Raw genomic sequence first — 115,343 nt, 5'->3', positions numbered from 1 at the left:
CGCGCATGGTTTCCTTCAGCGGGGTTTCGAGGTCCGGTCGGTGGTGATAGAAGATATCAACATACTCCAGACCCAAGCGGCGCAAGCTCTGGTCAAGGCTGGCAATCAAATATTTACGTGAGCCCCAGTCGCCGTATGGGCCGTCCCACATGGTATAACCGGCTTTAGTTGAGATAATCAGTTCATCGCGGTAGGGCAGGAAATCCTCCTGCAAAATCCGGCCAAAATTACGCTCTGCGGAGCCCGGCGGCGGCCCGTAGTTATTGGCCAGATCAAAATGGGTAATGCCCAGATCAAAGGCATGCCGCAACAGCTGGCGGCTGTTTTCCAGTAAGGTGGTATCGCCGAAATTGTGCCACAACCCAAGTGAAATGACCGGAAGCTTCAATCCGCTGTCGCCGCAGCGTTGGTAGTGCATCTTTTCATAGCGTGCTGGATTGGCCTGATAAACCATGCCGTTACTCCTTATTTATCAGCGTAGCGTCAGTGTATGCGTTTACATGCACTGAGCTTACACCGCCAGATGCCGTAAAGCTTGCTTTCCACTTCCTCTCAAACGCGTATCCTGGACTCTCATCACAGTTCTCCAATACTCAGGTAAGTGTCAGTATTCGGAGATGTAACGCAATGCAAAACGATTATTCAGTTGCCGACTATCTACTGGACAGGCTTGCCGGCTGCGGTATTCATCATCTTTTCGGCGTACCTGGCGACTACAATCTGCAGTTTCTTGATCACGTTATCCAGCACCCGGCGGTGCATTGGGTGGGCTGCGCCAACGAACTAAATGCCGCTTATGCCGCCGATGGTTACGGGCGTTGTCAGGGGGCAGGCGCGCTGCTGACCACCTTTGGCGTGGGGGAGTTGAGCGCGATTAACGGTGTCGCTGGCAGCTTTGCGGAATATGTACCGGTGTTGCAGATCGTTGGCGCACCCTGCCGCAGCGTACAGCAACGCGGTGAACTTCTGCATCACACACTGGGTGACGGTGATTTCAGCCATTTCTGGCGCATGTATGAACCGCTTAGCGCTGCACAGGCGGTGTTAACGGCAGAAAATGCCTGTTATGAAATCGACCGCGTGATCCGCACGATGCTCAGTGAATCCCGCCCCGGCTACCTGATGTTACCCGCCGATGTGGCAAAAATGGCGGCAACACCGCCTGTAAACGTTATCACTCCCGCATCACTTCAGCCTAACGAAGCGCGTCTGGATAGCTTTCGCCGCCGTCTACAGGCGATGCTCAGCGAAAGCCCGCGCATTGCGCTGCTGGCGGATTTTCTCGCTCATCGCTTTGGTGTACAGAAAATGTTGCAGTGCTGGATGAAGGATTCGCCCATCCCGCACGCCACGTTGCTAATGGGCAAAGGTTTGTTTGATGAAACACAGCCAGGGTTTGTCGGCACTTACAGCGGTGCCGCCAGCCCGCCTCAGGTGCGTGAGGCAATTGAGGGTGCCGATGCGGTAATTTGTGTCGGCGTGCGTTTTACGGACACCATCACCGCCGGGTTTACGCAGCAACTGCCTGTAGAGCGCACGATTGATATCCAGCCCTTTGCTGTGCGGGTAGGGGAAGAGTGGTTCAGCGGGATTGCGATGCAGGAGGCGGTCAATATCCTGATTTCTGTTTGTCGCAACAATCCTCGCTGCGTGCCCGAAGCTGTTCCCGAGCCTTCTGCCCATTCGCCGCATCACGCCGGCACGTTGAATCAGCACACATTCTGGCAAACACTGCAGGCTTTTATTCGACCCGGTGATATTTTACTGGCCGATCAGGGCACCGCCGCCTTTGGCGCCGCGTCTCTGCGCTTACCTGCCGATGTTGAAATGTTGACGCAGCCACTGTGGGGATCGATAGGTTATTGCCTGCCCGCCGCATTCGGCGCACAGACCGCCTGCCCGGAGCGGCGGGTTATTTTGCTTAGTGGCGACGGTGCCGCGCAGCTCACCATTCAGGAGCTAGGGTCGATGCTGCGTGACGGGCAGCGACCGATCATTTTATTGCTCAATAATGATGGCTACACGGTGGAGCGGGCGATCCACGGTGCGCATCAGCGTTATAACGATATTGCGCGCTGGAACTGGACCCATATTCCTCATGCCCTCAGCCATGACTGTCAGGCCGAGTGCTGGCGCGTTAGCGAAACGGTGCAACTGGCGGAGGCACTGGAAGCCGCCTCGCATCACCACCGGCTTGCGCTGATTGAGGTGATGTTGCCGCAAGCCGATTTACCGGATCTGTTGCGTGATGTCACGCATGCGCTGGAAACTCGTAACAGTGAGTAGTTACTTACTGCGCCGGGGGACAATCATCATCGGTTTTCCGGCCAGCGCTAACCAGGCGGGCAGGATCACGATACACAGCAGCGGCAACAAGGTGGTGTCCGGTACGACGACAGCTGCCAGGAACAGGCTCAGCCAGCCATCGCGCGTTACCACCAGCACCAGCCCTAAAACCGCACAAGATACGGTGACTGCTGCCGGAACGGCGTCGACATGTTCATGCAACATTAAACCTAACGCCACCCCGACAAACACCGCCGGAAATATACGCCCACCGCGAAAACCGCAGGCGGCGGCTATCACCAGCGCGGCGAGTTTTACCAGAGCAAATAACAGATAATCGGTAACGGTATAGGTATGCGCGAAGGCCAGTTGCTGCATCTCATCCAGCCCCTTGAATAAGGTAATGTGGCCGCCAATTATGCCCAGAATACCCAGCAGGAAGCCGCCAATCCCCAACGTCATCACCGGGTTATTCAGGCGATGCATGAAGTGATGCAGCCGTGGTAAACACCAGACTGCCACCATTCCCAGCGCGATAGCGAACAGCGTCACGACCGCGCCGCTAAAAATATCAACGATATGCATCTGCGGATAATGAGGAATGGGCAACGTGAAATGGGGTAGCGAAAAGAGGCTGGTGGTTAACGCGCCTGCTGCTGCAGCCATCAACGGGGCGAACAGGCGATCCCACAGTGGCACATCTTCATTGGCTTTCAGGGTTTGCGAGAAGATAAGCGCCGCCGCCACTGGCGTACCAAACAGTGCGCCGAGCGTGCCGGCCGAGGCAAGAATGGTCCAGTCCAGCGGTGCAACGCGCGGGAAAATGCGCGCGCCAAGTGCGACGGCAAGAGCGATATTCAGCACCATGACGGGTTGCTCGGGGCCAAGACTTACGCCGCCTGCCAGACCGAGGATCATTGCCAGCGCCAGCCCCGGCAGCGCGTTGACGGCAACCGGCGAGCCAATCAATGGCACGGTCGCCGGGTCCGGCCCGCCATGACCGGTGCTGAAACGGATAACCAGGCCCACAGCAACGCCGGTGAGTGTCAAAACGATCAGGATCCACAAGGGAGAATCCGGTGAGATGCCGAGCCGCCATGGCATACCGCGCCACAACACGCTCTCCAGCAGGGCGGCGATTTTCATCACCAGCGCTAAGATCAGACTCGACGCGACACCAATAATGAGCGCAGGCAGCGCCAGTAAGAGCAGCGTTCTCGCACGCGGATGGAGCATCTTTTTATCCTTGCAACGAAGCCTGGTCACTCAGGATGCAACCGGGCTGAAACCTTTAAGGTAATCTGTGATGAAGATCGATAATCCTGGGGCACTCATGATATGGTCGTTGTCGTTACAGCGCCTTGAATTTACAGTGTGCCAAAGATTTATTCTGACTTTAGCGGAGCCGTAAAAGAATGACAAAGTATGCTTTAGTGGGAGACGTGGGTGGCACGAACGCGCGCTTAGCGTTGTGTGATGTCGATAGCGGTGACATCTCCCGGGCCAAAACCTACTCCGGCCTCGATTACCCAAGCCTGGAAGACGTGGTGCGTGTCTATCTGAAAGAGCACGACGTCACGGTAGAAGACGGCTGTATCGCCATCGCCTGCCCGATCACCGGTGACTGGGTGGCAATGACCAACCACACTTGGGCGTTTTCGATTGCCGAAATGAAGAAAAACCTCGGTTTCGCCCATCTGGAAATCATTAACGATTTCACCGCCGTATCGATGGCGATCCCGATGCTCAAAGCCGAACACCTGATTCAGTTTGGTGGTTCCGCGCCGGTTGAAGGTAAACCGATCGCCGTTTACGGCGCAGGTACCGGGCTTGGTGTCTCGCACCTGGTGCATGTGGATAAGCGCTGGGTGAGCCTGCCGGGCGAGGGCGGCCACGTCGATTTCGCGCCAAACAGCGAAGAAGAGGGGATTATCCTCGAAGAGTTACGCGCGGAAATCGGTCACGTTTCGGCTGAACGTGTGCTCTCCGGTCCCGGCCTTGTTAACCTCTATCGCGCGATCGTCAAATCAGACGGGCGTCTGCCGGAAAACCTGCAACCGAAAGATGTCACTGAACGGGCGCTGGAAGATAGCTGCATTGACTGCCGTCGCGCATTATCACTGTTTTGCGTCATTATGGGGCGTTTTGGCGGCAACCTGGCGCTCAATCTCGGCACGTTCGGCGGCGTTTACATTGCCGGTGGTATTGTGCCGCGCTTCCTCGATTTCTTTACCGCTTCCGGTTTTCGCGGCGGTTTCGAGGACAAAGGGCGTTTCAAATCCTACGTCCAGGATATCCCGGTCTTTTTGATCGTGCATGATAACCCGGGGCTGTTGGGCTCTGGCGCGCATCTGCGCCAGACGCTGGGTTACGTGCTTTAAAGATTCATTAACTGACGAAACTCTTTAACTTTGCTGCGGCTGACGGGCACCTGAAACTCCAGGTCCCGCAGCCGCAAAATATAGGTGTTGTTAAACCAGGGTTCGATCTCACGGATTTTATCCAGGTTAACGCAGTAAGAGCGGTGGCAGCGAAAGAAGTGCGCCGTCGGCAGTTTGCTGCAAAACTCGGTGATATTCATCGGCATCACGTAAGATTCCCGCTTCGTATAGACGAACGTCATCTTCTCATGCGCTTCCGCGTAATAAATATCATTAATACTGGTGACGATAATGCGCTCATCTTTCACCAGGTTAATGGTCGCGTTTTCCCGTGGCTGCGGGCTGGCAACGGGGGCTGATTGCTGCTGCCAGGCCGTTTCCAGTTTTTGCAGCATGCTGATGATGCGTGACTCCTGGTACGGTTTCAGAATGTAGTCGAAGGCTTCCAGTTCAAAAGCCTCCACCGCATGCTCTTTCCAGGCAGTAATAAAGACGATAAACGGCTTATGGGCGAACTGGCTGATATTCTGCGCCAGCAATACGCCATCCAGAGAAGGGATATTAATATCGAGAAAAATGGCGTCGACTTTGTTGTGCTGTAAATACTTCAGCACGTCGAGACCATCGTCGAAAGTGCCGACAATTTCCATCTGGCTGTGCGCTTTTATAAGCCAGCTCAGCTCCTGTTGCGCCAGGATCTCATCTTCAACAATGATGACTTTCATACGGCTCTCCTGTTAAGGCAACAATGCGGCAGGCGACGGTTGGCGCTGCACAAAAAACGCGATTTCAGTGCCCGGTGTTAAACGGCGAATATGCAATCCTTCGCCATACAGCAACTTCACGCGCTGGTGAACGTTCAGCAGGCCAATTTTGTTGCCGGGCATCTCATCGGCTTCAACGCGGGCAATCATCTGCGGATCGATACCGTTGCCCGTATCGCGCACGGCGATACGCACGCGGTTGCCGCACTCTTCCACGCTGATGGTGACCACGCCTTTGCCTTTACACGGTTGAATGCCATGCACAATCGCGTTTTCAACCAGTGGCTGGATCAGCAGGCTCGGGATCACACAACTAACCTCTTCATCGATGTCATAAATCACCGTCAACTTATCGCCAAAACGGGCCTGCTCAATGGCGATATAGTCTTTGATTTGATAGAGCTCTTTTTTGATATCAATAAGCTCATCATCTTTTAATTCAATGTTATAGCGCAGGTAACGCGACAGATTAAAAATGAGCTGCCGGGCGGTGTCCGGATTCAGACGAATTGACGACGAGATAGCATTCAGGGCGTTAAACAGGAAATGCGGGTTGATCTTACTTTGCAAAGCGCGCAATTCCGCTTTGTTCGCCATCTCCCGCAGTTGTTCGGCGCGGGAAACTTCCAGTTGTGTCGAGATAATTTGCGACAAGCCAACGGCCATATCCTGTAACGACGAGGTGATCTGATGCGCGTGGCAGTAATAGATCTTCAGTGTACCGGTCACGATGCCCTGTTCACGCAGCGGGATCACCAGCATCGAGTGGATCTCCGGCGTGCGGTGGGCTTCATCATTGTTTTTAATGATGATTTCGCCGGTGTTCATCGCCTGGCGAGTGGTTGGGCTGATAATATCGTCGCTGTCGCGGTAATTATTTTCCCCGACGCCAACGTAAGCCAGCACGTGATCGGTATTGGTGATCGCCACGGCATCGGCTTTGATATCCCGGCGGATAATGTCACACACTTTGCGCAGGGACTCGCTATTCACATTCCGGAACAGCGGTAACGTTTTATTGGCAATATCCAGCGCCAGCTTCGCCTGACGACCGGCAATCGCCTCTTTTTCCCCTTCCACGCTTTGCACCAGCAGCACAATAAAGCCGATACAGACGCTGCCGAGGATCATCGGCACGCCAATTTTGGAGACAATATCCAGGCCGAGCGCGGTAGTCGGTGCCCACAGCACCACCAGCGTCATGGTCAGGCTTTCGCAAATCATGCCGCCGATAATGCCCACGCGCCAGTGCTGCGCTTTCGGAACCTTGCGGTTAATCATCCCGGACATCACGCCGGCAATAATGCTGGTAATAAAACAGGGGATCGCCGTCACGCCGCCAATATCGATCAGATAGCGGTGCACCCCGGCAATCACGCCGGTGATAATGCCGACCCACGGGCCGAACAAAATCCCGCCAGACATCACCGCGATGATACGCACATTAACCAGCGAGCCTTCCACCGGCACACCGGACCAGGTACTGAACAGGGCAAACATTGAGAATATGGCCGTCACGCCCAGCAGCTCTTTTGGCGAGTGCGCCGTTTTATGCAGCAGTTCGCGGAACAGGCGGATGCGGATCAAGAAAAACAGGCAGATCAGCATGAGCGCCGCTCGGTCAAAAACGGCCAGCAACATGTCGAATATTTCGTGCACGGGGGACTCATATGAATAGCGTCAAAAAGCTATGATAAAAAACCCCGGCGCAGATGACCAGCCGCAGTATTCATTCGCTGAATGGGGAAAGACCACTTTTCCAAAAGGGGATTGAAAAGAGCCGAAAGAAGCGACGCGATATTGTGCTAATTGGTGAATTTATAAGGTAATTTTATCTTTATTTTATTGTTAAAATATATGATGGTTTTTTCTATAAGAGGATAATTAAGCTTTCCTTATCATAAATTAAACTTCCTCTTTTATGGCGTTGCGTTATTTTTGCGCTTACCCCTCGACAGCGAGATTTTTTTCGGGCTATGTTCTAAGCACGCCGCAAATGTGGCGACGTCGCTCGGACGGTCCGGGCGCTAACGTTACTCCGAGGAATCTATGGCTGACTTCAGTCCTGAACGCCGTTTTACGCGTATCGATCGTCTCCCCCCGTATGTTTTTAATATTACCGCTGAACTGAAAATGGCTGCGCGACGCCGCGGCGAAGATATTATTGATTTCAGTATGGGCAACCCGGATGGCGCGACGCCACCGCACATCGTTGAGAAACTCTGTACCGTAGCACAACGCCCGGATACGCACGGTTACTCCACGTCGCGCGGCATTCCGCGTCTGCGCCGGGCGATTTCCCGCTGGTATCAGGATCGTTATCAAGTGGATATTGATCCGGAAACCGAAGCGATTGTCACCATTGGTTCGAAAGAGGGGCTGGCGCATCTGATGCTGGCGACGCTGGATCACGGTGATACCGTGCTGGTGCCGAACCCGAGTTACCCGATTCATATTTACGGTGCGGTGATTGCGGGAGCGCAGGTGCGTTCTGTACCGCTGGTGGAAGGTGTCGACTTCTTTAATGAACTGGAGCGCGCGATCCGCGAAAGCTACCCGAAGCCGAAAATGATGATTTTAGGCTTCCCGTCTAACCCGACAGCGCAGTGCGTTGAACTGGAGTTCTTCGAAAAAGTGGTCGCGCTGGCAAAACGCTACGATGTGCTGGTTGTTCACGACCTGGCCTACGCCGACATTGTGTACGATGGCTGGAAAGCGCCGTCGATCATGCAAGTGCCGGGCGCGCGCGATGTCGCCGTTGAGTTCTTCACCTTGTCGAAAAGTTACAATATGGCGGGCTGGCGTATCGGTTTTATGGTCGGTAACCCGGTGCTGGTCAACGCGCTGGCGCGTATCAAAAGTTATCACGACTACGGCACCTTTACGCCGCTACAGGTGGCTGCGATTGCCGCGCTGGAAGGGGATCAGCAGTGTGTGCGCGATATTGCCGCTCAGTATAAACGCCGTCGCGATGTGCTGGTGAAAGGGCTGCATGAAGCAGGATGGATGGTAGAAATGCCGAAAGCGTCAATGTACGTATGGGCGAAAATCCCTGAACCGTACGCGGCGATGGGCTCGCTGGAGTTTGCCAAAAAGCTGCTGAAAGAGGCGAAAGTCTGCGTTTCGCCAGGCATCGGTTTTGGGGATTACGGCGATACGCATGTGCGTTTCGCGCTGATTGAGAACCGCGATCGTATCCGTCAGGCGGTGCGTGGTATTAAGGCCATGTTCCGCGCCGATGGGCTACTTCCTGCAGCGCAAAAGAGCGCGGCGGAAGATCTGGAACCGTAACTGTGCCTTCTCCGCCCGCCAGGTCGGCGGGCAAAACAAAAAAGGAGCCTTTTGGCTCCTTTTTTGTACAGCACGATATGCTCAGGTTAGATCATCAGGGCGAATGTGCCGGCCCACACAATAACCATCACCGAAATGCCCATAAAGAAATATTTCACGTTCATCGCTCCGCACACCTAAGTATGCATTCATGACCATTCAGGACTGAGTATAGAGAGGTGAAACTACGCCACATCGAAAATGAGAATTATCTCTATTTCGGCCACAGCTCCATCTCAGAATTTCGGGTGAATTCCTCACCAAACGGGGCTAATGTACGCTTAATTTTCAGGCCTTACAAGAGCCTTTTTTCTATTTAATTTTAGTGACTTACAATGTGTCGGGCTTTGGCGACACAATACTTTCACTGCTAAATAAATAGCCATTGAGCGACGATAAAAATGGCCTGCTGAAACGGTTCATTTCCGCTTGAATTATAAGGCTAATTTTTTGAAGCAGGTCACAAATCGCTCACATCAAGACCAATGTGCCTTTGCGATGGCTTGTACTGAACCCGCTCAAAAAAGTGGATGAATGTGCAACCAGGGCGACAGGTTATGCGGGTTGACAATCCATTCATTATGCAAATAAATGTCTATACAACCCATGACAAGCAAAACCGATGACTGATTTTACCTCTGCCGATCGAATCTGGCGCAACGCGCGCCTTGCAACAATGGATCCTTCTCAGCCAAAGCCTTACGGTTTACTGGAAAAGCATGCGCTTATTGTGCGCGACGGGCGCATCCACGCTGTGGTGCCGGATGCTGAGCTACCCGCGAGGATACCCAACTGTGTTGATGTTGCCGGACGGCTGATAACGCCCGGTTTAATCGACTGCCACACCCATCTTATTTTTGGCGGCAACCGTGCGCAGGAGTGGGAGCGGCGGCTGAATGGCGTGTCTTACCAGCAGATTAGCGCCGAGGGCGGCGGTATCAATGCCACCGTGCAGGCCACCCGACAGAGTAGCGAAGCGGAGCTGATGAGACTCGCAGAGCAGCGATTACAACGGTTGATCAATGAAGGCGTGACGACCATTGAGATCAAATCCGGGTACGGTCTGGATCTCGAAAACGAAGAGAAAATGCTGCGTGTTGCCGGTCTGCTCGCGCAACAACAGCCGGTGGAGATCAGCCGTACGCTCCTTGCTGCGCATGCCACGCCGCCAGAATATAAAAGCCGCAGCGACGAATACATTGCGCTGGTGTGTGAAACGATCCTGCCTGCGCTGTGGAAAAAAGGGTTGTTTGAGGCGGTAGATGCTTTTTGCGAAAACGTCGGCTTTAGCCCGGCGCAAACCGAACGGGTATTTCTTGCGGCGCGTGAATTGGGCATCCCGGTAAAAGGCCATGTTGAGCAACTATCCTCCCTTGGCGGCGCGCAACTGGTGAGCCGCTATCGTGGGCTTTCTGCCGATCATATTGAGTATTTAAACGCAGAAGGGGTGGACGCGATGCGCGCGAGCGGCACGGTGGCGGTGTTGCTCCCCGGCGCGTTTTATTTTCTTAATGAAACGCAAAAACCACCGGTTGAACTGCTACGCCAGCAACATGTTCCCATGGCGCTTGCCACCGACTACAACCCGGGCACCAGCCCGTTCGCCAGCCTGCACCTGGCGATGAATATGGCCTGTGTCAAATTCGGCCTGACGCCGGAAGAAGCATGGGCAGGCGTGACCCGACATGCCGCGCAAGCGCTCGGTCGCCAGCAGACGCACGGGCAACTGGCCGCAGGGTTTATGGCCGATTTTATTGTCTGGGATGCTGAGCACCCGGTGGAGATGGTCTATGAACCTGGCCGCAACCCACTCTATCAGCGCATTTTCCGTGGTGAGGTAAGCGTATGACTCTCTGGCATCCGGTTGAGCCGACTGTCTGGCAGGGACGTGATGACAGCGCAGAAGCGGCAAATGCGCTGCGCGTTTTTCAGACCATTGCCAGCCCAGGTGATTTCTCACCGCAGCAACATCGTGGAAAAGTCGCGTTGCTGGGTTTCGAGTGCGACGAAGGGGTAAAACGCAATCAGGGACGCGCGGGTGCCGCGCAGGGGCCCGACGTGCTGCGTAAAGCGCTGGCCGGAATGGCAAGCCAGCCGGGGCACGGGCAACTGGTGGAGATGGGCAACATCCGCGCACTGCCAGATAAGCTGGAGGAGGCGCAGCAGGCGCTGCATGATGCGCTACTGGCATGCCAGCGATCGCGTATGCGCACGCTGGTGTTTGGCGGCGGTCATGAAACGGCGTTTGCGCACGGTTGCGCCATTCTCGATGCCTTTCCCAATGAGCGTATCGGGATTATCAACCTGGATGCGCATCTCGATTTGCGCCACGCTCAACGTGCCAGTTCCGGGACACCGTTTCGCCAGTTGGCACTGCACTGCGAAGCGCAACAGCGCGGTTTTCACTATAGCTGCATTGGCGCGAGTGTCGCGGCGAACACCCAGGCGTTATGGGATGAAGCCGCAAACCGCAACGTTACGGTGATTGACGATCTTGCCGTGTTGCATGCTTATGATGATCGGGTCATGCCGGAAATCGCACGCAACATAGCCAGTTACGATCGTCTCTATCTGACTATCGATCTCGATGTACTGCCCGCCTGGGAGATGCCCGCCGTTTCCGCGCCCGCAGCGCTGGGCATTCCGCTGGCATTGTTATTGCGTATTGTTGAACCATTGTGCCGCAGCGGCAAACTTCAGGCGGTGGATCTGGTGGAATATAATCCGCTGTTTGACCTCCAGGGGGCAGGTGCCAAAGTGGCGGCACGGCTGGCATGGCAGATTTTGCACTGGTGGCGCGGGTGATCGTCGCTCGTTAAATCAGGTTATACTCGCCGGCTGGCGCTTCATTCACAACATAAGGAACACGCGCACTATGTTTTCGTCTCGTCCCCGTTCGGCATCCGCCAGTGCGCCGGTGCCCTTTTATGAAAAAGTGAAGCAGGCTATCAGCGAGAAGATCTACGACGGTACGTGGCGGCCGCACGATCGCATCCCTTCGGAAGCGGAGCTGGTGGCGCAGTTTGGTTTCAGCCGTATGACCATTAACCGAGCCGTGCGTGAGTTAACGGACGAGGGGCTGCTGGTACGCTTACAGGGCGTCGGTACGTTTGTCGCTGAGCCAAAAGGCCAATCGGCGCTGTTTGAAATCCGTAGCATTGCCGATGAAATTACTGCTCGTCATCACCAGCACCGCTGCGAGGTGTTACTACTGGAAGAGACGCGCGCCGATTTTACCCAGGCCGCTGCGCTGGAGGTGGAAGAGGGAGCGCGTATTTTCCATTCCCGCATGGTGCATTACGAAAACGATATCCCGGTGCAGATTGAAGATCGCAGCGTCAATGCCGCCGTGGTGCCTGACTATTTACAGCAGGATTACACCATCACGACGCCGCATGCCTATTTGTCGCTGATTGCGCCACTCACCGAAGGGGAGCATATCGTCGAGGCGGTAAGTGCTTCGGCTGAAGAGTGTCGCCTGTTGCATATCAACGAGCGCGATCCCTGCCTGCTTATTCGCCGCCGTACGTGGTCAACCTCGCATATTGTCTCCCACGCCAGCCTGCTTTTTCCGGGTAGCCGTTACCGTTTACAGGGCCATTTCGGCTCCTGATCGCTCGCGTCAGCAAAAGCGTGATTGCTGGCGCACTATAACAAAATTGTATCTTTTTTGTTAAATCCATACTTGCGTGATGCAATTGTATAGACAAGTATAGGTGTTTACATATCCAGGACATTTCCGCAGGAGAAAACACCGATGCCGCATACCCTCCATCGCCAGCAAACTGTTCGCGCCCCCAGAGGCACGCAACTGAATGCGAAAAGCTGGCTCACCGAAGCGCCGTTGCGCATGCTGATGAATAACCTCGATCCCGAAGTGGCCGAAAACCCGAACGCGCTGGTGGTGTATGGTGGCATCGGGCGCGCGGCGCGCGACTGGGAGTGCTTTGACGCTATTGTTGCGGCGCTGAAAAAGCTGGAGCATGACGAAACGCTGCTGGTGCAGTCCGGCAAACCGGTGGGGGTATTTAAAACCCACGATAACGCGCCGCGCGTGCTGATTGCGAATTCCAACCTTGTACCGCACTGGGCCAACTGGGAACACTTTAACGATCTGGATGCTAAAGGGCTGGCGATGTACGGTCAGATGACTGCCGGAAGCTGGATCTACATTGGCAGCCAGGGGATTGTGCAGGGCACGTATGAAACCTTTGTTGAAGCCGGTCGCCAGCATTATCAGGGGGATCTGCAAGGGCGCTGGGTGTTAACCGCCGGGCTTGGTGGTATGGGCGGTGCGCAACCGCTGGCGGCGACGCTGGCTGGCGCCTGTTCGCTGAATATTGAGTGCCAGCAAAGCCGCATCGATTTTCGTCTGCGCACACGTTATGTCGATGAACAAGCCACTTCGTTGGACGACGCGCTGGCACGCATTGAAAAGTACACCGCTGCTGGCAAAGCGGTCTCTGTCGCGCTGTGCGGCAACGCGGCTGAGATCCTGCCTGAGCTGGTGAAACGCGGTGTGCGCCCGGATCTGGTCACCGATCAAACCAGCGCACACGATCCGCTGCATGGTTACCTGCCAAAAGGCTGGACGTGGGAAGAGTACCAGCACAAAGCGGGATCCGACCCGCAGGGCACAGTGCAAGCCGCTAAACAGAGTATGGCTGAGCACGTCAGCGCTATGCTGGCGTTCAGTGAAATGGGCGTGCCGACTTTTGATTACGGCAACAACATTCGCCAGATGGCGAAAGAGATGGGCGTCAATAATGCTTTTGACTTCCCGGGGTTTGTCCCGGCCTATATTCGACCGCTGTTTTGCCGTGGCATCGGCCCGTTTCGCTGGGTGGCGCTTTCCGGCGATCCGCAGGATATCTATAAAACCGACGCCAAAGTGAAAGCGATTATTCAGCACGACAAGCACCTGCACCACTGGCTGGATATGGCGCGCGAACGCATTAGCTTCCAGGGATTACCGGCGCGTATTTGCTGGGTAGGGCTTGAGTGGCGGCAAAAACTGGGGCTGGCGTTTAACGAGATGGTACGCACTGGTGAAGTCTCCGCGCCGATTGTGATTGGTCGCGACCATCTTGATTCTGGTTCGGTGGCAAGCCCAAACCGTGAAACCGAAGCAATGCGCGATGGTTCTGATGCCGTATCGGACTGGCCGCTGCTTAACGCGCTGCTGAATACTGCCAGCGGCGCGACCTGGGTCTCGCTGCATCACGGTGGCGGTGTGGGGATGGGTTTTTCCCAGCATGCGGGGATGGTAATTGTCTGTGATGGCACAGATGAAGCGGCAGCACGCATTGCACGCGTGCTGCATAACGACCCGGCAACGGGTGTTATGCGCCACGCTGACGCCGGGTATGAGATTGCGATTGAGTGCGCCGCAGAGCAGGGGCTCAATCTTCCGATGGTTGCTGCAACGCAGGGGCAGGGCAAAGCATGAAAAATTTCACCCTTATTCCGGGCCAACTCACCCTCGCGCAGCTGCGCGAAATCTACAGCCAGCCTATTCATCTGTCGCTGGATGATGGCGCGTTTGCGGCCATTAATGAGAGCGTTGCCTGCGTCAACACGATTATGGCGGAAGGTCGCACCGCGTATGGCATCAATACGGGCTTCGGATTGCTGGCGCAAACGCGCATCGCGACGGAAGATTTGGAGAATTTGCAACGCTCGCTGGTGCTTTCTCATGCCGCAGGCGTTGGCGAGCCGCTGGATGACGCGCTGGTTCGCTTAGTGATGGTGCTGAAGATCAACAGCCTGGCACGCGGTTTTTCCGGTATTCGCCTGCAGGTGATCCAGATGCTGGTGGCGATGGTTAACGCGGAGGTTTATCCGTGGATCCCGGCGAAAGGCTCGGTGGGCGCATCTGGCGATCTGGCGCCGCTGGCGCATATGTCGCTGACGCTGCTCGGCGAAGGAAAAGCGCGCTGGCAGGGTGAATGGTTACCGGCGAGTGAAGCGTTGAAAAATGCTGGCCTTGCGCCAATCACGCTGGCGGCGAAAGAGGGGCTGGCGCTGCTGAACGGTACGCAAACCTCCACCGCATTTGCTTTGCGCGGCCTGTTTGAAGCCGAAGATCTGTTCGCATCCGCCGTGGTTTGCGGTGCGCTGACCACTGAGGCGGCGCTCGGTTCGCGTCGTCCCTTCGATGCGCGAATTCATGACGTTCGCGGCCAGCGCGGGCAGATTGACGCGGCGGCGTTATATCGCCATGTATTAACCGATGACAGCGCTATTTCTCAGTCTCACCACAACTGCAATAAAGTGCAGGATCCTTACTCCCTGCGCTGTCAGCCGCAGGTGATGGGCGCGTGCCTGACGCAACTGCGTTTTGCCGCAGAAGTGCTGTTAACCGAAGCGAATGCGGTTTCCGATAACCCGCTGGTTTTTGCCGCTGAAAATGACGTGATCTCCGGGGGGAATTTCCATGCAGAGCCGGTGGCGATGGCCGCAGATAATATTGCGCTGGCGATTGCCGAGATAGGTTCGCTTGCCGAGCGCCGCATTGCCCTGCTGATGGACAGCCATATGTCGCAACTGCCGCCGTTCCTGGTGAAAAATGGCGGTGTTAACTCTGGCTTTATGATTGCCCAGGTCACCGCGGCGGCGCTGGCAAGTGAGAACAAAGCGTTATCGCATCCGCACAGCGTGGACAGTTTGCCCACTTCGGCAAATCAGGAAGATCACGTTTCTATGGCACCGGCTGCCGGGCGTCGCCTGTGGGAGATGGCGGCGAACACGCGTGGCGTCATTGCCGTTGAGTGGCTGGCCGCCTGCCAGGGGCTGGATATGCGCGAAGGCTTAACCAGCAGTCCGCCGCTGGAACAGGCACGCCGACTGCTGCGCGAGCAGGTTGCGCACTATGAGAAAGATCGTTATTTCGCGCCGGATATTGAACGTGCCATCGCGCTGCTGGCGGAACGCCATCTGACAACCTTGTTGTCGGGAATTGTGTCTTATTGAAGAAGTGAGAGGCATTGATGGTGTCCCCTGCAGGAATCGAACCTGCAACTAGCCCTTAGGAGGGGCTCGTTATATCCATTTAACTAAGGGGACAAGGCGGCAGGAGTATAACGTTATTTACGTCTCGCGTTAAGCTCACAGGCCGCCAAGTGATTAAACTGTGGCCGTTTATGCCTCTTTTTCTGCGCCGTCGCGTTGCTGTTTTTGCTCGTCGGCGCGGGCTTTTGTTTCGGCTTTACGCGCATTGATCATATCGTTACGGATCTGTGCGTGACTGAGCAGGGCAAAAATAAACGTGCCGCCGCAAATATTCCCGGCGAGTGTCGGCAGGGCGAATGGCCAGATAAATTCGCTCCAGTGCAGCGTACCGTTAAACACCAGATAGAAAATCTCTACGGCGCCGACCACGATATGCGTGGTGTCGGCCAGCGCGATAAGCCAGGTCATTAAGATGATCACCACAATTTTCGCCGCGCCTGCCGCCGGGAACATCCACACCATGGTGGCGATGATCCAACCGGAGATAATGGCGTTAGAGAACATCTCCAGCGGCGTATTCTTCATTACCTCCATGCCGATTTTGACAAACGCATCGCGGGTGGTTTCATCGAATATGGGCATATACTCAAATGCCCAGGCCGCGATGCCAGTACCAACAAGGTTTCCCAACAGCACCACGCTCCATAAGCGCGTCATCAGGCCAAAGTTGACCCAACTGGGTTTTTGCATCACTGGCAATACGGCCGTGACGGTGTTTTCGGTAAACAGTTGCTGGCGCGCCATGATGACAATAATAAAGCCAAAGGTGTAACCGAGGTTCTCCAGCAGAAAACCGCCGGGAACGCCGTCGAGCTGTACGTGGAAAATCCCTTTTGCCAGCAGCGATGCACTCATCGACAGGCCTGCGGCTATGGCTGACCAGAACAGCGCCATCGCATCGCGTTCCAGCTCTTTTTCGCCGTCCTGGCGAATATGTTCATGAATCGCCATGGCGCGTGAGGGCAGGCGCTCTTCATCGAGCTCTATTTTCTTCCCGCTCTTCTTCTCGTCGCTTTCCACTTGTATGTCATCGCTGTGTTTGTCGAGCTTCTCTTCTTTAATATTGTCCACGATGGTCTCGCTTGGTAATGGCGGCAAAATTTAAGCGTAGCGGTTTTCACGCTTATTCCGTGACGGCATCGTCCTAAATTGCGCGAAAAGCAATAATGGCAATACGATATTGAGGAAGTTTGTATAGAATTGTTAACGAGCCGTAAAGGTGAGTTCGGTTAGGCTGAGTGCGATTCGTTCGCTACATGGACATCAGAATACGTGCTGATACAATGCGTTGCGCATTGTCTGCGCAAAACGGATTTCCGCGTTTGCGTTATTCAAAAATGGCATTCAGCGACGACCATTTTCTTCAGGGAGACACCTATGAAATTCCGCCTGTCGGCGCTTGCGCTGGCTACCACTGTACTGGTCGGTTGTGCCAGTTCCGGTAAAGATTCGCAGGGACGTTCAGACCCGCTGGAAGGGTTCAACCGCACCATGTACAGTTTCAACTTCAATGTTCTGGACCCGTATGTTGTCAGGCCTGTTGCCGTTGTCTGGCGTGATTACGTGCCGCAGCCCGCGCGAAATGGCCTGAGCAACTTCACCAGCAACCTTGAAGAACCGGCGGTGATGGTGAACTTCTTCTTACAAGGCGATCCGTACCAGGGGATGGTTCACTTTACGCGCTTCTTCCTGAACACCCTGCTGGGGATGGGCGGTCTGATGGATGTCGCCGGTGCGGCGAACCCGAAATTGCAGCGCGTTGAGCCACACCGTTTCGGTAGCACGCTGGGGCATTACGGCATAGGTTATGGCCCTTATATGCAACTGCCGTTCTATGGCAGTTTCACGCTGCGTGAAGATGGTGGTGATATGGCCGATACGCTCTATCCGGTGCTGTCGTGGCTGACATGGCCGCTGTCGGTGGGTAAATGGACGGTGGAAGGCATCGAATCGCGCGCGCAACTGCTGGATTCAGATGGCCTGCTGCGCCAGTCTTCCGATCCGTATATTCTGGTGCGTGAAGCCTACTTCCAGCGCCACGACTTTATTGCCAACGGCGGTAAGCTGAAACCGCAGGAAAACCCGAACGCGCAGGCGATCGAGGGTGATTTGAAAGACATTGATTCTGAGTAAGCGAAGCAAATAAAAAAGGTGAGCACGGCGCTCACCTTTTTTTATGCCTGATGGTTTATCAGAACGCGTAGTTAAAGTTCGCGCCATACAGCCATGCACGACCTTCAGATTTGAAGGTATACGGGCCTTCTGTGAACTCCACTTTCTGACCGTGCATATAAGAAACGCCGACATCGACGGAGGCATCTTTGTTAAACGCGTAGGTCGCACCGGTACTCAGCCAGAAACGATCCTGATCCGGGATGGAGATGGAGCGTTTGGCTGCCGGAACCGGGCTGTCATCAAAGGCGATACCGGCGCGGAAGGTCCAGTTATCATCCATGTAATAGGTGGTACCCAGTGCGATACGGTAGGCGTCTTTAAAGCTTTCATCTTTATAGAACAGCGTCTGGCCATTGTTGCCGGTCGCTTTCAGTTCCTGGAACTGGCTCCAACTGGTGTAAGCCAGGCTATAGTGAATGGCCCACTGCGGATCAACACGGTTGTAACCCGACACTTCCCACATTTCCGGCAGATGTAATGAGAGCGAACCGTTGGTGGTGGCGCCGCCAGTGCCATACGGTAAGCCCAGACCCAGCGCAGCATTGATCGGGTTCAGCGTCGCAGGCAGGCTGCTCTTATAATCGCCGTCGAAGTCGACTTTGATTTCAGAACGGTAGGTCAATGCATAGCGGTTGTTTTTATCCAGCTCGTAAAGAATGCCGGCGTTCCAGCCAAAGCCCCACTCATCACCTTTCAGATGGGCGATTTGCGTATCGCGGCTAATGCCGCCAGCCTGCGCGCCAATCGCGGCGGCCTGTTGCGCGGACAACTGACCAGATTGCACCAGCCCTGGCAGACCTGCGCCGATGATTTGCGGCAGGTCACCCGCGTAGCGCTCCACTTTCGCACGTGCATAAACAGCGTCAAAGCCGAGGCCGAAGCTCCAGTGGCTATCCAGACGGTACGCGCCGCTCAGGTTGAGGTTCAGCGTTTCAAGGTCGGTTTTACCACCCATAGAACCGGCGGCGTAATTGTTGTTGAACTCGGTGGCCAGCCCGTAGTTAGAGGTTACAGACGCGCCCCAGCCAAATTGATCGTTAATCGGTGCCACGAAATGCAGGTTCGGCACCCATGCGGTCGGGGCGATGTTGTCCTGGCTGGCATTGTTACCAATTGCAGAACGGCCCGTCACGTTAACATCCGGATCGACAAACACCGCACCACCTGAGAAGGTTGGGCGATCGAACATGGTGATCAGCGCCGGGTTGCGGCTGACGTTGCCTGCGTCATCAGCGATGGCGCCTTCACCGGAATAAGCTCGGCCAAGGCCAGAGGATGAAAACTCGTTGAGTTGAAAGCCTGCAGACCAGGCCTGGGTAGAAACGATTGCCACTGCGACTGCCAACGCAGACTTGGTAAACCGGGTTTTCTGGCTCATGACCATAACCTCATTCGAAATCGATTTATTTTTATACAAACTTTGTTACGCGGGGTAACAGGAGCGCGAAGTGTAGGGTCTGAGGTACATCTGAGAAATCAGACCAGTGGCGAGAGTATAGGTCTGACCAGAGGAAATGTTGCAAGTATGTATATAAGATTTTTCAATTGTGATCTTCGAAACGGGATCTGCGCAGCAAAATTGCCCCCGGTGTTAATCAGCCGATTAGATGATTTTTGTTTTAGATCATTTTTAAGTGTGATTTCGGTCACTTATCGCCGCTTGCGGAATTAACGACTGGAGCCACATTCCCTCGCGGCGTAAAATATGCGCAACGTTTATCTGGCACCTTGGGTGCGAATTCAGAGGAAATCTACCATGAGTAAATGCAGTGCTGATGAAACCCCGGTTTGCTGCTGTATGGATGTTGGCACCATTATGGACAACTCCGACTGCACCGCCTCTTACAGCCGCGTGTTCGCTAACCGCGCCGACGCTGACGAAACCCTGGCTGCGCTGAGCGCCAGAGCCCGCAGCGTGGAATCCGATCCTTGCCAAATCACCTCTACGTTTACGGAAGTGGCCGATGGTGTACGTCTGGATATCGATTTTGTCTTCGCTTGCGAAGCCGAAACGCTGATTTTCCAGCTCGGTCTGCGTTAATTATCCCGCCAACGCTCCCGATCACCGGGAGCGTTTTGTTAAGTATCTCTGTGCCTTAGCTCCCATTTTTTTCTCCCTCCCATTGGCTAAATGTAAAAAATTGGTTAAGACTGTTATCAGGTCAGACCACTTAATACATTACGCTGTTAACAGGGGAGTGTTATGAAGGCATTACCGCTTGTCACCCGCCAGGGCGACCGCATTGCCATTGTCAGTGGGTTACGTACCCCTTTTGCCCGCCAGGCGACCGTCTTTCACGGCGTGCCGGCCATCGATCTTGGCAAAATGGTAGTGGGAGAGATGCTGGCACGCAGCGAAATTCCCCCCGAAGTGATTGAACAACTGGTGTTTGGCCAGGTAGTTCAAATGCCCGAAGCGCCGAATATTGCGCGCGAAATTGTGCTTGGCACCGGCATGAGTGTGCATACCGACGCTTACAGTGTTAGCCGCGCCTGCGCGACCAGCTTTCAGGCGGTGGCGAATGTCACCGAAAGCCTGCTGGCAGGCACCATCCGTGCCGGTATTGCCGGGGGCGCAGATTCATCCTCTGTGCTGCCGATTGGTGTCAGCAAAAAACTGGCGCGTACGCTGGTGGATGCCAACAAAGCGCGCACCATGGCGCAAAAACTGAAACTCTTCTCACGCCTGCGTCTGCGCGATCTGCTGCCGGTTCCCCCGGCGGTGGCGGAGTATTCCACCGGCCTGCGCATGGGCGATACCGCTGAACAGATGGCGAAAACCTACGGTATCAGCCGCGAACAGCAGGATGCGCTGGCGCACCGTTCGCACCAGCTTGCCGCGCAAGCCTGGGCAGAAGGCAAACTGGCAGAAGAGGTGATGACCGCTTACGCGCCGCCATTTCGCGATCCGGTCGAAAAAGATAACAACGTGCGCACAAATTCAAGCCTGGCGGATTATGCAAAACTGCGCCCGGCGTTTGATCGCCAACACGGCACGGTGACGGCGGCCAACAGTACGCCGCTTACCGATGGCGCAGCGGCGGTGATCCTGATGACCGAATCCCGCGCCAAAGAGCTGGGGCTGGTGCCGTTGGGATACCTGCGCAGTTATGCCTTTACCGCCATTGATGTGCGTGAAGATATGCTGCTTGGCCCGGCATGGGCAACGCCGCTGGCGCTGGAAAGAGCCGGATTATCAATGGCGGATTTAACCCTGCTTGATATGCATGAAGCCTTTGCCGCGCAAACCCTGAGCAACCTGAAGCTAATGGCCAGCGAGCGTTTTGCCCGCGAGGTGCTGGGCCGTTCACAGGCAACCGGCGAAGTGGATGACAGTAAATTTAACGTGCTTGGCGGCTCTATCGCTTATGGGCATCCGTTTGCCGCTACCGGCGCGCGTATGATCACTCAAACCCTGCATGAGTTGCGCCGCCGCGGTGGCGGTTTCGGGCTGGTAACGGCCTGCGCCGCAGGCGGTCTCGGTGCCGCAATGGTTCTGGAGGCAGAGTAATGACCACAACATCGGCATTTACCCTTAGTGTGCGTCCCGACAATGTGGCGGTAGTCGCGATTGATGTCCCAAACGAGAAGATGAACACGCTGAAAGCGGAGTTCGCGACCGACGTGCGCGCCATTCTTAAACAGATCCGCGATAACAAATCATTGCGCGGCGTGGTGTTTATCTCAGCAAAACCGGACAACTTTATTGCGGGCGCGGATATCAATATGATCGCCCGCTGCCAGACGGCGAAAGAGGCCGAGGAGCTTGCCCGCCAGGGACAGCAACTGATGGCGGAAATCCATGCGCTGCCGATCCCGGTGATTGCCGCGATTAATGGCCCTTGCCTCGGCGGTGGGCTGGAGCTGGCGCTGGCGTGTCATCGCCGGGTTTGTACGAACGACGCCAAAACAGTACTGGGATTACCGGAAGTACAACTGGGTTTGCTTCCTGGCTCCGGCGGTACGCAGCGTTTGCCACGTCTGATTGGCGTGAGTACCGCGCTGGAGATGATCCTCACCGGCAAACCGTTACGCCCACGGCAGGCATTAAAAGTGGGGCTGGTGGACGATGTGGTTCCGCCTTCCATTTTACTGGACGCCGCCGTCGGGCTGGTTTCGCAGGGGCGTCCTGCCAGCCGCCATTTACCGGTGCGCGAGCGTATCCTTGCCGGGCCGCTTGGCCGTACTTTATTGTTCCGCATGGTGGCGAAGAAAACGGAGCAGAAAACCCAGGGGAATTATCCTGCTGCATCGCGCATTCTCTCGGTGATCGAAACCGGCCTTGCCCAGGGGCGCAGCAGCGGTTATGACGCTGAAGCGCGCGCGTTTGGCCAACTGGCGATGACGCCGCAATCGCAGGCGTTGCGGCATCTCTTCTTTACCAGTACCGATATCAAAAAAGATCCTGGCAGCGCCGTCGAACCCGGCCCGCTTAATAGTGTGGGAGTGCTGGGCGGTGGGTTGATGGGCGGCGGTATCGCGTTTGTCACTGCCAGCAAAGGCGGCTTGCCGGTTCGCATTAAAGATATTAACGCGAAGGGCATTAACCATGCGCTGAAATACAGTTGGCAACAACTGGATAAAAAAGTGCGCCGTCGCTACATGAAACCCGCCGAGCGCGACAGCCAGATGGCGAAGATCTCCGGTTCGCTTGATTATCGTGGCTTTGCCCATCGCGATCTGGTGATTGAAGCGGTGTTCGAGGATTTAGCGTTGAAGCAGAAAATGGTGGGTGAAGTCGAAGCTAACTGCGCAGCGCATACCATTTTCGCGTCCAATACCTCGTCTTTACCTATCGGCGATATTGCTGCGAATGCGGCGCGTCCGGAAAAAGTTATCGGATTACATTTTTTTAGTCCGGTGGAAAAAATGCCGCTGGTCGAGGTGATCCCCCATGCCGGCACCGATGAGCAGACCATTGCCACGACGGTGAAACTGGCGAAAAAACAGGGCAAAACGCCCATTGTGGTGGCCGATAAAGCTGGCTTTTACGTTAACCGCATCCTCGCGCCTTATATTAATGAAGCGATGCGTCTGTTAAGCGAAGGCCAACGTATTGAAACGATCGATCAGGCGCTGGTGAAATTCGGTTTCCCGGTGGGGCCCATCCAGTTGCTGGATGAAGTGGGGATCGATACCGGCACCAAAATTATCCCGGTGCTGGAAGCTGCCTACGGGGAACGTTTTAGCGCGCCTGCAAGTGTGGTTAACGCAATCTTGAATGACGATCGCAAAGGCAGAAAAAATGAGCGCGGTTTCTATCTTTACCCGGCGAAAGGGCGTAAAAGCAAAAAACAGCCAGACCCATCGATCTACCGCTTAATCGGTGTTTCAGATGGCACGCAGTTACCGCCTCAGCAGATAGCGGAGCGGTGTGTGATGTTGATGCTGAACGAAGCGGCTCGCTGCTTTGATGAACAGGTGATTCGCAGCGCGCGTGATGGTGATATTGGCGCCGTGTTTGGCATCGGTTTCCCTCCGTTTTTGGGCGGGCCGTTCCACTATATGGACGCGCTGGGCGTAAGCGAAGTGGTGGCGACACTACAGCGCTTACAGGCGCAGTATGGCGAGCGTTTTACCCCTTGCGAGCCGCTGTTACGCATGGCGGAACAAGGTGTAACTTTCTGGCCGACAAAAGAAACTGAACGTTTCAGTTAGTGTCTAAAAAAGGAATTCTGTTATACCTCATGGGCTTTACGGTTATTTAATAAACAGTGATTGACTATACTTGCGCCATTGAGGTAAAAAACAGCGTTTCATTCAACGAATGGATCAGGCACAATGCCCGGCCATTAATATTTTCCGGTGTCGTGAAATGATTTTGCGGTGAAAGTATTAATGATTCTGGTTAACAAAAGCGGTGCAATATGCAAGTTTTTATCATGCGTCACGGCGACGCTGCCCTCGATGCAGCCAGTGACTCGGTTCGTCCCTTAACCCCTTGTGGCTGTGACGAAACCCGTCTAATGGCAACATGGTTGAAAGGCCAAAAAGTGGATATTGAACGTGTTCTGGTCAGCCCTTTTTTACGTGCTGAACAGACGCTGGATAAGGTAGGGGAGTGTATGAACCTGCCTGACAACGTGGATGTCCTGCCGGAACTGACGCCCTGTGGCGATATCGGCCTGGTCAGCGCCTATTTACAGGCGCTGGCAAATGAAGGTACTTCCGCCGTGCTGGTTATTTCTCACCTGCCGCTGGTCGGATACCTGGTGTCCGAGCTCTGCCCGGGTGAAGCGCCGCCGATGTTTACCACCTCCGCCATCGCCAGCGTCACGCTGGATGGAGACGGTAAAGGTGTCTTTAACTGGCAAATGAGTCCCTGCAACCTGAAGATGCCAAAAGCTATCTGATTCGCCGGACCATGAAAGATAAAGAGCCGCATAATGCGGCTCTTGTCGTTTCTGCCGTCAGGGCAACTCCGGCGGTTGCCACTCTTCCACTTCAATAAGCACCAGTATCGCCGCATCGCCGCCATACTCTTTTGGCGCCTGGTGAAACGCCATCACATGCGGGTGTTGCGCCAGCCACAGCGGGGTTTGCTGCTTGAGAATATGTTTGCCGTGACCGTGCATTACGCAGGCGCAAAACACATGTTCGCGACGGCAGGCGGCAATCAATGCTCCCAGTTCCTGCTTCGCCTGCAGCTGGGTTAAACCGTGCAGATCAAGAAACAGCTCCGGAGCATAATCGCCACGGCGGATCTTTTTCAGCTCAAAATGGCTGACATCGTCGCGCACATATTTTACCGGGCCTTCGGTGTTTAACAGCGGCTGGAACTCATCAGAAAAATAGTGGCTGTTATCGGCCTGCTCCTGCAACAACCGTTTCTCCGGCACTTCAGTGATTTTTTTTCGCGCCGGGCGATGAACCACGGTGTCCTGCTTTATCTGGCGCGTACCGGTCATCAGTTGCCGGAACAGCGCCTGTTCCTCCTCGCTAAGCGATGGTTTCTTTTTCATCTGCGCATCTCATCTTTTCTTTTTTTCAGTGTACCCGACTCATTGCGCCAGCGGTGCAGCAAAATGCATTTTTACCCCGCGCAGGTGCGTGAGAATGCTGATTTATCGCCGTCTTCGTGGCAAACTAGCCGCCGAATTTAATGCGAGCATGCGCCTGGGGGATACCATGGATAAAATTTTCGTCGACGAAGCAGTGAACGAACTGCACACCATTCAGGACATGTTGCGCTGGTCGGTAAGCCGATTTAGCGCCGCCAATATCTGGTACGGCCACGGCACCGACAACCCGTGGGACGAGGCGGTGCAACTGGTATTGCCAACGCTCTATCTGCCGCTGGATATCCCGGAAGATATGCGCACCGCGCGTCTGACTTCCAGCGAGCGCCACCGCATTGTTGAACGCGTGATTCGCCGCGTTAACGAACGTATTCCGGTCGCTTATCTCACCAACAAAGCCTGGTTCTGTGGTCACGAATTTTATGTGGATGAGCGCGTGCTGGTGCCGCGTTCGCCGATTGGCGAGCTGATTAACAACCGTTTTGCCGGGCTTATCGATGAACAGCCGAAGCACATTCTGGATATGTGTACCGGTAGTGGCTGTATCGCGATTGCCTGTGCTTATGCCTTCCCGGAAGCGGAAGTGGACGCCGTCGATATCTCCACGGACGCGCTGGCGGTAACCGAGCACAATATTGAAGAGCACGGGCTTATTCATCACGTGACGCCAATCCGCTCTGACGTCTTCCGCGACTTGCCGAAAGTGCAGTACGACCTGATTGTGACCAACCCGCCGTACGTTGACGAAGAAGATATGGCAGATCTGCCTTCCGAGTATCGCCACGAGCCAGAACTTGGCCTGGCTTCCGGCAGCGATGGCCTGAAACTGACGCGCCGCATCCTCGCCTGTGCGCCAGATTACCTCTCTGACAACGGCATCCTGATTTGTGAAGTGGGTAACAGCATGGTACATCTGATGGAACAATACCCGGACGTACCGTTTACCTGGCTGGAGTTTGATAACGGCGGGGACGGTGTCTTCATGCTGACCAAAGCGCAGCTTATCGCCGCTCGCGAACACTTCAGCATCTATAAAGATTAAAACGACGCTCAACACAGACAACGACAACGGAGCCGTGATGGCAGGAAACACAATTGGACAACTCTTTCGCGTAACCACCTTCGGCGAATCGCACGGCCTGGCGCTCGGCTGTATTGTCGACGGTGTGCCGCCGGGCATTCCGCTGACCGAAGCGGATCTGCAACACGACCTGGACAGACGCCGCCCGGGGACATCGCGCTACACCACCCAGCGCCGCGAGCCGGATCAGGTGAAAATCCTCTCCGGCGTGTTTGAAGGCGTGACCACCGGCACCAGCATTGGTCTGCTGATTGAAAATACCGATCAGCGTTCGCAGGATTACGGTGCGATTAAAGATCTGTTCCGTCCAGGACATGCGGATTACACCTACGAGCAAAAATATGGTGTGCGCGATTATCGCGGCGGTGGCCGTTCTTCCGCCCGTGAAACGGCGATGCGCGTGGCGGCTGGTGCGATTGCCAAAAAATACCTGGCGCAGAAATTTGGCATTGTTATTCGCGCTTGTCTGACGCAGATGGGCGACATTCCGCTGGCGATCAAAGCCTGGGATCAGGTTGAGCAGAACCCATTCTTCTGCCCGGACCCGGACAAAATCGAGGCGCTGGATGAGCTGATGCGCGGCCTGAAAAAAGAGGGCGATTCCATTGGCGCGAAAGTCACCGTCGTCGCCGATGGCGTACCAGCAGGCCTTGGCGAGCCGGTGTTTGACCGCCTTGATGCGGATATCGCCCACGCGCTAATGAGCATTAACGCGGTGAAAGGCGTTGAAATTGGCGATGGCTTTGAAGTGGTAAAACTGCGCGGCAGCGAAAACCGCGATGAAATCACCAGACAGGGTTTCCAGAGCAATCATGCGGGCGGCATTCTGGGCGGTATCAGCAGCGGTCAGCAAATTATTGCCAACATTGCGTTGAAACCCACCTCAAGCATCACTGTACCCGGGAAGACGATCAACCGCTTTGGCGAGGAGGTCGAAATGATCACTAAAGGTCGTCACGATCCGTGCGTTGGCATTCGCGCCGTACCGATCGCTGAAGCGATGCTGGCGATTGTCTTGATGGATCACTTCCTGCGTCAGCGCGCGCAAAACGCTGATGTGATAACCGATATTCCACGCTGGTAACCATGAAAAAAACGGCAATCGCCCTGTTTGCCCTGCTGGTGAGCGCAACTGCCATGGCGGCGACGCCATGGCAAAAACTGACCCATCCCGTCGCCGGTAGCCCGCAATCTATCGGCGCGTTTTCCAATGGCTGTATCGTTGGCGCGCATGAGCTGCCGCTACAATCGGATCACTACCAGGTAATGCGCACCGACCAACGGCGCTATTTCGGCCACCCGGATCTGGTGTTATTCATTCAGCGCTTCAGCACGCAGGTGTACAACCTCGGGCTGGGTACGGTGCTGGTGGGCGATATGGGAATGCCAGCCGGTGGACGCTTTAACGGCGGTCACGCCAGCCACCAGTCGGGGCTGGATGTCGATATCTTCCTGCAGCTTCCGAAAACGCGCTGGAGCGCGGCGCAACTGCTGAAACCGCAGGCGCTGGATCTGGTTTCCCGCGATGGCAAACAGGTAGTGCCTGCGCTGTGGAAGCCGGAAATCAGCAGCATGATCAAGCTGGCGGCAGAGGATAACGACGTGACGCGTATCTTCGTGAACCCGGCAATCAAGCAGCAGCTTTGCCTTGATGCGGGTAGCGATCGTGACTGGCTGCGCAAAGTGCGCCCGTGGTTCCAGCATCGCGCACATATGCATGTGCGCTTGCGCTGCCCGGCGGACAGCCTGGAGTGCCAGGATCAACCGCTGCCGCCGCCTGGTGATGGTTGCGGCGCGGAATTGCAAAGCTGGTTTGAACCGGCGAAGCCGGGTAGTTCAACGCCTGAGAAAAAGACGCCGCCGCCGTTGCCGCCGTCCTGTCAGGCTTTACTGGATGAACACGCACTCTGATGGAACTCTTTCAACAACTGTTTATGGTGTCACCGCTGCTGCTGGTGACGCTTTTTTTTGTCGCGCTGCTGGCCGGGTTTATTGATGCGCTGGCGGGTGGGGGTGGGCTGCTAACCGTTCCGGCGCTGATGGCGGCGGGTATGTCACCGGCGCAGGCGCTGGCGACCAACAAATTGCAGGCCTGCGGCGGTTCGCTGTCGTCATCGCTCTATTTTATTCGCCGCAAAGTGGTGAATCTCGCCGATCAGAAGCTCAATATTCTGATGACCTTCATCGGTTCGACCACCGGCGCGCTGCTGGTCCAGCATGTGCAATCCGATGTGCTGCGCCAGATCCTGCCAATTTTAGTTATCTGTATTGGCCTCTATTTCCTGCTGATGCCAGGGCTTGGCGAAGAGGATCGTCAGCGCCGCTTGTACGGCCTGCCTTTCGCGCTGGTTTCCGGCGGCTGTGTCGGTTTTTATGACGGTTTCTTTGGTCCGGGCGCAGGCTCGTTTTACGCCCTGGCGTTTGTCACGCTTGCGGGTTTTAACCTGGCAAAATCGACCGCCCATGCCAAAGTGCTGAATGCTACCTCCAACGTCGGCGGGCTGCTGCTATTTATTATTGGCGGTAAAGTGGTGTGGGGTACCGGCTTTGTTATGCTGGCCGGGCAATTTCTCGGCGCGCGCATGGGCTCGCGTCTGGTGCTCAGCAAAGGGCAAAAGCTCATTCGTCCGATGATTGTGATTGTCTCGGCGGTGATGAGCGCAAAACTTCTCTATGACAGTCACGGGCAGGAGATCCTCCAGTATCTGGGGGTGAATGTATGACGCATCACTATCAACAATTAATTGATATTTTCGACGGCTGTTTTGCCGACGATTTTAATACCCGTCTGATTAAAGGCGACGACGAACCGATCTATCTTCCTGCTGATGCGGATGCACCTTATAACCGCATTGTCTTTGCCCACGGCTTTTATGCCAGCGCGTTACACGAAATTTCGCACTGGTGCATTGCGGGAGCAGAACGGCGCAAACTGGTCGATTTTGGTTACTGGTACTGCCCGGACGGACGCGATGCGGCGACGCAGGGGAAATTCGAAGATGTTGAAGTCAAACCGCAGGCGTTTGACTGGTTGTTCTGCGTGGCGGCGGGTTTTCCGTTTAATGTCAGCTGCGACAATCTGGAAGGCGATTTCGAACCCGATCGCATCGTGTTCCAGCGCCGTGTGCATGCACAGGTGATGACGTATCTGGAGCAGGGCATTCCTGAACGTCCGGCGCGTTTTATTAAAGCATTACAAGATTATTACCAGACGCCGCCCTTAGCGGCAGCACAGTTCCCGTGGCCGGAAGATCTGTAAGGCCATATTTTCGAGAGAGGAAGAGAGATGATCGCGGAGTTTGAATCACGCATTCTGGCGTTAATAGATAACATGGTGGACCACGCCAGTGATGATGAGCTGTTCGCGGGCGGTTATCTGCGCGGCCACCTGACGCTGGCGGTGGCGGAGCTGGAGAGCGGCGATGACCATGCGCCGGAAACCCTGTACGGAAAAGTGACCACCAGTGTGCAAACCGCTATTCAGGCGGGAGAACTATCGCCGCGCGATCAGGCGCTGGTGCTCGGCATGTGGGAAAATCTCTATCAGCAGGCGAAAGCGCACTAAGCCGTCTTTTCCCTCTCCGCTCAGGAGAGGGAAAATATTCATCTCATTTCACCGCTTTACCCTTCAATAACTTTCTGACCCATAAACGATTCGGGTTCATTGCCGCCAGTGTTTCACCGTCCAGCGGGATCGGTTCATTGCTCATTTGTGATGCCAGAATTTCTGCCGCCAGCGGCGCGCTGCACAACCCGCGTGAACCCAGCGCACCCAACATAAACAGACCGTCATAGACGGGTGCGCTGATGGCTGTTTCGCCGTGTTCTGCGAGTGTGGCATAGGCGTTAAGCGTTGCGTCGTAATCCGCTACGTTACCAACCATCGGCAGGTGATCGCGCGTAGCGCAGCGCACGCCGCAGCGTGCATCGCCCGCGCTGACATCCACCGTTTTAGCCCATGACGCCTGCGGGAAGCAGTCAAGCAACCGCTGGCGGTTCTGCTGCTGATCGGCTTCGCTGTAGGCGGTTTCCTGCTGACCGCGATGATAACTTGCGCCAATACAGTGCTGCTGATTGTGCGGGTTTTGCGGTGTGAGATAGCCGTCATAACACAGCACCTGGCGCAACGGGCTGAGCTCAGGCGTGGTGGGAATATGGCTGACCTGGCCTGCCACCGGATACACCGGTAGCTTTTCCGTTTGCGTAAAGTGGGGAAGGCGATGGCCGTTGGCCAGCACCACAGCGGCATGCTGGCGTAACTGGCCGCCTTTGATATGCAACTGCCAGTGATTATCTTCAGACGTTAATTGCTCGACATCATAACCATAGTGCACCTGTAAACCCTGTTCACAAGCCAGCGCGAGGGCGGCCGCCGTGAGCTGCGCCGGGCAGAGCCAGCCGCCAGCCGGGTAAGTGATGCCACCGCAGCCGGTTTCCACGCCGCAGAGCGCATCGGCCTCATTTGCCTCAACGCGCCTGGCGAGTTCCGGCGGCAGATCCAGCGTCAGCATTTGATCGATTTTGTGTTGGCTTTTTTCATCCCAGCCGAGTTGGGTCACGCCGCACCACTGATGGTCGAACTCGACAGGAACCGCGTCGTACACGCGGCGGGCAAAGATAAAGGCTGCCGGGAAGAAGCGTGCCAGCGCCGGATCGTGGGCGCTGAGCAAAGGATAGAGTGCGCCCTGGCGGTTACCGGATGCGCCTTCGGCAGGGGCGTCATCGGCGCAATACAGTGTGACCTGCCAGCCGCGACGCAGCAACGCCAGTGATAACAGCGCGCTGGCGACACCGCCGCCAATTAACGCCACCTCGCGCTCCTCTGTGCCGCTGCGGGCAAACCACGGCGCGCGAACCGCTGGCGCTCGCGGGTTTTCCATCACCCCGGTGAGCATTTCGCGTTTGCGGCCAAAACCTTTGCTTTTGTGCATGGTAAACCCCGCTTCCTGCAGACCGCGCCGGACGAAACCCGCCGAGGTAAAGGTCGCCAGCGTGCCGCCTGGCCTTGCAAGGCGCGCCATTGCCTGAAACAGATTGGGTGTCCACATGTCCGGGTTTTTGGCAGGTGCAAACCCATCAAGAAACCAGGCGTCCACGCTCTGGTTGAGCGAATCATCCAGCGTATCGGTCAGTTCATTGATGTCGCCGAACCATAAATCGAGCGTCACACGACCGCCGTCCAGCAACAGGCGGTGGCAGCCGGCAAAAGGCAGTGGCCACTGCGCTTGCAGCTGTTCTGCCCAACTTGCCAGTTCCGGCCAGTGGGCATGCGCTTTGCGCAGATCGCCCTGGGTGAGCGGAAATTTTTCAAAACTGATGAAATGTAATCTTTCCAGGGTAGCGTCGGGGTTAACTGCGCGAAAGGCCGTGAACGCCTGCCAGAGGGTAAGAAAGTTCAGACCGGTGCCGAAACCGCTCTCCGCAACCACAAACAGCGGGCGCGGGTGATCCAAAAAACGCTGTTCAAGACGGTTGCCGCCGAGAAAAACATAACGTGTCTCTTCCAGTCCGTTATCATTAGAGAAGTAGACATCGTCAAAATCTCGGGAAACAGGTGTACCCTCAGCGTTGAATTCCAGGTTGGCGGATTGTATAGCGGTTTGTTTCACGTAAGTTACTCGTCCATCAAGCAGTGTCACGATCTTAACGGGGGACAAAGAAAGGCGCAAATTTCCTCAGAAATTGTCTGATCGGACTTGTTCGGCGTACAAGTGTACGCTATCTTGCGACTCGAAACTTAATTAGTGCGACTTTAGGGGTATTGAATGAAACGTGCAGTGATTACTGGCCTGGGCATCGTTTCCAGCATTGGTAACAACCAGCAGGAAGTCCTGGCATCCCTGCGTGAAGGACGCTCAGGGATCACATTCTCTCAGGAATTTAAAGATTCCGGCATGCGCAGCCACGTATGGGGTAACGTTAAACTGGACACCACTGGTTTGATTGACCGTAAAGTGGTTCGTTTCATGAACGATGCCTCTATCTATTCCTATCTCTCCATGCAGCAGGCGATTGAAGATGCTGGCCTGAAAGACGAGGTTTATCAGAACAACCCGCGCGTGGGCCTGATCGCAGGTTCTGGCGGTTCGTCTAAATCTCAAGTTTTCGGTGCTGATGCAATGCGCAGCCCGCGTGGTCTGAAAGCGGTTGGCCCGTATGTGGTCACCAAAGCGATGGCGTCTGCGGTTTCCGCGTGCCTTGCAACACCGTTTAAAATTCACGGCGTGAACTACTCGATCAGCTCCGCGTGTGCGACTTCCGCCCACTGTATCGGTAACGCGGTAGAGCAGATCCAACTGGGTAAACAGGACATCGTTTTTGCCGGCGGCGGCGAAGAGCTGTGCTGGGAAATGGCTTGCGAATTCGACGCAATGGGCGCGCTCTCGACCAAATACAACGACACGCCGGAAAAAGCGTCCCGTACTTACGATAAAAACCGTGACGGTTTCGTTATCGCAGGCGGCGGCGGTATGGTGGTGGTTGAAGAGCTGGAGCACGCGCTGGCGCGCGGCGCGCACATTTATGCGGAAATTGTTGGCTACGGCGCGACCTCCGATGGTGCAGATATGGTAGCGCCGTCAGGCGAAGGCGCAGTGCGCTGCATGAAGATGGCGATGCACGGCGTTGATACCCCGATCGACTATCTGAACTCCCACGGCACTTCCACGCCGGTCGGCGATGTGAAAGAACTGGGTGCCATTCGCGAAGTGTTTGGCAACAACAGCCCGGCGATTTCCGCGACCAAAGCGATGACCGGTCACTCTCTGGGTGCCGCAGGCGTTCAGGAAGCGATTTACTCTCTGCTGATGCTGGAGCACGGCTTTATCGCCCCGAGCATTAACGTGGAAGAACTCGATGAGCAGGCTGAAGGTCTGAACATCGTCACTAAACCGATGGATGCGACATTAACTACCGTGATGTCTAATAGCTTCGGTTTTGGCGGCACGAACGCCACGCTGGTGATGCGCAAACTGAAATAAGTTTGTCTTACCGCGAGAAGGGGAGCCTGAGGCTCCCTTTTTTATTGCCAGCTTAAAATTCCTCTCTTGCGGGTACAGCAACGGGTTTTGATTGCCTTTGAATTTCCATCTTACCGAACGGGCAGAGGCTGTTTTTTTAAGGTTTCTGGCATGCGCTCAGGCGACGAAAACCATTCCGCTTTTATTCCGGGGACTTTTACGCGTTGACAACCCGCTATGTTGAAAGGCAAACTCCACCCGCAACATTATCCCTGCGATAATGCGTAAGCGTTTAACGTTAACCAACGCGCCTTAATCCTGAAACTCAGGTAGAGGGGGCGTGGTACTTCCGAATCCCGCCTTACTCTGCGTTATGGAGTAATGCATGTCTGCAGAATCACAATCTGTTCGTTCTTCTTCAGCAAATGTCTCGCTGTTTCGCATCGCTTTCGCGGTGTTTCTCACCTATATGACCGTTGGGCTGCCGCTACCGGTTATTCCGCTGTTTGTTCATCAGCAGCTCGGCTACGGCAACACGATGGTCGGTATCGCGGTCGGAATTCAGTTTCTTGCGACTGTCTTAACGCGCGGCTACGCCGGGCGGCTGGCGGATCAGTTCGGCGCTAAACGCTCGGCGTTGCAGGGGATGTTTGCCTGTGCGTTAGCCGGTGTGGCATGGCTTTTGGCCGCGTTACTACCGGTTGAACCGATAGCGAAATTTGCGCTACTGGTGGTAGGGCGTTTAATTCTCGGGTTTGGTGAAAGCCAGTTACTGACCGGAACGCTGACCTGGGGCATGGGGCTGGTTGGTCCGGCGCGTTCCGGCAAAGTGATGTCATGGAACGGGATGGCGATTTATGGTGCGCTGGCGGCCGGTGCGCCGCTGGGGTTATTGATCCACAGCCAGTTTGGTTTTGCTGCGCTTGCCGCGACCACTATCGCGTTACCGTTTGTTGCCTGGGCGTTTAACGGCAGCGTGCGCAAAGTACCGGCACATCCTGGTGAGCGTCCGTCGCTGTGGAGTGTGGTTGGGCTTATCTGGCAGCCGGGGCTTGGGCTGGCGTTACAGGGCGTCGGCTTTGCGGTGATCGGCACTTTTGTTTCGCTCTATTTCGCCAGTAACGGCTGGCCGATGGCGGGCTTTACCTTGACCGCCTTTGGCGGTGCATTTGTATTGATGCGTATTCTGTTTGGCTGGATGCCGGACCGTTTTGGCGGCGTGCGGGTAGCGATAGCCTCGCTGATAGTTGAAACCATCGGTCTGTTGCTACTGTGGCAGGCGCACGAGGCATGGACGGCGCTACTTGGCGCGGCGCTAACCGGTTGCGGTTGTTCATTGATCTTCCCGGCGCTCGGTGTGGAAGTGGTAAAACGCGTGCCGCCGCAGGTGCGCGGTACGGCGCTTGGCGGTTATGCGGCGTTTCAGGATATCTCGTATGCCTTTACCGGCCCGTTGACCGGCCTGCTGGCAACCTCGCTCGGCTACCCGTCGGTGTTTCTCGCCGGAGCTATTTCGGCGGTGACCGGGATTATCGTGACGTTAATCGCTTTCCGCTCACGTAAATAGCGCAGAAAACCGCAGCAATAAAACTCTTTGCAACCGGTTTCACAAAACAAGCCCGCGATGATGTCATGTCCTCGCGGGCTTGTTTATCCTTTGTTCACCATTGAGCGAAAGGAGAGAGATATGCCTGGGTTTAAAGCGGATTTTTTATGGGGTGGCGCCGTTGCCGCGCATCAGCTGGAAGGCGGCTGGCAGGAGGGCGGTAAAGGCGTGAGTGTTGCCGATGTGATGACCGCCGGCGCGCACGGCGTACCGCGTGAAATTACCGACGGCGTGCTGCCCGGTAAAAATTATCCCAACCATGATGCCATCGATTTTTACCATCGCTACAAAGACGACATTAAGCTGTTTGCCGAGCTGGGTTTTAAATGTTTTCGCACCTCCATTGCCTGGACGCGTATTTTCCCGAAAGGCGACGAGCTGGAGCCAAACGAAGCCGGGTTGCAATTCTATGACGATCTGTTCGACGAATGCCTGAAGTACAACATTGAGCCGGTGATCACCCTTTCCCATTTCGAAATGCCTTATCACCTCGTCACCGAATATGGCGGCTGGCGCAACCGTAAACTCATCGACTTTTTTGTCCGCTTCGCCAATGCCGTTTTCACCCGCTATCGCAGCAAGGTGAAATACTGGATGACGTTTAACGAAATCAATAATCAGGCCAACTACCACGAAGATTTCGCGCCGTTTACGAACTCCGGCGTGAAGTACCAACCCGGCGAAGATCGCGAAGTGATTATGTATCAGGCGGCGCACTATGAGCTGGTGGCGAGTGCGCTGGCGGTAGAAGCCGGACATAAAATCAACCCGGACTTCAAAATTGGCTGCATGATCGCCATGTGTCCAATCTATCCGTTAACCTGTGCGCCGGACGACATGATGATGTCGGTGGTGGCGATGCATCGCCGCTACTGGTTTACCGATGTGCATGTGCGTGGTTATTACCCGCAGCATCTGCTCAACTACTTCGCTCGCCGCGGTTTCAAACTCGACATTACCGACGAGGATTTGCAGATCCTCACGCGCGGCCGCGTCGACTATATCGGCTTCAGTTACTACATGTCCTTCGTCACCAAAGCGAAAGAGGACAACCCGCAACTGGATTACGACGAAACCAAAAGCCTGGTGCCGAACCCGTATGTCAAAGCGTCAGACTGGGGCTGGCAAATCGACCCGGTTGGTCTGCGTTACTCCCTGAACTACTTCTACGACATGTATCAGTTGCCGCTGTTTGTGGTGGAAAACGGTTTTGGCGCGATTGATAAGCCTGAAAGTGACGGTGTGGTGAATGACCAGTACCGCATTGACTATATGCGTGACCATATCCGCGAGATGAAAAAAGCGGTAGTGGAAGATGGCGTTGATTTAATGGGCTACACACCGTGGGGTTGCATCGATCTGGTTTCGGCGGGCACTGGCGAAATGAAGAAACGTTACGGCTTAATCTACGTCGATAAAGACAATGATGGCAACGGCACGCTGGCGCGCAGCCGCAAGAAATCGTTCTGGTGGTATCAGGACGTTATCAAACACAACGGTGACAATCTGTAAAAGCGAATCCCCTCCAGCAGAGGGGATTGTTTTAACTGAGTAGCCAGAAAAGAAACGCCACGATCAGCAGGGCGATAAAGAAGAAACCTGGACGGGTGGAAATCGCTTTTACCGTCTCGACAATTGGTGCCACAAACGGGCTGTAAATCGGCTGGATATCGCGCACCTCAATCATCCCCGACGCCCGTTCGGTGCGGCGTAAGAACACATGATTCAGAATATCCTGCACCTGGGCGGTGGTTAACACCGTCTGCGACGTCGCTTGCCATGTCTGCTGCGCGTACTCGGTGATGCTGCGCATCTCGTTGTTATCCAGCGGCTGCTTCAGCACCGTCTGGATAACATGCAGCGTTGGCGCGGGATGCGTGCTCAATGTCTGACGCGCCTGTAGCCACGTCATCAGCGGCGTAAAATGTTTCGCCGGGATCAGCTCGCCGCTTTTCACGCCGGAGAGTTCCAGCATCGATTGCCAGATAAGTTTGCCGGATTCGCCGGTGGCCGCCGTCAGTTTGATAACCGCCTGGTTGAGCGAGTTATGCTCTGCGGGCAGCAGCGGGCGCTCGGTGGAAGGGCGCTGCTGCGGCTGCGGAATGGTTATCTGGTTGTTTTGCAGCATCGTCAGCACCGTTTTCAACTGCTGCGGTGTCAGCTGGCTGAGCGCTGTCTGCCCGAACTGCTGGCGAATAAAATCACTCACCGCCTGGCGATTATTCCCCTGGCTTAACAGCTCCGTCAGCTGTGACACCATCTGGCGAGTGGTGTGATTTTGCGTGGCCGTTTCTACGCGCTGGTTGAGATTCTGTTCCGCCGCCGGAAAATGGCGGGAAAGCAGCGGCGTGTCGTTCTTCAGCCCTAAATCATGCTTAACGCCCGCCCAGACTTCCGCGCTCTGCTGTTGGGTCAGCGCAATCAGGCGAATAACCAGACGCTCAAGCACGGTGCGCTGCATCGTTGATAACGGTTGCTCGCCGATAGTATTGGCGGTCTGAGCTGGCTCTTGCCCGGGAGGGCGCGCGGGGGCACCCTGAATGGGTTGAATCATGGTTTCCTCTTACTCTCGCGTGGCGGTGGCGGCATTGCGGGTATGCCCGGCCGCGAGATTATGGCACACTTGCGCGCTCAACTCCCGTTCTCAAACAGGTACTGAAGCGTGAAAATCCTTGTTGATGAAAATATGCCGTATGCCCGCGATCTTTTTAGTCGCCTTGGTGAGGTAAAAGCGGTTCCCGGTCGCCCGATTCCCGTGGCGGAACTGGCCGATGCGGACGCCTTAATGGTGCGCTCTGTCACGAAGGTGAATGAGGGTTTATTACAGGGCACGGGGATCAAATTTGTCGGCACGGCGACAGCAGGCACCGACCATGTTGATGAGGCGTTTTTGCGCCAGGCGGGCATTGCTTTTTCCGCCGCACCTGGCTGCAACGCGATTGCGGTCGTCGAATATGTGTTCTCCTCGCTGCTGATGCTGGCGGAGCGTGACGGCTTTGCATTGCAGGATCGCACCGTCGGTATCGTGGGTGTCGGTAACGTAGGGGGGCGCTTACAGGCGCGACTGGAAGCATTCGGTGTTCGTACATTGTTGTGCGATCCGCCGCGCGCCGATCGTGGCGATGACGGGGATTTCCGCAGCCTGGATGAACTGGTGCGTGAAGCCGATGTGCTGACATTCCATACGCCGCTGTTTAAAAACGGGCCGTATAAAACGCTGCACCTGGTGGATGATGCGCTGCTTTCGCGCCTGAAGCCTGGCACTATTCTGATAAATGCCTGTCGTGGGCCGGTAGTCGATAACGCCGCACTGCTGCAACGTTTGCAGGCCGGACAAGCGCTGAGTGTGGTGCTGGATGTCTGGGAGCCGGAGCCGGACCTGAATGTCGATTTGCTTAACCTCGTCGATATCGGGACGGCGCATATCGCCGGTTACACGCTGGAAGGCAAAGCGCGCGGCACTACGCAGGTATTTGAAGCCTTTAGCGATTTTCTCGGCAAGCGTCAGCAAGTGGCGCTGGACACGCTGCTGCCCGCGCCGGAGTTCGGTCGCATCACACTGCATGGCGCGCTTGATCAGTCAACGCTAAAAAGGCTGGTGCATTTGGTGTATGATGTGCGCCGCGACGATGCGCTGCTGCGAAAAGTAGCGGGCACGCCGGGTGAATTTGATAAGCTGCGCAAAAATTATCTTGAGCGCCGCGAATGGTCATCGCTGTATGTGCAGTGCGATGACGCCAGCGCCGCCGCGCTGCTGCAAAAGCTTGGTTTCAACGCCACGCATAACCCGGCACGTTAATGTCATCTTAATGCTCCCTGCCGAATAGTGCGGCGGGGACGCTTTTTTCCTGGAGTAAATCACCATGTCTGAAGGCTGGAATATTGCCGTTCTCGGCGCCACGGGCGCTGTCGGAGAAGCCTTGCTCGAAACGTTAGCGGAGCGCCAGTTCCCGGTTGGCGAAGTGTATGCGCTGGCCAGCAGCGAAAGCGCCGGTGAAAACCTGCGTTTTGCCGGTAAAACCGTGCGTGTGGAAGATGCCGCCGGGTTTGACTGGACGCAGGCGCAACTGGCCTTTTTCGTCGCGGGAGCGCAGGCGTCGGCGACCTATATTGAAGAGGCGACCAACGCCGGGTGCCTGGTGATCGACACCAGCGGTCTGTTTGCTCTGGAGCCGGATGTGCCGCTGGTGATGCCGGATGTTAACCCGTTTGTACTGGCGGATTACCGTAATCGCAACATCATTGCCGTGCCGGACAGCCTCACCAGCCAGTTGCTGGCGGCGCTGAAACCGCTGATTGATGAAGGTGGCTTATCACGCGTCAGCGTAACGTGCTTGCTGTCCGCTTCCCGCAATGGCAAGCAAGCGGTGGACGCGCTGGCCGGGCAGAGCGCCAAGCTGCTAAACGGTATCCCGATTGACGACGATGACTATTTTGGCCGCCAGTTGGCGTTCAACATGCTGCCGCTGCTGCCAGACAGCGAAGGCAGCGTGCGCGAAGAGCGGGTTCTCATCGATCAAATGCGCAAAATTTTGCAGGACGAAGGGCTGATGATCTCGGCGAATTTCGTACAGTCACCGGTGTTTTACGGCCACGCGCAGATGGTGAGCTTCGAAGCGATTCGTCCGCTGGCGGCGGAAGAGGCGCGCGACGCGTTCAGCCGCTTTGAAGATATCGCTCTCTCTGAGGCGGGTGATTTCCCGACGCAGGTCGGCGATGCCTCTGGTCAGACGCACCTTTCTGTCGGTTGCGTGCGTAACGATTATGGTATGCCGGAGCAGGTGCAGTTCTGGTCGGTTGCCGATAACGTGCGTTTTGGCGGTGCGCTGATGGCGGTGAAAGTCGCTGAAAAATTGGTTCAGGAGTATCTGTACTGATGCAGGACGAGCTGAAAGCGGCGGTCTACAAAATCGCGCTTGGCATTGAGTATGACGGCAGCAAGTATTACGGCTGGCAGCGTCAGCAGGAAGTACGCAGCGTGCAGGAGAAGCTGGAGAAAGCGCTCTCGCAGGTGGCCAACGAGCCCATTAACGTGTTCTGCGCCGGGCGTACCGACGCAGGCGTACACGCGACCGGGCAGGTGGTGCATTTTGAAACCACGGCGCTGCGCAAAGACGCCGCCTGGACGCTGGGTGTAAATGCGAATTTGCCTGGTGACATCGCGGTACGTTGGGTCAAAGATGTCCCGGATGATTTTCATGCGCGTTTTAGCGCCACGGCTCGCCGTTACCGCTACGTCATCTACAATCATCGCTTACGCCCGGCGGTGCTCGGTCATGGTGTGACGCACTATCATCAGCCGCTGGACGCTGAGCGCATGCACCGTGCGGCGCAGTGCCTGCTTGGTGAAAACGACTTTACGTCGTTTCGCGCGGTGCAGTGCCAGTCGCGTACCCCGTGGCGCAACCTGATGCATATCAACGTCAGTCGTCACGGCGCTTATATTGTGGTTGATATCAAAGCCAATGCCTTTGTACATCATATGGTCAGGAATATTGTCGGTAGCCTGATGGAAGTAGGCGCCCACAACCAGCCGGAGAGCTGGATAGCAGAGTTGCTGGCGGTAAAGGACAGAACGCTGGCGGCAGCAACGGCGAAAGCGGAAGGGCTCTATCTGGTGTCGGTGGATTATCCTGCGCGCTTTGAGCTTCCCGCTGCGCCAATGGGCCCGCTGTTCCTGGCGGACTAGTCGCATTTTAAAAAGGCATAACCAGACATGGACTTAATTCACTTCCTTATTGATTTCATCCTGCATATTGATGTGCACCTGGCGGAGCTGGTAGCGCAATACGGCATCTGGGTTTACGCCATTCTGTTCCTGATCCTGTTTTGCGAAACCGGTCTGGTGGTCACCCCGTTTTTGCCGGGTGATTCGCTGCTGTTTGTCGCCGGTGCGCTGGCATCGCTTGGCACCAACGATTTGAATGTCCATATGATGGTGGTGCTGATGTTGATCGCCGCGATTGCGGGTGATGCGGTGAATTACACCATTGGACGTTTGTTTGGTGAGCGTTTATTCAGCAATCCGGATTCAAAGATTTTCCGTCGCAGCTATCTCGATAAAACGCATCAGTTTTATGAGAAGCACGGGGGGAAAACGATTATCCTGGCGCGTTTTGTCCCGATCGTGCGTACTTTTGCGCCTTTTGTCGCCGGCATGGGGCATATGTCCTATCGTCATTTCGCGCTGTTCAACGTGGCTGGCGCGCTGCTGTGGGTGTTACTGTTCACCTACGCAGGCTATTTCTTTGGCACCATTCCCGCTATTCAGGAGAATCTTAAGCTGCTGATTGTGGGAATTATCGTGGTGTCTATACTTCCCGGAGTGTTTGAAGTTATTCGTCATCGTCGCGCCGCATCGCGACAGGCAAAATAAGAAGTCAGTGGCGGTTCGACCACTTTTTTATCCCAAGTTGCGAACCGTTATGTTTTAATGTGCACCATTTATGGGCTACCAGGTTCATGTATAAAGGTTATCAATGAGCTGGATTGAAAGAATTAAGAGCAACATTACCCCCACCCGTAAGGCGAGCATTCCTGAAGGCGTGTGGACAAAATGCGACAGCTGCGGCCAGGTGCTGTATCGCGCCGAGCTGGAGCGTAACCTTGAGGTCTGCCCGAAATGTGACCACCACATGCGGATGTCAGCGCGTAACCGCCTGCATAGCCTGCTGGATGAAGGTTCACTGGTAGAACTGGGTAGCGAACTTGAGCCGAAAGATGTGCTGAAGTTCCGCGACTCCAAAAAATACAAAGACCGTCTGGCGACAGCGCAGAAGGAAACCGGCGAGAAAGACGCGCTGGTGGTGATGAAAGGCACGCTGCATGGCATGCCGGTTGTTGCGGCGGCGTTTGAGTTTTCCTTTATGGGCGGCTCCATGGGTTCGGTTGTCGGTGCACGTTTTGTGCGCGCGGTCGAGCAGGCGCTGGAAGACAACTGCCCGCTGATCTGCTTCTCCGCTTCCGGCGGTGCGCGTATGCAGGAAGCGCTGATGTCATTAATGCAGATGGCGAAAACCTCTGCGGCGCTGGCGAAAATGCAGGAGCGCGGTCTGCCGTATATCTCCGTGCTGACCGACCCGACCATGGGCGGCGTCTCCGCAAGCTTCGCGATGCTGGGCGATCTGAACATCGCTGAACCGAAGGCGTTGATTGGTTTTGCCGGTCCGCGCGTTATCGAGCAGACCGTGCGTGAAAAACTGCCGCCGGGCTTCCAGCGCAGTGAGTTCCTGATTGAAAAAGGCGCAATCGATATGATTATCCGCCGCCCGGAACTGCGCCTTAAACTGGCGCGTATTCTGGCGAAGCTGATGAATCTGCCGGCGCCGGAACCGGAAGCTACGCTGACGGGCACGGTGATGCCGTCACCGACCGATCAGGAAGGCGAAGCCTGATAATACCGAAGGGCAGAGCCAACAGGCTCTGCCCTTTTGCTTTTCAAACCGTACATTATTAACGGGCACCATGGACACAAAACGCATTCCGCAAGCCACGTCGCCCCTGGCCGCGTGGCTTTCTTATCTGGAAAACCTGCACAGTAAAACCATCGATTTGGGCCTTGAGCGCGTAAGCCAGGTGGCGGCGCGTCTTGATGTGCTTCGTCCCGCGCCGTTTGTCTTTACCGTTGCCGGAACCAATGGCAAAGGCACGACCTGCCGCACACTGGAATCCATCCTGCTGGCTGCGGGTTATCGCGTCGGCGTTTACAGTTCGCCACATCTGGTGCGTTACACCGAACGCGTGCGCGTACAGGGTGATGAGCTGGCCGAAAGCGCGCATACCCACTCGTTTGCCGAAATTGAAGCTGTGCGTGGCGATATTTCACTAAGTTATTTTGAATACGGCACGCTGTCGGCGCTGTGGCTGTTTAAACAGGCGCAGCTCGATGTGGTGATTCTGGAAGTCGGCCTTGGTGGTCGCCTGGATGCGACCAATCTGGTCGATGCCGATGTCGCGGTTGTCACCAGCATTGCGCTTGATCATACCGACTGGCTGGGGCCGGATCGAGAAAGCATCGGCCGCGAAAAAGCGGGGATCTTTCGCGCCGGGAAACCGGCGGTGGTAGGCGAACCCGACATGCCACACACCATTGCCGACGTGGCGCAGGAAAAAGGCGCGCATCTGCTGCGTCGCGGCGTGGACTGGCAGTATGACGTGGGCGCTGATAGCTGGCGTTTTCGCGATGCGCAGGGTGAGTTAAACGGATTGCCGCTACCGCAGGTGCCGCAGCCGAATGCCGCGACGGCGTTGGCTGCGCTGCGCGCCAGCAAACTGGCGGTGAGTGAGCAGGCTATCCGCGACGGCATCGCCGGGGCGATTTTACCCGGACGCTTCCAGATTGTGAGCGAGTCGCCGCGTCTTATCCTCGATGTCGCGCATAATCCTCACGCGGCGGGCTATCTTGCCGGGCGTCTTTCCGCGCAGCCGAAAACCGGGCGCGTGCTGGCGGTGATTGGCATGCTGCATGACAAAGACATCGCCGGAACGCTTGCCTGTCTGGAGCCGGTGGTCGATAGCTGGTATTGTGCCCCTCTGGAAGGGCCGCGCGGTGCGACAGCGGAACAACTGCTGGCGCATCTGCAAACCGGCCATGCATGGCCGGATGTCGCGCAGGCCTGGCAGGCGGCAATGGCGGACGCCGACGCCTGCGATACCGTGCTGGTGTGTGGCTCGTTCCACACGGTGGCGCATGTCATGGAAGCGATGGAAAAAGCGGGGAGAACCGGTGGCAAGTAAGTTTCAGAACCGTTTGATGGGTACCATTGTGCTGGTCGCGCTCGGGGTGATTATTCTTCCCGGGCTGCTCGACGGGCAGAAAAAGCATTACCAGGATGAGTTTGCGGCCATTCCGCTGGTGCCGAAACCCGGCGATCGCGATGAGCCCGATATGATGCCTGCGGCAACGCAAGCGTTACCGGCGCAGCCGCCGGAAGGGGCTGCGGAGGAGGTGCGCGCCGGGAATGCGGCAGCGCCATCGCTGGATTCGTCGCGCCTGGCGGTGAACGGCAGCCCGGACCCGGAAGTGACCAGTCCGCCGGTGGAGCAGCCAAAGCCAAAACCGGTTGAGAAGCCGCAGCCAAAACCGCAGCCGCAGGCGCAACCACCAGCCGCGCGTGAGCAGCAGACAGCGGCCAGCGACGCGCCGGCGAAAGCGCAGGAAGATAAATCCGCGCCGACCGGTAAAGCGTATGTGGTGCAACTGGGCGCGCTGAAAAATGCCGATAAAGTGAATGAAGTGGTGGGCAAATTGCGTGGCGCGGGATATCGCGTTTACACGTCGCCGACAACCCCGGTTCAGGGTAAAATTACCCGCATTCTGGTGGGACCGGATGCATCACGGGACAAGCTAAAAGATTCGCTCGGTGAGCTTAAACAGATTTCAGGCTTAAGCGGCGTCGTCATGAACTATAGCGCGAATTAATAGCTAAACCTTACCTCACTTTGTGATGTAAGAGGGCAGGGAAAGCCATTAATTAACACGCCCGAAGAGGCCAAAGTTCCGATGGCGTTGAATATTTTTTCAGCGCCATTTTTATTTCCGCGCGGGAAGGAAATCCCTACGCAAACGTTTTCTTTTTCTGTTAGAATGCGCCCCGAACTGGACGACAGGGCGTAAAATCGTGGGACACATATGGTCTGGATTGATTACGCCATCATTGCGGTGATTGGTTTTTCTTGTCTGGTAAGCCTGATCCGCGGCTTTGTTCGTGAAGCGTTATCGCTGGTGACATGGGGCTGTGCTTTCTTTGTTGCCAGTCATTACTACACTTACCTGTCTGTCTGGTTCACGGGCTTTGAAGATGAACTGGTGCGCAATGGCATCGCCATCGCGGTCCTGTTTATCGCGACGCTGATTGTTGGCGCTATCGTTAACTATGTGATCGGTGCGCTGGTGGAGAAAACCGGCCTGTCGGGTACTGACAGGGTGTTGGGGATCTGTTTTGGCGCGCTACGCGGCGTGCTGATCGTCGCCGCCATTCTGTTCTTTCTGGATACCTTTACAGGCCTGTCAAAAAGCGAAGACTGGCAGAAGTCGCAGCTTATCCCGCAATTCAGCTTCATTATCAGGTGGTTCTTTGACTATCTGCAAAGCTCGTCGAGTTTCTTGCCCAGGGTATAAACCCTGAGATGTGGCTTAGAGTTTGGTGTATTAGGCTATTTTACTCGCCATTTTGAACCTGGGCAGTGCTCACAATCCTCGCGTACTACGTGTACGCTCCGGTTGTTGCGCGCTGTCCGTGTTCAGACTGTCTTCGACAATTACGCCTACTAAACCAAACTCTTAACGAGGAAAAGACGTATGTGCGGTATTGTCGGTATCGCCGGTTTTATGCCGGTAAACCAGTCGATTTATGACGCGTTGACGGTGCTTCAGCACCGTGGGCAGGATGCTGCGGGCATCATCACTATTGATGCCAATAACTGTTTCCGTCTGCGTAAAGCGAACGGCATGGTGAGTGATGTATTTGAAGCCCGCCATATGCAGCGTATGCAGGGCAATATGGGTATTGGTCACGTACGTTATCCCACGGCGGGCAGCTCCAGCGCTTCAGAAGCGCAGCCTTTTTACGTTAACTCCCCGTACGGTATTACGCTTGCGCACAACGGCAATCTGACCAACGCGCACGAGCTACGTAAAAAGCTGTTCGAAGAGAAGCGTCGCCACATTAATACCACTTCTGATTCTGAAATCCTGCTCAATATCTTTGCCAGCGAGCTGGATAACTTCCGCCACTATCCGCTGGAAGCAGACAACATTTTTGCCGCCATTGCCGCCACCAACCGCCAGATCCGCGGTGCGTACGCTTGTGTGGCGATGATCATCGGTCACGGCATGGTTGCGTTCCGCGACCCGAATGGTATCCGCCCGCTGGTACTTGGTAAGCGTGAGATTGGCGATGGCCGCACCGAATATATGGTCGCTTCTGAAAGCGTGGCGCTGGATACGCTGGGCTTCGAATTCCTGCGTGATATCGCGCCGGGCGAAGCGGTGTATATCACTGAAAAAGGCCAGTTGTTCAGCCGTCAGTGCGCGGACAACCCGGTCAGCAACCCGTGCCTGTTCGAGTACGTTTACTTTGCGCGCCCGGACTCGTTCATCGACAAAATTTCCGTCTACAGCGCGCGTGTCAACATGGGCACCAAGCTTGGCGAAAAAATTGCCCGCGAATGGGAAGATCTGGACATCGACGTGGTGATTCCGATTCCGGAAACCTCCTGCGATATCGCACTGGAAATCGCCCGTATTCTCGGCAAACCGTACCGCCAGGGTTTTGTGAAAAACCGCTATGTTGGCCGCACCTTTATCATGCCGGGGCAGCAGTTACGCCGTAAGTCTGTGCGCCGCAAACTGAACGCCAACCGCGCCGAGTTCCGCGATAAGAACGTGCTGCTGGTGGATGACTCTATCGTTCGTGGCACCACTTCTGAGCAGATTATCGAGATGGCGCGTGAAGCGGGCGCGAAGAAGGTCTATCTCGCTTCTGCCGCCCCGGAAATTCGCTTCCCGAACGTCTATGGTATCGATATGCCAACGGCAAATGAGCTGATTGCACACGGTCGTGAAGTGGACGAAATCCGCCAGATCATCGGCGCTGACGGGCTGATTTTCCAGGATCTGAACGATTTGATTGATGCGGTGCGCGCCGAAAACCCGGATATTCAGCAGTTTGAATGCTCGGTATTTAACGGTGTCTACGTCACCAAAGACGTCGATCAGCAGTACCTCGATTATCTCGACTCCCTGCGTAATGATGATGCCAAAGCGGTGCAGCTTCAGAACGAAGTGGAAAGTTTAGAGATGCATAACGAAGGTTAATCCTTCTGCGCCCCTCGCTCTGAGGGGCACAATCTGTTGCAACGCCCTCTATAATCAGGCAAAGTTCGTGCGTGTAAAAAGGGGCAACAATCATGAAACGACTCATTGTGGGGATCTCTGGTGCCAGCGGCGCGATCTACGGCGTGCGCCTGCTACAGGTGTTGCGTGACGTGGCGGAGGTAGAAACCCATCTGGTCATGAGTCAGGCCGCCCGCCAGACCCTTGCTCTGGAAACCGACTACTCACTACGCGATGTGCAGTCACTGGCGAACGTGGTGCACGATGCGCGCGATATCGCTGCCAGTATCTCTTCCGGCTCGTTTAAAACCGCAGGTATGGTGATTTTGCCGTGCTCAATCAAAACCCTTTCCGGCATTGTGCACAGTTATACCGACAGCCTGCTGTCTCGTGCGGCGGATGTGGTGCTCAAAGAGCGCAGACCGCTGGTGCTGTGCGTACGTGAAACGCCGTTGCATCTCGGGCACTTGCGTTTGATGACGCAAGCGGCGGAACTGGGTGCCGTGATTATGCCGCCGGTTCCGGCGTTTTATCATCGCCCGCAGAGTTTGCAGGAGGTGGTTGATCAGACCGTCAACCGCGTGCTGGATCAGTTCGATATTGAATTACCGCACGACCTTTTTACCCGCTGGCAAGGGAGCGATGTCGCAAAATAGTGCGTGGCTTACCGTCATGCGCTTTTTTGGGGCAATTCTGCAAGCGCGATCATATCCTCAACATTTAATCCTCTTTTCGCTGCGTTAGCACTGCGGTTCGTTCAGCAGAGCTGCTATCTTTCATCATTAAGTAAGTTTGCAACGTTTTATTAACATATTTAACGCGGTGTTTTTTAACACCCGGGAAAGTGGCATAAGACGTGCAAGGTAACTGTCAGCAACACACAACACAACGTAATACAAAATAAAAACAGAACACTTGAGGGTAATGTATGAAGAAGACGGTTCTCGCTCTGTCTTTACTGCTGGGCCTGTCGGCGACGGCCAGCGTTTATGCAGCGCTTCCCCAGACGGTACGCATCGGTACGGATGCGACCTACGCGCCGTTCTCATCGAAAGATGCGAAAGGGAACTTTGTAGGTTTTGATATCGATCTTGGCAATGAAATGTGCAAGCGCATTCATGTGAAATGCACCTGGGTAGGCAGCGATTTTGACGCGCTGATCCCATCCCTGAAAGCGAAGAAAATCGATGCCATCATCTCTTCTCTGTCGATTACCGAAAAACGTCAGCAGGAGATCGCCTTCTCTGACAAGCTCTACGCCGCAGATTCCCGCCTGATTGCCGCCAAAGGCTCGCCGATTCAACCGACGCTGGAATCACTGAAAGGCAAGCATGTTGGCGTCCTGCAAGGCTCGACGCAGGAAGGTTACGCCAACGACAACTGGCGCAGCAAAGGCATCGATGTGGTGGCTTATCAGAACCAGGATCTGATTTATTCTGACCTCGCAGCAGGTCGTCTGGACGCCGCGTTCCAGGATGAAGTCGCCGCCAGCGAAGGCTTCCTGAAACAGCCCGCCGGGAAAGATTTTGCGTTTGCTGGCCCGTCAGTAAAAGACAAAAAATACTTTGGTGATGGCACCGGTATCGGCTTACGCAAAGATGATACCGAGCTGAAAGCCGCCTTCGATAAAGCGTTTGCCGAACTGCGCAAAGACGGCACCTACGACAAACTCGCCAAGAAATACTTCGACTTTAACGTCTACGGCGATTAAGACTGGCTGACCCGCTGTGCGGGTCAAAAGGGAAACCTGCGCCATGCCGGGATATCGGCATGGTGCAGAGATACGGTGGATGCTCCAGAATAGTGCATTTAATGCTCCGTGGTGGTGCATAAGTGCATAGTTAAGCATCCAGAATGCAAATTAAAGCCATTGTACAGCCATAATTTTTTGCCTTAACGGGGCATAAAGTGGCACGATAGCGGCACCGTATTGTGATGAGAATTCCCTTAGGGAAGACAGTCTGTTGAGGATAATGATGAAAAAATTGGTGTTATCTCTTTCTCTGGTGCTCGCTTTCTCCAGCGTTTCCAATGTGTTTGCCGCCATTCCGCAAAAATTACGTATCGGTACCGATCCCACCTATGCGCCTTTCGAATCGAAGAATGCGCAGGGGGAATTAGTGGGTTTTGATATCGATCTGGCAAAAGAGCTCTGTAAACGCATTAATACGCAATGTGTGTTTATCGAAAACCCACTCGACGCGCTGATCCCGTCGCTGAAAGCGAAAAAAATCGACGCCATTATGTCGTCGCTCTCTATTACGGAAAAACGTCAGCAGGAAATTGATTTTACCGACAAGCTCTACGCGGCGGATTCCCGCCTGGTGGTGGCGAAAGATTCTGATGTTCAGCCGGAGCTGGACAAACTGAAAGGCAAACGCATTGGCGTGCTGCAAGGCACCACGCAGGAAACCTACGGCAACGTCCATTGGGCGCCGAAAGGCGTAGAAATTGTCTCCTATCAGGGGCAGGACAATATTTACTCCGACCTGACTGCGGGCCGTATCGACGCGGCGTTTCAGGATGAAGTGGCTGCCAGCGAAGGTTTCCTGAAAACCCCGCAAGGCAAAGCCTATAAATTTGGTGGTCCTTCCATCAAAGACGAAAAACTGTTTGGCGTCGGTACCGGTATGGGCGTGCGTAAAGGTGATACCGAACTGCGCGACGCGCTGAATAAAGCCTTTGCAGAGATGCGTGCTGACGGGACTTACGAAAAGCTGGCGAAGAAATACTTTGATTTTGATGTTTACGGTGGTTAATACCACGCGTGATTAACGTGCGGCCCCTCCCGCTGTGGGAGGGGAAGAGACACGGCAACACCACACACGACAGGACTGGCTGCATGCTGTACGGGTTTTCTCAAGTCATTTTACAAGGCGCGCTGGTCACGCTGGAGCTGGCTCTCAGCTCCGTGGTGCTGGCAGTGCTGATTGGCCTTGCGGGCGCGGGCGCGAAGCTCTCGAAAAACCGGCTTCTCGCGCTGATATTTGAAGGCTATACCACGCTTATTCGCGGTGTGCCGGATCTGGTGCTGATGCTGCTTATTTTTTACGGCCTGCAAATTGCGCTCAATGGCATTACCGATGCGTTGGGCATGGAGCAGCTGGATATTGATCCGATGGTGGCGGGTATCATCACGCTCGGCTTTATCTACGGCGCCTATTTCACGGAAACCTTCCGCGGTGCTTATATGGCGGTGCCGAAGGGGCACATTGAAGCCGCAACCGCCTTCGGTTTTACCGGTCGCCAGACTTTCCGCCGCATTCTGTTCCCGGCGATGATGCGTTATGCGCTGCCGGGCATTGGCAATAACTGGCAGGTGATCCTCAAAGCCACTGCGCTGGTGTCGCTGCTGGGGCTGGAAGATGTGGTCAAAGCCACGCAGCTCGCCGGGAAAAGCACCTGGGAGCCGTTCTATTTCGCGATTGTCTGCGGCGTTATTTATCTCATTTTTACAACGGCTTCCAATGGCGTACTGCTTCTGCTCGAACGTCGCTACTCGGTGGGTGTGAAGAGGGCTGACCTGTGATCGAGATTATTCAGGAGTACTGGAAATCCCTGCTGTGGAGCGATGGTTATCGCCTGACCGGCGTGGCGATCACGCTATGGTTGCTGATCTCCTCGGTGGTAATGGGCGGCGTGATGGCGATTTTTCTGGCTATCGGACGTGTTTCCAGCAATAAATTTATCTGTTTCCCGATTTGGTTATTCACCTATGTGTTTCGCGGCACGCCGCTGTATGTGCAGTTGCTGGTGTTCTACTCCGGTATGTACACGCTGGAAGTGGTGAAAGGCACCGAGCTGCTGAACGCCTTTTTCCGCAGTGGCCTTAACTGTACGGTGCTGGCGCTCACGCTCAACACTTGCGCCTATACAACAGAGATTTTCGCCGGGGCGATCCGCTCTGTGCCGCACGGTGAAATTGAAGCGGCGCGCGCCTATGGTTTCTCCTCATTCAAAATGTATCGCAGCATTATCCTGCCCTCGGCGTTGCGCATCGCGCTGCCCGCTTACAGCAACGAGGTGATTTTGATGCTGCACTCCACGGCGCTGGCGTTCACTGCCACCGTGCCGGATTTGTTGAAAATTGCTCGCGATATTAACTCTGCGACCTACCAGCCGTTTACCGCGTTTGGTCTTGCCGCAGTGCTGTATCTGATTATCTCTTATGTGCTGATAAGCCTCTTTCGCAAAGCGGAAAAGCGCTGGCTGCAGCATATGAAACCTTCTTCGACGCACTGAGAACACGATGTCTGAGAATAAATTAAACGTTATCGATCTACACAAGCGCTACGGCGAGCATGAAGTGCTGAAAGGGGTGTCGCTGCAGGCGAACGCAGGTGATGTGATTAGCATCATCGGCTCCTCCGGCTCCGGTAAAAGTACGTTTCTGCGCTGCATTAACTTTCTCGAAAAACCGAGTGAAGGCTCGATTGTGGTTAACGGGCAGAATATCAATCTGGTGCGCGACAAAGACGGCCAGTTAAAAGTGGCCGACAAAAACCAGCTGCGTCTGCTGCGTACCCGCCTGACGATGGTGTTCCAGCATTTCAATTTGTGGAGCCATATGACGGTATTAGAAAATGTCATGGAAGCGCCCATTCAGGTGCTCGGCTTAAGCAAGCAGGAGGCCCGCGAGCGAGCGGTGAAATACCTGGCGAAGGTCGGCATTGATACGATGCAGCAGCAGAAATACCCGGTACATTTATCCGGTGGCCAACAGCAGCGTGTTTCTATCGCGCGTGCGCTGGCGATGGAGCCGGAAGTGTTGCTGTTTGATGAGCCCACTTCGGCGCTGGATCCGGAACTGGTGGGCGAAGTGCTGCGCATCATGCAACAGCTGGCGGAAGAGGGAAAAACGATGGTGGTGGTGACTCACGAAATGGGGTTTGCCCGCCATGTTTCCACCCACGTGATCTTCCTGCATCAGGGCAAGATTGAAGAGGAAGGCACACCGGATGAAGTATTCGGCAATCCGAAAAGCCCGCGTTTGCAGCAGTTCCTTAAAGGTTCGCTGAAATAAAACATCTTAGCGGGAAGGTGGCGAGACAGGCCACCATCCCTGCGGGATGCCGTTCGCGGAGAGAAAACGATAGTGAGTAAACACGGCACCTCTGGCGCTGACGCGTTTTTCCAGTTGCACCGTCTGTGCGCCTGGCGGAACGATGACGTCGCGCGTGCACAGCTCAATCGGGCGTTGAAGCCACTCGTCATAGAAACGTAACCCTGCTTCACAGTGCTTACTCTTACTGACCGGCGGGCCAGGATGACCAATCGAGAAAGCCACTTCACTGCGCACCATCTGGTTTGCGCTATAGCGCACCCAGGCTTCCGGCACATTCCACAACGTCATTGCTGTGAACAAAACGAGGCCCAAAAACGTCAGCAGCCGGGTTTTGTTGCGGGTGACTTTTTCCCTGCTGTGCCAGGTTGCTAATAAACTCACCAGTACGGCAATCGCCAGCATCACCAGCGTGTCAGGCTCGCCCGCCTGCAGGTAGACCTTATGGCTGAGTCTGCTGGCAAAAAGTATCCAGATAATCCAGGCGGCGAACAGCACCACATAAAGCCAAAAGCGCATTTTGCCGGATTTCATCCCTTCACTATTCCTCTCTTTTAACGTGCCTGTCAGCGCTGCGTGTAAGCCTTATTTTTCCCGCCGGTAAACCCAGTCGTCATAATACTCGCCATGGAGCAGATAAACTTTTTCCAGCACCTGTACGCGGGTAAAGCCGCTCTTTTCCAGCACCCGTACTGAACCCTGATTGTCCGCCAGCACCCACGCATTAAGCGCATTCACGTTACCCTGCGAAAAGACGTAATCACAGAGCGTTTGCAGCGCTTCGGAGGCGATACCGCGCCCCTGCGCTGCTGGCGTAACCGAATAACCAACGTCGGCTTCATGCGGGTTATGCTGGCTGATACGCAGGCCGATATCACCAACCGCGCTGTGTTGATCGCGAATGATAAAGGCGTTGCTGTCCCGCAGGCGATCGTCAAACAGGGTTCGGATTTGCGCCCGGGAGGCGATTTCGGCCATATAGCGCATCACGCTGTCGTTTGAACGCAGATGCAGAAAAAACGGCCAGTCAGATTCCTGAAATGAAGAGAGCGTAAAGCGGGGCGTGTACAACGTCATGAAATCGCCTTTGCGGTGGTAAGGCGCTTTAGCTTACCACCGCCAACGACATACGGATGCCACGAAAATTAGGAGGGAACCACATCCCCCAGCGCCTCTTCCAGATCGTACCAGCGGAAGGCAAAACCGGCGGCTTCGAGACGTTTTGGCAGCGCGCGTTGGCCGCCCAGTACCAGCACAGAGGATTCGCCCATCATCAGGCGCACCGCAAACGCCGGAGCACGCATAATGGCCGGACGGTGCAGCACATGCCCGAGCGTGTGGGAGAACTGCTCATTACGGACCGGATAGGGGGAAACCATATTGAACGGCCCGCGCAGATCGTTATCCAGCAGCCAGAGTATGCCGTTAACCATGTCGTCTATATGGATCCACGCCAGATATTGGCGACCATCGCCAATCGGGCCGCCAAGGCCAAGACGAAACAGCGTCAGCAGCTTAGCGAGAATGCCGCCTTTCGGTGCGAGCACCACACCGGTGCGCAGCAGGCAAACCCGGGTGCGATCGCTTTGCGCTTCACAGGCGATTTGCTCCCAGCGGGCGCACAGCTTATGAGTAAATTCGTTGTGTGGCGGCTCTTCTTCTGTAACGACTACTTCACCGAGATCGCCATAGTAACCAGCGGCTGAACCGGAAATCAGCACCTGCGGCGGTGTGTCACTGGCGTTGATCAGATCGACAATCCGCTGGGTTATCTGCCAGCGGCTATTGCACAGGCGCTGTTTTTGTTCCTCGCTCCAGCGCTTATCGGCAATGGGCTCACCGGCCAGATTGATTACCGCATCAACATCATTCAGGTTGTTCAGCTCATTTAGCCCTTTTAACAGGCTGACGCGCGCGTCAAGCAACTGTTGTGCTTTGGCGGGGTTGCGCGTTACCACAGTCACACTGTGTTTTAGCTCCAGCAGGCGGGGGATCAGATGACGACCAATCAAACCAGTTCCGCCGGTAATCAGTATCTTCATGCTTCCCTCCAGGATGTGTATGCCTTTCCTCAGCATATGTGACTCAGCAAAACCCGCATGCGATGGCGGGCACATTTTGCATCAAATTTTTCAGCAATGTGAAGAGGTTATCCGCGACACTTACACTTGTTGTGCCTTCTGCAATGCCCGTTCGGTTGCCGGACGTGTACGAATACGCTCAAACCAGTTAAATACCGCCGGATAATCTTCCAGCTCGACCCGCTGGCGCGAATGGGCATTGATCCACGGCCAGGCGGCAATATCGGCAATACTGTAGTGCTCGCCTGCCAGCCACGGTACGCGTTCAAGACGCTTATTCAGCACCTGATATAAACGCTGGGTTTCTACCTGGTAGCGCTCAATAGCGTAGGGCACCGGCTGCGGCGCAAAGTGGTTAAAGTGATGGTTCTGCCCGAGCATCGGCCCCAGCCCGCCGACCTGCCAGAACAGCCATTGCAGCGTAAGATGGCGTTCGCGGAGTTCACCGCTGAGTAATTTTCCTGTTTTTTCTGCCAGATAAAGCAGGATGGCGCCGGATTCGAACACACTAAGCGGTGCACCGCCATCGGCGGGCAGATGGTCGACAATGGCCGGAATTTTGTTGTTAGGAGAGATGGTCAGAAAGTCGGGGCGAAACTGATCGCCCTTGCTGATATCAACACGGATCAGGCGATATTCCAGCTCCGCCTCTTCCAGAAAAAGCGTTATTTTATGACCGTTTGGTGTGGGCGCAAAATAGAGGTCTATCATCAAAGCTCCCGTTATGCGGAAAAGAAACGTCTGAGTTTGAGTATAGGTGTTACCTCTGATGCGTGAACTTTCATCAAGTGACAGGGCGCACAGGACGTTATATTTTGAAAAAAAATCCCAACTACTGAACGAGGATGTTATGAGCGAACCGGCTATCACCTTATGGTCTGACGCAGAGTATTTTTCCCCGTATGTGCTGTCGGCCTATGTCGCACTACATGAAAAAGGGCTGCCCTTTACCCTGAAAACCGTCGATCTTGACAGTGGTGCCCAACTTGCGCCTGGCTGGCCGGGTTTTAGCCTGACGCAACGTGTGCCGGTGCTGGAGATTGAAGGGTTTGAGCTCAGCGAATCCACGGCGATTGATGAATATCTGGAGGAGCGCTTCGCCCCGCCGGAGTGGGAGCGTATTTATCCGCTGGATCTGCAAAAACGCGCGCGCGCCCGGCAAATTCAGGCCTGGCTACGTAGCGATTTAATGCCTATCCGCGATGAGCGTTCGACAACGGTGGTCTTTGCCGGAGCCAAAAAAGCGCCGCTCAGTGCTGCCGGGCAGGCGAGCGCCGCTAAGCTGTTCGCGATTGCCGGTGAGCTGCTGGCGCACGATAAACCGAATCTGTTTGGCGAATGGTGTATCGCCGATGTTGACCTGGCATTGATGCTGAACCGGCTGGTGTTGAACGGCGACAACGTGCCCGAGCGGCTGGCGGATTACGCTACCTTCCAGTGGCAACGCTCATCGGTCCAGCGCTTTGTTGCACTTTCCGCTAAGCGCGCGGGCTGATTAGCCCGGCAACTTCCGTTATTATGGGGCGTTTTCTTCCACATGAGGTGCAGTGATGAAACTGATGTTTGCATCGGATATTCATGGGTCGTTGCCCGCGACGGAACGCGTACTGGAACTGTTCGCGCAAAGTGATGCCCGCTGGTTGGTGATCCTTGGCGATGTACTGAATCACGGCCCGCGCAATGCCTTACCTGAAGGTTACAAGCCTGCGCAGGTTGCGGACCGTTTGAACGACCAGGCCAGCCGGATTATTGCCGTGCGCGGCAACTGCGACAGTGAAGTGGATCAGATGCTGCTGAAGTTCCCGATTACTGCGCCCTGGCAGCAGGTTTTACTGCCTGAACGCCGCCTGTTTTTGACGCACGGTCATCTCTTTGGCCCGGATAATGAGCCGTCGCTGGCGGCGGGGGATGTGCTGATCTATGGTCATACCCATATTCCGGTTGCCGAAAAACGGGGCGAGATTTTCCACTTTAACCCCGGTTCGGTCAGTATCCCAAAAGGTGGGTTCGCTGCCAGCTACGGCATGCTGGAAGAGAACGTATTGCGCGTTATCACACTTAATGATCAGCGGGTTATTGCGCAGGTCACGATTAATCCGTAAGTTACCTTTCAACCGAAACGCGCCAACAGAGCGCCCTAAAGAGAAGATTTCCCGATGGTGGAACAGAGTCATTTTGCAGGCATGGAGTGGGTGGACATTGTCAATGAAGACAATGAGGTGATAGCGCAGGCCAGCCGGCAGCAAATGCGGGCGCAATGTCTGCGTCACCGCGCAACCTACATTGTGGTGCATGATGGGATGGGCAAAGTGCTGGTGCAGCGTCGCACAGAGATCAAAGATTTTATGCCCGGTATGCTGGATGCCACCGCCGGTGGTGTGGTGCAGGCAGGGGAAAACCTGCTGGATTCCGCGCGCCGCGAAGCGGAAGAAGAGTTAGGCATCGCCGGGGTGCCTTTTGCCGAACATGGTCAGTTTTACTTTGAAGATGAACATTGTCGGGTCTGGGGCGGGCTGTTCAGCTGTGTTTCTCATGGGCCGTTCGCGTTGCAGGAAGAAGAAGTTAGCGAAGTCTGCTGGATGACGCCGGAAGAGATCACCGCCCGCTGTGACGAGTTTACGAGTGATTCGCTGAAAGCGCTGGCGTTGTGGATGACGCGCAATGCCAGCAATGACGTGGAAATAGCGCAGGAAACGGAATAACTAGCAGCTATCACGCAAGCAAAACGTCGGTGCAATCGGCGTTTTATTCTCCCAGGTTTCATCATTCAGGCGCGCCAGCAGTGCGCGTCCTGCTTCAATACCAATCTTGCGATGCGGCACGGAAATTGTCGTTAAAGGCGGCACACATACCCGGCTGACATCGCTGTCGCCGAAGCCGACAATCGCTAAATCATCCGGAACCTTAATTCTGCGCCGTTGACACTCATATAGCGCGCCGCAAGCCAGCTCATCCGAGACACATACCAGTGCGTCCAGTTCCGGCCACGCCAGCAGAAACTCCGGCAATTGTGCCGCGCCCGTTGAAAAGACAGGGGGGGCGGCGGCGTTGATCACCCGGTTCGGTGACAGATGATGTCGCAGCATCGCTTTATACCAGCCCTGCAAATGTTGCTGGAAAATCCACTGTTCCTGGTTGGCGCACAATAAGCCGATATTTTGATAGCCGCGCTGAACCAACATTTGCGTCAGTTCGAACATCGCCGCAACGTTATCAATACCGATATTCATATCTATCGGATCGGCACGCACCGCACCAATTTCGATCACCGGGATGGAGGCGTTTTTCAGCCAGTGGCGTACCGTGTCGCTATGTTCGACGCTGAGCAAAATTGCCGCGGCCAGATTGGAGGCGAGCAGGGTTTCCAGCAGCTTCTCCTCCTGCTCCAGCCGGTGTTGTGATTCGGCGAGCATGATTTGATAGCCAGCAGGCTGTAAAACCTGCTGCAAACCGGCGAACATTTCCGAGCAGCCGGATTCGGCAAGGCTTGGCACCACCATGGCGATCGTCCACGATGAGGCGGAAGCCAGCGCGCTGGCTGCCAGGTTGGGCATGTATCCCAGTTCCTGTACCGCGGCTTCTATCTTCTCGCGCAATTTATCTGAGACCTGCTCTGGGGTACGTAATGCCCGTGAGACAGTCATGGTGCCGACGCCCGCCAGTTGCGCCACATCGGCAAGAGTGACTTTTCCTGTGCTCCGACGTTTTCGGGTTATTGTCATTCCGTTTCCTGACAGCCCTGATAGCTCAGGCGCTGAGTTATGAGTCATCTCAAGGGAGTATACGCCGGAAATCCCTGCTTTTTCTGCGAATTCCTCTGCGTTTTCATATCTGATAGCGCTATCACAATTTTCGATCATTCTTGTTGGTAGCGCTATCTTTGAGACTATCATCACGGATAAGCGCTGCTGAGTTGCATAAAGTTTGCCCATCTCATCCTCGATAAGGAGCGCGAAGTGTTAAACCAATGGCTTAACGAGAAGACCATTCAGATGCTTGCAAACGTCGAAGACTGGCCACAAGCGCTGGAAATCTGCGCCAGGCCACTGCTCGCTTCTGGCACCATTACGCCGGAGTATGTGACAGCCATTGTCGCGCAGCACCACAAATTGGGTCCGTATTATGTGCTGGCGCCGGGACTTGCCATGCCGCATGCCAGACCAGAGGAAGGGGCGAAAGGTTTAGGCCTGTCATTACTAAAATTGTCTCGCGGAGTGAATTTTGGATCTGAAGAATCCGATCCGGTTGACATCATTATTATGCTGGCCGCACCAGATAAACACAGCCATGTCGAAATGATCGCCGCGCTGGCAGAGTTATTCTCCAGCGATGAAGATATGGCGCAATTACATCGTGCAAATACTCTGGAGGAAATTAAAAACATTATTCAACGCTTCTGATTTTTATTTTTTTCACCAGTGATGAGACATTGCCTGCTATGGGCGATGCGGTCGTACTCTACTCAAAAAAGGTAAATACAATGAAAATAATGGCAATTTGCGGATCCGGCCTGGGAAGTAGTTTTATGGTCGAAATGAATATTAAAAAAGTACTTAAAAAATTAAATATTGAAGCGGAAGTTGAGCATTCCGACCTCTCTTCCGCCACACCAGGTGCCGCCGATGTGTTTGTGATGGCAAAAGATATCGCCGCCAGCGCCAGCGTGCCGGAAAACCAGTTGGTGGTACTTAATAATATTATTGATATCAATGAACTGGAAGCGAAAATCAGCGCTTTCTTCGCCAGCCGTTAACATCAACCGGATGCAGTGCACCATGGTGCGACATGTATAAAGCGAGGTGGATATGTTTATCCTTGAAACGCTAAATTTTGTTGTTGATATTTTGAAAGTCCCCTCTGTACTGGTGGGGTTAATTGCGCTGATTGGCCTGGTCGCGCAGAAAAAATCTTTTTCTGACGTTGTAAAAGGCACGGTTAAAACCATTCTTGGTTTTATCGTACTTGGCGGTGGTGCGACAGTGCTCGTCGGCTCGTTAAATCCATTGGGCGGCATGTTTGAGCATGCTTTTAATATTCAGGGGATTATTCCTAATAACGAAGCGATTGTTTCTATTGCGCTTGAAAAATATGGTGCGTCAACAGCGCTGATCATGGCGTTCGGCATGGTGGCGAATATTATTGTGGCGCGTTTTACCCGTCTGAAATATATATTTTTGACCGGGCATCATACCTTTTATATGGCCTGTATGATTGGCGTGATCCTTACCGTTGCCGGGTTTGAAGGTGTCGGTTTGGTGTTTACCGGATCGTTGATCCTGGGCCTGGTGATGGCGTTTTTCCCGGCGATTGCACAGCGTTACATGAAGCGGATCACCGGCAATGATGATATCGCCTTTGGTCATTTTGGTACGCTGGGCTACGTCTTATCAGGTTGGATTGGGAGTAAATGCGGGAAGGGATCACGTTCAACTGAGGAGATGAACCTGCCGAAAAACCTGAGCTTCCTGCGTGACAGCTCCATCTCTATCTCGCTGACGATGATCATTATTTACGTGATCCTCGCCGTTTGCGCCGGACGCGAATATGTTGAAAGCCAACTGAGCGCCGGGCAGAACTTCCTCGTCTACGCGATTATTCAGGCCATCACCTTTGCCGCGGGTGTGTTCATTATCCTGCAAGGTGTTCGCTTGATCCTGGCGGAAATTGTTCCGGCGTTTACCGGCTTTTCCGAAAAACTGGTACCAAACGCCCGCCCGGCGCTGGATTGCCCGGTGGTTTATCCCTATGCGCCAAACGCGGTATTGGTCGGTTTCTTGTTCAGCTTTCTCGGCGGACTGGTGGGGCTGTTCCTGCTCGGCCAGATGAAGCTGGTGCTGATTCTGCCAGGCGTGGTGCCGCACTTCTTCACCGGTGCGACGGCGGGTGTGTTTGGTAACGCTACCGGCGGTCGACGTGGGGCGATGATCGGTGCCTTCGCCAATGGTTTGCTGATCACTTTCCTGCCGGTATTGCTGCTGCCAGTACTGGGTGCGCTCGGCTTTGCCAATACCACTTTCTCCGATGCTGACTTTGGCTTTATTGGCATTGTGCTGGGCAATCTGGCGCGTTATCTGTCACCGATGGTCATTACCGGCGTGGTGGTGGCGCTGTTCATCGCATTAGTGATCTGGAATGTGATGTCGAAAAGCAAGACGACTGCGAGCGATGCAGATGAAAAGAATGGAGCGAAGTCATGAGCACAATTGCAGAAATAACACAATTTGCACGGGACATTCGTGTCGCCACGCTCAAGGCCTTAACGCATCTCGGTTTTGGTCATTATGGTGGCAGCATGTCGGTGGTGGAAACCCTCGCGGTGCTGTATGGCGAGGTCATGCGAGTTGATCCGTCTGACCCCGACTGGCCGGAACGCGACTACTTTGTGCTCTCGAAAGGTCATGCAGGCCCGGCACTGTATAGTACGTTGGCACTGAAAGGTTTTTTCCCGCAGGAAGCGCTGATGACGCTCAACGAAAATGGTACCCGATTGCCAAGCCATCCGGATCGCTTAAAAACCCGCGGTGTAGATGCCACGACAGGGTCACTTGGTCAGGGCATTTCTATCGCGGGCGGAATAGCGCTGGGCCATAAGCTGGCGGGCAGGTCTAATCGCGTGTTTTGCATTGTTGGCGATGGAGAACTGAATGAAGGGCAGTGCTGGGAAGCATTCCAGTTTATTGCCCATCATCGGCTCAACAATCTGACGGTGTTTGTCGACTGGAACAAGCAACAGCTGGATGGCGAACTGGATGAAATTATTTGCGCCTTCGATCTGGAAGGGAAATTTCGCGCCTTCGGCTTTGATGTTTGCACGGTGAAGGGGAACGATATTGCTGCGCTTCTGGATGTGGTGAAGCCTGTTCCGCCAGCGGATGCCAGACCGCGGCTGGTTATCCTCGACAGCATTAAAGGGCAGGGGGTGCCGTACCTTGAGAATCTCAGCAATTCGCACCATTTACGCCTGACGGATGAGATGAGGCAGACGCTAAACGATACCATCGAACAACTGGAGGCGGCGCATGATTAAGGTGGCTGAACCGGGCGGCAAAGACAGCATTGAGATGCGTAAAGTTTATGCCGGTTTTATCAGTGAGCAGATCGAGTCGGGCAGTAACATTATTGCTCTGGAAGCCGATTTGATGAGCTCAATGGCGATGGATGGTGTCCATAAAAAGTATCCGCAACAGGTGATAAATTGCGGCATCATGGAAGCCAATGTGATCGGCACGGCAGCGGGGCTTTCACTGACCGGACGTAAACCGTTTGTGCATACATTCACCGCGTTTGCCAGCCGACGCTGTTTCGACCAGTTGTTTATGGCGCTAGATTACCAGCGCAACAATGTGAAGGTCATTGCTTCCGATGCGGGCGTCACCGCGTGCCATAACGGCGGGACGCATATGTCATTTGAGGATATGGGGATTGTACGCGGACTGGCGCATTCGGTCGTGCTGGAGGTGACAGATGCGGTGATGTTCTCCGATATTCTGCATCAACTGGCAGATCTGGAAGGCTTTTACTGGGTGCGCACCATTCGCAAACAGGCTCCCACTATCTACCAGCCGGGATCGCGGTTTACGATCGGTAAAGGTAATGTCCTGCGCGAGGGGACAGACATTACGTTAATCGCTAACGGCATTATGGTGGCAGAAGCGCTGACCGCCTCGCAGCAACTGGCGCAGGAGGGCATTAGCGCGGCGGTGATCGATATGTTTACCTTAAAACCTATCGATCGTGCGCTGGTGAAGAACTACGCAGAAAAGACCAGGCGGATTGTTACCTGTGAGAACCACAGCATTCATAACGGACTGGGCTCTGCCGTGGCTGAAGTGTTAGTGGAAACCTGCCCGGTGCCAATGCGTCGTGTCGGTGTGAAAGAGCGCTATGGTCAGGTGGGAACACAGGATTTTCTGCAACAAGAGTATGGGCTAACGGCGAATGACATCGTGGCGGCGGCTCGGGAGCTACTGTGAATAAGCGGGGATAAATAAAAAAGGCGACCATCAGGTCGCCTTTTTGTTGCCGGTTAAAGCAAATTACTGCTGGGATGCCTGGATCGCGGTCAGTGCGATGGTGTAGACGATATCGTCTACCAGCGCGCCACGGGACAGGTCGTTAACCGGTTTGCGCATACCCTGCAGCATCGGCCCGATGGAGATCAGGTCGGCAGAACGCTGTACCGCTTTGTAGGTGGTGTTACCGGTGTTCAGATCCGGGAAGATGAACACGGTAGCGCGACCTGCAACCGGAGAGTTCGGCGCTTTGGATTTCGCAACATCAGCCATTACGGCGGCGTCGTACTGCAGCGGACCGTCGATAACCAGATCCGGACGTTTTTCCTGCGCCAGACGAGTCGCTTCACGCACTTTCTCTACATCGCTACCCGCGCCGGAGTTACCGGTGGAGTAGGAGAGCATTGCCACACGCGGTTCGATACCGAACGCGATGGCGGAATCCGCAGACTGAATCGCGATTTCTGCCAGTTGTTCAGCGGTCGGATCCGGGTTGATGGCGCAGTCACCGTACACATAAACCTGTTCTGGCAGCAGCATAAAGAACACGGAGGAAACCAGTGAGCTACCCGGTGCGGTTTTGATCAACTGCAGCGGCGGACGAATGGTGTTCGCGGTGGTGTGCACAGCACCGGAAACCAGACCGTCTACTTCGTCCTGTTCCAGCATCAGCGTGCCGAGAACCACGTTGTCTTCCAGTTGTTCGCGGGCGACGGCTTCGGTCATGCCCTTGCTCTTACGCAGTTCAACCAGGCGAGCAACGTAGCTTTCACGTACGACGTCCGGATCGACGATTTCAATCCCGGTGCCCAGCTCAACGCCTTGTGCAGCAGCGACGCGGTTGATCTCGTCCGGATTACCCAGCAGGATACAGGTCGCGATACCACGTTCAGCACAAATAGCAGCAGCTTTCACGGTACGCGGTTCGTCGCCTTCCGGCAGAACAACGCGTTTACCCGCTTTGCGCGCCAGCTCAGTCAACTGGTAACGGAAGGCCGGCGGAGAGAGACGACGGCTGCGCTCGGAAGTCGCGGTCAGAGAATCGATCCACTGGGCATTGATGTAGCCAGCCACATATTCCTGAACGTTTTCGATACGCTCGTTATCATCAACCGGAACTTCCAGGTTGAAGCTCTGCAGGCTCAGGGAGGTCTGCCAGGTGTTGGTATTCACCATAAATACCGGCAGGCCGGTGGCGAATGCACGTTCGCACAGTTTGCGCACGCTGGCGTCCATTTCGTAACCGCCAGTCAGCAGCAGCGCACCGATCTCCACGCCGTTCATCGCCGCGAGGCAAGCGGCAACCAGCACGTCCGGACGGTCTGCGGAAGTCACCAGCAGTGAACCCGGGCGGAAGTGTTCCAGCATGTGCGGAATGCTGCGCGCACAGAAGGTCACCGATTTCACACGGCGGGTTTTGATATCGCCTTCGTTAACAATGGTTGCATTCAGGTGGCGAGCCATGTCGATTGCGCGGGTGGCAATCAGATCGAAGCTCCACGGCACTGCGCCCAGCACCGGCAGCGGGCTGGCTTCTTGCAGTTTAGCCGGGTCGATATGAATAACTTTCGCTTTAGACGAGTCATCGAAAATTTCAGACAAGTCAGGACGGGTACGACCTTGTTCATCAACCGGAGCGTTCAGTTTGTTAACAATAACGCCGGTGATGTTGGTATTTTTCGCGCCGCCGAAGCTGTTGCGGGTCAGTTCGATACGCTCTTTCAACTGCTCCGGCGTGTCGGTGCCCTGGGACATAACAAACACGATTTCTGCGTTCAGCGTTTTCGCGATTTCAAAGTTCAGCGACTGCGCGAACTGGTGTTTACGCGTCGGAACCAGGCCTTCAACCAGCACCACTTCAGCGTCTTTGCTGCTTTCGTGGTAACGGGCGATGATCTCTTCCATCAGCACGTCTTTCTGGTTGCTGGAGAGTAGCGACTCAACGTGGCTCATTTTCAGCGGTTCTGCTGCAGTCAGACCAGAGTTGGCACGCACGATAGTGGTGGTCTGGTCCGGCGCATCGCCACCGGCGCGCGGCTGGGCGATCGGTTTAAAGACGCTCAGACGAACGCCTTTGCGTTCCATAGCACGGATAACGCCAAGGCTGACGCTGGTCAGGCCGACGCTGGTTCCGGTAGGGATCAGCATAATAATACGGGACACGGTTAATCCTCTTTCGTTACCGTCTTGTAAGACGGGTTACAAAACAGCACCGCCAGCGGGGGCTGGCGGTGTGTGGAATCAGGCAGTCAGGCGGCTCGCGTCTTGCGCGATGACCAGCTCTTCGTTTGTCGGGATAACGACAGCCGGGCGGGTGCCTTCTTTGTTGATAAAGCCAGACTTACCAAAACGGGCAGCCAGGTTACGTTCGTGATCAACTTCAAAGCCGAGAACGCCCAGTTTACCCAGAGACAGTTCACGTACCATGGCGGCGTTTTCACCGATACCACCGGTGAAGACAACCGCGTCCAGACGACCTTCCATCAGCGCAGTGTAAGAGCCGATGTATTTCGCCAGACGGTGGCAGTAAACGTCCATTGCGCGTTTCGCGTCTTCTTTATCTTTGTAGTTATCTTCTACATAACGGCAGTCGCTGGTGACTTCGGTCAGGCCCAGCAGACCGGACTCTTTGGTCAGCATTTTGTTGATAGCTTCAACGCTCATGCCCAGGGTGTCATGCAGATGGAAAATGATAGCCGGATCGATATCACCAGAACGGGTACCCATTACTAGGCCTTCCAGCGGGGTCAGACCCATGGAAGTGTCAACGCATTTGCCGTTACGGATAGCGGATACAGAACCACCGTTACCCAGGTGGCAGGTGATGATGTTCAGCTCTTCAACCGGTTTGTTCAGGACTTTGGCTGCTTCCTGAGTTACATAGAAGTGGCTGGTGCCGTGTGCGCCATAGCGACGAACGCCATGCTCTTTGTACAGTTTGTACGGCAGCGCATACAGGTAGGACTCTTCCGGCATCGTGGTGTGGAACGCAGTGTCGAACACAGCCACGTTTTTGTCTTTCAGGTTCGGGAAGGATTTCAGCGCTTCGGCGATACCAATCAGGTGAGCCGGGTTGTGCAGCGGTGCGAAAGAGGCTGCATCTTTGATGCCCTGAATAACGGATTCGTCGATAACCACAGAGCTGGTGTATTTTTCGCCACCATGCACGATGCGGTGACCGATTGCGGTCAGCTGTGCAGACAGTTCTGGTTTTTGTGCCAGAATAGTGTTAACGATAAAGTTCAGCGCTTCGCTGTGAGCGGCACCTGCACCTAAAGCCGCTTCTTGTTTACCGCCATCAATTTTCCACTTGATGCGCGCTTCTGGAAGGTGGAAACATTCGGCTAAACCAGAGAGGTACTCGTCACCATTAACTGCATCGATGATTGCGAATTTCAGTGAGGAGCTACCGCAGTTCAGAACCAGTACTAACTTACTCGACATGGAAGTACCTATTTATGATACGTGGCTAAAAAAGGTCAGTGAGTCGCACAGCGTAGCGCAGATGGATACTGACAATTATGATTAACATCATGCCGGGTTTACTTTCTGGCATGATGAGAAGAATACATAAAATTTTAAGCTATTTTGCGCAAATTTCAGGCAGTGGCATAATGAGCTTAAATTTGACGATTTAAAGATATTCGTCTAATGAACCGGTCAAGGCCGCCACAGGATACCTGATACCATGTGGGATTGACAAAAAATTTTAACGTTGTCATTCACAGTTGTTGTTTTGCACAAATTTTTTAATTTTTATATGTGAAGTTGAGGTAACCCATGTCCACTTCAGAGAATCGACCCGTCAATTTTTTTAGTTTGTTTCGTCGGGGTCAGCACTATGCGAAGACCTGGCCTATGGAAAAACGCCTCGCTCCGATGTTCGTTGAAAACCGTGTGATCCGCGCAATGCGCTATGCCACGCGCTTTATGCCGCCCGTGGCCGTGTTTACTCTCTGCTGGCAAATTGCGCTCGGCGGCCAGCTTGGACCGGCGGTGGCTACCGCGCTGTTTGCGCTGAGCCTGCCGATGCAGGGGCTATGGTGGCTGGGTAAGCGTTCTGTGACGCCGCTACCGCCGTCGATTCTGCACTGGTTTTATGAAGTGCGCGGCAAGTTGCAAGAAGCGGGTCAGGCGTTAGCACCTGTAGAGGGTAAGCCTGATTATCAAGCGCTGGCCGACACGCTTAAACGTGCTTTTAAACAGCTCGATAAAACATTCCTTGATGATTTGTGAGTTTGAACAAGTTTCGCAATCTCTATAAAAGAAGGCATTTTTGCGATGTCTTCTTTTTTATTTTTCATTCTGTTCTACCCAACACCCCCGGCAAATCAAGAAAGCCGTCTTTTTCAGCAGGTAAACTCAAGGCATCTTTTTTAATGCGCCGATGTGCCACAGGAGTCGAAAGATGGAAATGACCAATGCCCAACGTCTGATCTTATCCAACCAGTACAAAATGATGACCATGATGGATCCGGCTAATGCAGAGCGCTATCGCCGTTTGCAAACCATTATTGAGCGTGGATATGGCCTGCAAATGCGTGAGTTGGATCGTGAATTCGGCGAGTTGAAAGAAGAGACCTGTCGTACTGTTATCGACATCATGGAGATGTACCACGCACTGCATGTCTCCTGGACCAACCTAAAAGATACCAGCACCATTGATGAACGCCGGGTGACTTTCCTTGGCTTTGACGCCGCAACGGAAGCGCGTTATCTCGGCTACGTGCGTTTTATGGTCAATATCGAAGGCCGCTATACCCATTTCGACGCCGGAACCCACGGCTTTAACGCGCAAACCCCAATGTGGGAAAAATATCAGCGCATGCTGAGCGTGTGGCACTCCTGCCCGCGTCAGTACCACCTGAGCAGCAACGAAATTAATCAGATTATCAACGCCTGAGGAGGTGAGTGTGCAGTGTAAAGGATTTCTGTTTGACCTGGATGGCACCCTGGTGAATTCGCTGCCCGCTGTGGAGCGGGCATGGTGTAACTGGGCTGATCGATTTGGTATCGCGCATGATGAAGTACTGAATTTTATCCACGGCAAACAGGCGATTACCTCGCTGCGGCATTTTTTACCGGGCAAGTCTGAAGCAGAGATTGCGGCTGAATTTACCTGGCTTGAACAGGTTGAAGCGGCTGACACCGATGGCATTACCGCGCTGCCTGGCGCGATTGCGCTGCTTCAGCATTTAGATGAGTCAGCGATTCCGTGGGCTATTGTTACCTCCGGGTCTGTGCCTGTCGCTCATGCGCGACATCGTGCAACCGGGTTGCCGACACCGAAAGTGTTCGTCACCGCCGAGCAGGTTACACGCGGTAAACCTGAGCCTGATGCTTATCTCCTCGGCGCACAGCTGTTGGGGCTTTCACCGCGCGAGTGCGTAGTGGTGGAAGATGCGCCGGCGGGTCTCCTTTCCGGCCTTGCCGCAGGTTGCCATGTGATTGCGGTCAATGTTCCTGCGGATGCGCCCCGGCTTGACGAGGTGGATTTCCGACTCACCACGCTTGAAGCGCTTGATGTCGCAAAACAGCCGGACGGGCGGGTGAATGTCACGCTAAAGGCTTGATCCCATGATGTAACCCCACTTTTGTGGGGTTTTTTTATGGCACTATTTCTCCACTATCAACTGACAAGGATACGTTGTGAACGGTGAACTTATCTGGGTACTGTGTCTGCTGGGCATCGCGGTGGTGCTTTTCGCGACGGGCAAAGTGCGCATGGATGCTGTAGCCCTGTTTGTCATTGTTGCCTTTGTTCTTAGTGGAACGCTGACGCTTTCCGAAGCGTTTTCCGGTTTTAGCGACCCGAACGTCGTGTTAATTGCCGCCCTGTTTATCATCGGCGACGGCCTGGTGCGCACCGGTGTGGCGACAAACATGGGGGCGTGGCTGGTCAACATGGCGGGCAGCAGCGAAACCAAAATGCTGGTGTTGTTGATGGTCACCGTTGCCGGGCTTGGGGCATTTATGAGTTCGACCGGCGTGGTGGCAATCTTCATCCCGGTGGTGCTTAGCGTGTCAATGCGCATGCAGATTTCGCCGTCACGGCTGATGATGCCGCTCAGTTTCGCCGGCCTTATTAGCGGCATGATGACGCTGGTAGCGACGCCGCCAAACCTTGTTGTTAATAGCGAATTGCTACGCGAAGGCTTTGACGGCTTCAGCTTTTTTAGCGTGACCCCTTTGGGGCTGGTGATCCTACTGCTTGGCATTATTTATATGCTGTTGATGCGTTTCACGTTGAAAGGGGAGAGTGACGATGCCGCGCGTGAAAGCTGGAAACGCCGCAGTTTTCGCGATCTTATTAAGGAGTATCGTCTTGCCGGTCGGGCGCGCCGTCTGGCGATCCGCCCCGGTTCGCCAATGATTGGGCAGCGGCTGGATGATTTACAACTGCGTGAGCGCTATGGCGCCAACATTATCGGTGTTGAGCGCTGGCGACATTTCCGGCGTGTCATTGTTAACGTTAATGGCGTATCCGAATTTCGTGCCCGCGATGTGCTACTGATTGACATGTCTGCCGCCGAAGTCGATTTACGCCAGTTTTGCGCTGAACAACTGCTTGAGCCGATGATCCTGCGCGGTGAGTATTTTTCCGACCAGGCGCTGGACGTCGGGATGGCTGAGGTGTCGCTGATCCCCGATTCGGAACTGATTGGCAAAACAGTGCGCGAAATCGGTTTTCGCACCCGCTACGGCCTTAACGTTGTTGGTCTGAAACGCAACGGCGAGGCGCTGGAAGGCGCGGTGACGGATGAAACATTGCAACTGGGCGATGTTTTTCTGGTGGTCGGAAACTGGAAACTTATCAGCCAGCTTGGTTCGCACGGGCGCGACTTTGTGGTGCTCAACTTACCGGTGGAAGAGAGTGCCGCGTCTCCGGCGCACAGCCAGGCGGCACACGCTATTTTCTGCCTGGTATTGATGGTTGCGTTGATGCTGACGGATGAAATTCCCAATCCGGTGGCCGCGATCATCGCGTGTATGTTGATGGGCAAGTTTCGCTGTATTGATGCAGAAAGTGCGTATAAAGCGATCCACTGGCCGAGCATTATTTTGATTGTCGGTATGATGCCGTTCGCGCTGGCGTTGCAAAAAACCGGCGGTGTGGATCTGGTGGTGAAAGGGTTGATGGACTTAGGCGGCGGCTATGGCCCGCATCTGATGCTGATATGTCTGTTCGTGATGTGCGCCACGATTGGTTTATTTATCTCTAACACCGCAACGGCGGTATTGATGGCACCGATTGCCCTGGCGGCAGCGAAATCAATGGGCGTTTCGCCTTATCCGTTCGCAATGGTTGTCGCGATGGCTGCCTCGGCCGCGTTTATGACACCCGTTTCCTCACCGGTGAATACACTGGTTTTAGGACCGGGTAACTACCAGTTCAGTGATTTTGTAAAAATCGGCGTGCCGTTCACGTTGCTGGTGATGGTGGTCTGCGCACTGTTAATCCCGGTGCTGTTTCCGTTCTGATATGGCCGGGTTTGTTGGCCCGGCATGTTCAGTTACAGCGGCGAATCCTGGCTGATTTCATCCAGCGACAAATGGAAGCTCGGTACAAACACCTGCATAAAGTAATCCATTTCCGGGCTGCGGCGCGCATCAAGCGTTTTTTCCAGCCGTGATTTAGCCAGCAAGAATTCGTTGTTGCCAGCGGAGAGCTCTTCCAGACACTTCAGATAAGCGCACAGGGCATCTGCCTGTTTCACAATCGATTTTTCTTCTGCGGTGTAGTGATGTTCATCGATCAGCGGCGCAAAAATATCACGCAGTTCTTCCGGCACCATCTCGACCAACTTCTGCTGGGCGATCTTCTCGATGGCTTTATATTCCTGAGCGATTTGCGAATTGAAATATTTTACCGGCGTAGGCAAATCACCGGTCAGCACTTCTGATGCATCGTGGTACATCGCCAGCAGCGCAATGCGTTCAGCATTAACCTGGCCCGCGAATTTACGGTTTTTAATTGCCGCCAGCGCGTGGGCGACCATCGCAACTTGTAAGCTATGTTCGGAGACATTCTCCGTGCGCACATTGCGCATCAGCGGCCAGCGATTGATGAGTTTAAGGCGGGAAAGATGGGCGAAAAAGTGGCTCTGACTCATGGTTAACCTTGTCTGTGACTGCGACCTGAGCCATTGTGCGCAGAGAGTGGGGGAAGATGCAAATCCTCCCCCGGCATCCTTACTGGTGGTAACCCGAGAGGAAACGACCAAAACGGGTAATCGCCATTTCCAGATCGTCTTCACGCGGCAGCGTCACAATGCGTACGTGATCCGGCCAGGGCCAGTTAAACGCAGATCCTTGTACAAGCAGTACTTTTTCCTGCAACAGGAAGTCGAGTACCATTTTTTGATCGTCGTGAATATTGAAGCGTTTAGCGTCGATTTTCGGGAACATATACAACGCACCGCTTGGTTTCACGCAGGAAACGCCCGGGATCTCGTTGATCAACTCCCACGCGCGGTTACGCTGCTCATACAGACGCCCGCCAGGCACAATAAATTCACTAATGCTCTGGTAGCCACCGAGCGCGGTCTGAATCGCGTGTTGTGCCGGAACGTTGGCGCACAGGCGCATCGATGCCAGCATCTCCAGCCCTTCAATATAGCCTTTCGCGTGCTTTTTCGGCCCACTCAACACCATCCAGCCCTGGCGGAAACCCGCGACCCGGTAGGTTTTCGACAGCCCGTTAAAGGTGATGGTGAACAGATCCGGCGCGAGTGCGGCAATGGAGTGATGCTGCGCTTCGTCGTAAAGAATTTTGTCGTAGATTTCATCAGCAAAGATGATGAGGTTGTGCTGACGCGCGATCTCAACGATTTCCAGCAGCAGCTCTTTTGAGTAAACCGCGCCGGTCGGGTTGTTCGGGTTGATAATGACAATCCCGCGCGTACGCGGCGTAATTTTGGCGCGAATATCGTCGAGATCGGGGAACCAGCCTGCCGACTCATCGCATAAATAGTGCACCGCTTTCCCGCCAGAGAGCGAAACTGCAGCGGTCCACAGCGGGTAATCTGGTGCGGGCACCAGCATTTCGTCACCGCTATTCAGCAACGCCTGCATCGACTGCACGATCAACTCGGAAACACCGTTGCCAATATAGATGTCTTCCACAGTCACTTCGCGCATGCCGCGCGCCTGATAGTGCTGCATGATGGCTTTGCGCGCGGAATAGAGCCCTTTTGAGTCGCAGTAACCTTGCGCGCTGGGCAGGTTGCGGATCACATCAACCAGAATTTCATCCGGTGCCTCGAAGCCGAAAGGGGCTGGGTTGCCGATGTTGAGTTTGAGGACCTTGTTGCCTTCTTCTTCAAGACGTTTTGCTTCTTTCAGAACCGGGCCACGGATGTCGTAACAGACGTTATCTAATTTGCTGGATTTTTCGATGGAGGACATGAACCTTTGACCTTTTAGCTGGAATAGCCACTGCCTGCCGTGGAAGTGAGCACGGAACAATGTACTCCCCCGTCCGCCCATTTTGAAGGGTTAACAGGAGAAGATTTTGTCTTAATGTCTCTGATGGTTAACGATTTTTTAACTATTAATTAGGCTTTTTGTTTTTTCTTTTTCTGTTTTTGTTTTATTTTTTGGTTTTTGGTGCTGATATTTATTTTAATTGTGAAATTTTTTACTGTCTAAAGGCGTTCGTTTAGTCGCGGTTTGAGGCGCTTGGGCTACGGTAGAATTCGTTCTCTGCATAAAACCCGCGCGCTGGATTACTGCCTCATTTGGCCAGGCGAAGAGTTGAGTTGGCTGTAAACGCAATGTTAAGCATTATTAATAGTTAGTTCTTCACTTAATTAATAGCGATTTAATATTGAGAATGGGAACGATGACTATCACTAATATTAATAAGATGATGGTGTGGTGGACGCCATTTGTTTGCTTAAGATTATTCGCAATAATGCTTATAAATATAAAGGTTTTAGGTTAAACTCGTGGGGCAAGAAATGGAACTGAGACCAAAAGCCTTGCTTTAGTTAAGGTTTATTTCTTAATTGTAGTTGATTGTTATTACTCGCTTTTAATTCTGACCAGTTATATAGGCTGGTTCTATATGGCGCAGTGCTATGTATAGCCTATGAACGTTGCACAAACATGTTTTTCTTAAAAGGAATAACGCGCTTTGGCATCTTTTATATATCTAAAAGGAATGGCAGAAGGCGAAATAAAGCCATTGAGTTCAGCTTGCGCTAGACAGCGAACTATAAACACCTGAAGACTGCCAGCTTTACCTGGTTATGATCCTGCTGGATGCACTTTTTAAATGGAATTACTTAATCTTACGAGCACAGCATAAACCCGGGTCACTCCGCGCGAACGACCCGTAAGTGAAAAATTATGATAAATGCAAATCGTCCGATATTGAATCTCGACCTCGATCTGCTGAGAACTTTCGTTGCGGTCGCCGATCTAAACACTTTTGCTGCGGCCGCTGCTGCAGTTTGTCGCACACAGTCCGCCGTAAGTCAGCAAATGCAGCGGCTTGAACAATTAGTGGGAAAAGAATTATTTGCCCGTCATGGTCGCAATAAACTCTTAACTGAACATGGTATTCAGTTACTGGGATATGCGCGAAAGATCTTACGTTTCAATGACGAAGCATGTACGTCGTTAATGTTTAGCAATCTTCAGGGCGTCTTAACTATTGGCGCTTCTGATGAGTCCGCAGACACGATTTTACCGTTTTTGCTTAATCGTATTAGCTCGGTATACCCGAAGCTGGCTCTCGATGTGCGAGTGAAGCGTAACCCGTTTTCTGACGAACATGAACAAGAGCACGATGTTGATCTCGTGGTGACGACTCACCGTTCCGCGCAATACGATTGCCTGACGTTGCGCACATCGCCAACGCACTGGTACTGCGCGGCTGAATACGTGTTACAGAAAAGTGAGGCGATACCACTGGTCTTACTGGATGAGCCGAGCCCATTTCGCGATATGGTCATCAATTCGCTGAATGATGCGGATATTCCATGGCGTATGGCTTATGTCGCTTCGTCTCTGTCGGCGGTAAAAGCAGCCGTAAAAGCCGGATTGGGGGTGACCGCGCGGCCGGTCGAGATGATGAGCCCTGATTTGCGCGTGCTGGGCAGAGCCGAAGGGCTGCCGCTGTTACCGGATACGGAATATCTGCTTTGTTATAATCCGCAAAGTCGCAATGAGCTGGCACAGGTGATTTTTCAGGCCATGGAACATTATCAAAACCCCTGGCATTACAGCGGCGGTACTCCTGAAGGAGGAGGCGATCCGCTGGTTATAGAAGGGGATTTTAGCTAACATTCTCTGCCAAATCTGGTAACAAAATGTAAATGCAAAAATGAACCGCTGGCGGCAAAAAAGCGGTTATCGGTTCATTTTGCGCACAGATTATGAATTACAGAAACATCCTTCCTGAAAATTATTCTTTCTTTCAATAATTTAATATCACTCACAGCACGATCTCCTTTTTTCAACTATAGTCTTTCATGCCTGCTGGTCATGTTAAAAATCAAGGCGGATTGTTGCTGTTTCACTGAATGAATTAACAAAAGCGTGTCTCAGATCAAGAAAATACTCCCGTTGAGGGGGAGGAATCCGGACAAAATCCTGTCAAAATAAGCGGGTAATTAGTGTAAAACCTCGCTACGGACACGATTCAACACTAGGATATTTCTTGTGAATGTTTGAAGCCGTTCAAGAAAACGGCACTAAATGTTAATGAATTGCTGCCGATGTAAACTAATGTGAGGAAACCTTTGTTAAAGTTGACAAAAGGTTATAGAAAGGAGTAAAAACCCACATCGTTTAGCTGTTTTCGCCTTTTACACAGTTAATGTGTGGTTTTTTATTCCTCCCCGTGAATCGATGTGGCGTCATCTGCCAGCAAGAGCAGAGGTAATAACGCTACCTTTTGAGTTAAGCAATGCGTATGTCAACATCCACTGAAATCATCGCTCATCACTGGGCATTCGCTATCTTTCTTATTGTCGCCATTGGCCTGTGTTGCCTGATGCTGATCGGCGGTCGGTTTTTGGGCGGTCGCGCACGCGCGAGGCACAAAAACGTTCCTTTCGAATCGGGTATCGACTCCGTCGGTTCCGCTCGCTTACGTCTATCCGCCAAGTTCTACCTGGTGGCCATGTTCTTCGTCATCTTCGATGTGGAAGCGCTCTATTTATACGCATGGTCAACCTCCATTCGCGAGAGTGGTTGGGTCGGGTTTGTCGAAGCCGCAATTTTTATATTAGTGCTGCTGGCTGGTCTGGTTTATCTGGTGCGTATTGGCGCGCTGGATTGGACGCCCGTGCGTTCGCGCCGTGAGCAAATCAACCCAGAGACTAACAGCTACACTGACAGTCAACGCTAACCGCGAGGCAATAAGATGGATTATACGCTCACCCGCATAGATCCTAACGGTGAGAACGACCGTTACCCCCTGCAGAAACAGGAGATCGTAACCGACCCCCTGGAACAAGAAATTAACCGTAGCGTTTATATGGGCAAACTCGAGAATGCCCTGCACGATATGGTGAACTGGGGACGTAAAAACTCAATTTGGCCATATAACTTTGGCCTGTCGTGCTGTTACGTAGAGATGGTGACATCCTTTACGGCCGTGCACGACGTTGCGCGTTTTGGTGCGGAAGTTCTGCGTGCTTCTCCTCGTCAGGCAGACCTGATGGTGGTTGCGGGCACATGCTTTACCAAAATGGCGCCGGTCATTCAGCGCCTTTACGACCAGATGCTGGAACCTAAGTGGGTTATCTCCATGGGTGCCTGTGCGAACTCTGGCGGTATGTACGACATCTACTCAGTCGTGCAAGGCGTCGACAAATTTATCCCGGTGGATGTTTACATCCCTGGCTGCCCGCCGCGTCCTGAAGCCTATATGCAGGCGCTGATGCTGCTGCAGGAGTCGATTGGCAAGGAGCGTCGTCCGCTCTCATGGGTGGTTGGCGATCAGGGCGTTTATCGCGCCAATATGCAGTCGGAACGCGACCGTAAACGTGGCGAGCGTATCGCCGTGACCAATCTGCGTACGCCGGACGAGATTTAATTTGCGCCTGTGGGTAATGGAAGAAACTTCGCATTTCAATAATCCAATAACGCGAAGCCATACCCAACAGTCACCACGGACCCTTTGCAATGGTGAACAATATGACCGATTTAACTGCGCAAGAAGCCGCATGGCAGACCCGGGATCATCTGGATGATCCGGTCATTGGCGAATTGCGCAACCGTTTTGGGCCGGATGCCTTTACCGTTCAGGCGACCCGCACCGGGGTACCCGTAGTTTGGGTTAAGCGTGAGCAGTTGCTGGAAGTGGTCGATTTCTTAAAGAAATTACCGAAACCGTACGTCATGCTGTTCGATTTGCACGGCATGGATGAACGTCTACGCACACACCGCGCCGGTTTGCCCGCCGCGGATTTTTCCGTTTTCTACCACTTCATTTCCATCGATCGCAACCGCGACATCATGCTGAAAGTGGCGCTGGCTGAAAACGATCTGCATGTGCCGACGCTGACCAAACTTTTCCCGAACGCCAACTGGTATGAGCGTGAAACCTGGGAGATGTTTGGCGTTACCTTTAATGGTCACCCGCACCTGACGCGCATCATGATGCCGCAAACCTGGACGGGTCACCCGCTGCGTAAAGATTACCCGGCGCGCGCCACAGAATTCGATCCGTTTGAGCTGACTAAAGCCAAACAGGATCTGGAAATGGAAGCGTTGACCTTCAAGCCGGAAGACTGGGGCATGAAACGCGGCACCGAAAACGAGGACTTTATGTTCCTCAACCTCGGTCCGAACCACCCCTCTGCGCACGGTGCGTTCCGTATCATTCTGCAACTGGACGGCGAAGAGATCGTCGACTGTGTGCCGGATATCGGTTATCACCATCGCGGCGCGGAAAAAATGGGTGAGCGTCAGTCGTGGCACAGCTATATTCCTTACACCGACCGTATCGAGTATCTCGGCGGTTGCGTCAACGAAATGCCTTACGTGCTGGCGGTAGAAAAACTGGCCGGCATCACCGTGCCGGATCGCGTCAACGTGATCCGCGTGATGCTGTCTGAACTGTTCCGCATCAACAGCCATCTGCTCTATATCTCGACCTTTATCCAGGACGTGGGCGCAATGACGCCGGTGTTCTTCGCCTTTACCGATCGTCAGAAAATCTACGATCTGGTCGAAGCGATCACCGGTTTCCGTATGCACCCGGCCTGGTTCCGCATTGGCGGCGTGGCGCACGATCTGCCGCGTGGTTGGGATCGTCTGCTGCGCGAGTTCCTCGACTGGATGCCAAAACGCCTGGCCTCTTACGAGAAAGCGGCGCTGCGTAACACCATTCTGAAAGGCCGCTCGCAGGGTGTTGCCGCTTACAACGCAAAAGAAGCGCTGGAGTGGGGCACGACCGGTGCAGGCCTGCGTGCGACCGGCATCAATTTTGACGTGCGTAAAGCGCGCCCGTACTCCGGTTACGAGAACTTCGACTTTGAAATCCCGGTTGGTGGTGGCGTAAGCGACTGTTACACCCGCGTGATGCTGAAAGTTGAAGAGCTGCGCCAAAGCCTGCGCATTCTTGAGCAGTGCCTCAATAACATGCCGGAAGGACCGTTCAAAGCGGATCACCCGCTGACTACGCCGCCGCCGAAAGAGCGCACGCTGCAACATATCGAAACCCTGATTACTCACTTCCTGCAAGTGTCGTGGGGCCCGGTAATGCCGGCCAACGAATCCTTCCAGATGATTGAGGCAACCAAGGGTATTAACAGTTACTACCTGACCAGCGACGGCAGCACCATGAGCTACCGCACCCGCGTTCGTACCCCGAGCTTTGCGCACCTGCAGCAAATTCCGGCGACGATCCGCGGCAGCCTGGTATCAGACTTGATTGTCTATCTGGGTAGTATCGATTTTGTTATGTCAGATGTGGATCGCTAATTATGCACGAGAATCAACAACCACAAACCGAGGCTTTTGAGCTGAGTGCGGCAGAGCGTGAGGCAATTGAGCACGAGAAGCACCACTACGAAGACCCGCGTGCGGCGTCCATTGAAGCGCTGAAGATAGTTCAGAAGCAGCGTGGTTGGGTGCCGGACGGCGCGATTTACGCCATTGCTGATGTGCTGGGCATCCCGGCGAGCGACGTCGAAGGCGTGGCGACATTCTACAGCCAGATCTTCCGCCAGCCGGTTGGTCGCCATGTTATTCGCTATTGCGACAGCGTGGTGTGCCACATCACCGGCTATCAGGGCATTCAGTCGGCGATTGAAAGCCACCTGAAGATCAAACCCGGCCAGACGACCTTCGATGGTCGTTTTACGCTGCTGCCGACCTGCTGTCTGGGCAACTGCGATAAAGGCCCGAATATGATGATTGATGAAGATACCCACAGTCATCTGACGCCGGAAGGGATCCCTGAACTACTGGAGCGGTATAAATGAAAACAGTTATCCGTACTCCTGAAACGCATCCGCTGACCTGGCGTCTGCGCGATGACAAACAGCCGGTCTGGCTCGAAGAGTACCAGAGCAAAAACGGTTACGCCGGTGCGCGCAAAGCGCTGACCGGTATGGCGCCGGATGAGATTGTCAATGCGGTTAAGGATTCTGGTCTGAAAGGTCGCGGCGGCGCGGGCTTCTCCACCGGTCTGAAGTGGAGCCTGATGCCGAAAGACGAATCCATGAACATCCGTTACCTGCTGTGTAACGCCGATGAAATGGAGCCGGGCACCTATAAAGACCGCCTGCTGATGGAGCAACTGCCGCACCTGCTGGTGGAAGGGATGTTGATTTCGGCGTTCGCGCTGAAAGCCTACCGTGGCTACATCTTCCTGCGCGGTGAATATATTGAAGCGGCGGTGCATCTGCGCCGCGCGATTGCTGAAGCCACCGAAGCCGGTTTGCTCGGCAAGAACATTCTTGGCAGCGGTTTCGACTTCGAACTGTTCGTGCATACCGGTGCGGGACGTTATATCTGCGGCGAAGAAACGGCGCTGATTAACTCGCTGGAAGGCCGCCGTGCCAACCCGCGTTCCAAACCGCCATTCCCGGCAAGCTCTGGCGTATGGGGCAAACCAACCTGCGTTAACAACGTCGAAACCCTGTGTAACGTCCCGGCTATTCTGGCGAACGGCGTTGAATGGTATCAGAACATTTCGACCAGCAAAGATGCGGGCACCAAACTGATGGGCTTCTCCGGGCGCGTGAAGAATCCGGGTCTGTGGGAGCTGCCGTTTGGTACGACCGCGCGTGAAATCCTTGAGGATTACGCAGGCGGTATGCGCGATGGCCTGAAATTTAAAGCCTGGCAGCCGGGCGGGGCGGGTACTGACTTCCTGACCGAAGCGCACCTCGACTTGCCAATGGAGTTTGAAAGCATCGGTAAAGCGGGCAGCCGTCTGGGTACGGCGCTGGCGATGGCCGTTGACCATGAAATTGGCATGGTGCCGCTGGTGCGCAACCTGGAAGAGTTCTTCGCGCGCGAGTCCTGCGGCTGGTGTACGCCATGTCGCGATGGTCTGCCGTGGAGCGTGAAAATCCTGCGTGCGCTGGAGCGCGGTGAAGGCCAGCCTGGCGATATCGAGACACTTGAGCAACTGTGTCGACAACTCGGGCCGGGTAAAACCTTCTGCGCGCATGCGCCAGGTGCGGTTGAACCGTTACAGAGCGCGATTAAATATTTCCGCGAAGAGTTCGAAGCGGGCATTAAACAGCAATTCAGCAATACCCATGCAATTGGCGGTATCCAGCCAAACTTGCTGAAAGCGCGCTGGTAATGGTTCTCCCCTCATCAGGCTGATGAGGGGAACGCGAACAGAATTTTGATTAACTCTTAGTCGCTGACTGAGACAACTGGAAGCATGCTAATGGCTACTATTCATGTAGACGGCAAAGAATACGAGGTAAACGGAGCAGACAACCTTCTTGAGGCGTGTCTCTCTTTAGGCCTTGATATTCCCTATTTTTGCTGGCATCCGGCGCTGGGGAGCGTGGGTGCGTGCCGCCAGTGTGCGGTGAAGCAATATCAAAACGCGGAAGACACGCGTGGCCGCCTGGTGATGTCCTGTATGACACCGGCATCCGACGGTACTTTTATCTCTATTGATGACGACGAAGCGAAGCAGTTCCGTGAAAGCGTGGTCGAGTGGTTGATGACCAACCACCCGCACGACTGCCCGGTCTGTGAAGAAGGGGGCAACTGCCACCTGCAGGATATGACCGTAATGACCGGTCACAGCTTCCGCCGCTATCGTTTCACCAAACGTACGCACCGTAATCAGGATCTCGGCCCGTTCATCTCTCACGAAATGAACCGCTGTATCGCCTGTTACCGCTGCGTGCGTTACTACAAAGACTATGCGGACGGCACGGATCTCGGCGTGTATGGCGCCCATGACAACGTCTACTTCGGTCGCCCGGAAGATGGCGTGCTGGAAAGCGAATTCTCCGGTAACCTGGTGGAAATCTGCCCAACCGGCGTATTCACCGATAAAACCCACTCCGAGCGTTATAACCGTAAGTGGGACATGCAGTTCGCGCCGAGCATCTGTCAGCAGTGCTCCATCGGCTGTAACACCAGCCCTGGCGAACGTTATGGCGAACTGCGCCGCATCGAAAACCGCTACAACGGCACGGTTAACCACTACTTCCTCTGCGACCGTGGTCGTTTCGGCTATGGTTACGTCAACCTGAAAGACAGACCTCGCCAGCCGGTTCAACGCCGTGGTGACGATCTGATCACCCTTAACGCCGAGCAGGCGATGCAGGGTGCCGCGGACATTCTGCGTCAGTCGAAGAAAGTGATCGGTATCGGTTCCCCGCGCGCAAGCGTAGAGAGCAACTTCGCGCTGCGTGAACTGGTCGGTGCGGAAAACTTCTATACCGGCATTGCCAAAGGTGAACAGGAACGTCTTGAGCTGGCGCTGAAAGTGCTGCGTGACGGCGGCATCCGTACACCGGCACTGCGTGAAATTGAATCCTACGACGCGGTGTTGATCCTCGGTGAAGATATCACCCAGACCGGCGCGCGCGTCGCGCTGGCGGTGCGTCAGGCGGTGAAAGGCAAAGCACGTGAAATGGCGGCGGCGCAAAAAGTAGCCGACTGGCAGATCGCGGCGATCATGAACATTGGTCAGCGTGCTAAACATCCGCTGTTCGTCACCAACGTCGACAGTACCCGTCTGGACGATATCGCGGCGTGGACCTACTGCGCACCGGTAGAAGACCAGGCTCGCTTAGGTTTCGCCATCGCGCATGCGCTGGACGACGCGTCACCTGCGGTAGACGGTCTGAGCAACGACCTGAAAAGCAAAGTGGATGTGATTGTTCAGGCGCTGGCCGGGGCGAAAAAACCGCTGATTATCTCCGGCACGAACGCCGGTAGCACGGCGGTGATTCAGGCGGCGGCAAACGTCGCGAAAGCGCTGAAAGGCCGTGGTTCCGATGTCGGCATCACCATGATTGCCCGTTCGGTAAACAGCATGGGGCTGGGGCTTATCGGCGGCGGTAGCCTCGACGACGCGCTGGCTGAGCTGGAAAGCGGCAGCGCTGACGCCGTTGTTGTGCTGGAAAACGATCTGCACCGTCACGCTTCTGCAGCCCGCGTTGACGCGGCGCTGGCAAAAGCGCCGCTGGTACTGGTGGTTGATCATCAGCGCACCGCCATTATGGACAGCGCACATCTGGTGCTCTCCGCCGCCAGCTTCGCTGAAAGCGACGGGACGGTTATCAACAACGAAGGCCGCGCGCAGCGCTTCTTCCAGGTTTACGACCCGACCTATTACGACAGCAAAACGCTGATGCTGGAAAGCTGGCGCTGGCTGCACTCGCTGCACAGCACTGTGCAAAACCGCGAAGTGGACTGGACGCAGCTTGATCATGTGATCGACGCAGCTGTTGAAGCGCTGCCGCAACTAGCCGGTATTAAAGATGCCGCGCCGGATGCCAGCTTCCGCATTCGTGGTCAGAAACTGGCGCGTGAACCGCACCGCTACAGTGGACGCACCGCGATGCGCGCCAATATCAGCGTGCACGAACCGCGCCAGCCGCAGGACAAAGACACCATGTTCGCTTTCTCTATGGAAGGGAACAACCAGCCGTCTGCGCCACGTTCGCAAATTCCGTTTGCATGGGCGCCGGGCTGGAACTCCCCTCAGGCCTGGAACAAATTCCAGGACGAAGTGGGTGGTCACCTGCGTCACGGCGATCCGGGCGTTCGCCTGATCGAAGCGTCTGAAAGCGGGCTTGATTACTTCACTACCGTACCAGGCGCGTTCGAAGTGCAGGACGGTAAATGGCGTATCGCGCCTTACTATCACCTGTTTGGCAGTGACGAACTGTCGCAGCGTTCTCCGGTGTTCCAGAGCCGTATGCCGCAACCCTACATCAAGCTGAATCCGGCAGATGCCGCGAAGCTTGGCGTGAACGCGGGCGCGCATATCTCCTTCACTTACGAAGGGCAGACTATCAGCCTGCCGTTGCAGGTTTCTGAAGGTCTGACGGCCGGGCAGGTTGGTCTGCCGATGGGGATGCCGGGCATCGCGCCGGTACTGGCCGGGGCACGTCTTGAAAATCTGCAGGAGGCGCAAGCATGAGCTGGTTAACACCGGATGTTATCGACATTCTGTTAAGCATTCTGAAAGCGGTCGTCATTCTGCTGGTGGTGGTCACCTGCGGTGCGTTCATGAGCTTTGGTGAACGTCGTCTGCTCGGTCTGTTCCAGAACCGTTATGGGCCGAACCGCGTAGGCTGGGGTGGTTCACTCCAGCTGGTGGCGGACATGATCAAGATGTTCTTTAAAGAGGACTGGATCCCGCGCTTTTCGGATCGCGTGATTTTTACTCTTGCGCCAATGATTGCCTTTACTTCGCTGCTGTTAGCGTTCGCCATTGTGCCGGTCAGCCCCACCTGGGTGGTGGCCGACCTCAATATCGGCATCCTGTTCTTCCTGATGATGGCAGGTCTGGCCGTTTACGCGGTGCTGTTCGCTGGCTGGTCGAGTAACAACAAATACTCGTTGCTCGGTGCGATGCGTGCCTCCGCGCAAACCCTGAGCTATGAAGTATTCCTCGGGCTTTCCCTGATGGGGGTGGTGGCGCAGGCCGGTTCCTTCAACATGACCGACATCGTTAACAACCAGGCCGGTTTGTGGAACGTTATCCCGCAGTTCTTTGGCTTTGTGACTTTCGCTATCGCGGGTGTTGCGGTGTGTCACCGTCACCCGTTTGACCAGCCGGAAGCGGAACAGGAGCTGGCGGATGGTTACCACATCGAATATTCCGGTATGAAGTTCGGCCTGTTCTTTGTTGGGGAGTACATCGGCATCGTCACCATTTCCGCGCTGATGGTCACGCTGTTCTTCGGTGGCTGGCAGGGGCCGTTGTTACCGCCATTCATCTGGTTCGCGCTGAAAACTGCGTTCTTTATGATGATGTTCATTTTGATCCGCGCCGCGCTGCCGCGTCCGCGTTATGACCAGGTGATGTCATTCGGCTGGAAAGTCTGCCTGCCATTGACGCTGATTAACTTGCTGGGAACGGCGGCTGTCATTCTCTGGCAAGCGCAATAAGGGGTGAAAAGACCATGACTTTAAAAGAATTACTCGTGGGCTTCGGCACCCAGGTTCGTAGTATCTGGATGATTGGCCTGCATGCGTTCGCCAAACGTGAAACGCGTATGTACCCGGAAGAGCCGGTCTATCTGCCACCGCGCTACCGTGGCCGTATCGTGCTGACGCGCGACCCGGATGGTTCCGAGCGCTGCGTTGCCTGTAACCTGTGTGCGGTAGCCTGCCCTGTCGGTTGTATCTCGCTGCAAAAAGCGGAGATGCAGGACGGACGCTGGTATCCGGAATTTTTCCGTATCAACTTCTCTCGCTGCATTTTCTGTGGTCTGTGCGAAGAAGCGTGCCCGACAACGGCGATTCAGCTCACCCCGGATTTCGAGATGGGTGAATACAAACGTCAGGATTTGGTGTACGAAAAAGAGGATCTGCTGATCTCCGGTCCGGGCAAATACCCGGAATATAACTTCTACCGGATGGCAGGTATGGCAATCGACGGCAAAGATAAAGGTGAAGCGGAAAACGAAGCCAAGCCTATCGACGTCAAGGGCCTGTTACCGTAAGGAGAGGGGCAATGGAGTTCGCTTTTTATATCTGTGGCCTGGTCGCCATCCTGACGACGGTACGCGTGATTACGCATACCAATCCGGTACACGCGTTGCTGTATCTGATTGTGTCTCTGCTGGCGATTGCCGGGGTCTTCTTTTCGCTCGGCGCCTACTTCGCCGGGGCGCTGGAGATCATCGTCTACGCCGGGGCCATCATGGTGCTGTTTGTGTTTGTGGTGATGATGCTGAACCTCGGCAATACCGTGGTCGAGCAGGAGCGCAACTGGCTGTCGCCGCAAATCTGGATTGGCCCGGCGCTGCTCTCCGCAGTGCTGCTGGTGGTGATGATTTACGCCATCCTGGGCGTCAACGATCAGGGCATCGAGGGGACGGCGATTGGTGCGAAAGCAGTTGGCATTACGCTGTTTGGGCCTTACGTCCTGGCGGTGGAACTGGCTTCAATGCTGCTGCTGGCGGGGCTGGTTGTCGCTTTCCATCTGGGACGCGAAGACCGAACTGGCGAAGTGCTGAGTAATCGCACGGAAGACCGCGCGAAAAGAAAAACGGAGGAGCACGCATGATCCCGTTGCAACATGGATTGATCCTCGCTGCGATTTTGTTTGTTTTGGGGCTGACCGGTCTGGTTATCCGCCGCAACCTGCTGTTTATGCTGATTGGGCTGGAAATCATGATTAACGCCGCTGCGCTGGCCTTTGTGGTCGCGGGTAGCTACTGGGGTCAGACCGACGGACAGGTGATGTACATTCTCGCCATTAGCCTCGCGGCTGCCGAAGCGAGCATTGGCCTGGCGTTGCTGCTGCAACTCCATCGTCGCCGCCAGAATCTGAATATCGATTCAGTAAGTGAGATGCGTGGATGAACATGCTCGCCTTAACCATTATTTTTCCTTTTATTGGCTTTGTGCTGCTGGCGTTTTCCCGTGGCCGCTGGTCGGAAAATGTTTCCGCAACCGTAGGTGTCGGGTCGATTGGTCTGGCTGCGCTGGTGACCGCGTATGCGGGCGTTGATTTCTTCAATAACGGTCAGCAACCTTTCGCAAAACCGCTGTGGACGTGGATGGCGGTCGGTGATTTCAACATCGGCTTCAATCTGGTGCTGGACGGCCTCTCTTTGACCATGCTTTCCGTGGTCACCGGTGTCGGCTTCCTGATCCACATGTTCGCCTCCTGGTATATGCGTGGTGAAGAGGGGTACTCCCGCTTCTTTGCCTATACCAACCTGTTTATCGCCAGCATGGTGGTACTGGTGCTGGCGGATAACTTGCTGCTGATGTACCTCGGCTGGGAAGGTGTGGGCCTCTGCTCCTATCTGCTGATTGGTTTCTACTACACCGATCCGAAGAATGGCGCCGCGGCGATGAAAGCGTTCGTCGTCACCCGCGTGGGTGATGTATTCCTCGCTTTCGCACTGTTCATTCTTTACAACGAACTGGGCACCCTGAACTTCCGCGAAATGGTTGAACTGGCACCGCAGCACTTCGCCAACGGCAATAACATGCTGATGTGGGCGACGCTGATGCTGCTGGGCGGTGCGGTCGGTAAATCCGCGCAGTTGCCGTTGCAGACCTGGCTTGCGGACGCGATGGCTGGCCCGACCCCGGTTTCTGCACTGATCCACGCTGCAACGATGGTTACCGCCGGTGTCTACCTGATCGCACGTACGCACGGTTTGTTCCTGTTAACGCCGGAAGTGCTGCATCTGGTTGGGATTGTGGGTGCCGTAACGCTACTGATGGCAGGTTTCGCCGCGCTGGTGCAAACCGATATCAAACGTGTGCTCGCTTACTCCACCATGAGCCAGATTGGTTACATGTTCCTGGCGCTTGGCGTACAAGCCTGGGATGCAGCGATTTTCCACCTGATGACGCACGCGTTCTTTAAAGCGCTGCTGTTCCTCTCCTCCGGTTCGGTGATCCTCGCGTGTCATCACGAGCAGAACATCTTCAAAATGGGTGGCCTGCGTAAGTCGATTCCGCTGGTGTACGCTTGCTTCCTGGTCGGTGGCGCGGCGCTGTCAGCGTTACCGATGATCACCGCAGGCTTCTTCAGTAAAGACGAAATCCTTGCCGGTGCGGTAGCGAATGGTCATATCAATCTGATGATTGCAGGCCTGGTCGGTGCCTTTATGACATCGCTCTATACCTTCCGTCTGATTTTCATTGTTTTCCACGGAAAAGAACAAATCCACGCGCATGCAGGGAAGGGGATTACCCATCATCTGCCGCTGATCGTGCTGCTGGTGCTGTCTACCTTTGTTGGCGCGATGATCGTGCCGCCGCTGAAAGGCGTGTTGCCGGAAACCACCGAGCTTGCGCACAGCAGCGTCGTGATGCTGGAAGTGGCATCCGGTGCGGTCGCGATTATCGGTATCCTGCTGGCAGCATGGCTGTGGCTGGGTAACCGCACACTGGTGCATTCAATTGCCAACAGCGCAACGGGGCGTTTCTTCGGTACCTGGTGGTTCAATGCCTGGGGCTTCGACTGGCTTTACGATCGCGTCTTTGTGAAGCCATACCTCGGTATTGCATGGTTGCTGAAGAGCGATCCGCTGAATGCGCTGATGAACATCCCGGCGATCCTTTCCCGCTTCGCAGGCAAAGGTCTGCTGTTTAGCGAGAACGGTTACCTGCGCTGGTATGTGGCATCTATGAGCATTGGCGCGGTTGTCGTGCTGGCGCTGTTGATGGTATTGCGCTGAGTTTGTTGGCTGGCTGAGTGCGCTTATCCGGCCTGCAAACGGAAAGAGAATTTTTAGAAATTCGTTGAAAATCTGGTCCGAATGGACAGGCGTTATCGGCGAAGTCAGAGTGGACACCGCCTGCGCAGAGCAACCGGAGCGTACAGATGTACGTGAGGATTGCGAGCACAGCCGGGGTTCGCTATGACGAGCAAGATAGCCTGAGACGGACTTAAACAAGGAACAAAAATCGCCATGTTACTACCCTGGCTAATTCTGATTCCCTTTATCGGCGGCTTCCTCTGCTGGCAGACCGAACGCTTCGGCGTGAAGGTGCCGCGCTGGATCGCGCTGATCACCATGGGACTGACGCTGGCGCTTTCTCTGCAACTCTGGTTGCAGGGCGGCTATTCTCTGACGCAAGTCACCGGCCTTCCGCAGTGGCAGGAAACGTTCAAGCATGACTGGATCCCACGCTTTGGCATCAGCATTCATCTGGCGATGGATGGTTTGTCGCTGCTGATGGTGGTGCTGACCGGCTTCCTCGGCGTGCTGGCGGTGCTCTGCTCCTGGCGTGAAATCGAGAAATATCAGGGTTTCTTCCACCTGAACCTGATGTGGATCCTCGGCGGCGTTATCGGCGTGTTCCTTGCCATCGACATGTTCCTGTTCTTCTTCTTCTGGGAAATGATGCTGGTGCCGATGTACTTCCTGATCGCGCTGTGGGGCCATAAAGCCTCCGATGGGAAGACGCGTATTACCGCTGCGACCAAGTTCTTCATTTATACCCAGGCAAGCGGTCTGGTCATGCTGATCGCCATCCTGGCGCTGGTGCTGGTGCACTACAACGCGACCGGGGTATGGACTTTCGCTTACGAAGATCTGCTGAAGACGCCAATGTCCGGCAATGTCGAATATTTGCTGATGCTCGGCTTCTTCATCGCCTTTGCGGTAAAAATGCCGGTGGTGCCGCTGCACGGCTGGCTGCCAGACGCGCACTCGCAGGCACCGACCGCCGGTTCTGTTGACCTCGCGGGGATCTTGCTGAAAACCGCTGCGTACGGTCTGCTGCGCTTCTCGCTGCCGCTGTTCCCTAACGCGTCGGCAGAGTTTGCGCCTATCGCTATGTGGCTTGGCGTGATCGGTATTTTCTACGGCGCGTGGATGGCCTTCACCCAGACCGATATCAAACGTCTGATCGCGTACACCTCTGTGTCTCACATGGGCTTTGTTCTGATTGCTATCTACACCGGTAGCCAGCTTGCTTACCAGGGCGCGGTGATTCAGATGATTGCCCACGGTCTTTCCGCTGCGGGTCTGTTTATTCTGTGCGGCCAGCTATACGAACGTCTGCATACGCGCGATATGCGTATGATGGGCGGATTGTGGAGCAAAATTAAGTGGCTGCCAGCGCTGTCAATGTTCTTTGCCGTCGCTACGCTTGGGATGCCGGGTACCGGTAACTTCGTGGGTGAATTCATGATCCTGTTCGGCAGCTATCAGGTTGTGCCGGCGATCACGGTGATTTCCACCTTCGGCCTGGTGTTCGCGTCGGTCTACTCGTTGGCGATGCTGCATCGTGCTTACTTCGGCAAGGCGAAAAGCGAACTCGCTAATCAGGAACTGCGCGGTCTGTCGCTGCGCGAGCTGTTTATGATTCTGATCCTGGTTGTGCTTCTGGTACTGCTTGGCTTCTATCCGCAGCCGATTCTGGATACATCGCACGCCGCGATGGGCAATATCCAGCAGTGGTTTGTTAATTCTGTTACTACTACAAGGCCGTAAATCGCCATGACGATAACTCCACAACACCTGATTGCGCTGCTGCCGCTGCTAATCGTCGGATTGACGGTGGTGGTTGTGATGCTCTCCATTGCGTGGCGACGCAACCATTTTCTCAATGCCACGCTGTCGGTCATTGGCCTGAACGTCGCGCTGCTCTCTTTGTGGTTCGTCGGCCAGGCGGGGGCGATGGATGTCACCCCGCTGATGCGTGTCGATGGCTACGCCATGCTTTACACTGGGCTGGTACTGCTGGCGAGCCTCGCCACCTGCACCTTTGCCTATCCGTGGCTGGAAGGGTACAGCGATAACAAAGAAGAGTTTTATCTGCTGGTACTGATTGCCGCACTCGGCGGCATTTTGCTGGCGAACGCGAATCACATGGCGGCGCTGTTCCTCGGTATTGAGCTGATCTCTCTGCCACTGTTCGGGCTGGTGGGCTATGCCTTCCGTCAGAAACGCTCGCTGGAAGCCAGTATCAAATACACCATTTTGTCCGCTGCCGCCTCTTCGTTCCTGCTGTTCGGTATTGCGCTGGTTTATGCGCAAACCGGTAACCTGTCGTTTGTCGCGATCGGTAAAAGCCTGGGCGAAGGCATGCTGCATGAACCGCTGCTGCTGGCGGGTCTGGGCATGATGATTGTCGGGCTTGGCTTTAAACTCTCGCTGGTGCCGTTCCATCTGTGGACGCCAGACGTTTACCAGGGCGCGCCTGCGCCGGTTTCCACTTTCCTGGCTACCGCCAGCAAAATCGCCATTTTTGGCGTGGTGATGCGTCTGTTCCTTTACGCACCGGTGGGTGAAAGTGAAGCGGTTCGCGTGGTTCTGGGTATCATCGCCTTCGTCTCCATCATCTTCGGTAACCTGATGGCGCTGAGCCAGACCAATATTAAACGTCTGCTGGGCTTCTCCTCTATTTCGCACCTGGGTTATCTGCTGGTGGCGCTGATTGCGCTGCAGGGCGGCCAGATGTCAATGGAAACCGTCGGTGTTTACCTGGCTGGTTATCTGTTCAGCAGCCTTGGCGCGTTCGGTGTGGTCAGCCTGATGTCCAGCCCGTATCGTGGCCCGGATGCCGAATCGCTTTACTCTTATCGTGGCCTGTTCTGGCACCGTCCAATCCTGTCTGCGGTAATGACGGTGATGATGCTGTCGCTGGCGGGGATCCCGATGACGCTGGGCTTTATCGGTAAGTTCTACATTCTGGCGGTCGGTGTTGAAGCGCATCTGTGGTGGCTGACGGCCGCGGTGGTGCTTGGCTCGGCGATTGGTTTGTACTACTACCTGCGCGTAGCGGTGAGTCTCTACCTGAACGCGCCGCAACAGTTGAACCGCGATGCACCGTCTAACTGGGCTTACAGCGCAGGCGGGATTGTGGTACTTATCTCTGCGTTGCTGGTGCTGCTGTTAGGTATCTATCCGCAGCCGCTGATCAGCATCGTTCAACTGGCGATGCCGATGATGTAAGCCTGGAAACAGGTAAAGAAAAACCGCCGGTATCGGCGGTTTTTTTATGGGCTAACTTAATAAGCGCGGAACGATTACTTCGCCAGCAGCGGAGTAGACGTTATCTGATGGTGGCTAATCAGCGGGCCGCGAATATTATTCGCCGCGCGATCCAGCACTTCCTGAATCACGGACGAGAGTTCGTTAATCTCGAACTTCGCCACGTAACCGTCTGCCTGCACCTTACGAACGTGATCTTCGTTGGCGCTACCGGAAAGCGACGAGTGGATCACCACCGGGATGTTTTTCAGACGCGGATCGGTTTTGATCAGACGCGTTAAGGTAAACCCGTCCATCTCCGGCATCTCAAGGTCGGTCAACACCATTGAGATCTTATCGCTGATTGGAATGCCTTCCGCATCGGCCTGTTGCGCCAGTTTCTGGATTTTCTCCCACGCATCTTTACCGGTGATATGCATATCACTGGGGATCTGCATGGCGTTCAGCCCTTTTTCCAGCATGGCGCGCGCCACTTTGGAATCTTCCGCCACAATGGCAACAGAACCCGGCTTCAGATTGAATTTCTTGTCCGGTACATGCTCACCGTGAACGTCATGATCCGCAGGCACGATGTCATACAGGATCTGCTCAACATCCAGCACCATTGCCAGGTTGTTGGTATCCTTGTCGTCATCCAGGCAGGCAATACTGGTGATATAGCGACCATTGATCGCTTTTTCGGCCGTGTGCACCTGTTTCCAGTCCAGGCGAATAATATTTTCCACGGACTCAACGGCAAACGCCTGCACGCTACGGGCATATTCCGTAATCAGTAGGATGTTCAGGCCGCTCGCAGGTTTACAACCTGCTACGGCGGCGAGATCAATCACCGGGATCACCTGATCGCGAATGTTGACCATCCCCATCAGCGGAGCTTTCATCCCTGCGGGACGGGTAAAGGTGGGCATCGGTACGATTTCGCGTAGCTTAAACACGTTGATGCCAAATAACTCGGATTTGGTGGCATCTAACGATGTGCCAAGGCGAAACAGCAACAGCTCAAACCGGTTCGACAGAGTAAGATTCGCCCTGTCATCGATGTCTTTCTGGAAATTGTCCATCATGCCCTCAAATAGGAAATGCCTGCGTATATCTATTATCGGCATGGTGGAGAAAAAATAGAGTGCCTAAATTAAAATCAAATGTGAACTACCGCAAAATCCTCAGCCAATGTCGTTTGCGAAAAGTACGTTTTACACTCGGCGAGCATCGTCTGGCCGCCCTGTTCGTCATAACGCGAACTGAGGTGGGTAATCACCAGTTTTTTTGCACCGGCATCGGCGGCGAGCTGTGCCGCCTGGCGGGTTGAGCTGTGTCCCCGGCTGTTCGCTTTTTCCTCCATTGCCTGCTCAAGCGTGGCTTCATGCACCAGCAAATCAACGCCTTGCGCCAGTTCCAGTGCGGCCTGGCAGGGCGCGGTGTCGCCAAAAATCGCCACTTTTTTCCCACTTTCTGCCGGGGCAAGATAATCCGCGCCATTAATGATGCGCCCGTCAGGCAACGTGACGGTTTTCCCCTCTTTTAATTGCTGGAACAGCGGCCCTGCCGGGATGCCTTGTGCTTTTAACGCCGCCGCATTCAGCGCGCCGGGTTTATCATGTTCTTCAATACGGTAGCCGTAGCACTCCACCGGGTGCGACAGCGGGTAAGCGGTCACCTTGCGCAAACCATCATCAACTACCAGCCCCGGCGTCACTTCCTCAATCGTCAGCGGGTAATCGGTCCATGAACCGCTAAGCCGCAGCGTGGTTTCCACAAACTCGCGGATCCCTTTCGGGCCGTAAATCTGCAGCGGCTGAACATTGCCGGCCATGGAGCGACTGCATAGCAACCCAGGCAGACCGAAAAGATGATCGCCATGCAGATGAGTAATAAAAATTTTATCGAGTTTGCCAGGGTGAAACGCGGTGCGCAGCATCTGGTGCTGGGTTCCTTCGCCGCAATCAAACAGCCAAAGCCCGGCGCGGGTTGGGTGTTGTAAATTGAGCAGCATCGCCGTGACATTACGCGCCCGTGTAGGTACGCCCGCAGAGGTGCCTAAGAAAATCAGTTCCACAATCTTTGCCCGAATGAAAAAGAATCTAGTATAACGAGGTCACTATAAATGAGGAGAACAACATGATCCGCTGGCAGGATGTGCACCATTGTGAACTGACCGTTCCTGAGCTGTATGCGTTACTGAAATTGCGCTGCGAAGTGTTTGTGGTTGAGCAGGCTTGCGCGTATCTGGATGTGGATGGTGATGACCTGGTGGGCGAGAACCGCCATATTCTCGGCTGGAAAGGCGACGAACTGGTGGCGTATGCGAGGATTCTGAAAAGTGATGATGATTTCTCACCCGTTGCTATCGGTCGGGTGATTGTCAGCGCGCAGGTTCGCGGCGAAAAACTGGGCTATCAGTTGATGGAGCGCGCGGTGCTTTCCTGCGAGCAACACTGGCCGCAGCACGCGCTCTACCTGGGTGCGCAGGCGCATCTGCAATCTTTTTATGCGCATTTTGGTTTTCAACCCGTTACCGATGTGTATGACGAAGATGGTATCGCGCATATCGGGATGGCGCGCGAGATCCGCCAGGCGTAACCGGCGAGCGTTGTCTATAGTTAGCGGACAGGTGCATAACATGGAGATAACAGATGGCATATCATTCTTATGAATCACATATTGATGACGACCTGACCCTGCTGAGCGAAACGCTGGAAGAAATTCTCCGCTCATCGGGCGACCCCGCAGATCAAAAGTACATTGAGTTGAAGGCCCGTGCCGAACAGGCGCTGCATGAAGTGAAAAACCGCGTCAGCAGCGCATCGGATACCTACTACTACCGTGCCAAAAAAGCCGTCTATCGCGCAGACGACTATGTGCATGAAAAACCGTGGCAGGGCATTGGTGCCGGTGCCGCAGTTGGCCTGGTGCTTGGTCTGCTGTTAGCCCGCCGCTAACGTTTCGCTTCCCCTCCCTGGAAGGGGGTACTGTTATTACGCTAAGTACCCCGTATACTATGTGGTTTTTAACAGGGAGGGGCTCGCGTGTACTCCATTTCCTCGGCGCTTTCACACTTACACCGCTGCCTGACCGACGACATTCCCCGCTCGTCAGGATTCTGCTTTTTTGATGCACCTTTCCCGTTAAACGACGCTTTTGATCCCCTGACCTGGCTTGCCAGCCAGCGCATGTGGCCGCAATTTTACTGGCAGCAACGTAGCGGCGATGACGAAGCCGCCGCGCTTGGCGCATTGCGCCGTTTCTCTTCTTTACCCCTGGCGCAACAGTTCTTACAGCAATGCGCGGAAGATGTCCGCGTCTGGGGGCTTAACGCCTTTGATCCCACGCAGGGCGAACTGTTTTTACCGCGTCTGGAGTGGCGACGGGAAGCCGGTCACGCCTTTCTGCGCGTGTACCTTTTCAGCGAGACTTCCCTGCGTGATGACGCGCAGCGCGCGCTCGCGTTGCTTTCCGCGCTGGTGGAGTCGACACCGCTGCAAAACGTGCAGCAGACGTGCCTTGAGCAGCATCACATCCCCGAGCACGATGGCTGGCGCGCGCTGATTGCGCAGGCCTTGCAAACGCTTGAAAGCGGTGAGCTGGATAAAGTCGTGCTCGCCCGCGCAACGGATTACCATTTTGCCCGCGCGGTGGACGCCGCCGCGCTGATGGCTGCCAGCCGTCGCCTCAATCATCACTGTTTTCATTTCATGATGGCGTTTAATGCGCAGACGGCCTTTTTAGGCTCAACGCCGGAGCGGTTATGGCGTCGGCGTGGCAGTGCCTTACGCACGGAAGCGCTGGCCGGAACGGTTGCAAATCATGACGATGACCAGCAGGCACAACAGCTTGCCGACTGGTTAATGGCGGATGATAAAAACCAGCGTGAAAATATGCTGGTGGTGGAAGATATCTGCCAGCGTTTACAGCAGCAAACCGGTGCGCTGGAAGTACTGCCGCCGAAGGTGGTCCGGCTGCGTAAAGTGCAGCATCTTCGCCGCTGTATCTGGACTGACCTACAATCGCCGGATGACGCGCTCTGCCTGCAAATGCTCCAGCCGACAGCGGCAGTTGCGGGATTGCCACGTCGTGAAGCGCGGGCATTTATTGCGCGTCATGAGCCTTTTCAGCGCGAGTGGTATGCCGGTTCGGCGGGGTATCTTTCGCGGCAACAGAGCGAGTTCTGCGTTGCTTTGCGTTCGGCAAAAATTGATGGCGCTACCGTACGTCTTTACGCCGGGGCGGGTATTGTTTCCGGTTCAGACGCGGATCAAGAGTGGCAGGAAATTGAGAACAAAGCGGCGGGATTGCGATCATTATTACAACTTAGTCACGCATAACCGACTCATATCAAAAATACATAGTTCCTGATTATTTATACTACGCCGTAATATTGATACCGGACAAATTCATGTCGATAAGCTCATTTAACCGACGCTGGGCGGCGGTGATCCTCGAAGCCCTTACCCGTCACGGCGTCAGGCATGTGTGTATTGCCCCGGGATCCCGTTCCACCCCATTAACGCTGGCCGCAGCGGAAAATCACGCCTTTATTCACCACACCCATTTTGATGAGCGTGGCCTGGGCCACCTTGCGCTGGGGCTGGCAAAGGCCAGCAATGAGCCGGTGGCGGTGATCGTGACATCCGGCACGGCGGTGGCGAACCTTTATCCCGCGCTGATTGAAGCAGGGCTGACCGGTGAAAAACTGGTGCTGCTGACGGCAGATCGACCGCCAGAGTTGATTGACTGCGGTGCCAACCAGGCCATACGCCAGCCGGGCATGTTTGCCACGCATCCTGCTGAATCTCTCGCGCTGCCGCGGCCTTCGCAGGACATTCCGGCGCGTTGGCTGGTTTCCACTCTTGATAACCTGCTGGGGTCGTTACAGGGCGGCGCGGTACACATTAACTGCCCATTTGCCGAGCCGCTGTACGGCGAAATGGATGACACGGGGCTGGTCTGGCAGCAGGCGCTGGGTGACTGGTGGCAGGCGGACGCGCCATGGCTGCGCGCAGCGAATATTGTCAAAAGCGAAACGCAGCGCGACTGGTTTTTCTGGCGACAAAAACGCGGTGTGATAGTAGCAGGTCGCATGAGCGCGGATGAAGGCCGTTTGCTTGCTGAATGGGCGAAAACGCTCGGCTGGCCGCTGATTGGCGATGCGCTTTCGCAGACCGGACAACCGCTGCCATGTGCCGATCTCTGGCTCGGTAATGGCCTGGCGGTGGCGGAGCTGAATCAGGCGCAGATTGTGTTGCAGTTTGGCAGCAGTCTGACCGGCAAACGTCTGTTGCAATGGCAGGCGACCTGCGAACCGGAAGAGTACTGGCTGATTGATCGCCTGCAAGGGAGGCTCGATCCGGCCCATCATCGCGGGCGTCGGCTGGTTTCCAGCGTTGCCGACTGGCTGGAGCAGCATCCGGCTGAGCCGCGTGCGCCGTGGTGCGAGGCGATCCCACGCCTGTCGGCGCAGGCCTGGGAAGCCGTTCATGCGAAGCGTGATATTTTTGGCGAGGCGCAACTGGCGCACCGCATCGCGGATTATTTGCCAGCCCAGGGGCAGCTTTTTCTTGGCAACAGCCTGGTTGTGCGGCTGGTCGATGCGCTGGGGCAGCTCCCGGCGGGATACCCGGTTTACAGCAATCGCGGCGCCAGTGGTATCGACGGCTTGCTTTCAACGGCGGCGGGCGTTCAGCGCGCCACCGCGCGGCCTACGCTGGCGATAGTTGGCGATCTCTCTGCGCTTTACGATCTCAATGCGCTGGCGCTACTGCGGCAGGCTTCTGCGCCATTCGTCCTGCTGGTGGTGAATAACAACGGCGGGCAAATTTTTTCGTTACTGCCCACGCCGCCCGCCGAGCGCGAACAGTTTTATTTGATGCCGCAGAATGTCCATTTTGCGCATGCGGCGGCGATGTTTAGCCTGGCTTACCATCAACCGGAGAATTGGGCTGAGCTTGAGCAGGCGCTGGAAGGCGCCTGGTGCAAGCCCGGCGCGACGGTGATTGAGCTGGTGGTGAACGCAACCGACGGCGCGCAGACGTTACAAACGCTGCTGGCGCAGGTAAGCCATCTGTGAGCCTGCACGGTCTTGCCTTTGGCGAACAGCAGCCGCAACCGTGGCTGGTGTTTCTGCACGGTTTTTCCGGCGATAACCGCGAGTGGCAGCACGTTGGCGACGCGCTGAGTGATTTCCCGCGCGTGTACCTCGATCTGCCCGGACATGGCGGTTCAGCCCATATTGGCGTGGCTTCCTTTGATGAACTGGACGCGCTGCTGCGCACCACCCTTGAGCGCTACAACATACGCCGCTACTGGCTGGTGGGGTATTCGCTCGGTGGTCGCGTGGCGATGTATCACGCCTGCCAGCATCCTGCCGGGTTGTGCGGCCTGGTGGTTGAAGGTGGCCACCCGGGGCTGACATCCTCTGACGATCGCGCACAGCGGCTGCATAATGATCAGCAATGGGCAACGCGTTTTCGCCAGCAGCCATTGAGTGAGGTATTTGACGCCTGGTACCGGCAACCTGTTTTTGCCACGCTCAGCGACACCGCGCGTGCCGAACTGGTGGCGCTTCGCAGCCAGAACAACGGTTTAACATTAGCGGCGATGCTGGAGGCAACCTCGCTCGCCTGCCAGCCCGATTTGCGTGCCGCGCTACGGGCGCTTTCTGTGCCAGTACATTATTTATACGGTGAACATGACAGCAAGTTTCAGGCGCTGGCGACGCAAGTCTCGCGCCACTGTCACGCCATTCCTGCCGCCGGGCACAACGCGCACCGGGACAATCCCGCTGCCGTTATTGCCGCCCTGGCGCGTATTCTGCGTCTTGAGACAAAGGACACACTATGATCCACCCAGATGAAAACATGCTTTATGCGCCGGTTGAATGGCGTGACTGTTCTGAAGGTTACACCGACATCCGTTATCAGAAATCGGCCGATGGTATTGCCAAAATCACCATTAATCGCCCGCAGGTGCGCAATGCGTTCCGTCCGCTGACGGTGAAAGAGATGATTCAGGCCATGGCTGACGCCCGTTATGACGACAGCGTGGGTGTGATCATTCTGACCGGCGAAGGGGATAAAGCCTTCTGTTCCGGCGGCGATCAAAAAGTGCGCGGCGATTATGGCGGTTACCAGGATGACTCCGGCGTGCACCATCTCAACGTGCTGGATTTTCAGCGCCAGATCCGCACCTGCCCGAAACCGGTGGTGGCGATGGTGGCGGGTTACTCCATCGGCGGCGGCCACGTGCTGCACATGATGTGCGATCTGACCATTGCGGCGGACAACGCCATTTTCGGCCAGACCGGCCCGAAAGTCGGCTCCTTCGATGGTGGCTGGGGGGCGTCTTACATGGCGCGCATCGTGGGTCAGAAAAAAGCGCGCGAAATCTGGTTCCTCTGTCGCCAGTACGATGCCAGACAGGCGCTTGATATGGGGCTGGTCAACACAGTTGTACCGATTGCCGATCTTGAAAAAGAGACCGTGCGCTGGTGTCGCGAAATGCTGCAAAACAGCCCGATGGCGCTGCGCTGCCTGAAAGCGGCGCTGAATGCCGACTGTGATGGTCAGGCGGGTCTGCAGGAACTGGCGGGTAACGCTACCATGCTGTTCTACATGACCGAAGAAGGACAGGAAGGCCGCAACGCGTTTAACGAAAAACGCCAGCCTGATTTCAGCAAATTCAAACGGAATCCATAATGCGACAGGCGCAGGTTTACCGCTGGCAAATCCCGCTTGATGCGGGTGTGGTGCTGCGTGAGCGGCGCCTGAAAACACGTGACGGGTTGTTGGTGCATCTCACCGAGGGCGAGCGCGAAGGCTGGGGGGAGATTTCCCCTCTGCCGGGGTTTAGCCTGGAAACGCTGGATGACGTTCAACCGGTTGTGATGGCGTGGGCGCGTAGCTGGCGCGATGGCGAGCAGCCACCGCTGCCGGACGAGCCTTCTGCGGCATTTGGTTTGAGTTGCGCGCTGGCAGAGTTGAGTGATGCGCTGCCGCAGGCGGCGGATTACCGCGCCGCGATGCTGTGTAGCGGCGATCCGGACGAGTTGTTCGCCGCGCTTGCTGCGCTGCCGGGAGAAAAGCTGGCGAAAGTGAAAGTGGGGCTGTATGAAGCGGTGCGCGACGGTATGGTGGTCAACTTGCTGCTGGAGTCGATCCCCGATCTCCATCTGCGCCTGGATGCCAACCGCGCCTGGACGCCGCTGAAAGCGCAACAGTTTGCCAGGTATGTCAATCCGGCTTATCGCCCGCGCATTGCGTTTCTCGAAGAGCCCTGCAAAACGCGCGAAGATTCGCTGGCGTTTGCCCGCGAGACCGGCATTACTCTTGCCTGGGATGAGAGTCTGCGTGACGCGGACTTTTGTTTTGAGCGGCAACCCGGCGTCGGTGCCGTGGTGATTAAACCGATGCTGACCGGCAGTTTGCAGAAAGTCCAACAGCAGGTTGCGGCGGCGAAAGCGCTGGGGCTGACGACCGTTATCAGTTCGTCAATCGAATCGAGCCTCGGGCTAACGCAACTGGCGCGTATCGCCGCCTGGCTGACGCCGGGAACGGTGCCGGGTCTTGATACGCTGCAATTGATGCAAACGCAGCTGCTGCGCCGCTGGCCGCAGAGTGATTTACCCTGCTTGCAGGTTGATGCGCTGGAACCATTGCTATGATTTTTCCCGACTGGCCCTGGCGTCACTGGCGCACGCTACAAGGCGAGCAGGCGGCGATTCGCCTTGAGCAGCAAAGCCTTAACTGGCATGAGCTCTGTGCGCGTATTGACAGGCTGGCCAGCGGTTTTGCTCGCCAGGGCGTACAGGAAGGTGACGGCGTTATGTTGCGCGCGCGCAACCAGCCGGAGACGCTACTGGCGTGGCTGGCGCTGTTGCAATGCGGCGCACGGGTTTTACCCCTGAACCCGCAGTTGCCCGCCACGCTACTGGCGGCGCTGTTACCGCCGTTGACGCTGCGTTTTGCGCTCGACCTGGCGTCGCAGGCGGAGTACGCCGGTTTAACATCGCTGTCGTTAAGCGAGTCTGACGGCGATTATGCCGTTGACTGGCAGCCACTTCGGCTGGCGTCAATGACCCTGACTTCCGGTTCTACCGGCCTGCCGAAAGCCGCCGTGCATACCTGCGCGGCGCATCTTGCCAGTGCGCAGGGCGTGCTGGCGCTGATCCCGTTTAGCGCGAAAGACGACTGGCTGCTCTCGTTGCCGCTGTTTCATGTTTCCGGGCAGGGGATTTTATGGCGCTGGCTGCTGGCCGGGGCGCGGATCACCGTGCGGCAAAAAGCGCCGCTGGAGCAGGCGCTGGCCGGGTGCAGCCACGCCTCGCTGGTTCCGACACAGCTCTGGCGCTTGTTGAATGATAATGTACCGGTCTCGCTGAAAGCCGTGTTACTGGGTGGCGCGGCGATCCCCGTTGAACTCACGCAGCAGGCTCGCGAGCGCGGGATCCGCAGCTGGTGCGGGTACGGCTTAACCGAATTTGCGTCGACGGTGTGCGCGAAAGAGGCTGATGGCAAACCCGATGTCGGCTACGCGCTGCCGGGGCGTGAAGTGAGAATTGTTGGTGAAGAGGTTTGGCTGCGTGCCGCCAGCATGGCGTCGGGCTACTGGTGCAACGGAGCACTTCTCCCGCTGGTAAACCGTGAAGGCTGGTTTGCCACGCGCGATCGCGGTGAGCTGAACGGTGGCTGCCTGACTATTCACGGTCGTCTGGACAATCTTTTTTTCAGCGGCGGGGAAGGCATTCAGCCAGAAGAAATTGAACGCGTTATTGCCCGCCACCCACAGGTGCAGCAGGTGCTGGTGGTCCCGGTGGATGACGCGGAGTTTGGTCAACGCCCGGTGGCGGTGGTGGAGTGCGCCGGTGACGTTAATGCCGATGCGCTGGGCCAGTGGGCCGCTGATAAGCTGGCCCGTTTCCAGCAGCCGGTACGCTGGCTGATGCTGCCCGCAGCGCTGAAAACAGGTGGCATTAAGATCTCACGCAAAGCAGTAGCGGAATGGGTTGCCGGGCAAGGTTAGAGCAGTCCTTTTAGCGTGAGCGTGTTGCGGGTCGCCTCGTTCAGATCGTATCGGTGCAGATCGGCGGGGTTTACCCACGCGTAATCCTGGAATTCGTCATTGATGCTGACTTCGCGATTGGCGCTGACGCAATCAAAAATCAGGTAAATCATATAGATTTGCTCTTTGCTGCCGTCGGCGTAGGTTTTCACGCGGATATCATCGCGAAATGTCCACGGCGTGATTTCGCTCAGCTCCAGCTTGTCGCCCAACTCTTCGCGGATCTCCCGGCGCAGCGCCTCTTCAATCCGCTCGCCAGGCTCCACACCGCCACCGGACAATGCCCATTGACCGGGGAAAACACCGCGATCGTCAGCCATTTTGCAGAGCAAATACGCGCCGTCGTTTTGAATTAATGGGCACACAATCGTCCGTTGTCGCATGGTTAATTCCTTTAGAGTGATAAACACAACGCGCCATATTAACGTAAGCGCTTACGTGGAAAAATTGACCCCATCTATGTTTACGCCTCTTTTTATTCATTCTGCTGACAGAAAAATAGGCGTATAATCAGAGGCTTTTGGGCATCAGGCCCGTTATGTGCGGAAATCAAAAATGAAGAACGTTGCTTTATTAGGTTTAGCCAGCGTGTTGCTGGTCTCTGCCGGGGCGCAGGCCGTGAGTCTGAACGGCCAGATTGGGAAAGATTACACCAACTTTGGTTTCGGTTTGGGAACGGAAACCAGCGGTATCGCGGTAAGCGGTAACTGGGCGCACAGCGAAGATGATGGCGACATCGCTGGTCTGGGGCTGGGTTACAACATTCCGTTGGGGCCGTTCCTGGCGACTGTTGGCGGGAAAGGTATTTATCTGAATCCGGATGTGGGCAGTGAAGGTTATGCCGTTGCTGTCGGTGGCGGGTTGCAGTGGAAAATTGCCAGCAGCTTTAGCCTCTTCGGTGAGTATTATTATTCGCCCGATTCACTCTCCAGCGGCGTGAAAGAGTACCAGGAAGCAAATGCTGGTGCGCGTTACACCATTATGCGTCCGCTGACGGTGGAAGCCGGTTACCGTTATATCGACATGACCGGTAAAGAAGGCCGTCGCGACAACGCGGTTGCCGATGGCCCGTATGTCGGCGTCAGCGCCAGTTTCTAATCCTCCGGCGCGGCCTCTGTCCGCGCCTGTTTGTCTCCGTTTTTCCTCTGCGCATGCGCTATAGTGTTTCAACCTCGATTGCAGGAGCTAACAATGTTAAATGTGGAGATGTTATCGACCGGCGATGAAGTGCTGCATGGCCAGATTGTAGATACCAATGCGGCCTGGCTGGCTGACTTTTTCTTTAACCAGGGGTTGCCCCTCACGCGTCGTAACACCGTGGGCGATAACCTTGATGATTTGGTCGCTATCCTGCGTGAACGTAGCGAGCACGCGGATGTGCTGATTGTGAATGGCGGTCTGGGGCCGACCAGTGACGATCTCAGCGCGCTGGCAGCGGCGACCGCCAAAGGCGAAGCGCTGGTGCTACACGAAGCGTGGCTGGCACAAATGGAACGCTTCTTTACCGAACGTGGCCGCGTGATGGCGCCGAGTAACCGCAAACAGGCCGAGATCCCGGCCAGCGCCGAACTGGTGGATAACCCGGTCGGTACCGCCTGTGGTTTTGCCCTGCAGCTCAACCGTTGCCTGATGTTCTTCACGCCGGGCGTACCGTCGGAATTTAAAGTGATGGTGGAACAAGAAATTCTGCCGCGCCTGCGCGCACGCTTTACCTTGCCGGAGCCGTCGGTTTGCCTGCGCTTAACCACCTTTGGTCGCTCCGAAAGCGATCTGGCGCAGAGCCTGCAACACCTCGAACTGCCGCCAGGCGTGGTGATGGGCTACCGCTCTTCCATGCCAATTATCGAATTAAAACTGACTGGCCCGGCAGAACATCGCGCGGCGATGGAAGCCCTGTGGCCGGAAGTGAAACGTGTTGCCGGTGAGAGTTTGATTTTTGAAGGCACGGAAGGTTTGCCGGCCGCGCTTGCCGCTACCCTGCGGGAACGCCAGCTCAGCCTGACGCTGAGCGAGCAGTTCACCGGCGGTCTGGTGGCATTGCAGCTTTCCCGCGCCGGCGCGCCGCTGCTGGCCAGTGAAGTGCTGCCGTCGCAGGCGGAAGCGCTGGCGCAAAGTGCCCGCTGGACTACCGAGCTGCGCAATCGTCATCTCGCCGGGCTGGCGCTGACGGTGACCGGCCTTGAAGAGGATCATCTCAACTTCGCGCTGGCGACGCCGGAAGGCACCCGCGCGCTGCGGGTAAAATTCAACACCAACCGCCACGGGCTGGTGGTGCGCCAGGAGGTGTGTGCCATGATGGCGCTGAACATCCTGCGCCGCTGGCTGGCGGGCAAAGACATTGCCAGCGATCACGGCTGGATCAATGTGGTGGAAACGCTGACCGTGGAATAATCGTGCAGGGTAACGGCACGCCGTTACCCCAATGCGTTTGCCAGTAGCGTAATGGGATGTTCACAGCGTTTGCTGGTGGACATCTCAATTTGCCATTTGCAGGTTTCACAATCTGTCACCACCAGATCCGCGCCGCTGGCTTCAATCTGCTCGAACAACGGCGCGCCAATCGCCTGTGATGTTGGGTAGTTTTCGCTTTTAAAGCCGTAGGTTCCGGCAATCCCGCAGCAGCGCGAATCCAGCACCGTCAACTCAAGCCCTGGAATGCGCCGCAGCAGCTCCAGCGTGTAGTGCGTCCAGCCCATTTTTTCCATATGACACGGCGTGTGGTAGACCACCTTCAGCGGGGTTTCTTGCAACGGCAACGCGCATCCTTCGTCGAGCATGCGCCAGATCCAGCGCGTGGCTAAATCGATATGCGAGCGCAAATGGCTGTTATCCACATCCAGCAGGTGGGGATATTCGTCGCGCAACGTAAACGCGCAGGTGGAAGAGGTGGCGATAACCGGCAAACCCTCCGTGCCAATAGCCTGCTCCAGCGAGCGCACATTAAACTGCGCCTGTTTTTTCGCTTTATCGAAAAACCCATTCGCAATCAGCGGTACGCCGCAGCACTTTTCCCGCTGCAACAACTGTACGCCGACGCCCATATGGTTCAGCACGCGGATCAGATCTTTACCCAACTGCGGATGGTTGTAATTCACATAACAACCGTGGAAAAACGCCACCTGCTGCGCAAACGCCTGTTGCTGTGCGGCAATGCTGCGATACCAGCGGCGAAATGTGCCGCTGGAATATTTTGGCAGCGTGCGGTGGTGATCGATTTTTAACGCGGTATCCAGTAACTGGCGCACGGGTTTTAAGGAGGTTGCCGCATTCACCAGCGGTGCCATCGGTGTCGATAGCGTCCCCATCAGGTCGGTATGGCTGAGAATGGCATTACGTATGGAGAGCTTTTTGGGCGCGTACTGGGCACGGGCGCGCTGAATAATATCGCCAATTTTCACCCCGGACGGGCAGGCGGTTTCGCAGCGTTTACAGTTGGTGCAGTACTTCAGCGCATCATCATATAGCGCGGCGTCTTTTAACCGCAGGCGCTCGCCATCAGGGCCTGCCTGTTTCGGACCAGGGTAATCGGGGTTGACGCGGCTGACCGGGCAGGCGGTGGTGCAAACGGTGCATTTAATGCAGCTTTCAAATTGCGTATTGTTCATTGTTCGCCTCCCTGTGCGCTAATTTGCTGTGCGGCATGCAGCGCGGTAACGACGCAAACGCCGCCGCCACACCCTTGGGCAACGGCATCAAAACCGCCCAGCACGGAACCAATCACATAGAGATTGTTCACGGCGTTGCCCCGGCGCAGGCCATGTAGTTGCGCGTCGGTCTGCACACCAAACTGCTGCCACGGCTGGCTGTCAAACACATCATCGCGATACCACTCCTGGCGCTGCGCACTTTGCAGCACATCGAGATCAAACACCGTTTCCCGTACGCCATCGCGCCCGGCCACCAGCCCGTCACTGAAAAAGCTGCCGCTGGCGAGCACCACATTGCGCGCACGCAGCGGGATATCTTCATGTTTACGCGTCCACACTTGCGTTACGCGCTGATCGGCGATATCGGCACGTAGTACATCGTCACCGGGCATCCAGTTACCGCCGCTGCGTATAAACGCCTGTTGCAGGAGTTGCTGCATGCGCATACCCGGCACAGATGGCGGCAGCGTAGGCAACAGACGCAGCGGGCAGGCCAGTTGCTGATTAAGGCGCGTAAAGACGCTGTTGTCCGTCAGACCAAAGCAGGCGGGCAGATAGAGCATCGCGTAGTGCTGGCTTAGCGGCTGCAGCGCTTCGTACAGCGCGTTGTAGTGCTCGGGCGCGTCCAGCAGGCGGGCGATATTCACCGCGCGAAATTCGCTGGGGTTATCACGCAGCCGATCCAGCAGCGGCAGATCTATCTCTTCTGCATGCGCGTCAATCCCGCGTTTACGCAGCGCACCTGCCGCAAGCTGCGGCTGGAAATCAAGAAAACCGCTGATACCAACGACGCCAGTGTGCTGGTGAGTTTCTGTTTTAACAGGCACTTCCAGCGGGCTAAGCCAGGCGGTGCGGAATGTGCCAAGCGGCGTCACGCGCTGGTGCGGCGTATCAACATCGCCCTGTAACACCAGCCCGCAATCTGCCAGCAGCGTCTGCGCCTGTTGTGCGTAATGGCGAACCCGATCTGCGCCGAGCCGGGCATAAGGGTGACAGGCATGGTGCTGTTGAAGGTGTGCGATGGCACCATCAAGCGTATCGATGGGCTGACCATCGGGTAAATGTGAAAGCAAATCCAGTGAGCCAGAAGAGAAGCTCAGGGCGCTCTGTCCACGGCTGACAATAGCGCAGCGCTGGCCGCTCTGCGCAAGACGAATTCCGCACACTAAACCGGCCAGCCCGCCACCGATAATGACCGTATCAAATCTCATCTTCCGCCTCCTTTTCCAGACCGCACAATCCCTGATAAACCCAGCGTGTGAATTCGCTTTCACGCAGCGCATCGCCCCAGGCGATGGGTTGAATACCTTTCCAGCGTTCATTGAGAAAACCGGTCAGTTGATGCAGAGATTCACTTTCGGTCGTGACATGCAGGCGATTAAGCAACCCGGCGGCGCGGCAGGCGCACAGCTCGCCCTGGCAGGTGCCCATCCCGACGCGTGTGCGGCGGCGCAAATCAAGCAGCGAATGGACATTGAGGTTCTCGACTGCGTACTGCACTTCCCCGGCGGTGACGGCTTCACATTCGCAGACCAGGCTGCGGTTATGTCTGTCGCTGCCAAGCCAGGCTGGCGTACGGTCGCCGTGGCGATAGACCGCCGACCCACGTAGCGGTGTCGGCAGGGAGATAATTTTTTTGAGCGCCTGTTCGGTCGGCTCGCGGGAGCCGGGCAGCGGCGCGGTGGCGGTGGTGCAAGGGGCATGATGATTGAGCTTGCGACAGACGGCATCCGTCGCCCATTCGGCCATCAGCCGGTAAGTCATCAGCTTGCCGCCGGTGATAGTGATAAAACCTTCCAGCCCGTCGCGCTGTGCGTGATCCAGCAACACAATGCCCCGGCTGACATTGCGCCCGCTCGGGTCATCATCGCTGGCGACCAGCGGCCGCACACCGGCGTAAGCACGCAGGATGCGCGTTTTCGCCATCACCGGCGCCAGTTTTTCCCCTTCACGCAGCAGAATATCCACTTCGTCAGGCGTGACGCGCAGGTTATCGATGTCGGCGTAATCAATATGTGTTGAGGTGGTACCAATCAGTGAGATGGTGTCGCCAGGCACCAGAATATCGGCGTCGGCGGGTTTGCGGCAGCGGTTGATGACGTGCTGGTTAATGCGGTGATCGAGGATCAGCAACGCGCCTTTCGCCGGGAACATGCGGATCGTCAGGTCGGCATATTCGGCTATGCGCTGCCCCCAGATCCCGGCGGCATTCACCACCACTGGCGCATGGAGTTCCTGGGTTTCCCCGCTGGCAGGGTGATAAAGGCGCACACCGCTCACCGTGTCGCCATGGCGGATCAGCCCGCACACTTCGTGCCCGGTGAGGATTTTTGCACCGTGCTCGCGGGCGTCCAGCATATTGCTGGCGGTGAGCCGGAAAGGGTCTACCGTGCCGTCCGGCACGCGTACCGCGCCGATCAGCGCCGGGTTGACGCTGGGCTCCATGCGCAGCGCTTTCTGCGGTGATATAGCCTGCGCCGGGATCCCCGCTTGCAGGCAGGCGTCAATAAACTGGCTTTGATACACCATGTCATCTTCCGGCAGGGTAATAAACAGGCCGTCTGTCGGTTCGATACAGTGGCGGGCGATACGTTTGAGGATCTGATTTTCGGCAATACATTCACGCGCTGATTCGTTATCGGTCACCGCGTAACGCGCGCCGCTGTGCAGCAGGCCATGGTTACGGCCGGTCGCGCCGGTGGCGATATCGTGGCGTTCAAGCAGCACCACGCGCAAGCCGCGCAGGGCGCAGTCGCGAGCGATGCCTGCGCCGGTCGCGCCGCCGCCGATAATAATCACATCGTAGTCACTGGGGTTGCGCATGTTCGCGTCCTTCTGGTCGACGTTCCTTAGCAACCATTTAGCCATACTATGATTGTGGTTTGTTTGATATCGCGCATATTCGAGCAAAAAACGAAAGTGAAACGCGCTTTAATGCGTGAAGTTAGATGTTTGTCATATTTCTGTAACAATATATGCGACAACTCATTCTCTCTGGTTAAAACTTTCACTACAATCCGCCGCGAATAACTCTGGTTATGTTCGTTTTCACTCATTAATGAAAGATATGAGTCTTACCGCGCCACGGAGGCCGCTATGTTGAGTATTTTTAGACCTGCCCCCCATCAATCGCGTCTGCCCGATGCGCAAATCGATCCGCTGTACCGGCGGTTGCGCTGGCAGATTTTCCTCGGGATCTTCTTCGGTTATGCCGCCTACTATCTGGTGCGTAAGAACTTTGCGCTGGCAATGCCGTATTTAGTCGAACAGGGCTTTTCCCGTGGCGATTTGGGGTTTGCGCTGTCCGGTATCTCCATTGCCTACGGCTTTTCGAAATTTATTATGGGCTCGGTGTCGGATCGCTCGAATCCGCGCGTCTTCCTGCCCGCCGGGTTAATTCTGGCGGCAGCGGTGATGCTGGTTATGGGCTTCGTGCCGTGGGCCACCTCCAGCATCATGGTCATGTTTGTGCTGCTATTCCTGTGCGGCTGGTTCCAGGGCATGGGCTGGCCGCCGTGTGGGCGCACCATGGTGCACTGGTGGTCGCAAAAAGAGCGTGGCGGCATTGTGTCGGTATGGAACTGCGCGCATAACGTCGGCGGCGGTATTCCTCCGCTGCTGTTCCTGCTGGGGATGGCGTGGTTTAACGACTGGCACGCGGCGCTGTATATGCCGGCGTTTGCCGCGATTCTGGTGGCGATTATTGCCTTCGCGCTGATGCGTGATACCCCGCAATCGTGCGGTCTGCCGCCGATTGAAGAGTACAAAAACGACTACCCGGATGACTATAACGAAAAGCATGAGCAGGAGCTGACCGCTAAGCAGATTTTCATGCAGTACATTCTGCCCAACAAGCTGCTGTGGTATATCGCGGTGGCTAACGTCTTTGTATATCTGCTGCGCTACGGCATTCTCGACTGGTCGCCAACCTACCTGAAAGAGGTGAAACACTTCGCGCTGGATAAATCCTCGTGGGCCTATTTCTTCTATGAATACGCGGGCATCCCCGGCACGCTGCTGTGCGGCTGGATGTCGGATAAAGTCTTCCGTGGCAATCGTGGCGCAACGGGCGTGTTCTTTATGACGCTGGTGACCATTGCGACGATCGTTTACTGGCTGAACCCGGCGGGGAACCCGGGCGTGGACATGGCCTGCATGATTGTCATCGGCTTTCTGATTTATGGCCCGGTGATGTTGATTGGTTTGCATGCGCTGGAGCTGGCACCGAAAAAAGCGGCGGGTACGGCGGCGGGCTTTACCGGCTTGTTTGGCTATCTTGGCGGTTCTGTTGCCGCCAGCGCCATTGTTGGCTATACCGTTGATTTCTTCGGCTGGGATGGCGGCTTTATGGTGATGATTGGCGGCAGCATTCTGGCAGTGTTACTGCTGGTTATCGTGATGATCGGTGAGAAACGCCACCATGCCGACGTGCTGGCGCGTCGCAGCTAACAGGGAGCACTGATGAAAACCACTTTCACCCGTATGACTTCAAGCCTGCTGCTGGCAGGCGCGTTAACCAGCCAGGCGCTGGCCGCCGATAAAATTGTTATCGCCCACCGTGGCGCCAGCGGTTATTTGCCGGAACATACCTTACCGGCGAAGGCGATGGCCTATGCGCAGGGCGCGGATTTCCTTGAACAAGACCTGGTGATGACCAAAGACGACCAGCTGGTCGTTCTGCATGATCACTATCTCGACCGCGTGACGGATGTCGCGGAGCGCTTCCCGCAGCGCGCGCGTAAAGACGGGCGTTATTACGCCATCGACTTTACGCTTGATGAAATTCGCTCGCTGAAGTTTACCGAAGGATTCGAGCTGGAAAAGGGCAAGAAAGTGCAGGTCTATCCGGGCCGTTTCCCGATGGGTAAATCCGATTTCCGCATTCATACCTTTGAAGAGGAGATCGAGTTTGTGCAGGGGCTGAACCACTCAACCGGCAAAAACATCGGTATTTACCCGGAAATTAAAGCCCCCTGGTTCCACCATCAGGAAGGGAAAGACATTGCCGCAAAAACGCTGGAAGTGCTGAAAAAGTACGGTTACACCAGTAAGCAGGACAATGTGTATCTGCAATGTTTTGACGTCAATGAGCTCAAACGCATTAAGAATGAGCTGGAACCGAAGATGGGGATGGATCTCAGGCTGGTGCAGCTGATTGCCTATACCAAATGGAATGAAACGCAGGAGCAGCAGCCGGACGGCAAATGGGTGAATTACAGTTACGACTGGATGTTCAAACCCGGCGCGATGAAGCAAATCGCGCAGTATGCCGACGGCATCGGCCCGGACTACCACATGCTGGTGGCCGACGGTTCAAAACCGGGTAACGTCAAGCTAACGGCAATGGTGAAAGAGGCGCATGCCAGCCATTTGCAGGTGCACCCGTTTACCGTTCGCGCGGATCAGCTTCCGCCGTATGCCAGCGACGTGAATCAGCTTTATAAGGTGTTGTATCAGCAGGCGGGTGTCGATGGGTTGTTTACCGACTTCCCGGATAAAGCGGTGCAGTTTCTGCATAAAAAGTAAAAACAAAAGGGCCTGTGAAGGCCCTTTTTTACATCTCGATTTCGATATCGCCTTTCGCCCGGCAGCAGCAGGGCAAAATTTCCCCTTCGTTGATAAAAGCCAGCGGTTCTGCAATCCAGTCGACCTGACCCGCCACCAGACGACAGCGGCAGGAGCCGCAGTAGCCTTCGCGGCACTGGTACTCAACTTCCACTTGGTGCGATTCGAGCGCCACCAGCAGAGAAGGGTGCTCATCCCGGCACTGGACGTGCGTGCCGGAAAGGCTAAGCGTAACGCGACTCATCAGAGCTGGAAGCTGCTCAGGTCGTCGGTGTCGACTTCAGAGTCGATCTGGCCGACCAGATAGGAACTTACTTCCACTTCCTGCGGAGCGACCTGGACGTTATCGGAAACCAGCCAGGTGTTGATCCACGGAATCGGGTTCGAACGGGTCTGGAACGGTAGGTCGAGACCGACTGCCTGCATGCGGATGTTGGTGATGTACTCAACATACTGGCAGAGAATGTCTTTGTTCAGGCCGATCATCGAGCCGCCCTGGAACAGGTATTCCGCCCACTCTTTTTCCTGCAATGCCGCCTGTACGAACAGGTCATAGCACTCTTGTTTGCACTCTTCGGCGATCTCGGCCATTTCCGGGTCATCCGCGCCGGAACGCAGCAGGTTCAGCATATGCTGGGTGCCGGTCAGGTGCAGCGCTTCGTCACGGGCAATCAGACGAATGATTTTGGCGTTGCCTTCCATCAGTTCACGCTCGGCGAACGCGAAGGAGCAAGCGAAGCTGACATAGAAGCGAATCGCTTCCAGCGCGTTCACGCTCATCAGGCACAGGTAAAGTTTCTTCTTCAACTCGCGCAGGCTGACGGTCACGGTTTTGCCGTTGACGTTGTGCGTGCCTTCACCCAGCAGATGCCAGTAACTGGTCATTTCGATCAGCTCGTCGTAGAAGTGCGAGATGCCTTCCGCGCGCTTGAGGATCTGCTCGTTGGTGACGATATCGTCAAACACCACCGCCGGATCGTTAACGATGTTGCGGATGATGTGGGTATAGGAGCGTGAATGGATCGTTTCTGAAAACGCCCAGGTTTCTACCCAGGTTTCCAGTTCCGGGATGGAGATCAGCGGCAGCAACGCAACGTTTGGGCTACGACCCTGAATCGAATCCAGCAGCGTCTGGTATTTCAGGTTGCTGATAAAAATGTGCTTTTCGTGTTCCGGCAGCGCCTGGAAATCGATACGGTCGCGGGAAACGTCAACTTCTTCCGGACGCCAGAAGAAGGAGAGTTGTTTCTCTATCAGCTTTTCGAAAATGTCATATTTTTGCTGATCGTAGCGCGCCACGTTAACCGGCTGGCCGAAGAACATCGGCTCCAGCAACTGATCGTTTTTCGTCTGTGAAAAAGTGGTGTATGCCATGAAATGTGAGTCCTGTTTGCGAAAAAAAAGGGCGGGTTTCCCCGCCCCTTAGTTAGATCTTACATGCGCCGCTTTCGCAGCCATCGTCCTGGATGGAAGGTGCCAGGTCATCCTGCGCATCTTCCGCGCCATCGCGGGTGTTTTGATAGTACAGCGTTTTCACACCAAATTTGTAGGCGGTCAGCAAGTCTTTCAACAACTGTTGCATCGGTACTTTGCCCGACGGGAAGCGTGACGGGTCATAGTTGGTGTTCGCCGAAATCGACTGATCGATAAATTTCTGCATGATGCCCACCAGTTGCAGGTAGCCATCGTTATTCGGCATTTCCCACAGCAGCTCGTAAGCATTACTCAGTTTTTCGTAATCCGGCACCACCTGACGCAGGATGCCATCTTTCGACGCTTTGATGCTCACATGACCGCGCGGCGGTTCAATGCCGTTAGTGGCGTTGGAGATCTGCGACGAGGTTTCAGACGGCATCAGCGCGGAGAGCGTGGAGTTACGCAGGCCGTGCGTTTTGATCGATTCACGCAACGCTTCCCAGTCGTAATGCAGCGGCTCGTTGGTAATACCGTCGAGATCTTTCTTGTAGGTATCGATCGGCAAAATACCCTGCGAGTAGGTGGTTTCGTTGAACCACGGGCACGCGCCTTGCTCTTTCGCCAGCTCGTTAGAGGCTTTCAGCAACCAGTACTGAATCGCTTCGAAAGTCTGATGCGTCAGGTTGTTTGCGCTGCCATCAGAGTAACGTTTGCCGTTCTTCGCCAGCCAGTAAGCAAAGTTGATGACGCCAATACCCAGCGTACGGCGCCCCATCGCGCCACGTTTTGCGGCCAGAATCGGGTAATCCTGGTAATCCAGCAGCGCGTCAAGCGCACGTACCGCAAGCGTTGCCAGCTCTTCCAGCTCGTCGAGGTTTTTAATCGCGCCGAGGTTAAACGCAGACAGCGTACAGAGCGCGATTTCACCGTTTTCGTCGTTGACATCATCCAGCGGCTTGGTCGGCAGGGCGATCTCCAGACACAGGTTGGACTGACGTACCGGTGCAACCATCGGGTCAAACGGGCTGTGGGTGTTGCAGTGATCGACGTTCTGAATGTAGATACGGCCAGTAGACGCGCGTTCCTGCATCATCAACGAGAACAGCTCCACCGCTTTGATGCGCTGTTTACGGATGCTGTCGTCTTTTTCATATTGGGTGTACAGGCGTTCGAACTCATCCTGATCCGCGAAGAACGCATCGTACAGCCCCGGCACGTCGGACGGGCTGAACAGGGTGATCTCTTCCCCTTTCAGCAGACGGGTGTACATCAGTTTGTTGATCTGTACGCCGTAGTCCATGTGACGCACGCGGTTGCCTTCCACGCCACGGTTGTTTTTCAGTACCAGCAGGCTTTCAACTTCCAGATGCCACATCGGGTAGAACAGGGTTGCCGCGCCGCCGCGTACACCGCCCTGCGAGCAGGATTTCACCGCCGTCTGGAAGTGTTTATAGAACGGGATACAGCCGGTGTGGAACGCTTCACCGCCGCGGATCGGGCTACCCAGCGCACGAATGCGACCGGCGTTGATACCGATACCGGCGCGCTGGGAAACGTACTTCACAATCGCGCTGGAGGTGGCGTTGATGGAGTCCAGGCTGTCGCCACACTCGATCAGTACGCAGGAGCTGAACTGACGGGTCGGCGTACGTACGCCGGACATGATCGGCGTCGGCAGCGAAATTTTGAATGTGGAAACGGCGTCGTAGAAGCGCTTGACGTAATCCAGACGGGTTTCACGCGGATAGTTGGAGAACAGGCACGCGGCAACCAGGATATAGAGGAACTGCGCGCTCTCGTAGATCTCGCCGGTCACGCGGTTCTGGACCAGGTATTTGCCTTCCAGCTGCTTCACCGCCGCGTAGGAGAAGTTCATATCGCGCCAGTGGTCGATAAAACCGTCCATCTGCTTGAACTCTTCTTCCGTGTAGTCTTCCAGCAGATGATGATCGTATTTGCCAAGCTCAATCATTTTCTTCACGTGGTCAAACAGCGCTGGCGGCTCGAACTGGCCGTAAGCTTTTTTACGCAGGTGGAAAATCGCCAGGCGTGCGGCCAGGTACTGGTAGTCCGGCGCGTCGCGGGAAATCAGATCCGCGGCGGCTTTAATGATGGTCTCGTGGATATCGGACGTTTTGATGCCGTCGTAGAACTGAATATGTGAGCGCAGCTCAACCTGAGAGATCGATACGTTACTTAGCCCCTCTGCCGCCCAATCCAGTACTCGATGAATTTTGTCGAGATTGATGCGCTCAGTGCCACCATCACGCTTTGTCACCAGCAGACTCTGATTCATGTGATTACCTGTCCGTGAATAGAAAATATCCCCCCATTTATCCACAATTCGTTGCTGTGATTAACTCTGTGGATAAATACTACATATAGGGGGTTTGCGATAAGAGAAACGCTATATGGTGAGTATTCTAGTAAGGATTCTTTTCAGTACAAGAGTTGATTTTGAGGTTAAATTGAGGTTGCGAAAGGGTGATAATCGCTAAGTCCTCGTATCGTAAGGCCTGGCGGCGATGTCAATATTACGCAAAAAAAAATGAATTTTTGATCGAGTGCTGATTTCTTCATCGAGAAAGGCAATTGCGCAACTTGATGCTGCGCAATCTTCTATCACTTTATCTGATGACCTTAGTCATTTTTTGCCGTTGTATGTAACATATAGTTCACATCTACCCCCGGCCCTAACGTAAACTGGTTTAACAACGGGTTGTAATGTAACCCGGTGATGTGACGCTCCTGTAACACAGTGCCGTCAACCCAGTTTAAGAGCTCCGCTGGCTTAATAAATTTCTTCACGTCGTGCGTCCCTTTCGGCACCATGCGCAGCACATATTCCGCGCCGACGACCGCCATCAACCAGGCTTTGCCGTTGCGGTTAATGGTAGAGAAGAAGACATGACCGCCGGGTTTGACCAACTGCGCGCAGGCTTTGACCACCGATTGCGGATCCGGAACATGCTCCAGCATCTCCATGCAGGTGACGACGTCATACTGCTGCGCGTGTTTTGCCGCATGCTCTTCCACGGTTTCCTGCACGTAATTGACCTGAACGCCAGATTCCAGCGCATGCAAACGCGCTACCTGGAGGGGTTCAAAGCCCATATCGAGCCCGGTGACCTCCGCGCCTTCTTGCGCCATGCTTTCCGCCAGAATCCCGCCGCCGCAACCGACATCGAGCACTTTCTTACCGAACAGACCGGCAGCATGTTCGCCAATATAGCCCAGACGCAGCGGGTTGATGCGGTGCAGGGGTTTAAACTCACCTTCTTTATCCCACCAGCGCGAGGCGACTGCCTCAAATTTGGCGATTTCAGCATGATCAACGTTCTGAGCGACCGGCGTTTTTTCGGCATTCATGGGCGCAATAACTCCTCTATCAATAAGACCCGTGAGTATATCAGGCCAACGGGATGAATAAACCTTTGCACGGGTGTTATAGGTTTACCTGTATCAAAGCGGTTGTGTTATAATTTGCGACCTTTGAATCCGGGATACAGTAGAGGGATAGCGGTTAGATGAGCGACCTTGCGAGAGAAATTACACCGGTTAACATTGAGGAAGAGCTGAAGAGCTCCTATCTGGACTATGCGATGTCGGTCATTGTTGGCCGTGCGCTTCCGGATGTCCGAGATGGCCTGAAACCGGTTCACCGTCGCGTACTTTACGCCATGAACGTATTGGGCAATGACTGGAATAAAGCCTACAAAAAATCTGCCCGTGTCGTTGGTGACGTAATCGGTAAGTACCATCCCCATGGCGATTCCGCAGTGTACGACACCATTGTCCGTATGGCGCAGCCGTTTTCGCTGCGTTACATGCTGGTCGATGGTCAGGGGAACTTCGGTTCCATTGATGGCGACTCTGCGGCGGCGATGCGTTATACGGAAATCCGCCTGGCGAAGATCGCCCATGAATTGATGGCCGATCTGGAAAAAGAGACGGTTGATTACGTCGATAACTACGACGGCACCGAAAAAATCCCTGATGTGATGCCCACCAAGATCCCAAACCTGCTGGTGAACGGTTCGTCGGGTATCGCCGTCGGTATGGCTACCAACATTCCGCCACATAACCTGACGGAAGTGATCAATGGTTGCCTGGCCTACATTGATAACGAAGACATTAGCATTGAAGAGCTGATGGTGCATATTCCGGGGCCGGATTTCCCGACTGCGGCGATCATCAACGGCCGCCGTGGCATCGAAGAGGCCTATCGCACCGGTCGCGGCAAGATCTACATTCGCGCACGCGCGGAAGTAGAAACCGACGCGAAAAGCGGTCGCGAAACTATTATCGTGCACGAAATTCCGTATCAGGTGAACAAAGCGCGCCTGATCGAGAAGATTGCCGAGCTGGTGAAAGATAAACGCGTTGAAGGTATCAGCGCGCTGCGCGACGAGTCCGATAAAGACGGTATGCGCATCGTTATCGAAATCAAACGCGACGCCGTGGGTGAAGTGGTTCTGAACAACCTCTACTCCCAGACGCAACTGCAGGTTTCCTTCGGTATCAACATGGTGGCTCTGCACCATGGTCAGCCGAAGATTATGGCGCTGAAAGAAATTCTCGCCGCGTTTGTGCGCCACCGCCGTGAAGTGGTGACGCGTCGTACCATTTTCGAACTGCGTAAAGCTCGCGACCGCGCACATATCCTCGAAGCGCTGGCCGTGGCGCTGGCGAACATCGATCCGATCATTGAGCTGATCCGCCGCGCGCCGACGCCTGCTGAAGCGAAAGCAGGGCTGATCGCGCAGCCGTGGGATCTGGGCAATGTCTCTGCCATGCTGGAACGTGCGGGCGATGACGCGGCGCGTCCGGAGTGGCTGGAACCGGAGTTCGGGATTCGTGATGGCAAATACTATCTAACCGAACAGCAGGCACAGGCGATTCTGGATCTGCGTTTGCAGAAACTGACCGGCCTTGAGCATGAAAAACTGCTCGATGAGTACAAAGAGCTGCTGGAGCAGATTGCTGAGCTGCTGCATATCCTTGGCAGTGCTGAACGCCTGATGGAAGTGATCCGCGAAGAGCTTGAGCTGGTTCGCGAACAGTTTGGCGACGAGCGTCGTACCGAAATTACCGCGAATACGGCCGATATCAACATCGAAGATCTGATCAACCAGGAAGATGTGGTGGTTACGTTGTCGCACCAGGGCTATGTGAAGTATCAGCCGCTGACCGACTACGAAGCCCAGCGCCGTGGCGGTAAAGGCAAATCGGCTGCGCGTATTAAAGAAGAAGACTTTATCGATCGCCTGCTGGTGGCCAACACCCATGACACCATCCTCTGCTTCTCCAGCCGTGGACGTTTGTACTGGATGAAGGTTTATCAGTTGCCGGAAGCAAGCCGTGGCGCGCGTGGTCGCCCGATCGTCAACCTGCTGCCGCTGGAGCCGAACGAGCGTATCACCGCTATCCTGCCGGTGCGTGAATACGAAGAGGGCGTGAACGTCTTTATGGCGACCGCCAGTGGTACCGTGAAGAAAACCGCGCTTACCGAATTCAGCCGTCCGCGTTCTGCCGGTATCATTGCCGTCAACCTGAACGAAGGCGATGAATTGATTGGCGTCGATCTGACTTCTGGCAGCGACGAAGTGATGCTCTTCTCCGCGGCGGGTAAAGTGGTGCGCTTTAAAGAAGGTGCCGTGCGTGCAATGGGTCGTACTGCGACCGGTGTTCGTGGCATCAAGCTTGCGGAAAAAGACAGCGTTGTCTCGCTGATCGTACCGCGCGGCGAAGGCGCAATCCTGACGGTCACGCAGAACGGTTACGGTAAACGTACGGCGGAAACCGAGTACCCGACCAAATCACGCGGTACCCAGGGCGTTATCTCCATCAAAGTCACCGAGCGTAACGGCGCAGTGGTCGGCGCGGTTCAGGTTGATGATTGCGACCAGATCATGATGATCACCGATGCCGGTACGCTGGTGCGTACACGCGTCTCGGAAA

At 55.2% G+C, this 115,343-nt stretch carries 105 protein-coding genes and 1 tRNA gene (2 of these 106 running past the window's edge); 76 read left to right on the top strand and 30 right to left on the bottom strand.

All coding sequences use genetic code 11. From position 1 onward, the window contains the following. A protein-coding gene (mgrA, locus tag IP581_RS15960; RefSeq protein WP_193820830.1) for an L-glyceraldehyde 3-phosphate reductase crosses the window boundary here: on the bottom strand, window positions 1-454 show its start. Its footprint begins 545 nt before the window's first position; only the first 454 of its 999 coding nucleotides appear in the window; its start codon is at window positions 452-454; its stop codon lies off the left edge, out of view. 173 nt (window positions 455-627) lie between these two features. On the opposite strand from mgrA, the gene IP581_RS15955 reads away from it, so the two are divergent. Next, complete coding sequence (locus IP581_RS15955) at window positions 628-2,286, top strand: alpha-keto acid decarboxylase family protein (protein WP_193820829.1); 1,659 nt, start codon at window positions 628-630, stop codon at window positions 2,284-2,286. Here IP581_RS15955 and IP581_RS15950 read toward each other — a convergent pair whose 3' ends face one another. Then, a complete protein-coding gene (locus IP581_RS15950; RefSeq protein ID WP_193820828.1) occupies window positions 2,287-3,522 on the bottom strand; it encodes an ion channel protein in 1,236 nt (411 codons plus the stop codon). A 179-nt stretch (window positions 3,523-3,701) separates the two neighbouring features. On the opposite strand from IP581_RS15950, the gene glk reads away from it, so the two are divergent. Further along, complete coding sequence (glk, locus tag IP581_RS15945) at window positions 3,702-4,667, top strand: glucokinase (RefSeq protein ID WP_020454598.1); 966 nt, start codon at window positions 3,702-3,704, stop codon at window positions 4,665-4,667. Here glk and IP581_RS15940 read toward each other — a convergent pair. Further along, window positions 4,664-5,392 carry a LytR/AlgR family response regulator transcription factor gene (locus IP581_RS15940; RefSeq protein ID WP_193820827.1) on the bottom strand — a complete coding sequence of 243 codons (729 nt, stop codon included), beginning with the start codon at window positions 5,390-5,392 and terminating at the stop codon, window positions 4,664-4,666. The genes glk and IP581_RS15940 overlap by 4 nt on opposite strands. 12 nt (window positions 5,393-5,404) lie before the next feature. Continuing rightward, window positions 5,405-7,090, bottom strand: coding sequence for a sensor histidine kinase (locus IP581_RS15935; RefSeq protein WP_071925212.1), 1,686 nt, complete (start codon window positions 7,088-7,090; stop codon window positions 5,405-5,407). A gap of 390 nt (window positions 7,091-7,480) precedes the next feature. Between IP581_RS15935 and alaC the strand changes: the two genes are divergently transcribed. After that, window positions 7,481-8,722, top strand: coding sequence for an alanine transaminase (gene alaC / locus IP581_RS15930; protein ID WP_086870963.1), 1,242 nt, complete (start codon window positions 7,481-7,483; stop codon window positions 8,720-8,722). Window positions 8,723-8,808: 86 nt separating this feature from the next. On the opposite strand, the gene ypdK is transcribed toward alaC, so the two are convergent. Continuing rightward, entirely contained in the window at window positions 8,809-8,880 is a 72-nt protein-coding gene (ypdK, locus tag IP581_RS15925) for a membrane protein YpdK (protein WP_099458783.1), read from the bottom strand. 503 nt (window positions 8,881-9,383) lie between these two features. On the opposite strand from ypdK, the gene hutI reads away from it, so the two are divergent. From hutI to hutH, 5 genes are all read left to right on the top strand, one after another. After that, entirely contained in the window at window positions 9,384-10,610 is a 1,227-nt protein-coding gene (gene hutI, locus IP581_RS15920; RefSeq protein WP_193820826.1) for an imidazolonepropionase, read from the top strand. Next, window positions 10,607-11,566 (top strand): formimidoylglutamase, encoded by a 960-nt coding sequence (gene hutG / locus IP581_RS15915; RefSeq protein WP_193820825.1) that lies wholly within the window; start codon window positions 10,607-10,609, stop codon window positions 11,564-11,566. The genes hutI and hutG overlap by 4 nt, the downstream gene beginning before the upstream one ends. Before the next feature lie 70 nt (window positions 11,567-11,636). Beyond that, window positions 11,637-12,374 carry a histidine utilization repressor gene (locus IP581_RS15910; protein WP_193820824.1) on the top strand — a complete coding sequence of 246 codons (738 nt, stop codon included), beginning with the start codon at window positions 11,637-11,639 and terminating at the stop codon, window positions 12,372-12,374. Window positions 12,375-12,518: 144 nt separating this feature from the next. Continuing rightward, window positions 12,519-14,210, top strand: coding sequence for a urocanate hydratase (gene hutU / locus IP581_RS15905; protein ID WP_086870970.1), 1,692 nt, complete (start codon window positions 12,519-12,521; stop codon window positions 14,208-14,210). Continuing rightward, window positions 14,207-15,733, top strand: coding sequence for a histidine ammonia-lyase (gene hutH / locus IP581_RS15900; protein WP_193820823.1), 1,527 nt, complete (start codon window positions 14,207-14,209; stop codon window positions 15,731-15,733). The genes hutU and hutH overlap by 4 nt, the downstream gene beginning before the upstream one ends. Window positions 15,734-15,751: 18 nt before the next feature. Here the strand turns inward: hutH and IP581_RS15895 are convergent. Both IP581_RS15895 and IP581_RS15890 read right to left on the bottom strand, forming a co-directional pair. After that, window positions 15,752-15,826, bottom strand: a tRNA-Arg gene (locus IP581_RS15895). 75 nt (window positions 15,827-15,901) lie between these two features. Then, on the bottom strand, window positions 15,902-16,843 hold the full coding sequence (locus tag IP581_RS15890; protein WP_193820822.1) for a formate/nitrite transporter family protein: 942 nt from the start codon (window positions 16,841-16,843) through the stop codon (window positions 15,902-15,904). A 306-nt stretch (window positions 16,844-17,149) separates the two neighbouring features. Here IP581_RS15890 and mlaA point away from each other — a divergent pair, with 306 nt between their 5' ends. Next, window positions 17,150-17,905 carry a phospholipid-binding lipoprotein MlaA gene (gene mlaA, locus IP581_RS15885; protein ID WP_086870974.1) on the top strand — a complete coding sequence of 252 codons (756 nt, stop codon included), beginning with the start codon at window positions 17,150-17,152 and terminating at the stop codon, window positions 17,903-17,905. A 58-nt stretch (window positions 17,906-17,963) separates the two neighbouring features. On the opposite strand, the gene fadL is transcribed toward mlaA, so the two are convergent. Next, window positions 17,964-19,325 carry a long-chain fatty acid transporter FadL gene (gene fadL, locus IP581_RS15880; RefSeq protein ID WP_193820821.1) on the bottom strand — a complete coding sequence of 454 codons (1,362 nt, stop codon included), beginning with the start codon at window positions 19,323-19,325 and terminating at the stop codon, window positions 17,964-17,966. A gap of 378 nt (window positions 19,326-19,703) precedes the next feature. Here fadL and IP581_RS15875 point away from each other — a divergent pair, with 378 nt between their 5' ends. The 4 genes from IP581_RS15875 to sixA all read left to right on the top strand — a co-directional run bounded on the left by IP581_RS15875 (window position 19,704) and on the right by sixA (window position 24,300). Continuing rightward, window positions 19,704-19,988, top strand: coding sequence for a YfcZ/YiiS family protein (locus IP581_RS15875; protein ID WP_017458646.1), 285 nt, complete (start codon window positions 19,704-19,706; stop codon window positions 19,986-19,988). A gap of 162 nt (window positions 19,989-20,150) precedes the next feature. Beyond that, on the top strand, window positions 20,151-21,458 hold the full coding sequence (fadI, locus tag IP581_RS15870; protein ID WP_193820820.1) for an acetyl-CoA C-acyltransferase FadI: 1,308 nt from the start codon (window positions 20,151-20,153) through the stop codon (window positions 21,456-21,458). Next, window positions 21,458-23,605, top strand: coding sequence for a fatty acid oxidation complex subunit alpha FadJ (fadJ, locus tag IP581_RS15865; RefSeq protein ID WP_193820819.1), 2,148 nt, complete (start codon window positions 21,458-21,460; stop codon window positions 23,603-23,605). Before fadI ends, fadJ begins: the two co-directional genes overlap by 1 nt. A 209-nt stretch (window positions 23,606-23,814) precedes the next feature. Continuing rightward, window positions 23,815-24,300, top strand: coding sequence for a phosphohistidine phosphatase SixA (sixA, locus tag IP581_RS15860; protein WP_086870987.1), 486 nt, complete (start codon window positions 23,815-23,817; stop codon window positions 24,298-24,300). Window positions 24,301-24,357: 57 nt separating this feature from the next. Here the strand turns inward: sixA and smrB are convergent, their stop codons facing one another. Beyond that, a complete protein-coding gene (smrB, locus tag IP581_RS15855; RefSeq protein WP_045513070.1) occupies window positions 24,358-24,909 on the bottom strand; it encodes an endonuclease SmrB in 552 nt (183 codons plus the stop codon). 166 nt (window positions 24,910-25,075) lie between these two features. Between smrB and prmB the strand changes: the two genes are divergently transcribed. The 6 genes from prmB to IP581_RS15825 are packed head-to-tail and all read left to right on the top strand — an operon-like array spanning window position 25,076 to window position 29,612. After that, window positions 25,076-26,008: a 50S ribosomal protein L3 N(5)-glutamine methyltransferase gene (gene prmB, locus IP581_RS15850; protein WP_025263897.1), complete on the top strand. Its 933-nt coding sequence runs from the start codon at window positions 25,076-25,078 to the stop codon at window positions 26,006-26,008. Window positions 26,009-26,045: 37 nt separating this feature from the next. Continuing rightward, entirely contained in the window at window positions 26,046-27,131 is a 1,086-nt protein-coding gene (gene aroC / locus IP581_RS15845) for a chorismate synthase (RefSeq protein ID WP_086870989.1), read from the top strand. 2 nt (window positions 27,132-27,133) lie between these two features. Next, on the top strand, window positions 27,134-27,958 hold the full coding sequence (gene mepA, locus IP581_RS15840) for a penicillin-insensitive murein endopeptidase (protein WP_097400359.1): 825 nt from the start codon (window positions 27,134-27,136) through the stop codon (window positions 27,956-27,958). Further along, window positions 27,958-28,770: a sulfite exporter TauE/SafE family protein gene (locus tag IP581_RS15835; protein WP_086870993.1), complete on the top strand. Its 813-nt coding sequence runs from the start codon at window positions 27,958-27,960 to the stop codon at window positions 28,768-28,770. Before mepA ends, IP581_RS15835 begins: the two co-directional genes overlap by 1 nt. Further along, the gene (locus tag IP581_RS15830) at window positions 28,767-29,306 is read left to right on the top strand and encodes an elongation factor P hydroxylase (protein ID WP_097400360.1); all 540 of its coding nucleotides are present in this window, start codon (window positions 28,767-28,769) and stop codon (window positions 29,304-29,306) included. Before IP581_RS15835 ends, IP581_RS15830 begins: the two co-directional genes overlap by 4 nt. Before the next feature lie 27 nt (window positions 29,307-29,333). Then, window positions 29,334-29,612, top strand: a complete 279-nt coding sequence (locus IP581_RS15825; RefSeq protein ID WP_020454568.1) for a YfcL family protein — start codon at window positions 29,334-29,336, stop codon at window positions 29,610-29,612. A gap of 43 nt (window positions 29,613-29,655) precedes the next feature. On the opposite strand, the gene mnmC is transcribed toward IP581_RS15825, so the two are convergent. Further along, window positions 29,656-31,656 carry a bifunctional tRNA (5-methylaminomethyl-2-thiouridine)(34)-methyltransferase MnmD/FAD-dependent 5-carboxymethylaminomethyl-2-thiouridine(34) oxidoreductase MnmC gene (mnmC, locus tag IP581_RS15820; RefSeq protein WP_193820818.1) on the bottom strand — a complete coding sequence of 667 codons (2,001 nt, stop codon included), beginning with the start codon at window positions 31,654-31,656 and terminating at the stop codon, window positions 29,656-29,658. 156 nt (window positions 31,657-31,812) lie between these two features. Here mnmC and fabB point away from each other — a divergent pair, with 156 nt between their 5' ends. From fabB to IP581_RS15805, 3 genes are all read left to right on the top strand, one after another. Then, a complete protein-coding gene (gene fabB / locus IP581_RS15815) occupies window positions 31,813-33,027 on the top strand; it encodes a beta-ketoacyl-ACP synthase I (protein ID WP_086871000.1) in 1,215 nt (404 codons plus the stop codon). 364 nt (window positions 33,028-33,391) lie between these two features. After that, a complete protein-coding gene (locus IP581_RS15810; protein WP_097400362.1) occupies window positions 33,392-34,573 on the top strand; it encodes an MFS transporter in 1,182 nt (393 codons plus the stop codon). Between the two features lie 120 nt (window positions 34,574-34,693). After that, window positions 34,694-36,124 (top strand): 6-phospho-beta-glucosidase, encoded by a 1,431-nt coding sequence (locus IP581_RS15805; RefSeq protein WP_193820817.1) that lies wholly within the window; start codon window positions 34,694-34,696, stop codon window positions 36,122-36,124. A 31-nt stretch (window positions 36,125-36,155) separates the two neighbouring features. On the opposite strand, the gene flk is transcribed toward IP581_RS15805, so the two are convergent. Next, a complete protein-coding gene (gene flk, locus IP581_RS15800) occupies window positions 36,156-37,163 on the bottom strand; it encodes a flagella biosynthesis regulator Flk (protein ID WP_193822711.1) in 1,008 nt (335 codons plus the stop codon). A 111-nt stretch (window positions 37,164-37,274) separates the two neighbouring features. On the opposite strand from flk, the gene pdxB reads away from it, so the two are divergent. The 15 genes from pdxB (at window position 37,275) to hisP (ending at window position 51,471) form a co-directional block, all read left to right on the top strand. Further along, a complete protein-coding gene (gene pdxB / locus IP581_RS15795) occupies window positions 37,275-38,411 on the top strand; it encodes a 4-phosphoerythronate dehydrogenase PdxB (RefSeq protein ID WP_193820816.1) in 1,137 nt (378 codons plus the stop codon). 64 nt (window positions 38,412-38,475) lie between these two features. After that, complete coding sequence (locus tag IP581_RS15790) at window positions 38,476-39,489, top strand: aspartate-semialdehyde dehydrogenase (protein ID WP_193820815.1); 1,014 nt, start codon at window positions 38,476-38,478, stop codon at window positions 39,487-39,489. Next, window positions 39,489-40,301, top strand: coding sequence for a tRNA pseudouridine(38-40) synthase TruA (gene truA / locus IP581_RS15785; protein WP_193820814.1), 813 nt, complete (start codon window positions 39,489-39,491; stop codon window positions 40,299-40,301). The genes IP581_RS15790 and truA overlap by 1 nt, the downstream gene beginning before the upstream one ends. A 27-nt stretch (window positions 40,302-40,328) precedes the next feature. Continuing rightward, window positions 40,329-40,988, top strand: a complete 660-nt coding sequence (locus IP581_RS15780; RefSeq protein WP_086871014.1) for a DedA family protein — start codon at window positions 40,329-40,331, stop codon at window positions 40,986-40,988. Between the two features lie 103 nt (window positions 40,989-41,091). After that, window positions 41,092-42,006, top strand: coding sequence for an acetyl-CoA carboxylase, carboxyltransferase subunit beta (gene accD / locus IP581_RS15775; RefSeq protein WP_086871016.1), 915 nt, complete (start codon window positions 41,092-41,094; stop codon window positions 42,004-42,006). A gap of 70 nt (window positions 42,007-42,076) precedes the next feature. Then, complete coding sequence (gene folC, locus IP581_RS15770; protein WP_193820813.1) at window positions 42,077-43,348, top strand: bifunctional tetrahydrofolate synthase/dihydrofolate synthase; 1,272 nt, start codon at window positions 42,077-42,079, stop codon at window positions 43,346-43,348. Next, window positions 43,338-44,033 carry a cell division protein DedD gene (gene dedD, locus IP581_RS15765; protein ID WP_193820812.1) on the top strand — a complete coding sequence of 232 codons (696 nt, stop codon included), beginning with the start codon at window positions 43,338-43,340 and terminating at the stop codon, window positions 44,031-44,033. The genes folC and dedD overlap by 11 nt, the downstream gene beginning before the upstream one ends. Window positions 44,034-44,243: 210 nt before the next feature. Next, window positions 44,244-44,732 carry a colicin V production protein gene (gene cvpA / locus IP581_RS15760; protein ID WP_017458623.1) on the top strand — a complete coding sequence of 163 codons (489 nt, stop codon included), beginning with the start codon at window positions 44,244-44,246 and terminating at the stop codon, window positions 44,730-44,732. A gap of 180 nt (window positions 44,733-44,912) precedes the next feature. Further along, window positions 44,913-46,430, top strand: a complete 1,518-nt coding sequence (purF, locus tag IP581_RS15755; protein WP_017458622.1) for an amidophosphoribosyltransferase — start codon at window positions 44,913-44,915, stop codon at window positions 46,428-46,430. 92 nt (window positions 46,431-46,522) lie between these two features. Further along, on the top strand, window positions 46,523-47,104 hold the full coding sequence (locus IP581_RS15750) for a UbiX family flavin prenyltransferase (RefSeq protein ID WP_097400370.1): 582 nt from the start codon (window positions 46,523-46,525) through the stop codon (window positions 47,102-47,104). 272 nt (window positions 47,105-47,376) lie between these two features. Next, the gene (gene argT, locus IP581_RS15745; protein WP_017458620.1) at window positions 47,377-48,159 is read left to right on the top strand and encodes a lysine/arginine/ornithine ABC transporter substrate-binding protein ArgT; all 783 of its coding nucleotides are present in this window, start codon (window positions 47,377-47,379) and stop codon (window positions 48,157-48,159) included. A gap of 265 nt (window positions 48,160-48,424) precedes the next feature. Further along, window positions 48,425-49,207, top strand: coding sequence for a histidine ABC transporter substrate-binding protein HisJ (hisJ, locus tag IP581_RS15740; RefSeq protein ID WP_017458619.1), 783 nt, complete (start codon window positions 48,425-48,427; stop codon window positions 49,205-49,207). A gap of 83 nt (window positions 49,208-49,290) precedes the next feature. Then, the gene (locus IP581_RS15735; RefSeq protein WP_097400372.1) at window positions 49,291-49,977 is read left to right on the top strand and encodes a histidine ABC transporter permease HisQ; all 687 of its coding nucleotides are present in this window, start codon (window positions 49,291-49,293) and stop codon (window positions 49,975-49,977) included. Continuing rightward, window positions 49,974-50,690, top strand: a complete 717-nt coding sequence (locus IP581_RS15730; protein ID WP_086871026.1) for an ABC transporter permease — start codon at window positions 49,974-49,976, stop codon at window positions 50,688-50,690. The genes IP581_RS15735 and IP581_RS15730 overlap by 4 nt, the downstream gene beginning before the upstream one ends. 7 nt (window positions 50,691-50,697) lie before the next feature. Next, complete coding sequence (gene hisP / locus IP581_RS15725) at window positions 50,698-51,471, top strand: histidine ABC transporter ATP-binding protein HisP (protein WP_086871029.1); 774 nt, start codon at window positions 50,698-50,700, stop codon at window positions 51,469-51,471. A gap of 6 nt (window positions 51,472-51,477) precedes the next feature. Here hisP and IP581_RS15720 read toward each other — a convergent pair whose 3' ends face one another. The 4 genes from IP581_RS15720 to yfcG all read right to left on the bottom strand — a co-directional run bounded on the left by IP581_RS15720 (window position 51,478) and on the right by yfcG (window position 54,302). After that, a complete protein-coding gene (locus IP581_RS15720; RefSeq protein WP_193820811.1) occupies window positions 51,478-52,044 on the bottom strand; it encodes a hypothetical protein in 567 nt (188 codons plus the stop codon). A gap of 51 nt (window positions 52,045-52,095) precedes the next feature. Then, window positions 52,096-52,587, bottom strand: coding sequence for a GNAT family N-acetyltransferase (locus tag IP581_RS15715; RefSeq protein WP_193820810.1), 492 nt, complete (start codon window positions 52,585-52,587; stop codon window positions 52,096-52,098). Between the two features lie 68 nt (window positions 52,588-52,655). Next, window positions 52,656-53,552 (bottom strand): TIGR01777 family oxidoreductase, encoded by an 897-nt coding sequence (locus IP581_RS15710; RefSeq protein WP_193820809.1) that lies wholly within the window; start codon window positions 53,550-53,552, stop codon window positions 52,656-52,658. Window positions 53,553-53,672: 120 nt separating this feature from the next. After that, complete coding sequence (yfcG, locus tag IP581_RS15705) at window positions 53,673-54,302, bottom strand: GSH-dependent disulfide bond oxidoreductase (RefSeq protein WP_097400375.1); 630 nt, start codon at window positions 54,300-54,302, stop codon at window positions 53,673-53,675. Between the two features lie 139 nt (window positions 54,303-54,441). On the opposite strand from yfcG, the gene yfcF reads away from it, so the two are divergent. The 3 genes from yfcF to yfcD are packed head-to-tail and all read left to right on the top strand — an operon-like array spanning window position 54,442 to window position 56,293. Next, window positions 54,442-55,086, top strand: a complete 645-nt coding sequence (yfcF, locus tag IP581_RS15700; RefSeq protein ID WP_193820808.1) for a glutathione transferase — start codon at window positions 54,442-54,444, stop codon at window positions 55,084-55,086. A 55-nt stretch (window positions 55,087-55,141) separates the two neighbouring features. Next, the gene (yfcE, locus tag IP581_RS15695; RefSeq protein ID WP_141399340.1) at window positions 55,142-55,693 is read left to right on the top strand and encodes a phosphodiesterase; all 552 of its coding nucleotides are present in this window, start codon (window positions 55,142-55,144) and stop codon (window positions 55,691-55,693) included. A gap of 54 nt (window positions 55,694-55,747) precedes the next feature. Further along, a complete protein-coding gene (yfcD, locus tag IP581_RS15690) occupies window positions 55,748-56,293 on the top strand; it encodes an NUDIX hydrolase YfcD (protein WP_086871044.1) in 546 nt (181 codons plus the stop codon). On the opposite strand, the gene IP581_RS15685 is transcribed toward yfcD, so the two are convergent. Next, window positions 56,294-57,313: a LacI family DNA-binding transcriptional regulator gene (locus IP581_RS15685; RefSeq protein WP_086871046.1), complete on the bottom strand. Its 1,020-nt coding sequence runs from the start codon at window positions 57,311-57,313 to the stop codon at window positions 56,294-56,296. Window positions 57,314-57,583: 270 nt separating this feature from the next. On the opposite strand from IP581_RS15685, the gene IP581_RS15680 reads away from it, so the two are divergent. From IP581_RS15680 to IP581_RS15660, 5 genes are all read left to right on the top strand, one after another. Further along, window positions 57,584-57,991 (top strand): PTS sugar transporter subunit IIA, encoded by a 408-nt coding sequence (locus IP581_RS15680; protein ID WP_407659156.1) that lies wholly within the window; start codon window positions 57,584-57,586, stop codon window positions 57,989-57,991. Window positions 57,992-58,071: 80 nt separating this feature from the next. Continuing rightward, window positions 58,072-58,344, top strand: coding sequence for a PTS sugar transporter subunit IIB (locus IP581_RS15675; RefSeq protein WP_020454540.1), 273 nt, complete (start codon window positions 58,072-58,074; stop codon window positions 58,342-58,344). 52 nt (window positions 58,345-58,396) lie between these two features. Next, window positions 58,397-59,788 carry a PTS ascorbate transporter subunit IIC gene (locus tag IP581_RS15670; protein WP_086871050.1) on the top strand — a complete coding sequence of 464 codons (1,392 nt, stop codon included), beginning with the start codon at window positions 58,397-58,399 and terminating at the stop codon, window positions 59,786-59,788. After that, window positions 59,785-60,618, top strand: coding sequence for a transketolase (locus tag IP581_RS15665; RefSeq protein ID WP_193820807.1), 834 nt, complete (start codon window positions 59,785-59,787; stop codon window positions 60,616-60,618). The genes IP581_RS15670 and IP581_RS15665 overlap by 4 nt, the downstream gene beginning before the upstream one ends. Further along, window positions 60,611-61,564 carry a transketolase family protein gene (locus tag IP581_RS15660; protein WP_086871054.1) on the top strand — a complete coding sequence of 318 codons (954 nt, stop codon included), beginning with the start codon at window positions 60,611-60,613 and terminating at the stop codon, window positions 61,562-61,564. The genes IP581_RS15665 and IP581_RS15660 overlap by 8 nt, the downstream gene beginning before the upstream one ends. Before the next feature lie 63 nt (window positions 61,565-61,627). On the opposite strand, the gene pta is transcribed toward IP581_RS15660, so the two are convergent. Both pta and ackA read right to left on the bottom strand, forming a co-directional pair. Next, window positions 61,628-63,766, bottom strand: coding sequence for a phosphate acetyltransferase (pta, locus tag IP581_RS15655; RefSeq protein ID WP_086868035.1), 2,139 nt, complete (start codon window positions 63,764-63,766; stop codon window positions 61,628-61,630). Between the two features lie 78 nt (window positions 63,767-63,844). Then, window positions 63,845-65,047 carry an acetate kinase gene (ackA, locus tag IP581_RS15650; RefSeq protein WP_017458607.1) on the bottom strand — a complete coding sequence of 401 codons (1,203 nt, stop codon included), beginning with the start codon at window positions 65,045-65,047 and terminating at the stop codon, window positions 63,845-63,847. A 336-nt stretch (window positions 65,048-65,383) separates the two neighbouring features. On the opposite strand from ackA, the gene yfbV reads away from it, so the two are divergent. The 4 genes from yfbV (at window position 65,384) to IP581_RS15630 (ending at window position 69,085) form a co-directional block, all read left to right on the top strand. Further along, window positions 65,384-65,839 (top strand): terminus macrodomain insulation protein YfbV, encoded by a 456-nt coding sequence (gene yfbV, locus IP581_RS15645; protein WP_086868037.1) that lies wholly within the window; start codon window positions 65,384-65,386, stop codon window positions 65,837-65,839. Between the two features lie 172 nt (window positions 65,840-66,011). Next, window positions 66,012-66,506, top strand: coding sequence for a YfbU family protein (locus IP581_RS15640; protein ID WP_086868039.1), 495 nt, complete (start codon window positions 66,012-66,014; stop codon window positions 66,504-66,506). Between the two features lie 10 nt (window positions 66,507-66,516). Then, window positions 66,517-67,176, top strand: a complete 660-nt coding sequence (locus IP581_RS15635) for a sugar phosphatase (RefSeq protein WP_193820806.1) — start codon at window positions 66,517-66,519, stop codon at window positions 67,174-67,176. A gap of 76 nt (window positions 67,177-67,252) precedes the next feature. Continuing rightward, entirely contained in the window at window positions 67,253-69,085 is a 1,833-nt protein-coding gene (locus IP581_RS15630) for an SLC13 family permease (RefSeq protein WP_086868044.1), read from the top strand. 32 nt (window positions 69,086-69,117) lie between these two features. Here IP581_RS15630 and yfbR read toward each other — a convergent pair whose 3' ends face one another. Both yfbR and IP581_RS15620 read right to left on the bottom strand, forming a co-directional pair. Continuing rightward, the gene (gene yfbR / locus IP581_RS15625) at window positions 69,118-69,717 is read right to left on the bottom strand and encodes a 5'-deoxynucleotidase (protein WP_017458602.1); all 600 of its coding nucleotides are present in this window, start codon (window positions 69,715-69,717) and stop codon (window positions 69,118-69,120) included. 79 nt (window positions 69,718-69,796) lie between these two features. Continuing rightward, the gene (locus IP581_RS15620; RefSeq protein WP_086868048.1) at window positions 69,797-71,011 is read right to left on the bottom strand and encodes a pyridoxal phosphate-dependent aminotransferase; all 1,215 of its coding nucleotides are present in this window, start codon (window positions 71,009-71,011) and stop codon (window positions 69,797-69,799) included. A gap of 945 nt (window positions 71,012-71,956) precedes the next feature. On the opposite strand from IP581_RS15620, the gene lrhA reads away from it, so the two are divergent. From lrhA to nuoN, 14 genes are all read left to right on the top strand, one after another. After that, window positions 71,957-72,895 (top strand): transcriptional regulator LrhA, encoded by a 939-nt coding sequence (lrhA, locus tag IP581_RS15615; protein ID WP_193820805.1) that lies wholly within the window; start codon window positions 71,957-71,959, stop codon window positions 72,893-72,895. A gap of 625 nt (window positions 72,896-73,520) precedes the next feature. Next, a complete protein-coding gene (nuoA, locus tag IP581_RS15610; protein ID WP_017458599.1) occupies window positions 73,521-73,964 on the top strand; it encodes an NADH-quinone oxidoreductase subunit NuoA in 444 nt (147 codons plus the stop codon). 15 nt (window positions 73,965-73,979) lie between these two features. Next, window positions 73,980-74,654, top strand: coding sequence for an NADH-quinone oxidoreductase subunit NuoB (nuoB, locus tag IP581_RS15605; RefSeq protein WP_007371088.1), 675 nt, complete (start codon window positions 73,980-73,982; stop codon window positions 74,652-74,654). 89 nt (window positions 74,655-74,743) lie between these two features. After that, on the top strand, window positions 74,744-76,546 hold the full coding sequence (gene nuoC, locus IP581_RS15600) for an NADH-quinone oxidoreductase subunit C/D (protein WP_097400383.1): 1,803 nt from the start codon (window positions 74,744-74,746) through the stop codon (window positions 76,544-76,546). 2 nt (window positions 76,547-76,548) lie between these two features. Then, a complete protein-coding gene (gene nuoE, locus IP581_RS15595; protein WP_086868054.1) occupies window positions 76,549-77,049 on the top strand; it encodes an NADH-quinone oxidoreductase subunit NuoE in 501 nt (166 codons plus the stop codon). After that, the gene (gene nuoF / locus IP581_RS15590) at window positions 77,046-78,383 is read left to right on the top strand and encodes an NADH-quinone oxidoreductase subunit NuoF (RefSeq protein WP_086868056.1); all 1,338 of its coding nucleotides are present in this window, start codon (window positions 77,046-77,048) and stop codon (window positions 78,381-78,383) included. The genes nuoE and nuoF overlap by 4 nt, the downstream gene beginning before the upstream one ends. Before the next feature lie 90 nt (window positions 78,384-78,473). Next, a complete protein-coding gene (nuoG, locus tag IP581_RS15585) occupies window positions 78,474-81,200 on the top strand; it encodes an NADH-quinone oxidoreductase subunit NuoG (protein ID WP_193820804.1) in 2,727 nt (908 codons plus the stop codon). Then, window positions 81,197-82,174: an NADH-quinone oxidoreductase subunit NuoH gene (gene nuoH, locus IP581_RS15580; RefSeq protein ID WP_017458594.1), complete on the top strand. Its 978-nt coding sequence runs from the start codon at window positions 81,197-81,199 to the stop codon at window positions 82,172-82,174. Before nuoG ends, nuoH begins: the two co-directional genes overlap by 4 nt. Before the next feature lie 14 nt (window positions 82,175-82,188). Then, complete coding sequence (gene nuoI, locus IP581_RS15575; protein WP_017458593.1) at window positions 82,189-82,731, top strand: NADH-quinone oxidoreductase subunit NuoI; 543 nt, start codon at window positions 82,189-82,191, stop codon at window positions 82,729-82,731. 11 nt (window positions 82,732-82,742) lie between these two features. Continuing rightward, window positions 82,743-83,297 carry an NADH-quinone oxidoreductase subunit J gene (gene nuoJ / locus IP581_RS15570; protein WP_193820803.1) on the top strand — a complete coding sequence of 185 codons (555 nt, stop codon included), beginning with the start codon at window positions 82,743-82,745 and terminating at the stop codon, window positions 83,295-83,297. After that, window positions 83,294-83,596, top strand: a complete 303-nt coding sequence (gene nuoK / locus IP581_RS15565; RefSeq protein ID WP_002463445.1) for an NADH-quinone oxidoreductase subunit NuoK — start codon at window positions 83,294-83,296, stop codon at window positions 83,594-83,596. Before nuoJ ends, nuoK begins: the two co-directional genes overlap by 4 nt. Further along, window positions 83,593-85,434: an NADH-quinone oxidoreductase subunit L gene (nuoL, locus tag IP581_RS15560; protein ID WP_193820802.1), complete on the top strand. Its 1,842-nt coding sequence runs from the start codon at window positions 83,593-83,595 to the stop codon at window positions 85,432-85,434. The genes nuoK and nuoL overlap by 4 nt, the downstream gene beginning before the upstream one ends. 234 nt (window positions 85,435-85,668) lie before the next feature. Continuing rightward, a complete protein-coding gene (gene nuoM / locus IP581_RS15555; RefSeq protein WP_086868063.1) occupies window positions 85,669-87,198 on the top strand; it encodes an NADH-quinone oxidoreductase subunit M in 1,530 nt (509 codons plus the stop codon). A gap of 6 nt (window positions 87,199-87,204) precedes the next feature. Next, complete coding sequence (gene nuoN / locus IP581_RS15550; RefSeq protein WP_020454521.1) at window positions 87,205-88,662, top strand: NADH-quinone oxidoreductase subunit NuoN; 1,458 nt, start codon at window positions 87,205-87,207, stop codon at window positions 88,660-88,662. Window positions 88,663-88,736: 74 nt separating this feature from the next. Here the strand turns inward: nuoN and IP581_RS15545 are convergent, their stop codons facing one another. Together IP581_RS15545 and rbn are read right to left on the bottom strand one after the other, a co-directional pair. Next, window positions 88,737-89,762, bottom strand: a complete 1,026-nt coding sequence (locus IP581_RS15545; protein WP_086868397.1) for a chemotaxis protein — start codon at window positions 89,760-89,762, stop codon at window positions 88,737-88,739. A gap of 77 nt (window positions 89,763-89,839) precedes the next feature. Continuing rightward, entirely contained in the window at window positions 89,840-90,757 is a 918-nt protein-coding gene (gene rbn / locus IP581_RS15540; protein WP_097400387.1) for a ribonuclease BN, read from the bottom strand. Between the two features lie 62 nt (window positions 90,758-90,819). Here rbn and IP581_RS15535 point away from each other — a divergent pair, with 62 nt between their 5' ends. The 8 genes from IP581_RS15535 (at window position 90,820) to menE (ending at window position 98,715) form a co-directional block, all read left to right on the top strand. Further along, entirely contained in the window at window positions 90,820-91,281 is a 462-nt protein-coding gene (locus IP581_RS15535; protein ID WP_193820801.1) for a GNAT family N-acetyltransferase, read from the top strand. A 53-nt stretch (window positions 91,282-91,334) separates the two neighbouring features. After that, window positions 91,335-91,640: a stress response protein ElaB gene (gene elaB, locus IP581_RS15530; RefSeq protein WP_017458585.1), complete on the top strand. Its 306-nt coding sequence runs from the start codon at window positions 91,335-91,337 to the stop codon at window positions 91,638-91,640. 87 nt (window positions 91,641-91,727) lie between these two features. Further along, window positions 91,728-93,023 carry an isochorismate synthase MenF gene (menF, locus tag IP581_RS15525; RefSeq protein ID WP_097400389.1) on the top strand — a complete coding sequence of 432 codons (1,296 nt, stop codon included), beginning with the start codon at window positions 91,728-91,730 and terminating at the stop codon, window positions 93,021-93,023. Between the two features lie 71 nt (window positions 93,024-93,094). Then, a complete protein-coding gene (gene menD / locus IP581_RS15520; RefSeq protein WP_193820800.1) occupies window positions 93,095-94,765 on the top strand; it encodes a 2-succinyl-5-enolpyruvyl-6-hydroxy-3-cyclohexene-1-carboxylic-acid synthase in 1,671 nt (556 codons plus the stop codon). Next, window positions 94,762-95,538, top strand: a complete 777-nt coding sequence (gene menH / locus IP581_RS15515) for a 2-succinyl-6-hydroxy-2,4-cyclohexadiene-1-carboxylate synthase (protein WP_193820799.1) — start codon at window positions 94,762-94,764, stop codon at window positions 95,536-95,538. Before menD ends, menH begins: the two co-directional genes overlap by 4 nt. Beyond that, window positions 95,535-96,392, top strand: coding sequence for a 1,4-dihydroxy-2-naphthoyl-CoA synthase (gene menB / locus IP581_RS15510; protein ID WP_086868076.1), 858 nt, complete (start codon window positions 95,535-95,537; stop codon window positions 96,390-96,392). Before menH ends, menB begins: the two co-directional genes overlap by 4 nt. Continuing rightward, the gene (gene menC, locus IP581_RS15505; protein WP_193820798.1) at window positions 96,392-97,357 is read left to right on the top strand and encodes an o-succinylbenzoate synthase; all 966 of its coding nucleotides are present in this window, start codon (window positions 96,392-96,394) and stop codon (window positions 97,355-97,357) included. The genes menB and menC overlap by 1 nt, the downstream gene beginning before the upstream one ends. Further along, window positions 97,354-98,715 carry an o-succinylbenzoate--CoA ligase gene (menE, locus tag IP581_RS15500; protein ID WP_193820797.1) on the top strand — a complete coding sequence of 454 codons (1,362 nt, stop codon included), beginning with the start codon at window positions 97,354-97,356 and terminating at the stop codon, window positions 98,713-98,715. Before menC ends, menE begins: the two co-directional genes overlap by 4 nt. On the opposite strand, the gene nudI is transcribed toward menE, so the two are convergent. Continuing rightward, window positions 98,712-99,137: a nucleoside triphosphatase NudI gene (gene nudI, locus IP581_RS15495; RefSeq protein ID WP_086868081.1), complete on the bottom strand. Its 426-nt coding sequence runs from the start codon at window positions 99,135-99,137 to the stop codon at window positions 98,712-98,714. The genes menE and nudI overlap by 4 nt on opposite strands. Window positions 99,138-99,309: 172 nt before the next feature. Here nudI and IP581_RS15490 point away from each other — a divergent pair, with 172 nt between their 5' ends. Both IP581_RS15490 and IP581_RS15485 read left to right on the top strand, forming a co-directional pair. Further along, a complete protein-coding gene (locus IP581_RS15490; RefSeq protein ID WP_086868083.1) occupies window positions 99,310-99,852 on the top strand; it encodes a YfaZ family outer membrane protein in 543 nt (180 codons plus the stop codon). Between the two features lie 93 nt (window positions 99,853-99,945). Beyond that, window positions 99,946-101,145, top strand: a complete 1,200-nt coding sequence (locus tag IP581_RS15485) for a nicotinamide mononucleotide deamidase-related protein YfaY (RefSeq protein WP_193820796.1) — start codon at window positions 99,946-99,948, stop codon at window positions 101,143-101,145. Window positions 101,146-101,168: 23 nt separating this feature from the next. Here IP581_RS15485 and glpC read toward each other — a convergent pair whose 3' ends face one another. The 3 genes from glpC to glpA are packed head-to-tail and all read right to left on the bottom strand — an operon-like array spanning window position 101,169 to window position 105,224. Continuing rightward, window positions 101,169-102,359, bottom strand: a complete 1,191-nt coding sequence (gene glpC, locus IP581_RS15480) for an anaerobic glycerol-3-phosphate dehydrogenase subunit GlpC (RefSeq protein WP_097400395.1) — start codon at window positions 102,357-102,359, stop codon at window positions 101,169-101,171. Beyond that, window positions 102,356-103,612, bottom strand: coding sequence for a glycerol-3-phosphate dehydrogenase subunit GlpB (gene glpB, locus IP581_RS15475; protein ID WP_193820795.1), 1,257 nt, complete (start codon window positions 103,610-103,612; stop codon window positions 102,356-102,358). The genes glpC and glpB overlap by 4 nt, the downstream gene beginning before the upstream one ends. Continuing rightward, a complete protein-coding gene (gene glpA, locus IP581_RS15470) occupies window positions 103,602-105,224 on the bottom strand; it encodes an anaerobic glycerol-3-phosphate dehydrogenase subunit A (RefSeq protein WP_193820794.1) in 1,623 nt (540 codons plus the stop codon). Before glpA ends, glpB begins: the two co-directional genes overlap by 11 nt. Before the next feature lie 273 nt (window positions 105,225-105,497). Between glpA and glpT the strand changes: the two genes are divergently transcribed. Together glpT and glpQ are read left to right on the top strand one after the other, a co-directional pair. Next, complete coding sequence (gene glpT / locus IP581_RS15465) at window positions 105,498-106,850, top strand: glycerol-3-phosphate transporter (RefSeq protein ID WP_097400398.1); 1,353 nt, start codon at window positions 105,498-105,500, stop codon at window positions 106,848-106,850. Window positions 106,851-106,862: 12 nt separating this feature from the next. After that, on the top strand, window positions 106,863-107,927 hold the full coding sequence (glpQ, locus tag IP581_RS15460; RefSeq protein ID WP_193820793.1) for a glycerophosphodiester phosphodiesterase: 1,065 nt from the start codon (window positions 106,863-106,865) through the stop codon (window positions 107,925-107,927). Between the two features lie 28 nt (window positions 107,928-107,955). On the opposite strand, the gene yfaE is transcribed toward glpQ, so the two are convergent. The 4 genes from yfaE to ubiG form a co-directional block, all read right to left on the bottom strand. Then, window positions 107,956-108,210, bottom strand: a complete 255-nt coding sequence (gene yfaE / locus IP581_RS15455) for a class I ribonucleotide reductase maintenance protein YfaE (protein ID WP_097400400.1) — start codon at window positions 108,208-108,210, stop codon at window positions 107,956-107,958. Then, entirely contained in the window at window positions 108,210-109,340 is a 1,131-nt protein-coding gene (gene nrdB / locus IP581_RS15450) for a class Ia ribonucleoside-diphosphate reductase subunit beta (RefSeq protein ID WP_017458568.1), read from the bottom strand. Before nrdB ends, yfaE begins: the two co-directional genes overlap by 1 nt. A 52-nt stretch (window positions 109,341-109,392) precedes the next feature. Beyond that, window positions 109,393-111,678 carry a class 1a ribonucleoside-diphosphate reductase subunit alpha gene (gene nrdA, locus IP581_RS15445; RefSeq protein WP_086868098.1) on the bottom strand — a complete coding sequence of 762 codons (2,286 nt, stop codon included), beginning with the start codon at window positions 111,676-111,678 and terminating at the stop codon, window positions 109,393-109,395. Window positions 111,679-112,022: 344 nt separating this feature from the next. Beyond that, entirely contained in the window at window positions 112,023-112,751 is a 729-nt protein-coding gene (gene ubiG, locus IP581_RS15440; RefSeq protein ID WP_097400401.1) for a bifunctional 2-polyprenyl-6-hydroxyphenol methylase/3-demethylubiquinol 3-O-methyltransferase UbiG, read from the bottom strand. A gap of 158 nt (window positions 112,752-112,909) precedes the next feature. Here ubiG and gyrA point away from each other — a divergent pair, with 158 nt between their 5' ends. Then, window positions 112,910-115,343, top strand: the 5' portion of a protein-coding gene (gene gyrA / locus IP581_RS15435; protein WP_020454500.1) for a DNA topoisomerase (ATP-hydrolyzing) subunit A. 209 nt of this gene lie beyond the right edge of the window; the window shows 2,434 of its 2,643 coding nt (coding positions 1-2,434); its start codon is at window positions 112,910-112,912; its stop codon lies off the right edge, out of view.

It is taken from the genome of Kosakonia pseudosacchari, from assembly GCF_015167415.1.
Lineage (GTDB): Bacteria > Pseudomonadota > Gammaproteobacteria > Enterobacterales > Enterobacteriaceae > Kosakonia > Kosakonia pseudosacchari.
This window is presented reverse-complemented; position numbering and strand designations above follow the sequence as displayed.

Excerpts from the sequence above, each read along its gene's own strand:
- yfbR (WP_017458602.1), bottom strand. The coding sequence starts at position 69,717 with ATGAGTCAGAGCCACTTTTTCGCCCATCTTTCCCGCCTTAAACTCATC.
- nuoC (WP_097400383.1), top strand. The coding sequence starts at position 74,744 with ATGGTGAACAATATGACCGATTTAACTGCGCAAGAAGCCGCATGGCAG.
- fadL (WP_193820821.1), bottom strand. The coding sequence starts at position 19,325 with ATGAGCCAGAAAACCCGGTTTACCAAGTCTGCGTTGGCAGTCGCAGTG.
- nudI (WP_086868081.1), bottom strand. The coding sequence starts at position 99,137 with ATGCGACAACGGACGATTGTGTGCCCATTAATTCAAAACGACGGCGCG.
- IP581_RS15720 (WP_193820811.1), bottom strand. The coding sequence starts at position 52,044 with ATGAAATCCGGCAAAATGCGCTTTTGGCTTTATGTGGTGCTGTTCGCC.
- mepA (WP_097400359.1), top strand. The coding sequence starts at position 27,134 with ATGAAAAAAACGGCAATCGCCCTGTTTGCCCTGCTGGTGAGCGCAACT.
- IP581_RS15665 (WP_193820807.1), top strand. The coding sequence starts at position 59,785 with ATGAGCACAATTGCAGAAATAACACAATTTGCACGGGACATTCGTGTC.
- IP581_RS15790 (WP_193820815.1), top strand. The coding sequence starts at position 38,476 with ATGTCTGAAGGCTGGAATATTGCCGTTCTCGGCGCCACGGGCGCTGTC.
- nrdB (WP_017458568.1), bottom strand. The coding sequence starts at position 109,340 with ATGGCATACACCACTTTTTCACAGACGAAAAACGATCAGTTGCTGGAG.
- IP581_RS15875 (WP_017458646.1), top strand. The coding sequence starts at position 19,704 with ATGAGTAAATGCAGTGCTGATGAAACCCCGGTTTGCTGCTGTATGGAT.
- elaB (WP_017458585.1), top strand. The coding sequence starts at position 91,335 with ATGGCATATCATTCTTATGAATCACATATTGATGACGACCTGACCCTG.
- ubiG (WP_097400401.1), bottom strand. The coding sequence starts at position 112,751 with ATGAATGCCGAAAAAACGCCGGTCGCTCAGAACGTTGATCATGCTGAA.
- folC (WP_193820813.1), top strand. The coding sequence starts at position 42,077 with ATGGACACAAAACGCATTCCGCAAGCCACGTCGCCCCTGGCCGCGTGG.
- IP581_RS15545 (WP_086868397.1), bottom strand. The coding sequence starts at position 89,762 with ATGGACAATTTCCAGAAAGACATCGATGACAGGGCGAATCTTACTCTG.
- glpQ (WP_193820793.1), top strand. The coding sequence starts at position 106,863 with ATGAAAACCACTTTCACCCGTATGACTTCAAGCCTGCTGCTGGCAGGC.
- IP581_RS15680 (WP_407659156.1), top strand. The coding sequence starts at position 57,584 with ATGCTTGCAAACGTCGAAGACTGGCCACAAGCGCTGGAAATCTGCGCC.
- ackA (WP_017458607.1), bottom strand. The coding sequence starts at position 65,047 with ATGTCGAGTAAGTTAGTACTGGTTCTGAACTGCGGTAGCTCCTCACTG.
- yfbV (WP_086868037.1), top strand. The coding sequence starts at position 65,384 with ATGTCCACTTCAGAGAATCGACCCGTCAATTTTTTTAGTTTGTTTCGT.
- hutU (WP_086870970.1), top strand. The coding sequence starts at position 12,519 with ATGCCGCATACCCTCCATCGCCAGCAAACTGTTCGCGCCCCCAGAGGC.
- purF (WP_017458622.1), top strand. The coding sequence starts at position 44,913 with ATGTGCGGTATTGTCGGTATCGCCGGTTTTATGCCGGTAAACCAGTCG.
- IP581_RS15620 (WP_086868048.1), bottom strand. The coding sequence starts at position 71,011 with ATGTCCTCCATCGAAAAATCCAGCAAATTAGATAACGTCTGTTACGAC.
- nuoB (WP_007371088.1), top strand. The coding sequence starts at position 73,980 with ATGGATTATACGCTCACCCGCATAGATCCTAACGGTGAGAACGACCGT.
- IP581_RS15910 (WP_193820824.1), top strand. The coding sequence starts at position 11,637 with ATGTTTTCGTCTCGTCCCCGTTCGGCATCCGCCAGTGCGCCGGTGCCC.
- alaC (WP_086870963.1), top strand. The coding sequence starts at position 7,481 with ATGGCTGACTTCAGTCCTGAACGCCGTTTTACGCGTATCGATCGTCTC.
- IP581_RS15735 (WP_097400372.1), top strand. The coding sequence starts at position 49,291 with ATGCTGTACGGGTTTTCTCAAGTCATTTTACAAGGCGCGCTGGTCACG.
- glpA (WP_193820794.1), bottom strand. The coding sequence starts at position 105,224 with ATGCGCAACCCCAGTGACTACGATGTGATTATTATCGGCGGCGGCGCG.
- accD (WP_086871016.1), top strand. The coding sequence starts at position 41,092 with ATGAGCTGGATTGAAAGAATTAAGAGCAACATTACCCCCACCCGTAAG.
- nuoK (WP_002463445.1), top strand. The coding sequence starts at position 83,294 with ATGATCCCGTTGCAACATGGATTGATCCTCGCTGCGATTTTGTTTGTT.
- IP581_RS15950 (WP_193820828.1), bottom strand. The coding sequence starts at position 3,522 with ATGCTCCATCCGCGTGCGAGAACGCTGCTCTTACTGGCGCTGCCTGCG.
- nuoJ (WP_193820803.1), top strand. The coding sequence starts at position 82,743 with ATGGAGTTCGCTTTTTATATCTGTGGCCTGGTCGCCATCCTGACGACG.
- IP581_RS15685 (WP_086871046.1), bottom strand. The coding sequence starts at position 57,313 with ATGACAATAACCCGAAAACGTCGGAGCACAGGAAAAGTCACTCTTGCC.
- fadJ (WP_193820819.1), top strand. The coding sequence starts at position 21,458 with ATGACCACAACATCGGCATTTACCCTTAGTGTGCGTCCCGACAATGTG.
- nuoA (WP_017458599.1), top strand. The coding sequence starts at position 73,521 with ATGCGTATGTCAACATCCACTGAAATCATCGCTCATCACTGGGCATTC.
- nuoN (WP_020454521.1), top strand. The coding sequence starts at position 87,205 with ATGACGATAACTCCACAACACCTGATTGCGCTGCTGCCGCTGCTAATC.
- aroC (WP_086870989.1), top strand. The coding sequence starts at position 26,046 with ATGGCAGGAAACACAATTGGACAACTCTTTCGCGTAACCACCTTCGGC.
- nrdA (WP_086868098.1), bottom strand. The coding sequence starts at position 111,678 with ATGAATCAGAGTCTGCTGGTGACAAAGCGTGATGGTGGCACTGAGCGC.
- IP581_RS15810 (WP_097400362.1), top strand. The coding sequence starts at position 33,392 with ATGTCTGCAGAATCACAATCTGTTCGTTCTTCTTCAGCAAATGTCTCG.
- hutI (WP_193820826.1), top strand. The coding sequence starts at position 9,384 with ATGACTGATTTTACCTCTGCCGATCGAATCTGGCGCAACGCGCGCCTT.
- yfaE (WP_097400400.1), bottom strand. The coding sequence starts at position 108,210 with ATGAGTCGCGTTACGCTTAGCCTTTCCGGCACGCACGTCCAGTGCCGG.
- IP581_RS15780 (WP_086871014.1), top strand. The coding sequence starts at position 40,329 with ATGGACTTAATTCACTTCCTTATTGATTTCATCCTGCATATTGATGTG.
- yfcE (WP_141399340.1), top strand. The coding sequence starts at position 55,142 with ATGAAACTGATGTTTGCATCGGATATTCATGGGTCGTTGCCCGCGACG.
- IP581_RS15490 (WP_086868083.1), top strand. The coding sequence starts at position 99,310 with ATGAAGAACGTTGCTTTATTAGGTTTAGCCAGCGTGTTGCTGGTCTCT.
- nuoF (WP_086868056.1), top strand. The coding sequence starts at position 77,046 with ATGAAAACAGTTATCCGTACTCCTGAAACGCATCCGCTGACCTGGCGT.
- nuoG (WP_193820804.1), top strand. The coding sequence starts at position 78,474 with ATGGCTACTATTCATGTAGACGGCAAAGAATACGAGGTAAACGGAGCA.
- menC (WP_193820798.1), top strand. The coding sequence starts at position 96,392 with ATGCGACAGGCGCAGGTTTACCGCTGGCAAATCCCGCTTGATGCGGGT.
- nuoI (WP_017458593.1), top strand. The coding sequence starts at position 82,189 with ATGACTTTAAAAGAATTACTCGTGGGCTTCGGCACCCAGGTTCGTAGT.
- hisJ (WP_017458619.1), top strand. The coding sequence starts at position 48,425 with ATGAAAAAATTGGTGTTATCTCTTTCTCTGGTGCTCGCTTTCTCCAGC.
- nuoH (WP_017458594.1), top strand. The coding sequence starts at position 81,197 with ATGAGCTGGTTAACACCGGATGTTATCGACATTCTGTTAAGCATTCTG.
- glk (WP_020454598.1), top strand. The coding sequence starts at position 3,702 with ATGACAAAGTATGCTTTAGTGGGAGACGTGGGTGGCACGAACGCGCGC.
- hutG (WP_193820825.1), top strand. The coding sequence starts at position 10,607 with ATGACTCTCTGGCATCCGGTTGAGCCGACTGTCTGGCAGGGACGTGAT.
- IP581_RS15940 (WP_193820827.1), bottom strand. The coding sequence starts at position 5,392 with ATGAAAGTCATCATTGTTGAAGATGAGATCCTGGCGCAACAGGAGCTG.
- fabB (WP_086871000.1), top strand. The coding sequence starts at position 31,813 with ATGAAACGTGCAGTGATTACTGGCCTGGGCATCGTTTCCAGCATTGGT.
- IP581_RS15835 (WP_086870993.1), top strand. The coding sequence starts at position 27,958 with ATGGAACTCTTTCAACAACTGTTTATGGTGTCACCGCTGCTGCTGGTG.
- lrhA (WP_193820805.1), top strand. The coding sequence starts at position 71,957 with ATGATAAATGCAAATCGTCCGATATTGAATCTCGACCTCGATCTGCTG.
- IP581_RS15535 (WP_193820801.1), top strand. The coding sequence starts at position 90,820 with ATGATCCGCTGGCAGGATGTGCACCATTGTGAACTGACCGTTCCTGAG.
- smrB (WP_045513070.1), bottom strand. The coding sequence starts at position 24,909 with ATGAAAAAGAAACCATCGCTTAGCGAGGAGGAACAGGCGCTGTTCCGG.
- menE (WP_193820797.1), top strand. The coding sequence starts at position 97,354 with ATGATTTTTCCCGACTGGCCCTGGCGTCACTGGCGCACGCTACAAGGC.
- menB (WP_086868076.1), top strand. The coding sequence starts at position 95,535 with ATGATCCACCCAGATGAAAACATGCTTTATGCGCCGGTTGAATGGCGT.
- glpB (WP_193820795.1), bottom strand. The coding sequence starts at position 103,612 with ATGAGATTTGATACGGTCATTATCGGTGGCGGGCTGGCCGGTTTAGTG.
- cvpA (WP_017458623.1), top strand. The coding sequence starts at position 44,244 with ATGGTCTGGATTGATTACGCCATCATTGCGGTGATTGGTTTTTCTTGT.
- IP581_RS15640 (WP_086868039.1), top strand. The coding sequence starts at position 66,012 with ATGGAAATGACCAATGCCCAACGTCTGATCTTATCCAACCAGTACAAA.
- yfcG (WP_097400375.1), bottom strand. The coding sequence starts at position 54,302 with ATGATAGACCTCTATTTTGCGCCCACACCAAACGGTCATAAAATAACG.
- IP581_RS15955 (WP_193820829.1), top strand. The coding sequence starts at position 628 with ATGCAAAACGATTATTCAGTTGCCGACTATCTACTGGACAGGCTTGCC.
- IP581_RS15485 (WP_193820796.1), top strand. The coding sequence starts at position 99,946 with ATGTTAAATGTGGAGATGTTATCGACCGGCGATGAAGTGCTGCATGGC.
- sixA (WP_086870987.1), top strand. The coding sequence starts at position 23,815 with ATGCAAGTTTTTATCATGCGTCACGGCGACGCTGCCCTCGATGCAGCC.
- hutH (WP_193820823.1), top strand. The coding sequence starts at position 14,207 with ATGAAAAATTTCACCCTTATTCCGGGCCAACTCACCCTCGCGCAGCTG.
- glpC (WP_097400395.1), bottom strand. The coding sequence starts at position 102,359 with ATGAACAATACGCAATTTGAAAGCTGCATTAAATGCACCGTTTGCACC.
- prmB (WP_025263897.1), top strand. The coding sequence starts at position 25,076 with ATGGATAAAATTTTCGTCGACGAAGCAGTGAACGAACTGCACACCATT.
- yfcD (WP_086871044.1), top strand. The coding sequence starts at position 55,748 with ATGGTGGAACAGAGTCATTTTGCAGGCATGGAGTGGGTGGACATTGTC.
- nuoM (WP_086868063.1), top strand. The coding sequence starts at position 85,669 with ATGTTACTACCCTGGCTAATTCTGATTCCCTTTATCGGCGGCTTCCTC.
- IP581_RS15750 (WP_097400370.1), top strand. The coding sequence starts at position 46,523 with ATGAAACGACTCATTGTGGGGATCTCTGGTGCCAGCGGCGCGATCTAC.
- nuoE (WP_086868054.1), top strand. The coding sequence starts at position 76,549 with ATGCACGAGAATCAACAACCACAAACCGAGGCTTTTGAGCTGAGTGCG.
- glpT (WP_097400398.1), top strand. The coding sequence starts at position 105,498 with ATGTTGAGTATTTTTAGACCTGCCCCCCATCAATCGCGTCTGCCCGAT.
- IP581_RS15830 (WP_097400360.1), top strand. The coding sequence starts at position 28,767 with ATGACGCATCACTATCAACAATTAATTGATATTTTCGACGGCTGTTTT.
- truA (WP_193820814.1), top strand. The coding sequence starts at position 39,489 with ATGCAGGACGAGCTGAAAGCGGCGGTCTACAAAATCGCGCTTGGCATT.
- IP581_RS15670 (WP_086871050.1), top strand. The coding sequence starts at position 58,397 with ATGTTTATCCTTGAAACGCTAAATTTTGTTGTTGATATTTTGAAAGTC.
- IP581_RS15825 (WP_020454568.1), top strand. The coding sequence starts at position 29,334 with ATGATCGCGGAGTTTGAATCACGCATTCTGGCGTTAATAGATAACATG.
- IP581_RS15675 (WP_020454540.1), top strand. The coding sequence starts at position 58,072 with ATGAAAATAATGGCAATTTGCGGATCCGGCCTGGGAAGTAGTTTTATG.
- IP581_RS15660 (WP_086871054.1), top strand. The coding sequence starts at position 60,611 with ATGATTAAGGTGGCTGAACCGGGCGGCAAAGACAGCATTGAGATGCGT.
- argT (WP_017458620.1), top strand. The coding sequence starts at position 47,377 with ATGAAGAAGACGGTTCTCGCTCTGTCTTTACTGCTGGGCCTGTCGGCG.
- menD (WP_193820800.1), top strand. The coding sequence starts at position 93,095 with ATGTCGATAAGCTCATTTAACCGACGCTGGGCGGCGGTGATCCTCGAA.
- hisP (WP_086871029.1), top strand. The coding sequence starts at position 50,698 with ATGTCTGAGAATAAATTAAACGTTATCGATCTACACAAGCGCTACGGC.
- mlaA (WP_086870974.1), top strand. The coding sequence starts at position 17,150 with ATGAAATTCCGCCTGTCGGCGCTTGCGCTGGCTACCACTGTACTGGTC.
- yfcF (WP_193820808.1), top strand. The coding sequence starts at position 54,442 with ATGAGCGAACCGGCTATCACCTTATGGTCTGACGCAGAGTATTTTTCC.
- IP581_RS15710 (WP_193820809.1), bottom strand. The coding sequence starts at position 53,552 with ATGAAGATACTGATTACCGGCGGAACTGGTTTGATTGGTCGTCATCTG.
- fadI (WP_193820820.1), top strand. The coding sequence starts at position 20,151 with ATGAAGGCATTACCGCTTGTCACCCGCCAGGGCGACCGCATTGCCATT.
- IP581_RS15805 (WP_193820817.1), top strand. The coding sequence starts at position 34,694 with ATGCCTGGGTTTAAAGCGGATTTTTTATGGGGTGGCGCCGTTGCCGCG.
- IP581_RS15715 (WP_193820810.1), bottom strand. The coding sequence starts at position 52,587 with ATGACGTTGTACACGCCCCGCTTTACGCTCTCTTCATTTCAGGAATCT.
- nuoL (WP_193820802.1), top strand. The coding sequence starts at position 83,593 with ATGAACATGCTCGCCTTAACCATTATTTTTCCTTTTATTGGCTTTGTG.